A 104,179-nucleotide genomic window follows, 5' to 3' on the forward strand; every position below is an offset into this window, starting at 1 on the left:
GCTAAAAATAAAAGTACGATATCAGTTTAAATAAAAAGCGCCTTAGAGTTTTTTTATCTCCAAGGCGCTTTCTTTTTGTTCGCTATTTTAATGATGCTTTCTGTTGTTACTGATAAAAATCTTTTGCTAGAGCGCGAACAAGGGCGTTGGTGCCTTGTGTTACTTCACTAAATTTAGTGCCGTTTGGTTTACGCGTTATCACCACAAATACACCGATGTTGAGCTCAGGAATGGTTGCCATATAAGTATTAAATCCACCACCACCCCCTGTCTTTTGGTAAATAGCAGGAATACCATTTGCTGGTGCCATATAAACCCAGCCTAAACCTACACCATCAGCACGACCTGCAACATCCATACCTTCAATCGAAGAGAGTTGATTACGCGGAAAATAGATCGATTGCTCTTTACTTGCAGTCGCTTTTCTCATGGCATTGTGTGAGGTTAAAAAGCCTTGCATCCAGCGTTGCATATCCGCAGGGGTTGAATAAACGCCACCACTACCAGCGGCTGCTAGTGTGTCTGAACACGGACTTGGACGATAACCAACTAATAAGCGCTGACACTGTGCTGAAGTTGGTGTGAGAGTGGTATCTCTCATACCAGCAGGTTGAGCGACATATTGTTGTAATAACTGAGGATAACTTTTACCTGATGCTTTGATTAACGCGTCAGCAAGAAGGTCATAAGCCAAATTAGAATAAGCTGCCTCATTACCAGCAGGTGACGTTAATGTGGCTTTTTTCAACCAATTCCAGCGATCACTATGAGTAGGCCAGATAAAAACAGGTCGCCCCCATTTTCCACCGGGTTGTTCACGAGGAAAACCACTAGTGTGGCTAGCTAAATGATAAAGGCGGATAGGCGATTGTGAACTAACTAATGGGATATTAACGCCATAATAATTATACTTCTGCAAAGGATCGGTCACTAACAGCTTACCTTCGTCTTGCAGTTTCAGCATAATTTCACTGGTCATTAATTTGGTTATCGAGGCGATACGGATAAGGGAGTTCATTGAAGGCGCATTACGACTTTCAGGTGTTGTGGTACCGAATGCTCGATTCATTGCGTGATCGTTATTGATCATCACTATTACCATGCCTTGTGGATTACTTTTTTGATAAATTTGCGATGCGTATTTATCAAACAGTGCAGTGGCATTTCTGGTATTTGGCGTTAATGTTGTTGGCCACTGTGTAAGCTCTGGTACATTTTTGCTAAATGTAGCAGAAGGGAGTGTTGTTGCTGGTGGTATTGATGATCGCTGGCTACAAGCATTTAGCGTTAGCATGGCAAGAGGGAGCAATAGATACTTCAGAAAATGTTTTTTCATTTTTACGATCAACAAAGTAAGTGAGTAGAAAGAGTATGAGCAACATAAATCCGTTTATGTTCTGGTTTTCGCTGTTTTCGTCGTGCTACTTCTTGTTTTTATTTATTATTTTCAGTACGGCGCCTAATATAATACCAACAAACATCCCCGTTATAATCCAGCCAACAATACCCATAACACCCCCGTCTTATCAGATTTAAACCAAATTTTGATTATATTATCAGAAATAAGAATGTCTATCAGTGCAAGTGTGAGTTAACAAAAATATAAAGGCAAATGTGTCAAATTGTCATAGCTCAAGATCTTTTTAAGGGTTAACGCATCGCAAAAAGAGAATAAATACACTTTTTTGTTTTTGTTATCATCGAAAAAAGAGATTAGTATTACAGTTAAGTTACAATCTCACTCTAATTTCTGCTATTTCCCCTTAAACATTAGCTTTTCTTTATTATTAAGTTAGCATATGTTTATCAAGAAAATGTTAATTAACAGTGTTATTGTCTAATTTAAGGTAAATATTTGGTGTTTAAGTCTTATTGTTATCTTTTTTGGATGTATATTGTGTGGATATATAAAGGTAATATAGGAGTGTGTCATATTTTGTAATAATTTATCCATTGTGAGATTCAGAAATTAAACTTATTATAGATTCATCGAGTCAGGGGCAGTAAAGCGTTTTAAAATAGAGCAAAGATAACACAGCAAATAATAGAGCCTTAATAAAGTAAGTTATAATTAATAATAGAGTCGTTGTCTCACTTTATTATATATTAATTTAGATATTCCTTTGAATGCGCCATAAAGTACCTTTATATTAGAAATTAAGTTCCTATGTTTTAATAAAGTTATGCCTTGTATCAAAAGTAAGTACTTTTGTTTTAGTAAGAAGTACCTTTATATTAGAAAGTAAGTTCCTTTGTTTTAATAGAGTTATGCCTTGTATCAAAAGTAAGTTCCTTTGTTTTAGTAAGAAGTACCTTTATATTAGAAAGTAAGTACCTTTGTTTTAGTAAGAAGTACCTTGAATTAAAAAATAAGTTCCTATGTATTAATAAAATATAACTACCATCTTCCTCACACCAGGGAAGAAAGGGCAGTGACGCTAAAATAATAATTTATAGTCATTAGAATAAAACTAAGCCCTCTATTAGAAGTACTATTGGATCAAAACACTAACCCAAGTTTTGATCCTTTTTTTATTTATCGATATATAAAATATTTTATATCGGTATATTGATTTAAATAAATAAGATGTTATTGATAAATTAATAATGTTTATTTCTATCCTAGATTAAGGATTAAGGATTAAGGATTAAGGATTAAGGATTAAGGATTAAGATGAGCTAACTATTGATAAAAAGAGGAAATAGAAGATTTTATAAACATCAAAAGCAAGAAATGCACTTTTTTTCGCCAATCAGTCTGAAAATCAACAATAATTGTTGCTAGGCTACTTAACGCAAGTATAATGGGCGGGTTTTCCAAGTACACTTCAGTGCCGGAGTGGCGAAATTGGTAGACGCAGTTGATTCAAAATCAACCGCCTTCGGGTGTGCCGGTTCGAGTCCGGCCTTCGGCACCATAAGAACATCAAGAGACGTCAACCGACGTCTTTTTTTGTATCTGAAATCCCAGTTTTACAAGGCTTTTCCCCACTTTTCAGTCTTCCCAAGTATACTAAGGTCAACCCACATCAAGTACCTATTGTTGGTATATGTGTTGGTATCTCTCGATTCGATAATAGTTTGTACCAACAGAAGGAGATAAATCATGGCTCTTACTGATGCTAAAGTCAGGGCTGCCAAGCCTTTGGATAAATCGTATAAATTGACCGATGGTGATGGTATGCACTTGATGGTACATACCAACGGCTCAAAATATTGGCGTTTACAGTATCGCTTTGGCGGTAAGCAAAAAATGTTAGCGCTGGGTGTTTATCCTGATATTTCACTCGCAGAAGCCAGAGAGAAAAGAGATGCCGCCAGAAAGTTAATTGCTAATGGATTTGATCCAAGCGAAAAACGTAAAGAAGTGAAAGAAGAACAGCAAAAGGAATTTAATACCTTTGAGAAGGTAGCTCGTGATTGGCATGCAACCAATAAGAAATGGTCGGAAGGGCATAGCCATAGAGTCCTCAAAAGCCTTGAGGACAATATCTTTACTGCTATTGGTAAACGCAATATTGCCGAACTAAAAACTCGTGATCTACTTGAACCGATTAAAGCCGTAGAGATGTCTGGACGTCTTGAGGTGGCAGCACGTTTACAACAGCGTGTAACAGCCATCATGCGCTATGCAGTACAAAGTGGTTTAATCGACTATAACCCAGCCCAAGATATGGCTGGCGCAGTTGCTACTGGTAAACGAGTCCATAGAGCAGCCTTAGAGCTTAAACGTCTACCTGAGTTCTTACAACGCATCGATGATTATAAGGGAAGGCCTTTAACTAAACTTGCAGTCAAACTCACCTTGTTAGTCTTCATTCGTTCCAGTGAACTACGCTTCGCCCGTTGGGATGAAATTGATTTTGAAAATGCCATGTGGACGATCCCTGCTGAACGCGAAGTGATAGAAGGGGTTAAGCACTCTCATCGCGGATCAAAAATGCGTACTACTCACTTAGTGCCTTTAAGCCGACAAGCGATTGAGATCTTAAAACAGATTTATCAATTCAGCGGTAACCACGAACTAATCTTTATCGGCGATCATAATCCTAGAAAACCCATGAGTGAAAATACAGTAAACAACGCATTACGTGTGATGGGGTATGACACTAAGACAGAAGTGTGTGGGCATGGTTTCAGAACGATGGCATGTAGTTCGTTGATTGAGTCAGGCTTGTGGTCGAAGGATGCAGTAGAAAGGCAAATGAGCCATCAAGAGCGCAATTCAGTGAGGGCGGCTTATATTCATAAAGCTGAACATATTGAGGAAAGGCGGCTGATGGTGCAGTGGTGGGCTGATTATCTGGATGTGAATAGGCAGAAAGAAATTTCGCCGTTTAGTTTTGCGAAATTAAACAATGAGATAGTGTGAGGTATGCAGATACGGTTTTACATGCCTTGCTAAATACTCATCAAAAGCTGGTCAGTAAAGAAAGCATAAATCAGGTTTTTAATTGCTTGAGTATGAGGGAAGGCTAACAGGACATGGTTCCAGCCACGAGATGGGGACTATCTTGTATGAGAAAGGTTTTAACTTAACATGGTTTGAAACCCAGATCGCATATATCGATAAGAACGCAATCCGTGGCACGTACAATCACGCTCAGTATATGGATGGACGCAGAGAAATGATGCAGTGGTATGCGAATTACATGGATGAGCTGGAGGGGAGTTTGGGTAATGTGGTGAGTGTAAATTTTAAGTAATAATTAGCCATCTTTATGTCTATATGTAAGGATGGCTAGCCATATGGATTTATTTTTTTATGAAAATTTGTTATTCATTCTCGATGATATTAAACCCCTAAAAGTAAACGGTGCTTTCTATTGGAGTACCTCACAGAGTCACTAACTCCAACCATTCAAAATACCCAGAGCAGTACAAATTTGGTCATCTTAGCATTATCTTATTGGATATCAATAATGCGACTCACCGATTTCTTTGCCTCAAGTTAATTAGTAGCTATTTAATCAATACATTTACTATACCTGATTGAAATACAAGTGTTATTTACGTAGCGATAGAATTGCTCGTGCAGTTTCACCGCGGTCAACAATGTGCTTTTGGAGGATTGCAGTTTTTACGTCTTCACCACTCTTTTTATCTAGTTTAATCAGAAGCTCAATAGGTAATAGCGAAGTTAAATTTTCAAGTTTATATTCAGACCAATTGATGATTGCAGTTGCCCCTTCAACTCGTTTAATCATTAGGTTTTTAAGTAATTCTAAACGCTCAGGTTTAACGGTTATATAACCAATAGGCAGGGTTAATGCACTATCAGAATTAGGTTGACCGTGGTATTGCACCAAAGCAATCACATCAGGAATTAAGAGTATCTCCAAACGATCAAACTTAGCCTCTGAAGTAAGGCCAATACCGGTAGGAAAACGACCAATGTGTCGCTTACGTTCTTGACGTTTCTCACCTTCATCAGCGCTTGGGTGTAAAAGCGAAATGCGAGCAATTTTATCGTCGGCATAATTGCCAAGGATATCGCTAAGATCGCGATTAAAACGCGAAAGTTGGCTGCCATTAGCTCCCCAAAGTGGTACTTTACTGCTATACCACACGGCCTTTGGAGTTGTTTTACCTATATAATCACGTAATGCATTATGCAACATACTAATGAACAGCTTAGAGTTGTGCGGCAAATAAACAGCCCCTAACATGCCGGTAGTCAATGAAGTACCGTAGCCAGTTTTCCGTTGTTCGCGAGCCTCTATCCAGCCGGAATAGTCGAACTTATAACCATTAGCAAATTGTAACAACACTTTATCATTTGCTAGTTTACAGAAATCTTCACAGTCGATACCAAATTCATCTAGTTTATGTTCTCCCAAAAAATCTGCGATATGAGCCTCCAGCTCGTTTGAAAGCGGCAGCCGGGTGTTACCTAAATATTCATAGGAGCGAGTAAATTTCTGCGGCTCAATGCTACCAGCAGAAGCATCGTAGCTAACCTCTATCTCTATTGGGAGCTGCACCATCTCATGCGAACTACAGCCCATTATCTTATATAATCTAGTCCTTTGACGCTCATACTCGCTGTTGCGGCTGAGCAAAAGATGGTGGCGAAACTGGGAGCTAAAAGCCTCTGTTACCGCAGCAGCATCTCCCCCAATCTGATGCCGAGGCAATAGCTCTGGCAGTCCAGAAGTAAAACGCCGATTCGGTTGCGGTTTACATATCGAAAGAGTTAGTAGGTCGAATGCCACTTCCTCCGTACGTTCTTGATACTTAACTAAACTTGGCTTTCCACCATTACTATCTGCATGCTTACGTAGGAATGAGCTAGCCTCAATATGCCCATCTGGGTTAATGTTGATCAGTCTGTTAGCCAGCAAGCCATCAAGCAATATCTCTCGTTCACGATCGGTTAGACCAAAGTAATTCTGTAACTCGCTGGGATAGAGCTGATCAAAAATCAGCAGCAAGCGACATGCAAACTGTTCAATTCCAGGCATCAGTTTTTCAGTGGTCAAAGCGCAGTTGATCTTGTAACTACGCGCAGGTAGTAAAACGGTAATCAGATTACCCAGACGTGGTTCTGACATTAGTTGTTATCTCCAAGCAGACTTTGACCACACAGGATTTGGTAGCTGGGTTCATCTACGGCAACCTGTTTACTTATAAATTCATGAACGTTTCCAAGTGCTGAATCATTATTGGTCTTTGACCACATACGCCTAGCTCCCAGAATCAATAACCTTTCTTGAGCTCGCGAAATAGCAACGTTTATTCGCGGCGCATCGCGCAGGAAACCTTGTAGTTTGTTGGGATTATCGCGAACCAGACTAAGGATAATTATCTTGTTCTCCTGGCCCTGATATGAATCAACGGTATCGATCTTAATCAAACTACGCAACGATGCTGCCCATTCAGCCCGACTGATAGCATTGTCAATTTCCTCTTTTTGCTGACGATACATTGTGATTATACCAATAGGATATGGCTGCTCTGTGGTAATAGTTTGCTTAAGCTGTGCAATGCAGTCATCGCTCGACAATGACTGCAAAGCCTCTAACAGTAGCCGGACTTCTCGCTGATTATAGTAACGGCCATTACCCTTATGCTCTTCTGCACCTGCTTCATTAGGGCTCGAACTATCGATCCAAGTAACAGTTTTGTTCCAGGGACTTGGTAACTCGGAATACCAATCTGGCGAGACTTTCCTCGATGAATGCAGTTTACCGATATCTTGAGCGTAAAAGCACTCCGATACTAACTCACCAATTGGTTCTACCATTCGATATTGAGTATCGAGTGTTACGCCGTCTGTTGCTTTAAAAGCACGTTCAAAATCAGACTCGTAAAAGATCCCTTTCCCGAGTTCTAACTTCTTAGAGGCTAACTTAAGATGCTGTTGATGATAGAATGGTGGCAATTGTTTATGATCCCCTACCAGTAACACTCGCTTGCCTGATTGCAGCGCTACCATCAATTCAGCAGCTTGTGCTCGGCCAGCCTCATCTACTATTACCCAATCAAAACTGGACTCAGCTAGCTCTAGTCGACGATTCCCAACACCAACAAGAGTTCCGCAAACCAATCGCTTACTTTTGAACATAAATCGATCAAATCCAGCCTCGCCGCCGCGTAATACATCCATCCACTCTTGGCTCATTTCCAATAGCTGCATAAAACGTTCAAGGTTCTCTGGATTGTTATAACTGCATTGTATGGCAATTTGCTCAGCCAACTGTCTTATCAAGGCCTCATCATAGACGAGAGTTTTCAGCAAGCTGTCATCGAATATTGAGTTAATAATTTCTTGTGTTCGCAGTTTAAGCTGATTGCTTTGTTCTAATAATTCAGTCAGTCGCTCTTGATGACTAATACTACTACTCTTTGTCTGTTCTACTTTATCCAGCTCACGGCTATATTGGCCATATGTCACCATCAAGGGATTCAGCGTACGATGTAACTGACATAACTGTTTGACTAATAATGGAGCCATCCCTAGACGCTTTCCTAGGGAGCTAACTCGCAGGTCATATTCACGGTGAAATTTATGCTGAATCTGTCGCTGAAGAGCTTTAGTTGCAACACTTAGCATACCCTCATCAATCATAAGTTCATTACCAATACGTACTGTATCCAGTTCCATTCCTTTTGTATGGCAGAGCTCTCGAGCCTTGATGGCTACATTATCAACAGACGCATGGGATTGGCCGACCAGAAGAATATTATTCACACCGCAATGTTGATACAGATAGTGAATAAATTTTGAAATAAAAGTTGTTTTACCTGTTCCTGGCGGTCCCTGCAGAACTCCAACAGGTCCCAACTCGACCAACTGTTGAAACGCCATGAGCTGCTGTTCATTAAAACGTTGTCCAGGCTGATCATAAAGCTCGCGTAATGTATCTGCGGATGGCCGCGGTTGCATTTGCTGCATGCAGGGTTTCTGGTGGTAATCAAAATACTGTGGCAGATGCTGGATCTCTGCTTTGTTTTCAATTACTCGTTGAAGGGCTCTTTGACGCAACTCTCTTGATGATTTGTCACGGATCGACTCCAATTGTAGCTGGCTGCCGCTACTAATTCGCTTACGAGCAGCATCGAAATCAAAGCGAATAGCCAATAGATTCGGCGTAGTCTCACTTAGCCGCAACTCCCCTAACTGCACTGATTCACGCTTATCTTTAATATAAACAATGATCTTATCATCAAGTTCAAAGCTGAGGTCAGCACCGGATTCCGTAGTATATGGGTAGAGTAAGCAACCACTTGGTGATTCCTGAAAGTCAGTTGAATCGATATTGACTATATCTCGTAGGTCTACTTCTGTGTCAGACAATGCCTGCCACAACTCAACTGGACTTGACTCACTACTATCGAAGTCATCTTCATCCATCTCTTGATTAGGATTAGCTCGCTCAATGATGGCGTCAATTACTGGCTCGAGATTAAACAGTAGTTCAATAAAAGTATTACGCTGATTAAGTGAGCCACGCTGTAATGAAAGTTGAGTATTAATTTTAGCCTGGGAATATTTACCAGCCTTTATACTTTCTTCGATCGATAATCCTTTTTCATACACTATTCTATTAATAGTGCGATTATCAGGATCCAGGTCTACCAATAGCCGCTCACCTAGGCCAGTGATGTAACAACGCAATTCATGCGCAAAGCGTGGGTTAGCTGACCAGTTACATTGAAAATGATAGACCCCATCATTTTGTTCTAGAAGCTTCACTTCTTGCGGCCAATCATCTGCGCCCCAGCAAACAGGAATTACCTTATCTTGTGACTCAGACTCCACAACTTGCTTAATCTCAGCTTGTTCCGGTGCTCGAAGTGACTGCAGTAAAGGATCGAGCGCGATAGGTATACCGTCAACGGTTTGCTTTGCACGTTCTAACTCAGCTTGCACCAGTACTGGCATATCTTCACTAAATAGCTCCTCCACCATACGATATACTGCAAAGCAATCTCGCCCAAAAGCATCAGTACTTTCAGGATTATCTGGCTGGTAGCGATTATCTGCAGTTAATTCATCACTGAATTCAAGCAATCCAATCAGGGTAATTGCTGTCTGCTCCCCGACTTGTACCAGCAGTTTCTCTGGGCAAAGATCTCCATGAGGTAACTGCTTTTCATGAAAAGCATGAATGGTGTTGATCAACGTCTCCGCAATTGTGAAACGTTGGGATTGTTCTAACACGCTCTCAGCAATAAACTGTGACCACGGTAGACCATCCACATACTCGCTCACTACATACAAGCCGCCTTGTCCTAATAGTCCACAGGACTGCACCTTAGGAGTTGGCAGGTTTATATGCGTAAGCTTATCGATTCGCTGCTTAAAAGCGTGGATACGGCGGTTAACACCAGGTTGCTGAGGATTCAAAATCACGCCATCCCACAATTTTATCTGCAGGGCTTTTCCACCTTGTTCACAGTGATAACTGATGCTGCCAGTCGTAGCAATAGCAGCAAGAGCAGGGTAAACCATAGACAACTGTTCAGGAAGCGGAGGAAACTCAATTAACACACCAACGCTGTTCATCCCTTCGCGAAAGAATTTGTTTTGCTTTAACTCTTGATAAATCTGGTTAGCTTCATCAAATTCTTGGCTATGTTCCTTAGTAGCCGCATTAAACTCATTGAGCATTATGTCCGCACGTGGAAAGCGTTTACTTGGCTCAAGGTTAAGAGCTTGTTCAAACCAGCTATTTAAAATACCGCTAAAAGGATCAGTTAATGGAGCTCGCCATTCAGGCATCTGTTCAGGAGTCAGTAATGATTCGCCTGCAAAACAAATACGATAAGCAATTACAGCCAACATGAATACATCTAGGCGATAGGGCTCAACTGCTTCTTCAAAAGCATCTTCGGGCAAAGTATATGGAGCACTTTGCAATGTCGGACGTAATGCCTCCAGGCTATTATGTCCCTCCAGCGAGGCTGCGCCAAAACCAGTAACGACAATGCTCTTTTGATCCCCTGCGTACCATAGATTGTGTGGGTCAATATCACAATGACCGATACCTAGGCTATGTAATTCAGAGAATGGAGCCAATAATGCACGAACGCGATCAATACGATCAGACTTACTCCACCCGTCAGCTTCGCTATCTAGTATCTCATCCAATCGGCTAAAACTACGGCGTAACTCATACAGCTCACGGGCATCATCAGTTATATCCTCCTCGGATAGTTCCCTTACCGCACGCAACATATAATCCTGCATAGTTGCACTGCCATGACGAACTAAGCGACCTACTCGGGTCTCACGCAGAGCTATCTCAGCCCACAATGTTTGCATTGCGTTTGCTACACCCAAGGCATCAAAGTTCCACTGACGTAGCAGACCTCTGTGTTGACTATTGTCTTTGTGGGTAGCCCTGAATTCGTTGTAGACCATGTGAGGGTGACTAAAGAATGGCTTATCGTTCGCAAGATAACCGCTTTCTTTAAGTGGTAAAGGCCTGACTTTTGGGCCTTCAAAGAAGGACTTAATGATCGGTAATGCCTCATCTGAATTTGGCCGAGGCTTTCCCCCCTCAAAAAGATGAGAAAAGTTAGTGTCTTGCACCAGCTTTTCGTAATTTTTGGGGTTGCCTATAGTCAAGAATTCATCACGGGTATGAACATAGCGACTCTCACTTGATGGCAAGTTCTCAGGACCTGCAGTGCCACACAGCACTACATGAGCCTCAACATGCAAAAAGTAACCCAACTTACGAGATAGCTCTTCCTGCAACAAATCTTTTAGTCGCAATGCATGCTCACGCTTGATCTGATAGGGACTTTTGCCTCGTGGCTTACCATTTTGCAGCCACTTCCCCCCTTCGTATGTGATGTTACCATTCCACTCTTTAAGCTCGACTAATAGCAGCCGGTCAGCAGTAATAATTAGCGTATCGATTTCCATCGATCCTTGGCTATCAGTAACAACCAAGCCAGCATAGCCAAACCAACTATCTGGTAACTGCTTAACCATTATATCAACTGTTTTGGTTTCGCTGCGGTGCAGGCCTGCACCACCTACTATCTGATACTTCACGTTTTCTCCTGCACCACTAAATTTTTGTTGGTGGTAGTCAAGTAAAAATGGATGTAGTTATCTCAGACATTGCATAGATTGTGCCTGCCTGATCCTAAAAAATGTAATTATGAAAGAGAACGCCAGAAATTTTATACCGTTCGCAAAGAGAACGTATTCTAAAGATTTTCAAATAGATATAATCATTTTTAACATATAACTGTAACTTCTCATTTTAAACGGGGGGGGGTTAAGTAAAATATGGTTAACAGAGTCCATTTTTATATCAGCTTAACACCATCAAAGCCTAAGTATGATAGTTCATAATTATAATAGTTCATAATTATAATATCATAATCAATTCGTCGCGACTTCCTGTAGTTAACTAATCGGATTATTCGATTAGTTGTTCACTAACAAACAACACATAATCATCCATTATCCTCGTCAACCCCCAGTTTCGCCATTTGCCTGCCAATCAGCCATTCCACCAGCTGTTCTTCAGTTTTCATCTTCAGGGTATTTAGCCAATCATCTAACGGAAAACCTAGCATCAAATCATACCAGCACAGCCACATTAGTTTGGGACGTAACTCAGGGTTATTGAACAGGTTAAACAAACTTATCAGTTTGTTGGCAAACGAACTCTGTCCAAGCCACATACACTCGCTGAGTAAAATGCCCTCTAGCATCGAGTAGTAACGCAGTAGGCGGTTATCGACCTCTAGGCTCACATCCATATCAGATTGTACCGATAATGGTTCAGAGAGCATTTTACCGTGAATTAAGAGGCATAGGTATGCAGGAACGACAGCGGGTGTGCTGTTGGTGTCAGGAAAGCGTATATCTGCCACCATCAATAGGTGACAATGCTTGATTAAGGGATTGCACACTCCCTGAAAAACAGTGAGTTTGGTAAAGCTGTCCAGCCAGCTCTGGTAGTGACGTAGCAATGCCTCATGGTGTGCACGACACTTTTCGTGGATAAATATCCGAAGTGATTTAAATGTTAGTGTTGCTAATGAAGAATAGGGGAGTGATGTGATGGTTATGCTCTGGATTCGGCAATACGTGCTTGTAGCCAATTTTCGACTTCACTTTTTAACCAACGCGAACTACGGCCTAATTTAATTGGTTTTGGAAATTCACCATCTTGAATTAATTTATAAAACCATTTATCGGTTAACCCAGTTAATTTCGTAATAAATTTCATATCAACGAATTGATCATCTAATAAGGGAATAGCTTGTGTGTTCATTATTGAATTCCTGTCTTTTAAATTAAAAGGCAGAAGAGATATCGATAAATGTTTAGGGATATCTTTCTTCCAAAAGATATCCCCCTCATGTTTTTTATTAGCGGCTACATCCAAAAGAACGTTCACCATCTCCATAATGTTTAGAGTGATTTTTTGTTAAATATAAACAACGGATCTTTAATTGTAAGATTTGCCCTTTTATATCAGGTGCATTTTTATCTAACCAATAAGTAGGTTTTGTAGGAAAATGAACTAATTCTTTATAAGTTAGATAATCAACATTAATTGCACTACACCATGCTTGCTGTATTAATTTTCCAAGATTTATATCATCAGCATCATAGTTACCTAACCCTTTATAAATATCTTTATTAACCATGATTAAAATATGGTAATGTTTTTTATTATTTATCTCTCCAAATTCTCTAACCCAGACATAATAAAGTTCACTGAAACAATGTCTTTCCCATGATTTAGATTTACGAATTAAATCTGCTTTCATCTTTGCTTTTAATGATTCAAAGAATCGAGTTATCACTTTGGGATCATTTAAATGGCAAACCGTATAGCTAGGAAATCTTAGGTCAATTCTTATCGCAGAAATTCGATTGTGCGATTGAAGTGACTTAGATATTACTGCACCTATTCTTGAAAAATAATTTTCATTATTTGATTTTATAGACATGAATTATTCCTTGTTGTTTATTTCATATCTAAATCCGTTACTGTAATAAAATGATTTATTTTTATAGAAGGTAATGAAAATACGATTAATGAATGATGGAATGAGTGTTGAATGTATTTTTGAGTGACAAGGTAACATTATCTAGATGCAGTGATAATTATCTGTACTTATATATATTACAACACCAACATGAGATTTGTGATGATAAGGTCTATCAATGCTTGATATCATCTAGGTTCTTCATAAATCTAAAAGCTAGCATTTACTCTGATATAATAATCATGAATAATTGCACTACATCACAGATTTTTATTGGCTTTGCTTTAGCATAATATGCATGTATTTTACTACGTAAAATACTATGTAATTTTTATAGTAAAATGCTACCTAAAAGTGATGATAAAATACTATGCTGAATAAGGATGAATTAAGTGAAAATAAATATACCAGATGATTATTTAAAATATAGATATTTTTATATTTATAATTTTGTAAAGTTAAAGGAGTGCTTTATCTCTGGAGTATTTAATGATAATCATGATTGTTGTGAGGAAATATTATCTTTAACTAGTAATGATGATAGTGTTAAAAAAAATATTCATTATGAGAAGATTAGGCATATAAGAAAAGATATATCTTCATCTTCAATTTCAAAATCATTCTTTCCTTATGGGAATATTTATTTTTTTATAAATTATAAAATTGGAAAAATAAAAAGCAAAAGAACTTTAAATGCGTTGATGAATGTTCTTACTCAACAATATGTTGATTTACTAAAGAATAAAAACATAAGGCCGATCCCTGTAAATAATAAATTATTGATCCCTATAAATATTAATTCTGACAAGGATAATAATGTTTCATTAGTTAGTGTTGTTTTCTTTTTAGATTTTTTATGTGTGATATCGGATAATTCTAATGTGGGTTTGAATGGTGATGATTCATTTTTAAATAATATAATAAACCATATAATAAATTATATGGATGAAAATAAAGATCCCTTTGAAAATTATGATGGTGAGATTTTTGTAAATTGGATTTATGAGAGAATGGAAAGGAACAATCTGCTCTTTGATTATGATGTTAATAGAATGCTCAGTAATGAAAAAGAAAAAATAGTAAAATCCAGTTTTGATTTTTGGGCATTATCTAAGTCGAAAGCTGAGATTAAATTGTATCTTATAGAAATGAAAAAGGCTTGGAGTCAGAAAAAATTTCGTGATGGAGTCAAAGATAAGAAAGTCCTTAATACATATATTTCAAAAAAAGCCAGTGATAAATTAAAGAAAATCTCAAAAGAAGAAAATAAAAACATGAGTGATATTCTTGATTTTTTAATATTAAATTCGGATGAGATTATAAAAAAATATGATTTTGTTAAGTTAAAATCGAAAAAAAATTGAGATATATATCATCATAGTGAACTTGGTTAATTAAGGTTGCTATGATGAAACAATTAGAATCACACTTATCTTTTCTTCCTGAAAAAACAAAGAAAATGTTTTTTTCAGCCTTTAATCATCTTATTTGTTATTCCCCCACCATCGGTATAATGGGTAAAACAGGAACGGGCAAATCAAGTCTGATCAACGCCCTATTTCAATCACCACTCTCATCTGTCAGTGATGTTTCCGGTTGTACACGTCAAGCTCAGCGTTTCAGTATGAGTATGAATGACCATACTCTTACCTTTATAGATTTACCGGGTGTTGGAGAAAGTCTTGAGCGTGATAAAGAGTATCACTCACTCTATCGTAACTTATTACCAGAATTGGATTTAATCATTTGGGTTCTTAAAGCGGATGATAGAGCATGGTCTTCCGATGAGCAGTGTTATCATTTTCTTACTGAGCAATGTGGTTATCATCGAAACCGTTTTCTGTTTGTATTGAACCAAGCCGATAAGATAGAGCCTTGTCGCCAATGGGATGAACAGCGCCACCAGCCATCTGATGAACAAGCAGCCAATTTAGTATTGAAACAACAGGCAGTAATAACCGCCTTTAAGCCCTATCACACGGTGATAGGTGTTTCTGCAATAGAAAATTTTCAACTTACTGAGTTGGCAGAAAAATTAATACAGGCGTTACCGGCGCAAGCCAGTAGCGGGGTTGCTAGGCAATTGAACACAACCTATCGAACTGCCTCTGTAGAGACTTCCGCGCGTGATGGCTTCGGACAGTGTGTCAGCGATATTGTTGATACATTAATCGACATTGTTCCTCTGCCAGCATTGATAAAAAATACACTCAGTACAGTCAAAAACAGTATTGTTTCTGTCGCCAAATCATTATGGAGTTTATTCTTTTAACCTCTTAAATTGGTGCATCATTTATTACATCAAGCGCCAATCCTTAACGTGATTGGCATTTTTTTAATTTCTTTTTACTGGTTACTGGAGATTTAATTTATGTCCGATTCAATCGGATCCGCTATCGCTATAACTTTTGTTCCCGATGAGCAACGTCTTGATTTTTGGGTAACTCATTTTGGAGGGATCAAAGGTTGGGCCACCTTTGAAGTGGTGACTTTCACCACCATGGGACAGTTTTGTGAAGCCTATAACGGTGGATATTGGGAATACTGCACGTTATCTAATGGTGGCGCTTTTATCTACCCGGATGTTGCAAAAGAAGCACTAACGCTGTTCAACATGCATAACGGCAATGAAGCACAAGTTAGCTGTGAAGCAGCGGGTATTGCCGTGTGTTTGATTTTATACAGCATCTGGTCATTTCAAACCAAAAATGAAGTGATGTGCGACCGCTTTTATCAGCTGCGTGACTATGCGCTACAACATTCTGAATCTGCTGCCATTTTCCATTTAATTGATTAATTAATCGGGAGTCTTATCATGAATTTATTAGCTTCTCGTTTTGGCTCTGCCAATAGCATTCGTCGTGACCGTCCACTGACCATTGAAGAATTATTCCGTACTGTACCGAGTGTTTTCTCCGAAGATAAGCATGGGTCACGCAGTGAACGCTATACTTACATTCCCACCATCTCCTTGTTAGACAGCTTGCAAAAAGAAGGCTTCTATCCGTTCTTTGCTTGCCAAACCCGTGTACGTGATATCAGTCGTCGAGATCATACTAAACACATGCTTAGGTTACGGCGACATGACCAAATCATAGGTATTCAAGTACCTGAAATTATTCTGCTTAATAGTCATGATGGTTCAAGTAGCTACCAAATGTTACCCGGGTTATTTAGAGCAGTATGCTCGAATGGGTTAGTGTGCGGTGATGTATTAGGTGAAGTGCGTGTACCCCATAAAGGGGATGTCGTGGGGAAAGTGATTGAAGGGGCGTATGAGGTACTCGATACGTTTGAGCAAGTGGCAGAAAAACGGGAAAGTATGCAGTCATTACAGTTATCACCACCCGTCCAGCAAGCCTTTGCTGAAGCGGCATTGACCTATCGATTTGGTGAGGAGTTCCAGCCTGTTACTCGAGAACAAATTCTACAACCTCGACGATTTGAGGATAAAAAGGAAGACTTATGGACGGTGTATCAACGTTTGCAAGAAAACCTGATTAAAGGGGGATTATCAGGCCGAACTATCAAAGGTAAGCGAGCTCGTACTCGCGCAGTGAACGGTATCGATGGTGATATCAAACTTAACAAAGCATTATGGGTAATGGCGGATACCTTATTTAATCAACTCACACCTCGCCAACCCAATTAATTTTCCCTTCCTGACAGGTTGTGTCCTCGCACTTCATTTTTGCCATTGTATAAATAAACATCATAATTTTATTTATCAATTCATTAGCGTTAACACTTTATCATTAAATACCCAAATGAGATATTTTCTCAACAGACATAACCTGTCAACCCCCTAAGTTAAACTCCCTTATCCCTGTAATTTCCTAACGCCTGTTATTGAGAGCAAGATGTTATGTTTCAGACCAACCGAAAATATGACCGCATGGCGGTACGATTATCTGCCTTGATTGCTCGCTTGATGGCGGGAGAGAGCCTTGTTTTATCCTCACTCACGAAGGAATTCAATGTATCTGAACGTACTTTGCAACGCGATTTTCGTGAACGCCTTGTTTATCTTGGTGTAGAAGGTCAGCGAGGTGTATATCGTCTTCCGCTCAATACACTGAATGCTTATCGTGATAAAGACATTCTGACTTTTGTTAAACAGACAGGAATGACTCGACTCTTTCCGGGATTAGATAGTCGATTGCTGAATCTATTATTATCTGAACGAAAGCAAGCACCTTGTATTATTTGGCATCATGCGCATCGCACTTCAGCTGAACATTCAGATAATTTTTATCAGCTTATTTACGCTATTAGTAGTTATCAGCAAGTGATTGTATTAACCGATAATCATCGATTCAATCCACTCTATCCTTATCAATTTATTTATCGCGAAGGGTTATGGTATCTCGTCGCTGAATATAATAAGCAAGTACAAGTGCTTTTATTAGATGATATTCATCAAGTCCAAAATTTAACAATGACCTTTATTCCAAGAGACGATATTTCTCAACTTTCTCGTCAAAACAGTTTTATTGCCGCATTGCCTCATTTTCAAGTTATTAACCAATTAATAAAACCTTTAACCCCGATTAAGGAGGAAATATAGAGATGGTTATTTACGGTTATTTGTTTATATCTCAAGACTGTCCTTATTGCCATTCATCGCATGACATCATTCCATGGGGAAAAGGGTGGATGTGCCGAGAGTGTGGCTATGAATGGGATCTTGATTAGAAAGCAAAATAGATAACGTTGGATCACATTATTACTTTAATAAACACAAAACAGTTCACTTAATAATGAAATGAATGGAGCATTACATGAAAAAAATGATAGCAACAGCCATATTAGCATCTCTTTATTTTATCACTACCCCGGTACTCTCTGCGAGTAAGCCTCCCGCCAATACCATATGGGAATTTAAAGGCGATAAAGGGAAAACACTTTGGCAAGTATGTGGAGGCGAAAATAGCTCCTGTAAGATCGTGGGTTCTACACAACATTATGTTGCTGTTCTCAATCACCGTTCATCCTCGGGATGTGCCTTTGGTGATTTTTATATTGTGGCAAGAACAGATAGAAAATGGGAACAACGAGATACAGGAACATGCAGTCCGAATGCCTATGTAACAAAAGGGTCGATGAATAACGGACAATACATGACTGTGGATATTGGCGTGGGTAATACAATTGTGAAACGTTTTCCTATTGAATACTGGTCAATGCAAAAAAGATTTTCTGGCTCAAATCGCCCTAAATGGAAGGAAATCGATAGAGGGCAAGGTGGAGTAAAGGTTAATCAATAAATCGGCTATTATAAAGTTCATAGGCTTTATAACAAAATAAGGAATGAAGAGTGAAGAAAATAGCGGGTTGTCTCATCTTGGGATTGTTATCAGTAAGTATGTCTGCGTCAGCAACAGAAAATAGGTATGCCAGTATTACTCACACTCAGGAAAGTTTTGCTACTCAAGGTTATTGTAGTTATGAGTTTTCATTAGATAATGGCGGCAGTCATATGTCACTCGATAATGCTGGATTTGGCTCTTTAGAAATTACTTTGCAGATGAAAGATAAAAAAGGAAGTGTCATCGGCAACGAAGTGCTTGAAGTTGAACCTTTTGGTGATATTGGTGCTAACCGTTCAATTACTGCATCTTTAGCAATACTGTGTGACGATATCGGAGAGTTTAAAGTGATTAAGGTCGTTGAAGATAAAAACGGTCGTAAAGTCCAATTACCACTGAGTATTTTTGAGCCAATGAACCCAGAGCTTGCCAAGATGTCTGTTAGTGAGTCCAAATAACACACTCTGTTTATTATTGTGCTGGTGGTTTGCCAGTACAATAATAACTTTATAAAGTTAATCGTTATATGTGAGGTTAACTTTATTTTTTATAAATTATTAATTTAATACTGAATTAGAAATTATCTTAATTGTATGTTTTATTAAATTATTCGTGTCTGCTTAGTGCCAGAAGCGGACGTTGCTGACATATATCGAAGGTGGGGTGCCCCACCTTCTGTAACCAAATAGTATATTTTAGCTTTTTTAAAATAAATACTAACGCTTACTCTAAATGTTTTACTTTAGTAATTGAGCTAATCGGATGAAAGTCTGGTAAATATGTTTTAATTTGCCCATCAGCGGATAAATAATGATTCGCGGCCTCTTGAAATACATTCCTAGATAGAGGATGTAAAGCGTTAGGGTTATGGTAAACCTCAAGACCTTCACTCCACCGTTCATGGTAGGAAGGAGAACCGACTTCTAGGCTAAATGATTGACCCCTTATTGCATTGACATCATGATTAATTCTAAGTCCCGTCCTAATCATCTCTGAACCTTCAGGTGCAAATTCATTTAGAAGTCCCATACGATTGAACTTTCCAAATGATGCATCATTAGAGAAAATCACCGCGCTAATATTTTTCGCTTCTGGAAGATTAAAAAAACCTGAAGGTATTACTTTTTTCCCCCAAGTATGCTCTTCTATCTTAACAGGAACTATTGTCAAACTCCCATTATCGTCTACTTTGACCTCATGTCTGTATCCATAAAGATAATATGGTAATGACTCCCTAGAATCTTTACCGGAAGCAGGACTGAGACAATCTGTGATAGCAAAAACTAAAGGCTTATCTTTGCAAACTGGCTTTTCCCAATATTTTTTTTTAAGTTTTGAAAAAAGAGCACTTCCATATTTTATAGGATAATAGTTATTCTTTATATCTTCCAAATCTTTTAAGTTGTGATATTGTGGCAATTCTTCAACTTTACCCTCTATTATAGAAGGGTTGATAGTTGTAGCTTCTATGCAAAATTCACCTTGGAAGCTGTCACAAATAAAGTCAGGAATAGCTTCTTTCTGATTGAATGTTATATCATTTTCAGTCAACAGAGCGAATAGATACAGCTCCCATATTCGTTGATTAAAACCTGTTGTCTGAAATTGCTCTACAAAATTACCATCGGCATCTTCATACCAACGCATCATGGGTTCAATAATATTCTTTGCAGAAGCAAATAATGGATTAGATATCAACTCATTGAAAAGAGGGGATAGTTTGTTTTTTGTTTTTATTAGTGGGATAAAAAAATCAACCGGGGCCTTATGAGTATCCCCTTGTAATCTTGCCTTATCAATATTTTCATGTATTTCTAGTATTTTGGTCAACAAGGCGGATTCAGAAAGAGCAAAATTTTCATTCCATTCGGAATTATCAATAAAACGGTATCGTTCAGATTCATCACGAGCCATTAATATCCCAAAAAAATCTTTATCTGTGTAATCTTGTATGATGCATGAAACAATACTTTTGTCTTCAGTTTCATACCAAGCGATCTCCCTGCCAAGGTATTTTACCTGAGGGTTCCTCGCATACGCCGCTAGAGAATCAAATCTGGACTGCTTTATTTTTCTAATATTCATTTTAGATTGATGATTTTTAGGGAAAAAATAATGCTACCATCTATTAAAAAAGATACAAGCGCTGTTTTGCATCATGGATTTTTTTGATAAAAAATGGGAGTGAGATTTATTCTTCTTGGATTACTGCGGCTCATCTAGGCACTTTCGTAGTGCTATCACGAATCATTCGTTAAGAAGATTAGATGTCTCTTTCTTGCTCACAGCGGACCTTAAGCCCACTCCGCTTCGTGCCGAAAGCGGCAGTAGCTAATAGTCGATTGCGTAGAACAACTGAAAGCAAATCAAATAGCCATTATTGACACATGATGTAAATACCCCGCAAGAACGGGGGGTTTGAACGAAACTACAATTTTTTAATCAGATTCTCAATATTGGCTGGTTCAAAGTAATGCGGATTAACTTCACCATTTATGAGGAAACCATCTTTAAGTAGGTCTTCAAGTTCACTCTCTACCTCTTTGTTGAAGATACCTGGATATATTCTCTTGTATGCCTGAAAGGTACCTTTCATCTTCCTGCAAGCATTTTCCGCGATTTCGAATGAGATCTCGTTTCCTGCATTAAAGATCGGTACGAAGATCTCAAGAATATCGTTCTTTAGCTTCTGCTTAAGTTTCTTTTTTTCAACGATATTTGAGTAACAGATGCCTAAAAAGAAGGTGAAGATACCAGGAACCCAATTGTTAACAAAAACTTCAAAAATACCTTTAATAGACAAAGTGTCCACTATCTTACTCCTGAATTAAGATTGAGGTTCATAAAGTACAAACCACGTACAAGTCTGGTATTAAACAGCAGGTCGAATACGCTATTTATTATACAGCGTTCATATGAAAGTGCTTCACCTTTGGTGGCAAATTGCATGCGAATCAGTTTGCCACTTGCCCTAAATAGATAACACTCACTAAACCACTATCCTGATAGGTGCTTACGAACGATTATTCTGTTTAGCCTTCATGAGTAAATCCCGGATTTTCGCAAGGTTTGAATTTTCGGGGGCTGAATCCATGTATGGATCGCGCTCAAACACTAATTGCTCAGACTCAACAAAAGCATGCCACTCTACTGGGTCTAGCTCAAATTCCATGGCCGACATATCACTTTCATCTTCCCCCTCGATCCAGCGGACTAAATAAAACAATTCATCATCAGGAGTCTCATCATCGTCATCAACAATATCAACGTCAGTTACAGTGATGCGAAGGGTGGGATCGATTTTTGAGACATAAATCCCTAACTGCGGCATAGAGGGAATATTGTTCATGAGAATTCCTTTTATTAGTGTTTGCTATTCGAATAAAAATACGCCAAACAGTATGCTTACTGTAAATACGGCAAGAATCGTTATAAGTATCCCGCTTAGACGCCCCATTCTCTTTCAGAGGTAGTATGTTACCTGAAAACGAACTTCCGTTCATCGCTCAAAATGGACTGTTAGCCTATTTTAGAAATTATTCTCTTCGCAAGAAAGATTATGTTAGCTACAGGCTCTTTTTATTTTTCTAGGCTATCTACCAATAAAGATCAGGTTAATCTTTTTTAGTATTAGAGAAGGAGAAAATATATTGATATTACATAGGCACTAATATCTGATAACTTATACAGCTCCACCAGCATCACGATTATTTGTATTAGATAACAATCAGAAAAAGTAAGAATTTCATCTGTTGGTATATGCGTTGGTATAAATAAATTTATACTTTTATATTTTAATTTAGATCATGAGGTTAAGTATTATGTTCGAGTCCGGCCTTCGCACCAAAATCAGACGCTTAAAGCGTCTTTTTTTATATCTAAAATTTATGTTCTGTAAGCTTTTTCTCAAATTTTAACTTTACCTACGTATATTGAACTCAACCGATATTAAGTTAATGGTCTGGGTTGGATACATTTGCAGGTATATGCCGATCCGATAAAGTTTTGTACCCGCAATTCGGCTGCGAGGATAGTTAAAACGCTTACTTGAATTCTTACAACGCATCGATAGCTATACGGGCAGACCATTAACGACCTTAGCTGTCAAACTTACCTTGTTAGTCTTTATTCGTTCCAGTGAACTGCGTTTTGCTCGTTGAGATGAAATCGGTTTTGATAATATCATGTGGACGATCCCTGCTGAACGAGAAGCGATAGAAGGGGGTAAACACTCTCACCGCGGATCAAAAATGCGTACACTTCATTTAGTCCCTTTAAGCAGACAAGCCATTGAAATCTTAAAACAGATATATCAAGTCAGTGGTAATCATTAGCTGATCTTTATCGGCGATCATAATCCAAGAAAACCAATGAGTGAAAATACGGTAAACAACGCTTTACGTGTGATGGGCTATGACACTAAGACGGAAGTGTGTGGGCATGGTTTTAGAACAATGGCATGTAGCTCGTTGATTGAGTCAGGATTATGGTCGAAGGATGCAGTAGAACGGTAGATGAGTCACTAAGAACGCAACTCAGTAAGAGCTGCTTATATTCATAAAACAGAACATATTGAGGAAAGAAGGCTGATGGTGCAATGGTGGGCGGATCACATGGAACGCATCGATATAATGCATTAAGTCATTAGTATTTTGTTTTATTGTGATTCTATTTTTAATTCTTCATTTTATACTCAATGGTGTGCTTATTTAGAACAAGATGCCACCAAAATAGTGATAATAATATTTTTCTAAGTTAAAAGAACATGAATATTAACGTCATTATAATCGCATGTAGGCTGTAATCAGTATGTATCAATAAAATCATCCCCATCATCTATTTATTCATCAACGATGTGACGCTAGATAATGACTTGTTGTAATAATAAATTATTTCCATTTTGATGCGTTATCAGTGCGGGCACCAGGGCTTCACTAGCCAAAGAGAGTGTCACGCTATATCTTGCTAAACCACCTATGCCCAAAAATGTGTTTGAGTCATAAAAATGCTCAGAAATACAACTCATATTTTGTTGAACATAGCGCTGAATACATTCTCCTTTATCACTATCACTCACATTACTGTGCCAGAGAGCGGTTAATTGAGGACCACTTAATTGAAATTCACATTGTGTCTTTAATGCATCAGCAAAAGCGTCTATCTCTGTGGATATCGGGCGTAGGAGTTTTGCTTTAATCGGGGCTTTCAGTTGTTCATAAAACCCTTGGGGTGCAAGCAACAGGCTCGTGGCTTCTTCGCTGACCGTTGGATCTAACTGAAACGCTAATATCGCGTATACTTTAGGTTCAAAAGGATTTTTATACAGCGCTAATAACCATTCACTGAACGACCCGTAGGGCAACATTTCGATAGTTTCCAGAGGTAATGATAAGTGTATAGCTTCTTGTTGAATAAGTGCTTGCCAATCAGTCTCTTGTTCTTCTGCCTGCCAATATAATGTTATTGGCGCAGCGAGACGGTATTGATGATAATACTCTGCAATGGGTGCCAGTAATTTTTGCACCACCATTTCTTGTTTTTCCCATAAAGAACGTGATTTTAATCGTTCGAGTTTGAGGATATTGTCTTTATTGGGTGGCAATGAAGATAAATTCTCATCTTCTTTTATCTCTTCATCAATATGAGTTAATCGAGCGTGCGCTAATAGCCCAAGGTGCTTACCCGCCCAGTGACGCCACTCTTGTCTTGCATCATCAAGCATTTCGGTAAAAAGTTGATGACGATAAGAGGCAAGAGAATAAATAAAGAGTCGGATTAGGCCAATTAATAGCGCGGGACAAAGCGCAAAGACAACGATTAGCATGGTGTTATTTATTGTGGGTGATAGCATTTCATTTATGGATAAATAAAGGCCAAGTGCAAATCCAATCGTTCCCATAATGATCATGATAAATAACCAACGTATAAAACGAGGGGGTTTAGGGGCGGGTGAGTACGCTAAGGAAGGGATTTTCCAACTTATCATGATTGTTCACCTGACGATGATAAGCTGGCAATCAGCGTACAACCACATTCGGTTTGAAAACCATTGAGTGCAACTTGACGCCCTGACATTATCATACGTGTTGAACCGGGCAAAATAGCGTTTATTCCATGTCCTTTCTTTGGGCAATTCACCTTATCGCCGACAAGTGCTATCGGTTTACCGTACATGATGGAACCCGATGCGGTAATCACTTCACCGCCATGCGTTGTCTTGTCACCTAAACGAATAATCGCGCGCATACTCATATCCTTTTATTGACTTATCTGTTGTTTTTTATACTCGAAAGTACCGTCCCATTTGGGCAGTTCAGCTGGGGGAAGAGGGACAATTTTATCAATATCGGGGAATTTGGCTCTAGGGTTGGAACTCAGCTCTTCTTCTATCATTTTATAACGGCGAACTCTTTCAGGATCAACCAACAATCCCATATAATCTAATCTATTATCAGGATCTGAAGTATTAAAATTTCTGGAGAGTTGATAGGCTGATTGGCCGTGCCCATAACGAATGGCTAATTGATAGAATATAAGTGCTTGTGAGTAGTCTTTATCACGAACTTCATAATCCATAGCAAGAGAATAAGCAGCATTTGTATTACCTTGTTCTGCTGCACACTTAAGCATAGTTCGCCCTAAATCTAAACGATATAAAGGTGTTCTTCCATTAAGAAATAACTCACCGATGGCTAATTGACCATCTGCGTTTCCCATCACCGCAGCTTTTAAGAAATACTGTAATGCAGCATCAGGATCTTGTTTAACACCATATCCCCGTTGAAGATAAGTTCCCATAATATAATAACCAAAAGGGATATCCATTTTTATTAATTGCTCTGTTAAATCAATTACTTCTTCGGAACGGGTTTTCCCTGCCAAAGGCTCAACTTGTCCCATTGCAATCATATTTTGTAAATTACCAATGGCTTTATAATGCCCTTTCTCGACAGCTTGGCGGTACAGAAAAGCAATATGATCAAAATCTTTAGGTCCTTTTTTTATTTCTAAACGGCGAGCTTCTTTAAACCAGTCATCTGCTTCGGGCTCGAGCGGAGGAAAATGGTCTTTTTCTTGTACACAGGTAAATTGAAAGTTTTTTAATGTGTCATTCATATTACTTGTTTCCTGTTTTTCACATCCTGTTAGTAAAAATAAAAAAAAGATAATCGAGCACAACGTGCTTTTTCTAAAATAGAATATTAATCTTTGTTGTCCCATTTTTTATTTCCATCAAAAAACTCAATTAAAGATACACTAGGTGTTGTCGGAATATCATTTTGATTTAATTTTTTATTTTTCTGAATAAACTTTTCCCAAATATTATATTCCTCTTGAATATTGTCACACGTTTGTTTTGTATGTATTTTCCATAAATGTTGTCGAATAGGAGGAATAATATTTGTCATATCTGTGTCTTGAATCGCAATATTAAATTCACTATCAAATAACATACTCCGTAAATTAATATTGCTAGAACCTAACGTCATAAAGGTGTCATCAATCATCAATACTTTACTGTGAACATAAACAGGTTTCCAATGAGAGGTGGTCGAATCAGGAGAGACAAGCGTACAAATATGTGATTTTAAACCCGGTATTTCTCCTGCTGTAATCGGTTCATTTTTATTCAATTTATGTTCTTTTCGGTGATAATTAGGTACCATATCTGGGCGCTGAAGAGCTTCTATCATTTTATAAGTTTGATAGCTTCCCGAATGAATTGCTTCATCACTGGAACTGTTTGTGATAACAAAAAGATAAAGTGGATATTTTTCAATATCATAACCTTCTTTGATCCTTTGATTGATAGCCTCTTGTAATAATGAAACAAAAGGTGAATATCGAAAATATTGATTTTCGATATAAATGTAATTTCGTGCTCTGACTAACGCATGGGTATAAAGGCGTAAAACATCGAATTCTTTATATTGGGGTTGAGTGCGGCAAATTTGTGCCATAACCTTTTTTAATGGGATCATATCCTTCACAGGAATAGCATTAATTAATCTATTATTAATTTTATCCATTCGTTGCTGCATGAATGTATGCTCATCTTCTGTCAGCGCGCTACGCTGACTTAATTCAATATCTTTACCGACATTCTTTTCCCATGCTTCTACAAAATTATGATTAATATGCGCTAATACTGCACCACAAACACACGAGGAATTATCTTGCCATCCTGTATTACCATCTCGTCCTAATTCAGCTGAAAATTGAATTTCAGAATGAGAGTCTTGATCCCAATAAGCTGATAATGAGTTATGTCCCATAATAAAACCAACAGCATCATCAGGAATATCATAATCAACTAAAATGACTTTTTGATGATGAGTGGGATATAATGCTAATAATCTTCCTTGTTGGTAACCAATATCACCATATTCTTTAACTATATGGCTTGATTGTCGATCGGTTGCTTCTTCTACATCATTACTCCAGTTAAACTCCCTGTGTTTAACCTGAATATTACCGTTTCCTTTTTTTCCAATTTTGATATTCCAATGCCATTGACAATCATAGTCATAATCCTCGGTGGTTTGATACGGTAATTTATTTCCTGAAGCGTCGTATATTTGTTTTCTATATTCATTATAGTTGCCATAATTTCTTGGCGTTGCTTTCCAACCTGGAAAGTTGGGGTCTTGGCTGTCCCCACCTAATGTATACCATACTAATATACGTACCTTAACACCCCGATTAGCTGCCTCTATAAGTAAATCACCTACTCGTTTCGCTTTTCCTTTACTCCCTCGAGTAAAGTACATAGAGGCTTGAAAGCCCCATGTAATGATATCAATACTTTTTTGTGCTTGTTCAATTGCTTTCGCTATTGTAGCAAAAGTACGTTCACCATTAATTAAAGGGGCAAATCCAGAGGCAACAGGTGCGTATTTACTACTAATAAACCATTGCTGAGTTAATGTTGCATTATTATCTTCACCTAAAATGATATTAATCGTTTGTTCCGTTACATCACTCATTATTTTTTCCCTTTGGGCTATCTTCCGATATACCAATCATTAATAATTGCTTGAAAATATCTTGATGTTTAACTCCAGAATGTTTTTTGCCTTGCATACCAATTTGGGGCTTAAGTGTACGGAATCCTTCGATAGACGCTTCATCCTCTTGCGTTTTTTCAGTATTTGATTTTAATAAGTTGATAGTGAATTTTTCACCATCGACGAGCTCAACACGGTATTGTTCAACAGAAACATCATGCTCAATCTGGATATTGCCGTTTTCATCGGTTAACTCCTTCGCCAATAATGCGCCATTGGCATACAAGGTATATGGCTCAAATGCCCGTGCTTTCATAGGGCTTTGGGGGGAGGCACTTAATTGAAATCGTAACGTTTGTTTCGGTAAGGACTGAGGAAATTGAGGATGTGTGATATCCATAGATACAGGGCCATTAACCACCCAATTAGTGGCTTTTACCGTTTGATTCCCTGGGCTGCCGTACTCAATTTGCCCCCCTTTTAAGCGAATAAACGCCCCGCCACACGTGAGTAATAGCTCGTCTTTGGCTGCCACCACGGTTTTCCCACCCGTACTGGTGACGGTTAAATCTTTCAGTGATGTTAAATGCATTTCATCACTTTGTGCCTGTAGTTCGACCTTTCCTTTTGCCGCAAAGGCTTTAATGCCACTGCTTTGAGCAAATAAACTGATAGCCTTGCCTGCGGCTAAGGTGATTTTTTTGCCTACTGAAATATCGGCTTGTTGTTGTGCCGTAAGCGCAATATTTTCACCACTATTGACGTGAACTGTTTTAGGTGACGTTAATGCCATCCCCGCAGGCGCACTTAATAGCATGGCATTTTGTTGTAATTCACTGATCGATTGTGTTAATAAATGCTGTTGGGCTTTGACATCGGCTAATTCTGCTTTTGCCACCTCGGCGGCTTCACGAAGCGCATCAACTAAATGAAGTGCGTCTTCTAACTGTTGTTTGGCTTCACGGATATCAAGTTGCTTAGAAGCGGCGTGAGTGCGTAAATCAGTACTAATAAACAGCCCTTTACCCGCTCTGATGGCACCCCAACTGTCGGTGCGTAATTCAAAGCCGTCACCGCGTTTTTCACGTCCTTGATTAACCAAATGCCCTAAATTGAGCTGCGTTTTACCACCGTATTCAGTACTGAGTTTGATATGCTCTTCACCCCGTTTATCTTCCATTCGCAGTTTATTATTTGCGGGGGTACGGATCACATTGCGGGTATTATTTTTATCGGTGATGTGGTCAGGGTGGCTAGAGTCATGCAACGTATGAGCAATATAAGGGCGGTCAGGGTCGCCTTCATGAAAGGCAATCGCTACTTCAGTGCCTTGAATTAATGGAAAATGTATGCCGTAGGTATCACCTGCATAAGGTTTTGCCAGTCGTACGGGCATACTTTCATATCCCATGGGTTTTTCATCACGGTCGGCATCAAATTTTATCCAATAAAAGCCCGCATCATTTTGATGTGCGTAAATATCGCACTGGTAATGCGCGCCGTTAACGTTCCCGTGACGATGGGACGTGGCTTTAATGCGGGGCGCCAGCAAAGTGTTTCACTGTAAGGGGTAGCATAAAAACGCACATTTAAGCCATGTTCACGCCCGCCACTAAAACGTAAGCGGGTGATTAAAATGGGTAATTGAAAAACGGCGGGTAATGAGGAAATTAAGCTGTTATCCGTAATGGTGAGCACCTGTAAGGGAGATAAGGAATCCGCATTACTCTCCCCTTTTAACCGTGTTTGACGGGTTAAAAAACGCTCATGATCCAGACACGCCCAAAAGTTGGCGGTTTCCGCTTCGGGGGTCATTTTATCACCGCGAGCCAAATGGCGCGCTTGGTAGTGATACACCTCACCGTAATGAATATCATCTCCTTCACCGCGGGTCATATCGGTAACGGCTGAAATTAAGGTGTCTTGTGCTTGGCGATGGTTATAGTCTTTGGTAAAGACATTTTGTTCGACCACTTGGTGATGTAATGATAATCCCCACACACTCTCTTGATGATTATCATTCATGCCTGATGGGCTATTTAACGGCAGGGTTTTATCAAAGGTATAAGCACTTTGGCGGTCAGCAAAACGGATCACTTCTGTCTGAGCTTCATCTTGCAGATAAAAGGAGTAGAAAATCCCCACTTCACTTAATAAACGCTCAATAAACTGGCGGTCACTTTCGTTGTATTGGTTGGTTTGCGCCCGTTTGGGGTAATCCTGCTTGAGGATAAATTCAAATTCCCAATCTTTAAAGTTGTGCTCGCGTAAGATTTGACTCACCACATCAGGCACAGATTGATTCAGGAAAAACCGATGTGTGCGGATTTGATGGCGCAATAAAGCAAACATCGGTTCAATGACTAATTGATAACGGGCTTCATCAACGGAGCCCGATAGACGGCGAAACTGAGTGACGACACCATGAACTTGTTTAGTGACAGAGGATTGGGTCACTAAATCGGTTAGACTATTGAATGGTGGCGTAAAAGCGAGCGTGGCACTACGGCGTAGAAGTTGTTGCGGTTGTAAGTCTTGAGCATCACAAGTGAAGGTAATTTGGTAATAGTAAGTATCACTGATGGCTTCACGCCCTGTGAAGAGCTCTACATCCAATAGTGCATCACAGCCTTGCACCGTGAGATGGTAACGATTCTGAGATTGTATAAAAACATCCATGCTTATTTCCTTTCAGATGCAGGGTGGCAACCGAAAATAAAGCGGACCATCCAGTTGTTCATAGCATTTATTGCGCATATTTACCTTAAGCTAGCAGGTTGTTTTGTGGGAAGACAAGCTAAATAGTAAATAAATTTAATATATGAGCAGTTAATAAGACTTATCTGTTCGAAGTGATTGGGTGAAGAATCCAATGGGGGACGTTATAGCGTGGTAAAAACTCAGTTACCAAGGGACTGTGAGTCGGGTGAAATGGTAACGCATATGCGTTACCAATACAAAAAAACAGAGGGTTTTAATGTAAATTATTGTTTTTATTGAATTATTATTTAATTGTTTGCTTTTTTAATCATTATCAGGGAAGCAAACTCTACCCACGTATATTGAACTCAACTCAACTCAACTCACATCAATATAAAATACATATTGCACCTTTGATCGTATTGCAGAAAAGCGCGAGCAGTTGCCATTTTTTATTACCATAAAATTAATAAAAACAAATTACTTCAATATCTTACGAATTGAGAAGTCAGTTATATATGCAACTATGGGAATTAAAAATACGCCATGTATTACATAAGATGTCATGAACATATGACCAAGTACCCCAGTGGTTGAACCATTGCTGGAGTACTGACTTGGATTAGCAATATAAATATTAATGTACCAAGCAATTACAGACAGTATGTACGGTAGAACGATGTAAAATAAAAAACGATAACCATTATTTATTTTATTTTTAATGTAAAAAAAGAATAAGGGGGCTATAGATAAAAGGTAAATAGCAAAAATGAGACTCAATAATTTTTGATGTTGAAATATAGGTACCGTATTCATTGCTTGTGGATACAGTCTGAATAAAAACTCATGAACCATTTCAAGGTAATAGAATAAAATACCTAAAGATAATGAAATATAAGATATTTTAGTAGGCACCTGATATCACCCCTCCACGGCTAGGATAGTAAATATCCAACAGTTTTTTTTAGTTCCCAAGGCGAGCGCAGCCAAAAAGGCTCTTTCAATTCACTAAAAATTCCGTATCCAGTATGAAGTTACCCAATAAGGGGGTACATCAATTCTGATTCTATTATTGTTATTAGCTATAAGTTGATTTGAATAATCTGAACTTACGTTACTGTTATCCTGAAGTGTAGGTATCTCAGAGTTTGCTCACTACTATTCTTTATTTGAATACTCAATACTTATAAAGTAATTATCTTTTCTTTTATTGTGAACTCTCAACGCTATCAATATTGATTTTATAGGTAATGTTACCTATTCTCTATTCTGTTTTTATTAACTTAGGTAATATTACCTAAGTTTTAACTCTTTTAGCTAGTGTGTTTAGATATTTTATTTAAATCTATACTTTTTTCATGACGCTATTTTAAGATAAATACTATTTACAGGTAATAATTATTTTCCTTTTTTTGTCTTAAATGTTTCAATTATGTTTTAATTTGTGTATTTATGTTTATTTTACTCCTTAAGTGTGTAAATTTGATATTTATTCTTCATTTTCAATCTGCAAGAATAATCTTAATTTAATAAAGATCGCTCAGATATTACTCTTATTTAGAATGTCTTTATTTTATTTACCATTCATAAGTAGATTATCTTATTTTGGTGCATAGTGTTAAATGTTGTTTTTTTATTCCTTTTTTGAATTTGCTGGATTTTTATGTCACATCAATATTATCAATAATATTATTATCTAATAAATGGTTGTACTTTTACTTAATTGAAAATAAATGTTTCAGGGCATACTATATTTGCAACAAGATTTGGTGGGCGGTTAATAATTATATTTATTTATTATTATTAATTTCATCAAATTTAATTATTTTTTTGCTGAGTTAAGTTTTAATTATTCTATATGTAAATCTTAATTAACTTTTAATTAAGACGGGTTTGATATTTTAAAAAAAATGACGTCACGTCAGATATTAACTTACTTTTGAGGTATTCATAATGACATTTAATAAATTAAGCATCGTTGGCGCTGCTGTTGCTTTATCTTTAGCTTCTTTCGGTTCAATGGCTGAAAATAATGGCGTAATTAACTTCGTAGGTTCAGTTGTTGATTCTCCATGTAACATCGCTGATGAAAGTTTAAACCAAACAGTTAAATTTGGCGAAATTTCACGTGTGTTCTTAGAGCAAGGTAATGAAAGAGAAAAAACTTTCACTATTAAATTAGAACAATGTAACTTCGACAAATTCAAAAAAGATGACCAAGGTGCATGGTTACCTGTTAAGACTATGAAAATCCAGTTTGACGGACGTTCATATGCTGATGCTACTAACACTCTGTTAGCAACTGACAGAACTAAAGCAAACAACGTTGGTATCGCTATCGATACTTACAAATTTGGTGAAGCTGCAGATATTTTATCTAAAATCCGTAACAAACAAGGTACTAACGTACTTGAGTTTACTGCTTTAGCTAAAGCTGTTGACGTATCTAAAGAAGTTAAAGAAGGCGAATTCGCTGCTATCGCTGACTTCCGTATTTCATACGAATAATGCACCAATATATGTATAGGGGATATCCCCTATACATATTTATATAATGGTAATGAGATGATGAATTTTAATAAAAATAAGTATCTGACTATTTTAAATACGATGGGAGTACTATTTTTTGCATCATCGGTCTCTTTTGCTTTTGATGACACGACAAAGCCGAAAGTTCTTAAAGCAAATGCTACATTATCTGGTTCAGTTATCGCATCACCTTGCTCAATAAAAATGGAAGACCGTTATCAATATATCGATTTCTCAGATATTGCACTATCGAAAATTGATAACAAAGTAAAAAGGGAAAATTTAAGGAAAAGCTTTTATATAAGATTATCTGATTGTGTTAGTCAATATAGTGATACGGACAAGAAATCATTAAATATTCAGTTCAATGGATTAGAAGCAAATAATGATTCTATATTTTCAATGTCAGGGAGTTCTCAAGGGCTTGGATTTTATATTTTAGATGAAGAGGGGAACATTATTCCTCCTAATCGCCCTTATTATATTGATCATCTTATATATCAAAGTAAAGATGCAAAAAAAGATCCGGAATTGAAATACCAAGTGGAACTTGCTTTTACCAATCAAATTATTGAAGCAGGTAAATACTCTGCATTTGTTTATTTTTCAATAGATTATAAATAGATAACTATTTTAATTTTCGCTTGGTCACATTATCACGGTGGATGAATATGCTAATTTCTAAAAATATGGCAAAAATAGTCTTATTGCTAACAATGACACCGTGCTTCTATGCCTATTCTGTAGAATTTAATACCGATATTCTTGATGCTTCTGATGCTGCTAATATTGATATTAGCCAATTCAATAGCTCTGGCTATATTATGCCTGGGGATTATCATCTTACTGTTTTTAGTAATGGCGAGCGAATAGGTCCAAGCCAAAAAATCAGTGTATTCCCTGTCGAAAAAACCGCCTCTTCTGAAAATATCTTTAATACCGTTTGTATTCCTAAAAATAATCTAGAACTATTAGGGCTAACAGAAGAAGCTGAAAGTAAAGTCAAAGTTTATCATGAAGATCAGTGCTTAGATTTATCTGCTTTAACTGGAACAAATCTCACGCTAGACCTTCCTTCCCTTGCATTAAAATTAACTGTGCCACAAACATGGCTACAATATTCAGATCCTTCTTGGGTGCCACCTTCTCGTTGGGAAGAGGGGATTGTTGGTGCGTTTATAGACTATACCTTGTCGCTAAGTGGTGCGAAATATAACTCAGGTTCAAAATCTGTTTATGCTTCGATGAATGGTACGAGTGGCTTCAATATGGGGGTATGGCGTTTTCGTAGTGACTATAGCATGAGCTATCAGAAAGAAAACGGCGGCAGTAGTGATAACCAAGAGTCCCATAATTTTGATTTTAACCGCTTTTATGCCTATCGTTCTATAAAAGCACTGGCTGCAACATTAACAATGGGTGAAAACTATTTTTACTCTCAGTTATTTGATGCATGGCAATATACAGGGATCACGCTAGAAAGTGATGATCGTATGCTACCGCCTAAATTAGTGGGTTATGCCCCTGAAATTGTGGGTGTTGCCAAAACGAATGCGACAATTATTGTAAAAAGCCAAGACCGTATCGTATTAGAAACAACCGTACCACCGGGACCGTTTAGAATTCAGACATTGGATAGCTCTATTCAAGGTCAACTGGATGTCACCATTCGTGAAGATAATGGTGAAGAGCGTAAATTTACTATTTCTACTGCAACACTGCCTTATTTAACACGACCAGGACAAGTCCGTTATAAATTAGTGGGTGGTAAAACACGTTATGATGACCATAAATTAACAGGTGATACTGTTATTGGTGGTGAAGTTTCATATGGTGTAAGTAACGCATGGAGTGTGTACGGTGGTAGCCAGTTATCACAAAATTATCAATCCATTGCATTAGGTATTGGTCGTGACCTTTCTATGTTTGGTGCCTTATCTTTTGATATTAACCAATCATTTGCCAAATTATCAGACAGCGATAAACAGGGTCGTTCTTATCGTGTGAACTACTCAAAATCGTTTGATGAAGTAAAAACAAATATTACCTTTGCAGGCTATCGTTTTACAGATGAAGATTACCGTACAATTAGCCAAACAATGGAAGAGAGAAGAACAGGACAAGATGCCTATTCTCCAAAAGAGAGTTATCAAATCTATTTAAATAAATATTTTGATGATTTTTCATTATCACTTAACTATCAACATAATACATTCTGGAATAGCCGTTCTCAGACACAATACGGTGTTTATGCTAATACCCGTTTCTCACTATCTAAAATAAAGATACGTGATATTAACCTGACACTTTCTGCCTTTAGATCGCAACAGGAAGGGGTCAACGATGACACGTTAAGCCTGTATGTATCTGTGCCATTTGACCAAGGTGGAAACCTCACTTTCTCTGAACAATATACTAAAACCGATGAGAAAGGGCGTTATAACCATAATGTTGGGTACAGTGGATATGATGAAGGTTTAAGCTATAGTGTGAATGCGGGCTTAACTCATGGTCAAGCAATTGATAATGAATCTTCATTTAGTGGTTATGTAAGTAAAGACACAAGTCTAGCGAATGCCTCAGCAAGTGCAAGCTATGTGCCAGGTCAATATAAGAGCCTAAGCGGTAGTATTTCTGGTGGTTTAACAGGAACATCTCATGGTCTTGTTCTTCATCAACCAGCTTATGGTGATACACGTTTACTGATTGAAACTCCGGGTATATCAGGTGTGCCTATCGAAGGGGAATCAATGAAAACGAATGCATTTGGTTTGGCTATTATTCCTAGTGTAACCAGTTTCCGTAGTTCATCAGCAGCGATAGATGTCAGTGCATTACCTGAAAACTATGATGCAGTAGATACCATGACCGACATAACCTTAACGCGTGGTGCGATAGGTTATCGTCAGATGAAAGTTATTAAAGGTTATAAATTGTTTGCTACCGTTAAAATGGTCGATGGTAAACATCCTCCATTTGGAGCAAGTATTCGTAATAAAGATAATGTTGAATTAGGCATTGTGGGTGATGAAGGCGTGGCATGGGTAGTTGGTGTCGCGGAAAATGATGAATTGGGTGTGTTCTGGGGAAATGAGAAACGATGCACCATTAGTCTACCTGAAACCATAGATCCAAAAACACAAATGCTATTAATGCCATGTAAGTGATGCTAATAAAGGTTAATCACAAATGAAAAAAGAACTTAAAAATACCGTTATTTCTACTCTTTTCATCTCATTAATGGGAGTCTCTACGGTTGCTCAAAGTGCAGTAACACTAGACAGAACCCGGGTTATTTTCCCGGGTACTGAGAAATCGATTAATATTACTATTCGTAACGATAACCCAACGCTTCCTTATTTAGCTCAAACTTGGATTGATGATGCAAATGAGAAAAAACTAACCACTGGACCATTAATTGCCACGCCACCTATTCAGCGGTTAGATCCTAAATCATCAAGTATTGTTCAAATCAGTACAACACCTTCTGTCGCCTCATTGCCACAAGACAGAGAATCTGTTTTTTACTACAACTTACGTGAAGTACCACCTAAGTCTGAAGAAGCGAACGTACTGCAAATTGCGTTACAAAGCCGTGTAAAACTGTTTTATCGCCCCGCTGGAATTTTACCTCAAGCCGATAGCATGTGGTTTCATAGCGTGACATTAACGCCTTCAGCTAAAGGATATACGGTTAATAATGTGACTCCATTTTATTTAACAGTAATTGGTTTGGCATCAACACAAAAAACCGCTGAAACGGGTGCTTTTGATGTGGTAATGATCCCACCTAAATCAGACCATGAATTTGCTATGGCAAAAACAACCGTTCCTTATATGACCATTATTAATGACTACGGTGGAAAGCCAACACTGAAATTTAAGTGTGATGCAGCTAAATGTACTGTAGAAAAAGAAATGTAACCTAAGGAATAAGAGATGAACTCCCAGAAATTACGTTATTTAAAGAATACATGTTTATCTGTGATAATTTTATTATCTGGGAGTTATGTCTATGCAGCAAATATTTCTGTTGATAAAACAATAAACTCATCACCGAATAAAAACATTCAAGATATTTATGAAAATAGAAGTAGTGGCTATTTATATGTTACAGCGAATATTGTAAGTTCACCTTGCGACTTGATTGATTATCATATTAAGAGTTATCGTCCAACTAATAAATTTCTCTCTTATGATGCTTTTCTTATTACAGCTAATGTATCTCAGTGTGGTGTTGGTAATTTGTTTGAATCATTGACAGTAAAAAACATGTCAACACCCACGCCAGTAAATCTCTCATTTATTGAATATGATCAAGTGCTATCTCGGCATAAATTCTTATTACAAAATGGTAGAAACTCACTGCAATTTGAAGCACGTGAATTAGGTGCTCATAGCTATTTAATGGAGATCTATTATGAATAAGTTGATTTACCTATTATTACCATTATGTAGTCTCTCCAGCTATAGCTATGCCGGTGGTTCATTAGATATCTCTTTTATGGGAAGTTTAGTCTCAACAGGCTGTAAGTTACCTGAAGCGCCTTATAATTTAGAGGTTCAGCTTAATAAAATAAGCAGTAAATATCTTTATGAATATGGTCGTTCTCAAGCCATTGAGTTTTCTATTCCAATAGTTGATTGCTATGTCAGTGATTTAAATAAAATGATTTCAATAAAATTAAATAGCAACGACCTTGTAACCGATAAAGGTATAAGTTATTTAAAAACAGACGGTGGTTCTAATCTTTTACTAGGCTTACTTGATAGCAACGATGCAGTAATAAAATTTAATGAAAAAATTGATATGTCACGCGTTATTGTAAGTGGTAAAGATGAACAAAATTTATTGAATTTTAAGGTTTATGCTCGTCCGCCTATTACGGGTGATTTAAAAGAGGGCGCGTTTTCATCTACCGTTACATTTAACATTGATTACCAATAGGGAGCGATAATGAAAAGAATACTATTTGCGCTAACCCTTGGCTTATTATATGTGCCTATTTCATCGGCTGAAATCCACATTACAGTTAATGCAACATTAATTAATCCAGCATGTACCGTAACAGATGGCAAAGGGGCAAAAGAGTTATTTGTCGATTTTCAAAATGTGGATGTTAATGCTGTAGTAAAAACACCGCCAAAAAATTTTGATGTATTAATTAAAGATTGTAACCTCAATAAAATGATGAATTTATATCTTTCTCCAAAAGATAATGGTTATTTCTCTTATAATGGTATTGATGTATTAGCCACAACAACAGATCAATTGGGAATTGAGTTTTCGGATATTACCAGTGGTAAACGTAAAATTAATGTTCAACGTTATGAACGTATCACACCAATTCTTAGTGGCAGCAATTCAGGGAAGATCTCACTAAGTACTCAATTGGTTGCAAATAAACCGGGTACGCAACTTAAAATGGGACCATTTACTGCTAATGTCTCTTTATTAGTTGATTATAATTAGAGGTTAGTATGAAGAATTGTTTATCATCAATTAATAAATTATATTATGCTGTTTTAGTAGCAGGATTAGTATTATCTAATAATGTGCATTCTGCACCAGCTAAAATGTATACGAGTGCAGCACAAAACCCCCAAGATGGATATATTATTGACTTAAGTCGAAATGCTAAAATATCCACAGTTCCAAGTATAGGTACTGATGGTATTTATTACTATAAAGTAGGTGATACTTACACTATAAGCGATAAAGGATTACGCCCTTCAGGTAGAGTTAATTGTACGGGTAGTTTTTATCAAGAAGATGCCAGTGTAAAAGCAGTAGGTAGAGAAGGATATCATCGTATTTTTACTTATATTCCTAGAGCACCTAGAAATGCCACTATCAATGGATTACCTCTTTATCAATTAAGCTTCAATACTTTTGTTACTATTTATTCAAATAAAGGAATGGTTGATAATTGGATCAATTATAAAGCAAGTATATGTAGTTCTGGAAGTGGAACTGCGACTATGAAAAGCTTTGTTTATCAATTTCCATTTGAAATAAGTATTTATGTTAAGAAACGAAATTTGGATGGAATAACTGTTATTCCATCATCTGACTTTGCTGGATATTCTCGAGCATATAGTACATTTCCCGTAGCTCAAACGATGGCTAAATTGCCACCTTTTTTACCCGTCACAAATGTTACTGCACCAATGCGTTTAATTGGTGCGACTATTGTCTCTCCTGCTGAATGCCGAACTGATGTGGGTGGTAGTTTAATTATTAATCACGGTGTATTAAATGCAGAAAAATATGAAAGCCGTGTAGTGAGATCGATTAATTTCTCTTGTGACCATGTGATCCCAACGCCCGTTGAATTTGAATTGCATTATACTAAAGATAACGATCCACAGCAGCGATTACCATTAAAAGTGGATGGCACAAATAGAACCATTTACAGTAAAATTCAAATGATAGATGCTGAATCTGGCAATAAAGGACAACGCTTTATTTCAAGAGTAGGGCAATATAAACAAATTCAAATTGAAAGTATCTTAAAAGGTGAGAATGCCAATGGCGGTAATTACAGTGGTACCGCAGTATTAATTGCAGCTTATCCTTAATACTTTTTATTGATTTAAATAATACGATTAAAAAATGCTATTAAATTTTCTTTAATAGCGTTTTTTTTAATGAAAGATAACGGCTTATTGAATGACTGGTTTAACGGCTAACGGTAATGACTCGCTATTTTTATTAATTAAATTCCAACACAAAGTTTGCCGAGGCATTAACTTTTCCCGGTTTGACTTCATTACCATAACGGAAATATTCTGCTTTTAACGGCACACTTGTTGAGCCACTGGTTAAATCTGCGAGCTTAACAAATTGATTATTAACTAAACGTGTATCATTGCTTAATGGCGATGAGACAACAAAGCCAATTCCTTCTGCATTATCACGACCACCTTCATTATCAGCCTTAATAACCGATTCTTGACCTTCATAACTTGCGGTATTACTTGCCATCAGTTTTATTTTGGCAGAAACGTTACCTGTGCAATTAATTCTTAGATTATCTTCAGCATAAGCTTGTTCTGTAGGAAAACCAATCTTAGGAAATGCAGAGGTTGATATTCTAGGTAGGTTCATAACAAGGTTCGTATTTTCAGCACTGCATGAGGTTGGTGCACTAATAATTTTAACTGAAAGCCGATAACTAAAGCCCACCGCAGTTGTACCACCACCAGAACTAAAGCGGTTAATTAATACTGAACCAATATATTGGGTAGTAAATTGTTGTGACTTAGGATTATCTTTAGTTGAATAGACAATAACCGTTGCATCTCTAGAATAGAGCTTATCATCATTAACAGGGATCTCTTGTCCTGGCTGACTTCTAAACGAGTGCTGGGTTTTATTATCAATGAGCACATAAGCGTAATCGTCTAAACCAACGATAGGACCATTACGGACAACATAATAAGCGGGTCTGCCATCGATATCCATGTAATAGGTCGGGACAACACCACTACCTTCACTATAGGTAGCATAGGCATAAACTTCAGCGCCATCAGGACAATCTGCAACAGAGACATCAGAGCCATCTCGAACAAAGGTAAAACGGCCTATTTCTTGGTTCTTTTTAATTGAACCGCTTAATTCAACCGTACCTGCTCTTGCATCCATGGTGCCATGTTTAATACCACCGTTATTAACGCAATTTGGTGCAGCATAACTATAAAAAGAGGTTGAGGATAAACCAAGTATAAAAGTAAGAAATAATAAATTATTGGTTTTCTTTTTGCTGTTAGTCATTTTATTTCCTTATTTACACTCGGCGGTTAAAATATATAACCCATTGTTTGGCGACTGATTATTAGCATTGTAGTTGGCATGGCAGCGATATGTTTTACCTTCAGATTTCCACGAAACTTGAATATTACCTTGTGGTTTATCTGCAACAAAATAGAGCTGATTAAAGTTGGCAACCAGTTGTTTTTCAGTTTGCCCTATATCTGCTTGAGCACCCATTGGAATAACACTGTTATCGGGTGTTTCTAATGTGAGTAAGAATTTAAACCCTTTTTTGGCATCAAAATCAGCAAGGATTAATGCCCCTTTAGTTGGAATAACATTGCTAATAATGTTATTCGAAATTTCAGTATCAGCGGGGATAGATTTAGTATCAATGCTAATACTGTTTTTCTGATAAGGAGACATGCCTGAAATAACCGCTAAACCACTACCATCTGTTTTCACTGACTGACCATTAATAACTTCAATACCCGCAGTATCTTTTGTCAAAATTAAGGCATTAGTCTGTTGTAACGATGGAGTCAGTACTGCGCCATATTGTGTTGCTACTAAAGCACCACTAATACCGTAGTTAAGATTTTGTCTATCTTTTGAGTATGAATAACCTGCATTGACAATAGCACCAGAGGTCTTATAAGAACCATTCAATCCACCGCTATAGTTAACACCTTTGTTGCCATAACCTTGATAAACATCCCAGCTCGCTTGATTTTTCTCGCCGTAAGTTCCACTTAAACGTGCGGTATGTAAGGTTTGGTCGTGATTATTGGTTGAAACGGCATAGTTCGCCCACACATAGTTTTCATTCCATGTTAATGGAATACTAATGTTCATACTTAAGTCATAAGTATTTTTATCGTTATTATCGGATCGATTACTATCGTAATAAGTATAATAAATACTGTAGTTGATTTTGTTTATTGAGCTATTAAAGCCAACGTTATAAGAGCTAATATTTTTACCATCAGCGTACTTATAAATAATGGAATTTAAATTTATCGATGAGTTATTTGAGAATAAAGGCTGACTAATGGACATGGTATATTCATTTTTTAGTCCCTCATTTGCCTGATATTCTTTATCTTTGTACTCCATTGCATCATTGAAGTTAAGAAAATTAGCATCAAAATGGCGATATCCCACCACAGAAACATTGGTATTGGTTAGCTCAATATTTTTTGAATAATTAACTCTAAAGGCGTTACCGTTTAAAGATTCATCATGATTAACGGTTGATTTTGCATAGAGCCAATCTGCGGTAACAGCACCATAACTACCGAAGTTAATCCCACTTCCTAAGCCAAAAGATTGGTATTTTTCAGCAACCAATAAACCACTATAGAGTGTGACATAATCGGTTAAACCGTAATAAGCTTCAGCTTGGGTTAAATAGGTGCCATCGCCACTGTTATGGCTATCGTATTTTCCTGTTGAAAAGCTATATTTCATTTCACCTTTTCGTTCTAGGCTGGCAATAGAAGAAAAAGGCACAATGAAATTCTTTTCTGAGCCATCAGATTCTTTGACATTAACATATAAATTTCCCCCACTGCTCATTGGGGAGTAATCAATAATATTAAAAGGTCCTGCTGGTACACTCTTTTTATAGATAATTTGCCCGTTTTGCGTGATGGTGATGATAGATTCTGAATTGGCAATACCAACCACACTCGGGGCATAGGTTCTATTTTGATAAGGCGTCATTAGGCGATCTGTCATTAGCTTTAGTCCGCGGTATTTAACAGAGTCAAATAATTGGGATGAGCTATAAAGATCACCTAACTGTAATTCACTTCTTAAGGCATAAATATCTCTAGAAAGAACATTACTTAATGTATTCCATTTATTTTCACCATTTTCATTTCTAGACCATGTGGAATAATTATAAAAACGCCATGCATCAAAGTTAATTTGGCTTTGAATGTTGCCATAATAGCTATCATTAGTTTCGCCATCGCTGCGACGATTAAAAGATGAAAATGAGTAGTTAACTAAAGCAGCAGGAATACCAGAATCCCAGCTATTGACTTCGGTGAGTTGGATCCGGCTTTCATTAATATATTTTTGCGGTAGTGTCAGTACATATTGGCTTCTATTTAAATCAAGGAGACCAACAGCGTGTTCAATAAGATTAATATTAACAAATTTTTCGTCTTTATTAATTAATTCACTAGGAATATCAACACCGGCTTGATACCATTCATCGGCTGTTAATAAAGGTACTAGCGCTTTTTTATTTTCGGCATCATCCATTAATGCGAATTCGATTTCACGATTAACAATACGGTTATTATTAATAAAGAAATCAACATGATAGTAGCCAGGTGCGATAGAGGATTCTCTAAATACACTGAGATCTTCATTGGTAACCTGCTGAGAATTACCTTCAATATTCAATAGATTAGGTGGATAATAGTCATCTGCTGAAGTATTGAAGGAGGCAAATAAACCTCCCGCTATCAATAAATAGAGTGAAGATTTATTAAAATAATTATCCTTTCCATTTTCCATTTTCATATTAAAATAAATCTCTTATTTATAATTTAAAATCTACTGGAACGCCTTTGCCAAAATCATCAATATAAAGTAATTGGATATTGCTTTGATTATTTGGTGTTTTATTTGTTTTTATAATGGTTTCAGATTTTGGTGGTAAATAACCGGGGTTATTTTCAATTTCACTATTGTTAATAAATAGTTTTCCAATGTTAACAAAGAAAGGCGAGTTATTAGTAACAACCAAATTGCCATTTTTTACTGACCATTTAAGTGCTTTTACTTCTTCTTCAATATTAATATTACTGAGTGATTGTGGACGATAAATTAATTTTATTTTATTAGTCATAGAATAACGTAAAACATTCTCTAAATTCTCATTGCTTGGGGCAACAAATTTTACGTTAATCCAGTACATCGATTCGGTATCATTAGGTAATGTAATATTCTTAGTAACTTGTAGTGTATTTTTCTGCTGTGCAACGAGTTTTAGTAAAGGCGGTGTGATAACAAAATGTTGTGTGACCTTGCCGTTAAGATCTTCAATCCAAGATTGTAATAAATAATTGGTGTCTTTATCGGTATTAAATGCAACAAAGCCTTCGTTATTACTCTGTTCATTATAAATAACACGTGTTGTTTCTAAGCCAAAACCAGCAAAGCTTGATGTTACTGTGCTAAGTATAAGTCCTAATCCTAAAAATACGCTTTTAAAAGACATAACGATGACAACCTTTAGGTAAAAGCGCAGGCTAAAGCCTTAACCTGCGCTTGCTTGTTATTGATAATTAATTATTATTGATAAGTAATTGTATAATTTAGTGTTGCATCTGCTTGACCCGCAATAACCGTATTTGCTGTACTAATATATTTAGCAACAAACTCAGCACTCCAAGAGCTATCAGCACCTTCTACATCGATAGTCTCCGTTTTACTTCCGTTAATGACTAATGGTGTAGATTTATCTTTAACGTTATAAATACGGATACCTACATTTTTAGCTGTATTTGAGCTGCTTGGATTATCTAACGCTAAGGTTTGGTCAGAGCTATCATCTGCTTTACCATTTAATTGAAGTGTTACTTTCCCTACTGGTGGGCAATTTTCTAAAGTAATCTCAATTTTACCATTACCATTTTCGCCACCTACTTCAGAATCTTTTTCTGTAAATGCGCTAGTAGGGTAACGACCCATTAATACGTTCGCATTAGGTGAATTACTATCGTTAATATCGATACTACAAGAAGAGGAATAGATTAATCCTTTAAAGGATAAAGTACCTGATTGTGTTTCAGCGGCTAATACACCAATACTTGCCGTCATAGCTGAAACAAATAAAGTGATTGGAAGAAGTTTTTTTGTTGAAATAGTCATTTTATGACCTCTATAGATTTATATAAATAGTAGTTGCTTTCTCAATGAAAACAGATTAAATGCTATTTAATTTAGAGATTAACTTACTATTACCAATTATAAATCTAGTAAAAGCAGCTGAATATACAAGTGCTTTAAACAGATAAATTAAATAACAAGATATAATCTTTTATAAAATAGCTTGTTAGCATTTATTATTAAATAAACCTCATATTTAGATGAAATTATTATCTGATAATTAATGCTGAATTCTTTATGGCATTCAATAGGGCTTTTGTGTGAAAAGGAGTTTAGGGGTTTTATTGAACGATGTCTTAGAGACAATGTTACAAAGTTTTCTTATGAAAAAGCCAAAAATCATTAATATTATAATGAATTAAATATATATTAATTAATAATATCAGTATGTTATATTAAGTTGTAATAAAGATACCATTACAAAATAGTTTAACTTTACTTTATGGATAATATATTTAGTTACAAATACGAAGTAATTTACAATATCAAAATGACAAAAACTGAAATAAATCCGAACTTAAGTTAAATTATCATACATTAATAAGTAAATATTGTATTTAATGGATAGTCAAAAAAAGATTACTTTATTGGTTTTAATATAAAATAGTTATTTAAAGAAGCGATTAAATAGAATTATTATGCTTTTTTCATTCGTCTATATAGTGTTGCAATGCTTACTCCTAATATTTCAGCTGCTTTTCTTTTTCCATCAAGAGTATGCCCCGTTTTATCTAATATCTGCATAATTATTTGGTACTCTGAACGATGACTTCTAATTTTCAGATTGTTTTTTTCTTTATTTAATTGAGATAAATTATTGTTATTATTTTTATTCTCTTTAATTGGTTCCATTAATTGCTCATTTTCCTCATCTCCAGTTGCTGTTTTTTCTAATAGGTAATGGGGAAGATGGCTTAGGTTTAAATCGGAAGTTTCACCCTGCATAACATACATATATTCAATTACATTACGTAGTTCTCTGATGTTGCCGGGCCAATCATAAGAATATAAGTAATTAATAATGGCATTTGGGATCCGATTTACGTGCCTTTTATAGCTTATTGCTAGGTCATCAGCAAAATATTGACTGAGTTCTGCAATATCTTCACGATGCTCTCGTAATGCAGGAACATGTATAGGAACGACATTAAGGCGATAAAAGAGATCTTCACGAAATTGACCTTTATCCACCATTTCACGTAAATCTTTATTGGTTGCCGAAATAATACGTACATCAATGTTGATAATATTGTTAGAGCCAACGCGGGTAATGCTTTTTTCTTGTAATACACGCAGTAATTTGGCTTGTAAATGTAATGGCATATCACCAATTTCATCTAAAAATAGGCTACCCCCATGTGCTAATTCAAACTTACCAATTCTTCCTTTTGGATCTGCACCACTAAAAGCGCCTCTTACATAGCCAAATAATTCACTTTCTAATAATTGCTCAGGTATTGCCGCGCAGTTAATAGTAATAAAAGGCTGTTTAGAACGATGGCTTTGCTGGTGAATAGTATAAGCTACCACCTCTTTACCAGAACCGCTTTCCCCTGTTATTAATACACTGGCGTGACTGACTGCCACTTTGCTTAACATGCTTTTTAATTGCAGCATATTTTGTGAGTTACCAATTAAAGGGGAGTGGGGATTTTCATCGACAGAAAAAGTATTTACTTGAGTCATATAATCGCGAGCATCATGGAAAATAACCATGGTGAGCATATCGTTATCAACAGAAGAGAAACTTATTTTTTTGCAAAGTACATGATAACGTTGTTTATTAAGTATTAACCACGCTTCTTCATCCCCGTAAAGAATATCCCCCGTCATCTCGATATCAAGGGGTAAGCCAATTAACTCACAATCGAAAAAACGTAAGGCGGAAAGATTGGCATGCCAAATCTTTCCTTTGCTATCTATTGCAATAACACCTCTGTCCATAACATCTATTAGGTTTCTAAAGGTACCAAAACGTTCTTGCTCTCTTAATCTTTCAAGGCATTCAAAGATACGACTTGAAATCATTTGTGAAAATTGTTCAATAAAAGAGATAAAGGCTTGTTTTTGCTGCATTAAAAACATTTTCTGTTCTCTGTTTGAACAGATGATACCGATAACGCCAATCACTTGATTATTCAGAAAAATAGGTGCATTAAGGTCGAGTTCTTCAGTGCAGGTTAAGCGATTTTGGCAAAGTTGGCAGAGGCTATTTTCTTTAGGGTCTTCAATCAGAATAGTTTTTTGTACTTGTAATACATGGCGATAGATATGGCCGTTATTTGAGACATCTTGATTAAGCATATGACGATAACGTCCTGTGCCAGCAATCCGCATAAGGTTGTTGTCAATTATCTCAACATCAGTACCTGTAATACCTGCTATTGCGTCAGTATATTTACTGATTTCATCTTGTAATGTACTGAGTAGCGATCGCATTAGTTTCTCACCTTAAAATTATCAAAAATGATAATAAATTATCACCGTTAAATTAAAATAATTATTTTATTGTTATTTATTAGTGAGTTATTTATTTATCGCATAAAGCTCACACTAGTTATCATTATTGATAATTTATCATTTAAATAAAACCGCACAGATCACAGCTTTCTCTTTTCAAAAAATAAGTCCTCTTTCTTTTTATTTAATAATTCAATTTAAAATCAATGAGATAAATTTATTTTTCACTCAATTTTATCTCATTGGCATGCTTATTGCCCTATAGAACATAACCCTTGTTTTCTGATTAATAGCGATATCTGGTTATCGCTGATTTTTAAAGCGTGATTAAGAGGTAATTCCATGCAGGAGCAATTGCAGTATCTGATTAACCAAAGTTCGTTTACGCGAAAACCTACCGCGGCACTCACCCCTTTTTGTTATGAGGAGTTAGTAAAAGCGTTGGATTTTCATAGAACTATTCCTGGATACGCACCTACACCGTTATTTCATTTACCCCAATTAGCGAAAACATTGGGCGTTGGCGAGTTATATCTCAAAGATGAGTCTTTCCGTTTTGGTTTAAAAGCATTTAAGGCTTTGGGCGGTGCTTATGCGATGGCGCGTCATATTGCGGATTTCCTCGAAATGGACATCAGTGAATTACCTTATGAGGTAATGATCAGTGATCAGATCAGGAAAAAGTTAAATGGCGTTACTTTTGCCACAACCACTGACGGGAATCATGGACGTGGCGTTGCTTGGATGGCAAGACAGTTAAAGCAAAAAGCGGTTGTTTATATGCCAAAAGGTTCTTCACAAGAGCGTCTTGATGCCATCTTACGCGAAGGTGCAGTGGCTGAGATTGTGGATATGAACTACGACGATGCGGTGAGAATGACCGCTGAAATGGCAGAGAAATATGGCTGGATAGTGGTTCAAGATACCGCATGGGAAGGCTATGAAGAGATCCCTCTTTGGATAATGCAAGGTTACGGCACTTTAATGCTGGAATCACTCGCACAATTACATGAAGTACCACCAACACACGTGTTTGTTCAGGCGGGCGTAGGTTCTTTTGCGGGTATGGTGCAAGGCATGGTCACCGCAGCTTATGGTGATAACGCACCGAAAGTTATTGTTGCTGAGGCGCGTATTGCAGACTGTTTATATCAATCAGCGGTATCAGGAAAAGCAGATGCAATACCTGTTGGCGGCGATTTACAAACCGTTATGGCAGGGCTTGCTTGTGGTGAAGCTAACAGTATTGGTTGGAATTTATTACGTGACTATTCAGCGGCATTTTTCTCTTGCCCTGATGCAGTTGCGACTAGGGGAATGCGGATTTTGGGTAATCCATTACCCGGAGATCCGCACATCATTTCTGGTGAATCTGGCGCGGTAACAACAGGGTTGCTCTCAATTTTGATGCAATCGCCTGTTTATCAAGACGCAAAAGAAACACTGGGATTAGATGAAAATGCACGAGTGCTTGTAATAAGCACTGAAGGTGACACCGATCCAGAACGTTATCGCGATATCGTTTGGGATGGCGAGTTACCTAGCTTCAAACAATTTTAAAAAACAAATAAGTCATTTGGAGTGAAAGTATGTTATCAGCAAACCGATTCGATGAAGTAATTAACAATTGCCAATTATTAATCCAACAAAAAAGCTATTCAGGTGAAGAAGGTAATGTTGTCAACGTCATAGAAAAAATGATGAAAAGCTATGATTTTGACGATATCCATATTGATAAATACGGCAATATTATTGGCGGGATCATAGGAAAACAGCCAGGGAAAACCCTTATTTTTGACGGGCATATTGATACTGTTCCTGTGAGTGAGCGCGATTGGAAAGAAAAACCGTATGGCGCAGAAATTAAAGACGGCAAAATTTATGGTCGTGGTACCAGTGATATGAAAGGTGCTGTTGCGGCAATGATTTCTGCTATTGGTTTTTATGGTCAAGATAATCAGCGTAATTTTGCTGGTCGTATTTATGTTTCTTGTATTGTGCATGAAGAGTGTTTTGAAGGTGTTGCGGCAAGATTAGTGACTGAGCGCTATAAACCTGACTATGTGGTTATTGGCGAAGCCTCTGAACTGAACTTAAAAATAGGGCAACGTGGACGCGCTGAAATTGTTGTCGAAACCTTTGGTAAACCTGCGCACTCTGCTAATCCAGATGCGGGGATCAACTCCGTCTATAAAATGGCAAAACTGATCGAGAAGATCAGAACCTTAACGCCATCGGTTCATCCAGTATTAGGCAAGGGGATCCTTGAATTAACCGATATTAAATCCTCGCCTTATCCTGGTGCTTCTGTTGTGCCTGAATATTGTCGTGCCACTTATGATCGCCGCTTATTAGTGGGTGAAACAAAAGAAGGCGTGCTGGCTCCACTGCAAAAAGCAATAGATGAATTAGCGGCAGTTGATGCTGATTTTAAAGCCAAAGTCTCTTACGCCTATGGTACTGAGAAATGCTATACCGGTGCCACTATTGAAGGCGAACGATTCTTCCCGGGGTGGGTATTAGAAGAGAGTGACTCTTATGTACAAGATGTACTAAAAGGGCTACGAGATTCAGGCTTTGAACCTAGCGTTACACAATACTCTTTCTGCACTAACGGCAGCCATTATGCGGGTGAAGCTGGCATTAAAACCATTGGCTTTGGTCCATCTCGCGAGAACTTGGCACATACCATTGATGAATATATTGAGATTGAGCAACTGACTGGTGCTGCTAAGGGTTATTACAGCATTATGAGTAGCCTTTATCACAATTAATCCTATTAGCAGCGTCTCTGGCTTTGTCAGCAGAGACGCTGTGGAGATAACGCAATGAAAACAATATTTAAAAATGCCACTGTAATTGATGGAACAGGGGCAAGTGCATTTCAGGCTGACGTTGTGGTTAATGAAGGGAAAATAACAAAAATCGGTCAGGTTGATACCCATATTAATGATCAAATTATCGATGCTACAGGACAAATAGTTTGCCCCGGTTTTATTGATACGCATACGCACTCAGATTTATCCGCGCTGTTAAATCCTGCATTATCAGCAAAAATTCGCCAAGGTATTACCACTGAATTATTAGGGCAAGATGGCGTCGCTTTAGCACCATTACCAGAACAGTATATTTCTGCATGGCGTAAAAATATTGCGGGTTTAGATGGTGATTCAGACAGTATTGATTGGCATTTCAAAAATACCGAAGGTTATTTAGGTATGTTGGAAGCCAGAGGATCTGCAACGAATCTCGCTTATCTTGTTCCTCATGGCAATATTCGCATGGAAGCGATGGGCTTAGAAGGTAATCCATCCACGCGTGAAGATGTCGCCAAAATGTGTGAGATCTTAGAACGTGAATTAAAAGCGGGTGCTTTTGGCTTATCCACAGGGCTAATTTATATGCCTTGCGCCTTTGGTGATACCGCAGAAATGATTGAGTTATGCAAAGTTACGGCAAAACATAACGGTATATTTGTGGTGCACCAACGTAGTGAAGCTGACGATATTATTCAATCTACTCAAGAACTTATTGATATTGCGAAAGCCTCTGGTGTTTGGTTGCATATTTCCCATATGAAAGTGTGTGGTAAGAAGAACTGGGGATTAATTGACGAAATGCTAGGCATGTTAGAGCAAGCTCAAAAAGAGGGTGTTCGTATCTCTTTTGACCAATATCCTTATGTTGCAGGTAGCACCATGTTAGGGGTTATTTTACCACCGTGGGTACATGCCGGAGGCACTGAGAAACTATTAGAGCGCCTTGCTTCTCCAGAACTGCGTAAAAAAATGATTGAGGATATCGAAAAAGGGATTGCTGGTTGGGATAACTTTATTGATTTTGCAGGGCTAGAAAATATTTATGTGACTAGCTCTAAAACAGAGAAAAACCAAGATGCCGTAGGTTTGAGCTTAGTTGAGTTAGGAAAACTCAGAGGTAAGGATCCTTATAACGCGACTTTCGACCTGTTATATGAAGAAGAAAATGCGGTAGGAATGGTGGATTTTTACGGTACTGAAGAGCACGTGATTAAATTCTTATGTCGCCCAGAACAGAATGTCTGTACTGATGGTTTAATGGGCGCGGGTAAGCCACATCCTCGGGTATTTGGTGCGTTTCCTCGAGTTTTAGGTAAGTACGTTAGAGAAGAAAAATGCCTAACGTGGGAACAAGCAATCCGCAAAATGACAGGAAAACCGGCAGAAGTACTTCGATTAACCGACAGAGGTTTAATTAAAGAAGGTTATGCCGCGGATATCGTGATGTTCAATCCTGAAACCATTATTGATAAAGGTACGTTTGTTGAGCCAAACCAATATCCAGAAGGCATTAATTTGGTGATGGTTAATGGTCGTATCGCATTGATTAATGGTGTGGAAAGTTACGCCTGTCGCGGTGAAGTATTAAGAGCATAACAACACAATAACGCTCTCAATATTTAAATCTTATCTCTGTTATCGCGGCTGTTTTTCAGCCGTGATGGTTTCCCCTTACCTGAGGAACAGGAAAATGAGTTCAAATATTATTCCAGACCTTCATCAGAAAAAAACATGGAAAGCTCGTTATACCGTTTTATCCTTGATTTGGTTAGCATGGTTACTTTCATTCTTAGATAGAATGGTAATGAGTGTTTCATTACCTTTTATTGGGCGAGATTTGAACCTTGATACCACGCAACAAGGCTTAATTATCAGTGCGTTTTTTGTCGGTTATGCGGCATTCCAAATACCCGGTGGTTTTTTAGCTGACCGCTTTGGTGCGCGCAAAATTATGGCTATCGGGATTGCATGGTGGTCGGTATTTACTAGCTTAACGGGGATGGTTTTTACGCTACCCTTACTTTTAGCCGTTCGGTTCTTATTTGGTATTGGTGAAGGTTGTTTTCCATCAGCATCTTGGAAAATGATCTCAACCTATTTCCCTTCTAAAGAGCGTGGTCGTGCTACTGCAATTCAATCTACTGTAAATACATTAGGACCTGCTTTAGCGGTGATCGTCGCTGCCAGTATTATCGGTGCGTTTGGCTGGCATATGGTGTTTATTATTTTAGGTATACCGGGGCTGGCTATTGCAGCAGGGATCTACTTCTTTACCCGTGATAATCCTAAAGATCATCCTAGTATTACTCAGCAAGATCTCGATGAATTAGCTGCGGATGGTACATTAACGGATAAACCCGTTGAAGCTGTGCCTTTTAAAGATGTTTTAAAAATGCCCGTGTTATGGCAAATGGCGGCAATTTGGTTTTTATTTGATATTACCTTTTGGGGCTTCTCTACTTGGTTACCAAGTTATTTAATTACCGTTCGTGAATTCTCATTAGCAAAAACGGGGGTAATGGCAGCAATTCCATTCTTATTTGGTGCTGGTGGTACTCTATTAGGCGGTTATGTTTCTGATAAATGTAAATCTCAACGTAAATGGTTATATATGGTCACTGCGGTAATTGCAGCGGGTTTCTTATATATGACTTATACCGTTGAAAGTGCCGATATGGCAGTTGTTTATCAGTGTGTTTCAGCTCTGTTTATGTTCTTTGCGATGGCTATGTTCTGGGGAATTTTAATGGATACCATTCCTAATAAAATCATGGGACGTGCTTCAGGTATCGTAAACTTCGGTGGTCAAATGGCTGGTGTGGTTTCTGCACCCGTAATGGGCTTTTTAATTAAAGCGAGCGGTGGTAGCTATGACAGTGCATTTATCTTTATGATAATTGCCTTGGTTGCATCTGCGGTTGTTACCTTTACGGTTAAAATGAGAAACCCAGCAGTACAAGCTTAATTAATAAACGTTAATAATATTTATATTAAATAATAGCAATATTGTTAGGGAAAACTGTCTCTAATAATAGAAAACCGAAAATTAACCATAAGATTTTTTTAATTAAATAGTTATTGTCTATTATTAAGATATCAATTTAACTATCTTATTACTCGTGCTATTTTTTCAAAATAGAAAAGAGTCTTAAATTAAGAAAATTAAATTAAAAATTATTTATATAAAATTAGCTAACAATAAAAGCCACAACATTAATGCAATGCCGTGGCTTTATTACTTTTTTAAAAGACTACATTAAAAGACTACATTAAAACGACTACATTAAGATTACCGCTTTAATCGTGTTTATTTTGAAACTAAAACAAAATCATTCCCCGAAAAACAGAGCGCTGCATTACCACGAATGACCCGATGGTGTGCAATATGTCGCTGGCTATTTAACGAAGCTTGTTGTTTCATCATATAAGTCTCTAAATGCCATGCAATAAGTTGTTTAGCCAGCTTTTTATTGGCATGCTGGCTGCGTTCTGATTGCACTTTTACACTAATACCTGTGGCAATATGTGTGGCTCTGACCGCAGATTCTGTTTTATTTACATGCTGACCACCGGGACCATTAGAACGCATGGTCTCAAATACAATTTCGTTGTCATTAATTTCATCGGGTTGTTCAAAACAAGCAATCCCAATAAACCAATTCTTACGTTTATGTTTTGGTCTTAAGGTACTAGCACATTGCCATTGCACTGAACCTGTCCATTGTTGAGCAATCGCTTGTGCATCTTCGCCTTCAATAGAGACTAATGCTGATTTTAAGCCATAACGTGAAGGCTCTTTCTCAAGTAGTGCTATTTTTGCTTGCCGCTTTTCGGTCGATTTTAAAAAGTAGTGCAGCGCTTTTTCAACGGCTAAACAGCACTCTTCAGGTCCTTGAGCAGAGGAAAATTGTAATAACATGTTATGCCATCTCCCCACTGGTTTTGTAGGTTATCAGTGGTTTTAAACGTGCAATAACGTCGATTAATCCCATGCTCACCATGCTTTCTACTACGGTTTCAATCGATTTATAAGATTGAGGAGCTTCTTCATAAATCAACTGTTTATTCGCACAAATAACACGGCTTCCTAATGATGTGCGAGAAAGCTGCAATGGTGTAAAGCGATGAGATAAACGTCCTTTGCATTCAGTGCGCATCCATTTTCTACCGGCTCCATGAGGTAACGAATTTAAGCTTAAATCTGAAGCAATAGGTTTCACAATATAGCTATAGTCACCACGAGAACCCGGGATCACAACAAGGTCATGATGCGCAGGTGTTGCCCCTTTACGATGTAGCCAACCTTGTTGACCATGTAATTCACAAGGCTCAACGAGATTATGGTTAACATCCGCAATGATATGACCTTGAGTGCGAATTTGTTGCATCATTCTTTCACCAATTAGCTGGCGATTAAACTCGGCATAACGGAGTGCATCGTTATGGGCAAGCAGATAATCACTCGCCATTTCAGTACCTTCTTCTAAACCTTTATGACCAAATTGTTCAGTGTGGGCGCGTAAAATAGATTGTCCTAATCCACGAGAACCACTATGCACTAATAACAATAACTGTTTTTTATTAATGCCACTTTCAGCGAATAGGGTTTCATTCACGACTTGGTCAATTTGTTGAAACTCGGCAAAATGATTACCACCGCCAATAGATCCTAAAGAGCCAGCAAAAGGGTGATTCTGTATCGCTTCTGGCAGATTTTCTTCTAGCCATTCAGAAGAGGCGATATCACTCATTTCACTTAATTGCTTTTCGAGTTTATCTAAATTGAGTTTATTGTTTTTAAATTCGGTCTGAAATAATGTCATACCACAGCCGATATCATTACCGACTAAAGCAGGGTAAAAACGATTAACAGAGAAAAATGCGGCGCCAATAGGATAACCACGACCAGGATGTAAATCTGGCATGCCAGCAACATAAGCCATATCAGGGAGTTGCGCAGTAATTTCTAATTGTTGGATTGCTTTGCTTTCAATCCAAGTATCATCCGACGCGATATAACAAACGCGGTCAGATAAATAATGAACACACTTGTCCATATACCAATCCATATAATGTAAAGGATAAAAAAATAAATTGATTGGCGGACAGCAAAAAGAAGGAAAAAAGGATTACTTCTGAGATTGTCCGCAAAGAGTATTCATATTAGTTGTTGCCATGGGATACCTCCTTGCAGTTAAGTTAAATGGGTGTTTAATAATAAATCGCGTGCATAGTAACCACTTTTTTTTGCTTTGGCAATGGGCAAGTGGCTAAGTTTATTTTTAATTTTAACAGAAGACAAAACCAAGAAACGTTATTTTATTTAAGTGTTACTTTTATCAAATCGCTATTTTAGTTAATGATAAAAGTTAAAACTTAAATTAATAAATTACTTTTACAGAGCTTTTTCGGCAATAAGCTTCATAGTCATCTGTTAATTTTCTATCAGTGATCACAACATCAAATAGCGCTAAATCGCCCATATTTCCTGTCGCGGTTTCATCAAAACAGTGATATTTGGTGAGTAGAATTTTGCGAATAGATTTATCCATCGCTTTTTTCTTCATATAAAGATCGTCGATGTTATAACAGGTGACGCCGAAATCGAGATGAACACCTTCTGCGGAAATAAAGGCTTTTTTAGGATTAATGCTATCAAGGTAAGAAGGTTGGGTTGGGTTGTAAAAAGAGTCACTTTTAGGGCGATATTCTCCGCCACACAGCAATGCAGTGGCGTTTTTTTTCTGACTTAATGCAAGAAATACCCGATGTGAATAACAAATTCCCGTAAAGTGAAGATTATCTGGAATAAGCTCAATCAGAGCTGGAATTGATTGACCGTTATCGAAAAATAGGACATCACCCTCTGAGACCATGCCAGCGGCAAGGTTCGGAATGTGTAGCTCTTGGGTTTGGTCGGGAGTGATAATATCTGATGATGTTGCCATTAACCCTGCATGAGGTTGTGCCAAAGCAACGATATAACCACCGAGAAGTGACATAGGAAATGGGTTTTCTGAATCAGAACTCAAATCACGGCGGATAGTCATTTCTGAAACTTCAAGGATCCTTGCGGCGTCTTTAAGATGTATGCGACCTGAGCGTTTAATGCATTCACTGAGGCGGCGCAAACGTTCGTGCTGTTTGGTCTCTATCACCGAAGGATCCTTGTGTTAATTAATCGCGTACACCGAGAAAATGTACGCTAACTATATTAGTAGTTCGATTCTGGCGCATCTGAATCTGTCGCGATAGCAACACTGGCGCTAGCACCAATACGTGTTGCACCTGCTTCGATCATTTTCAGAGCAGTTTGACGATCACGAACACCACCTGATGCTTTTACGCCAACGTCGTCGCCAACAGTTGCACGCATTAACGCAACATGATGTTCTGTTGCACCCATTGTACTGTATCCTGTTGATGTTTTCACAAAATCAACGTGGATCTCACGACACATTTCACACACTAAACGTACTTCGTCGTCAGTTAATAAGCAAGCTTCTAAGATAACTTTCAATGTGGTGTTACCACAAGCCGCTTTAACGGCTTCAATATCTTGTTTTACGAAATCTAAACGACCGCTTTTTAACATACCGATGTTGATAACCATATCAACTTCTTGTGCGCCTTGACGAATTGCTTCAGCGGCTTCAAATGCTTTTGTTGCTGTTAAGCCAGCACCAAATGGGAAATCGATAACACAACATACTTTAACATCACTTCCTTTAAGGCAAGTTCTTGCTAAAGGGATATAAGAAGTGTTAATACAAACAGAGAAGAAACCGTGTTCTACCGCTTCAGCACACAATGTCTTGATTTGTGTTTCAGTTGTATCTGCAGCAAGAAGGGTATGATCGATATAATTAGCTAATGGACGCATAGTATATTCCTTAATAGAAAGATTGTTATTTATCACTCATGTGATTTTGGCAACATATTAGTGCTGTTCTAACGGGATAACAATCACAAATGATATTTAAATAACATGATATTGTTATACACCTATCAAAATGTAACTATTTTCACATTATAAATTTCACATAAGAGTAAGAGGCGCTATGGATATCGCAGTGATTGGTTCAAATATGGTGGATTTGATCACCTATATAGACCGTATGCCAAAAGAGGGAGAAACCCTTGAGGCGCCGGCATTTAAAATTGGTTGTGGTGGTAAGGGTGCAAACCAAGCGGTTGCTGCTGCAAAGTTGAATTCAAAAGTAATGATGTTAACAAAAGTAGGGGATGATATTTTTGCCGACAACACCATTATGAATTTAGAGTCTTATGGTATTAACACCCGTTATGTAGAAAAAGTACCAGGTACAACAAGTGGTGTTGCACCTATTTTTGTGACTTCCCAATCATCAAATAGCATTCTGATTGTCAAAGGCGCAAACCAGCATTTATCACCAGAGGATATTGATAGAGCGGCTGAAAGTCTGAAAAAGTGCAAAATTATTGTACTGCAATTAGAAATTCCCGTTGAAACGGTCTATCACGCAATAGAGTTCGGTAATAAACACGGTATCCCTGTGTTATTTAACCCTGCTCCTGCATCAAAAACCTTAGATTTAACTATTGCAGCACAGTGTGATTTTTTTGTTCCTAATGAGACAGAACTCGAAATTTTAACTGGAATGCCAATTACCACCATGGATGAAATTCGAGAAGCTGCTAGCTTTTTGCTGAGAAAAGGCTTTAAAAATATCATTGTCACCTTAGGTGAAAAAGGTGCGTTGTGGATGAATGGGGAAATGGAGAAATATATTCCTGCAATAGATGTTGATGCAATAGATACCAGCGGTGCTGGAGATGCCTTTATTGGCTGTTTCTCTCACTATTATGTACATACTGGCAATATCGAAGAGGCACTCAATAAAGCGGTGATGTTCTCTGGGTTAAGTGTCGCTGGTAAAGGTACTCAATCGTCATATCCAAGTATTGAAGAGTTTGGACAATTTTTAGCGCAAGCAAAGCAATAAACTCATCAACCATCTCTTTTGCACTCTCCTGATTGTTTAGCAGTATGATCAGGAGAGCTGATTTATTATCAAGTAGTTATATAACCCGCTTAAGAGCGATAAATTAATAACTAAAAGATATCGCCTAATTTAATGTGATCCATTTCACAAGATAATAACAAACAGAATTGAAATAAAATTTCATAAGATGTATTTTTGATTGAAATTTTGTTTCATTAAGGCTGTTACGATGAAAGATGATGCATTGAGCCAATGTCTTATAAATGAGAGTAATCAAGAAACCGCTCAGTTTTCTGAGTTAACACCATTAGAGCGAGTTACATTGATAAACAGTGCTGATATGACAGTGGCACAAGCCGTTCAAAAGGTATTGCCTACTATTGCTAAAACAGTAGAAGCAATTACTGAGCGACTAAAATCAGGTGGGCGTATATTTTATGTAGGCGCTGGCACGAGTGGCAGATTAGCTGTTTTAGATAGCGCAGAGTGTCCGCCTACTTTTGGTGTATCGCCCTCATTAGTGCAAGCCATTATTGCGGGTGGGCATGATGCGATGCTAAAAGCCGTTGAAAATATTGAAGATAGCCAAGGTGCAGCAATTGAAGAGCTTGAGCGTCGTGAGGTTAATGCAAAAGATGTTGTGATTGGCATAGCCGCAAGTGGTCGAACGCCTTTTACCGTTGCAGCATTGCAATATGGTAAAAAAATCAAAGCATTAACGGTATCTATCACTACGCGCGGCAAAAGTATTATGAGTGATATTGCCGATTTCTCCATTGCTCCTGATGTTGGTCCTGAAGTTTTAACGGGATCAACCAGAATGAAAAGTGGTACTGCGCAGAAGATGATTTTAGGTATGTTAAGTACCAGTGTGATGACTCAGCTTGGAAAAGTGCATAAAAACTTGATGGTTGATGTGATTGCCAGTAATGAAAAGCTACAACGACGTGCTGAAGGCATTGTTAGTGACGTTTGTGGCACTTCAACAGAAAAAGCAGCAGAGCTTTTAAATATGGTTGCTTACCATCCACGAAAAGCCATTTTGATGTATGAGTTGCACCTTAGCGTGGATAAAGTAGAACAGATAACACAGCAATATCCCTACCATTCATTACAACAACAGCTAGCCCTGTTTAATTAATAACAATATGAGTTAATACTCTTAAACTCTAGCAGGCACACTTATGGCTAATAAAATAGAACATCTCGACACGTTAGCATTAGAAATAGAAAAACAAGCGGGTGGGTTTCAAAATATCGCAACCTTAACCCACTGCATGACTCGTATTCGTTTAATTTTAAAAGATGGAGCACAGTTTAATGCTGATGCTTTAAAACAAGTTGAAGGCGTAAAGGGTGTTGTTTTTAATGGCGAACAACATCAGGTTATTGTTGGAATGGGAACCGCGGCAAAAGTCTATTCTATTATGAATAAACGGATGCAAAAAAATTCAGAAAATGACAATCAACAGCCTGCGTCAACACCAGTGAAAAAAGGTTTTTCAATTCGTCGCACACTAAATACATTAGCCGCCATTTTTGTACCGACAATTCCAGCATTAATTGGCTGTGGTTTGATTATGGGACTAATTAATATTATTCGATTAGTCGCACCGGGATTAGTCGAGCAATTTCCTGAGCTATTTAAATTATTTAAGCTGATTGGTAGCACCGTATTTGCTTATCTTTCTATTATGATTGGTATTAATACGGCAAAAGAGTTAGGTGCATCAACGTCTATTGGTGCGGTTATGGCTGGATTATTGGCGATGCCGGGACTTGCTGATATCACTTTATTGGGTGAAAAATTACAGCCTAATAGTGGCGGAATTTTTGCAGTATTAATGGTCGTGGTGTTCTCTTCAAAATTAGAATTATGGTTTCGTAGCATCGTTAAAGAGAGCCTAGATCTTATCTTAACGCCATTTGTCACTATTTTAGTCTCTTCACTGGTGGCGATAATGATTTTCCAACCTATTGGTCATTATCTTAATCAGTTATTAGCACAAGGTGTATCGCTGTCATTATTAAACCAAGGTGGTGGCGCTGTTGTGACGGGTGCGGCTTTAGGTGGAAGCTTCTTATTTTTACTATTAACGGGTCTACATCAAGGTTTAATCCCTATTCATACTGAGATTTTAAATACCTTCGGGTTAAACTATTTGTTCCCTATTTTAGCCATGGGCGGTATGGGGCAAGTCGGCTCTTGTTTTTGGGTCTATTTACGCACTAAAAATCAGCGCTTAAAGAAAACCTTAATGGGGGCATTACCTGTGGGAATTTTTGGTGTCGGTGAACCTTTATTATTTGGTGTGTCGTTACCATTAGGAAAACCTTTTATTGCAGGTTGTATTGGTGGTGCAGCGGGTGGCGCATTAATGGCTTATTTCCAAGTGGGGATTATTATTCCATTTGGTACCGCTGGGCTATCGTTAATTCCGTTAGTTGGTGATGGTCAGATTACTAAATTCTTAATTGCTGTATTAGGGGCATGGGTTGTTGGTTTTATTGCCAGTATCATCATTGGATTTACCGACCCCGAAAAATAAGCAAAAAATAGATAATGAAAAGGATAACAGCATGTCTTTTGTGACAAAAAAGCTCGAAAATTTACGTATGCAAGGCAAAGGAACTGAACAGCGTATAGCGCGTTACTTGCTGGAGAATAGCGAAAATATTGCCAGTATGAACGCTGCCGAGCTTGCGCTTAAAGCGGGTGTCAGTAGTGCATCTGTTATCCGATTTTCTCGTCAAATGGGATATAGCGGTTATCCTGAATTTAAAGTTGATTATCTTTCAGAAGAAAAGCAACAAAAAAGCAGTGGTGATGTGCTTTATGGCAACTTAGCCAAAACAGATACGACAGAGCAGATTATTACCAAAACAGGACATCTTTTTACTACAGCAATTCAAGACTCATTAGCGTTATTAGATGCCAAGGTTATTGATACGCTGGCTCAAAATATGGTGTCAGCAAAGCGTATTGTTTTATTTGGTATTGGTGCATCTGCCGTGGTTGCGAGTGATATTTTTCATAAATTAATTAGAGTCAATAAAAACGCCTTATTTAGCCCTGATTTACATGCGCAATTAGCTTACTCGGCGAATTTAACTTCAGAGGATTTAGCGATAGCGGTGACCGCTAGAGGAAATACAGTTGATATTAACCGCATGCTGAAATCAGCAAAACATGATCACTGCTTAACCGTTGCATTAACTCGTTTTGGTCAGGACGAAGCAACGCGGTTGGCTGATTATACTTTGCCTTATTTCTATGATGAGCAGCATTCTCAACTGGGCGTTATTACTCCCCAAGTTTTACAGATGGTGGCATTTGATGTGCTGTTTTTTAAATATATGACATTGGTCAATGAGCAGGCAGAAAAGGCATTATTAAAAGGACGACAAGCAGTTATGCAGGGGAATCAGTAAATGTTATTAGTCACCATATTAGCGGTTGGTGCAGCAATTGGTTTAATTATTAGCACAACAGGTGTTGGTGGTGGTGTTATTGTTTTACCTGTTTTAACGTACTTTTTTGGTATGGATGCATTAATGGCAGTCGCTACAGCTAATTTGCTCTCTATGCTAATGAAAGTGACCTCGTCATATATGCATTTTCGTTTAGGCAATATCCCGTTTAAACGGGCGATGATTGTATTAGGAATAATGCTACCAAGTACTTTTTTGGCAAGTGTATTGGTTAGTTATTTAGGATCACTACGTGAGTATCAGCAGCAAGTTGAATGGGGAATTAATGCGCTGGTGGTTGCAGCGATAGTTTTTTCTCTATTTTTATTTATACAGCGTATGTTTTTTTCATTGTCTAAAACTGTCGACGATAGTGCAGAATTGGCGCCACTCAATATTCGTGCTCTGTTATTACCCGCGGTTGCTGCGGGTGTGGTATTAGGAGCAACAGGCGTCGGGGGCGGTGTTGTTGTGCTGCCTTTGCTGTTGCGCTATGCCAATCTTTCTATTAAACAAGCCATTGGTACATCTATTTTTACTACCACGCTGTTATCAGGATCATCCGCTTTAGCGTATATGCAAGATGGTCATACTGACGTTCATCTTGCACTTATGCTATTTTTAGGCTCTTTAATCTCAATTCCGTTATCAAAGTGGTTGCTTATCCGAATGCCAGATCGCGTATTTCAATACGCCACACTTTTTTTAATTATGTGTAGTGCAGTCATGATGTTGGCGAGATTATTTTAATATTTAAATGTATCTACAATGTTAATAAGAATTAAATTCAGCAATGAGTTATAAAATTATATCTTATAAAATTTATGACTATTTTTTATATTTATTAATTAATTGAGCTGGATTAATAAGGTAATTATTATAATCATATTTTTAAATTTTTTAAGTGTTAACAGTATGTATTGATTGTCATTAAATTTAACTAAAACTAGTTTTAGTCATAAATAGATAATTGAGATGATAGTCACAATAATATTACTTTCTATATGTTTCACTTAAACCCTCGTTTTAATACCTATATAGGAGGGTGCTAGTATTATGGAAAATAATAATAGAAAAACGCCTCATATTAGACGTATTACCCATATCATGATGTATAAGCAACGGCAGTGCTTTCACTTCTCTGTATTTAACGGATAATTTTTCTCGTTAACAGTACAAAAATCATTCCCTAACCATATTGTTTTTCAATATTCTTGGGCGGATTTCTATTTTTAATAATAACGTATTTTCACTCTATTATTCTCAAAATAATTAGGAGATAGGATTATTATGTCTATTAATATTAAAGGCAGAAGTTTTTTAAAATTACTCGATTTTTCTTCTTATGAAATTCAATATTTATTGAAACTCTCTAAACATTTTAAATCATTAAAAATGGCGGGTATTCCTCATCGCTCACTTGAAGGTAAAAATATCGTTCTATTATTTGAAAAAACCTCAACACGGACTCGCTGTGCTTTTGAGGTTGCGGGTTATGATTTAGGTATGGGCGTGACTTATCTTGATCCAGGTTCATCTCAAATGGGTAAAAAAGAGTCTATCGAAGATACTGCGCGTGTTTTAGGGCGTTTTTATGATGGTATCGAATATCGTGGTTTTGATCAGTCATTAGTAGAAGAGTTGGCGGCAAAATCAGGTGTACCAGTATGGAATGGATTAACAGATAAATTCCACCCTACACAAATGTTAGCGGATATGCTGACTGTTGAAGAAAATTTTGGTCACTTAAAAGGGTTGAAACTGACATTCTTTGGTGATGCTCGTAACAATGTCGCGAACTCCTTAATGGTGGTCTGTGCCAAATTAGGGTTGCATTTTACCGCTTGTGGTCCTGCATCGTTAATGCCAGAAGAGGGATTGGTGAAAGTTTGTCGTGAAATTGCAGCTGAAAATGAGGGATCAATAACACTGACTGATGATGTTGAAAAAGGTGCCAAAGACGCGGATGTTTTATATACCGATATTTGGGTATCAATGGGGGAACCCGATAGCGTTTGGAGTGAAAGAATACGTCTATTAAAAGACTATCAAGTTAATGAATCAATGATGAAAATAGCAAACCCTCATGCAATTTTCTTACACTGTTTACCTTCATTCCATGATCGTTTAACGCTCATTGGTGAAGATATCTATCAAAAATTTGGTCTGTCTGAAATGGAAGTTGCCGATGGTGTTTTTGAATCTCGCCAATCAAAAGTGTTTGATCAAGCTGAAAACCGTATGCACACCATTAAAGCCGTTATGTTTGCCACACTAAACTAAAGCAAGGAGTCTAATATGCCTAAAAAGGTATTGATTGCTTTAGGTGGAAATGCACTAGGAAATACACCACTAGAGCAAAAACAGATAGTGAGAAAAACCGCAAAACCGATAGTAGATTTAGTGGAAAAGGGTTATCAAGTCATTATTGGTCATGGTAATGGTCCCCAAGTGGGGATGATCAATCTGGCAATGGATTATGCATCACAACAGAATATTGGCACTCCTTATATGCCATTTGCTGAATGTGGTGCGATGAGCCAAGGTTATATTGGTTATCATCTGCAACAAGCGATTAATGATGAGTTGTGTGCACGAAATCTACATAATGGTTGTGCCACGATTGTTACGCAAGTTGTGGTAGATAAACACGATCCTGCTTTTTTATCGCCAACAAAACCAATAGGTGCTTTTTATACTAAAGCGCAAGCAGAGGCTATTCAAAAAGAGCATGGTTTCCATTTTATGGAAGATGCCGGTCGAGGATATCGTCGTGTTATTCCTTCACCAAAACCATTAGAAATTGTTGAATCTTTAGTTATTAAGCAACTTGTAGAAAATAATGTGGTGGTTATTACTGTTGGTGGTGGTGGTATTCCTGTTATTCGTAAAAATGGTAGTTTAGCAGGTATTGATGCTGTTATTGATAAAGATAACTCAAGTTCTAAATTAGCTGTCGAATTAAAAGCAGAAACGTTATTAATATTAACCGCAGTAGATAAGGTTGCGATTCATTTTAATACACCTCAGCAAAAGAATTTAGATAAATTAACACTTTCTCAAGCACAAGAATATATAGATAAGGGTGAGTTTGCTAAAGGAAGTATGTTACCAAAAGTGGAGGCTTGTCTTAATTTTATTAAAGCAAGTGGTGCTTCATCTCAAGCCATTATTACTTCATTAGATAATGCATTATCTGCTTTAGAGGGGAAAACAGGCACTACAATTACCTTAAATTAATCTCAAATACGCTTTAATCAAAAATTAATTCTAATAATTAACTCTGTTGGATAGATATTATTTCTACTGGCAGAGTTACCTTCTTATTGAAGTCGAGGACGCTATGAAACTTAAAAAGTTTGCGTTTCCGACCGCTTTTACTATTTTATTTGCAATTACAGTAATTGTGGTTGGCTTAACATGGATTATTCCAGCCGGAGAATATGAACGACTAAGTTATAACTCCGTAGATTCATCATTAATGGTAGCAAAAATAGATGGTTCTAGTGAGGTATTACCTGCAACTCAATCAACATTGGATAATTTAAATGTTTCTATAGAAATAGATAAATTCACTGATGGAACAATAAAAAAGCCTATTGCTATTCCTGGTACTTATGAACGAGTTGCACAGCAACCCAAAGGTATTATGGATATTACCGAAAGTATGGTGAAAGGGACAATAGAAGGGGCGGATGTTATTGTTTTTATTTTAGTACTCGGTGGACTTATTGGTGTTGTTAATCAAACTGGCGCATTTAATGCGGGACTGTCGGCTCTGGCTAATAGAACTAAAGGGAAAGAGTTTTTGGTGGTTTTTGGTGTCACCATTATTTTATCTATTGGTGGTACAAGTTGTGGGATTGAAGAAGAGGCGGTTGCTTTTTATCCTATATTAGTACCGATATTCTTAATTCTAGGTTATGACGCGATTGTTTGTGTTGGGGCTATTTTCTTAGCTTCTTCAATGGGTGCCGGATTCTCAACGGTAAATCCTTTTTCTGTGGTTATTGCCTCGAATGCATCAGGAATTAATTTTATTGAAGGGATTGGCTTTCGTACTATAGGTCTTATTATCGGTACAATTGGTGTTATTGTTTATTTATATTGGTATTGCAAAAGAATTAAAAAAGATCCCTCTTTTTCTTATAACTATGAAAATGCCGAAAGTTTTAAACAGCGCTTTTTAAGCCATTATGATCCTAATGAGGTACTTGATTTTTCTTGGCGTCGAAAAATTATCTTGTGCCTATTTGTTGCCGCATTCCCAATAATGGTTTGGGGTGTTATGCATATGGGATGGTGGTTTCCACAAATGGCAGCACTTTTCTTGGCAATTGCTATCGTCATTATTTTTATTTCAGGCTTAAAAGAAAAAACGGCTATTGATGGATTTATTCATGGCGCTTCAGAATTAGTGGGTGTTTCGCTGATTATAGGTTTAGCTCGTGGTGTTAACCTTGTAATGGAACAAGGAAAAATAGCCGATACTATTTTGGAATTTATGTCTCATATGGTTGCAGGAATGCCACCAAGTTTATTCTTAATCGCCCAACTGTTGGTATTTATCTGTTTAGGATTTATTGTGCCATCGTCTTCTGGATTAGCCGTATTAGCAATGCCAATTATGGCACCATTAGCGGATGCGGTGGGGGTTCCTCGTTATATGGTGGTATCTGCGTATAACTGGGGGCAATATATTATGTTATTTTTAGCCCCAACAGGATTGGTATTAGCGACACTGCAAATGTTAGATATCTCTTATAATAAATGGCTCAAATTTATTATACCGATGGTGATATTTATGTTTGTACTGTCGGCGACATTATTACTGGTTCAAGTGGCACTGTTATAATTTGTGATTGATGTGTTTATTTAAGCGAGAATATTTTTTGTTATTCTGTATATATCAATTAATCTGGTTTTTTATTCTGTTTTAAGCGGCGTTTTTTGCATCAAGCATAAGTGATCAAGATCTCGTTTTTAATGGCGATAAAAAATAAACCGTAAAAAAAGGTTGTTAATTTGTATAAGTTATGTTTTTTTAAATACAGACAACAAATAAACACATCACTAAATTAATTGATAGGTAACCCATGATCATCACTACTCTACTACAAGGTCTACGACTAACAGCGCACATCGCTGCTGTGGTTGTCGTGCGTGTGGTGGTGGTCGTCGGCAAAGCGCCGTAACGGGTCCGAATCAACACAGTTTCGCAACCCCGCCGGCGCACAAACCGGGCGGGGTTTTTTATTCTAACCTGCCCATAGAGTCCGGCCTAAAATGAAGGACAGAGAAAAATGGGTGCATCACAAGAAAATGCCGCAGGAAGAACCTTTACTGGCGCGCAATTAATCGTTTATTTACTGGAACGGCAAGGCATTACAACGGTTGCAGGGATCCCCGGCGGTGCCGCTTTACCTTTGTATGATGCATTGAGCCAAAGCAAATCTATTCGCCATATTCTTACTCGTCATGAACAAGGTGCTGGTTTTATTGCTCAAGGTATTGCAAGAACCAATGGTAAGCCCGCGGTGTGTATTGCTTCTAGCGGTCCTGGTGCAACTAACTTAGTCACGGCTATTGCCGATGCTAAGCTTGATTCAATTCCTCTCGTTTGTATAACAGGGCAGGTTTCTTCTGCAATGATTGGTACTGATGCCTTTCAGGAAGTTGATACTTATGGCATGTCCATTCCTATTACTAAACATAACTATTTAGTGCGTGATATCGCTGAGTTGCCAGAAATTATTTGTGATGCGTTTCGTTTAGCAATGTCAGGCAGACCCGGTCCTGTATGGGTTGACGTACCTAAAGATATTCAACAAGCCACAATCAGTTTTGATAGTTTGCCACCTATTCCTCAACAGGATCCTGTACCTGCGTTTAACACAGATTTGGTTATTCAAGCCGCTCAAATGATCAACCAAGCTAAAAATCCTGTGTTATACCTTGGTGGTGGCATTATTAGTGCACAAGCGTGTAAAGAAGCAATTGAGCTTGCAGAGAAAAATAACCTTCCTACGACCATGACCTTAATGGGATTGGGATTAATGCCGCCTTCTCATCCACTCTATTTAGGTATGTTGGGAATGCACGCTGCGCGTAGCACAAACTTTGTGTTAGAAGAGTCTGATTTATTGATTGTTTTAGGGGCTCGCTTTGATGATCGGGCAATTGGTAAGGCTGAGAAGTTTTGCTCTAATGCCAAAATTATTCATGTAGATATTGATAGAGCTGAAATTAGCAAAATCAAAAAACCCGATATTGCTATCCACGCTGATGCTAAATCAGTTTTATCTCTGCTGTTACCACTTATCAATAACAACAAACGTAGCGAATGGGTAGAGCGTGTAAATACATTGAAACAAGAGTATCCACTGGAGATGAAAAACTCAGAAAACATTCTCAGTGGTTACGGCATTGTTTTAGCTGCGGCTAAGTGTGTTGATGATGAAGCGATTATTACCACTGATGTTGGTCAACACCAAATGTGGGTTGCGCAAGCGTATCCGTTAAATCGACCTCGACAATGGTTAACATCAGGGGGATTAGGTACCATGGGATTTGGTCTGCCAGCGGCAATTGGTGCTGCATTAGCAGAGCCTAATAAGAAGATCCTCTGCTTTTCTGGTGATGGCAGTATTATGATGAATATCCAAGAGCTGGCAACGGCAGCTGAACACCAATTGGATATTAAGATTATCTTGATAAATAATCAGGCATTAGGTTTGGTTCATCAGCAGCAAACACTCTTTTTTGATGAGCGTATTTATGCAGCTGCTTATCCTTATCAAACCGATTTTATTCGTATTGCTCAAGGATTTGGATTGGATACTTGTGATTTAAACCAAGAGGCAGATCCACAAGCGGCACTGCAAGCTGCGATAGATAAACCGGGTCCTTGTTTAATTCATGTAATGATTGATATTCACCAAAAAGTATTTCCAATGGTTCCGCCTGGTGCGGCAAATACCGATATGATAGGAGCTTAATTTATGTCACAACAATCACAACCTATCGCGTTAGAGTTAATTGTTCGCAACCATCCTGGTGTGATGACTCATATCTGTGGATTATTTGCCCGTCGTGCATTTAACGTTGATGGCATTCTCTGTTTGCCAATGAAAAATAGCGATAAAAGCCGTATTTGGCTATTAGTACAAAAAGATGACCGTTTAATGCAGATGGTAAGCCAAGTTGAAAAACTAGAAGATGTTAAAGAAGTGCGATTTAGCGATGATTTGCGTGTATTTGAGCAGATGGAAAGCTATTTAAATTAAGCTTAAATTTACTGAAGACGCTAGGTTCTATTTCTTAAATTACATAGAAATAGAACCTTATTTTTTATCATCGAGTTTAAGGACGATGATGATAGTGCTGTTGATTTGGGCTAGACATAATCACGGAGGCTCGCATATGTCCTTCAACACAGATATAAGAGTGCGGTGCATTACCATGAAATGCGTAAAAATCGCCAGTCTCTAATAATACTGTTTCATCATTGGCAAAACGCATCATTAATTTTCCGGAATAGACCATAATATGCTCTTGAGTACCATCGGCATGAGCAGGGCTATTAATAATTGCGCCATGTTTCATTTCAATATGCCAAATTTCGGTAATATTACCGATACCAATACGGAATTTAAATTCCTGAGCATAATCACCAACAATGGGTTTATGTCGTTCTAAGCGAGGATACTCTTCTCGTGTAAAACTAAACAGATCACCTAAAGGAAAGCCAAGCGCTATCGCAATAGCTTCTAGTGTGTCTATTCTAGGATTAGAATCGCCAGATTCTAATTTTGACAATGCCGCCTTGGATATTCCCGATTTTCTTGATAACTCATTAAGTGACAAATTTCGGGATTGTCTTAACTGTTTGACTTTATTACCAAGGTATTCATTGGTTTTCTTTGGGGGTTGTGGGTTCATTGCCAATTCAAAATTTCATCAGTTTAAAAGTGTTATTCGCATTAGATAATAACACTAATTAGCCACATTCGGGAAAATGAGACTCTGTTTCTACTGTATTTTGTGAATAGTCTTATGCCATCTGTTCGATTTTAAGTTACTCAGCTAATATCTAGCGATAAATGATAATTATTCAAGGTTAACGATGATTGAATTACTCTCTTGGACAGACATCGCGGTGTGTCTTTTTACTCTATTTTTTGCTTACATCATTTTTGGCATGGCAGGCTTTGGTTCAGCATTAATTGCAGGACCTGTGTTAGCACTCTATTTACCATTATCAATGATAGTGCCTTTACTGGCATTAATTGACTTAACCGCGGCTATTATTAATGTGTTAAGAGATGGCAAACAAGCGGACTTTAAAGAGATCCGTTATCTTATTCCCTTAATTATTATCGGTAGCTTAGTTGGGGCAACGATCCTATTAACAACACGCCCAGATTTACTTTCGCTTTTATTAGGTCTATTTGCAGCGTGTTATGCGTTGTACGCTTTATGTTGGAAAAAGAAAGAGAGTCATTTTTCTCAGCGCTTAGTTTATCCTTTTGGATTAATTGGTGGCGTATTTAGTGCGCTTTTTGGTAGTGGCGGATTTTTATATGCCATCTATTTATCAGGTCGAATTGAAGATAAAAATACATTCCGCATTACTCAAACAACGTTAATAGGCTTTAGTACGCTAACGCGAGTGGTTATTTTCCTTTTTGCTGGTATCTATTGGCAATTAGAAATAGTTAAATTGGCGCTTATTTTTTTACCTGCAATGATAGCGGGTGTTTGGTTAGGTCGGCATTTCACTTTGCGTATGTCTAAAGCGCGATTTATGAGTGTGATTTACGCTATTGTTTTAGTGTCTGGTTCGGTATTGATTTATCGTTACTTCGCTTAAGATTAAAGCGAGTTATTTTGTAAACGAGAATATTGTGAAAGTGAGCGATCTTATCTCTATGAGTTAAGATCTTTCGCTAATTTCTTGCCACTTTTAAGCATGTTTATCTATTTCTAATCCCCTATAATACGACAATATTTTATTTAACCGACTTTCCTTTTATAAAGAGGTTTCTACCGTCAGTAGAAACAAAATAATATGTCCCATCCAAATTATCGCCAATCTGAAATCTTTGCGATAACAACTATTACGGTAAGCATTGGCGTTATCGGTATTGTTATCGGATTAACTATTCCTATGGTGGCATTACGCCTTAATTTAGCCGGGATTAGTGAATCCATTATTGGACTTATTTCGGCAGCTCCCGCTATTGGGATGTTGATTATTTCACCTTTTGCTCGGCGCATTGTGCAATGGTTTGGTAAACGTTTTGCAATGTTATTGGCGACAATTATATCTGCTATCAGTTTATTGCCTTTAATGAGTACATTGCCACTTGAATGGCTATTTCCTTTGCGACTTATTACGGGTGTTGCTAGCGGAGTGATGATCTGTTTGGGTGAAACGTGGATTAACGAGCTTTCACCTGATAACAAAAGAGGGCGTATTTTAGCGGTATATACAACTGTGTTTACCATTAGCCAACTATTAGGCCCTTCTATTATTGCGCTTTATGGTGTAGCAGATAAAACGCCAATCTTAATTAGTGTCTTTATTCATATTATCTCTATTGTTCTATTTTTAATGATGGATCAGAAAAAAGGCGACAAATTACCGACCAATACAGAAGAGCCTAACTTTTCTATTTTCCGCTTTGTCAAAGTAGCGCCGGCTATTTGTGGTGGTATTTTATTTTTCGCTTTTTTTGATGGCACTGTGTTATCGATGTTTCCTATTTATGGTTTAAGTCTTGGACATACCGAAGCAATCGCCGCCATGATGATTAGTGCAATTCTTGCTGGCGATGCCATTATGCAAATGCCATTCGGTTGGCTTGCTGACCATATGAATAGGACTCGGTTATATCGTATTTGTGGCGTTATCACACTGCTCTCTAGTTTGTTGCTGCCTATTACAATGTCTCATCCTATTTTAATCTGGCCACTTCTATTAGTGCTTGGTGCGACTGCTGGGGCGATTTATACCATTGCGTTAGTGCAAATTGGACAATATTTTTCTGGTAACGATTTAATGGTAGCAAATGCTTCTGCCGCAATGCTATGGGGGATTGGTAATCTTTCAGGGCCGTTATTAGCAGGTGCGATGTCTGAAATATCATCATCATCTTTGCCTTTTTTACTTGTGGTGATGACAGGATTATTTTTAATTTCTACCTTAGAACGTTTTAATGTAAATGTTGATGCTTTAAACAAGAGCACTTCATCATGAAATACGCTATTTAATCGATCGATTTTTAATCGCTAGTAGTCTTATTTTTTCACTTACTTAAAGCAAGCAGCAACATACTGGTTTTAAGTAGGTGATATACAACTCAATCTTATCTTTTCTCTCTTGGCTAAATTGTTTCTCTCTATTTTTTCTCTTTCTGAAAATTTATTTTCTATCCATTTGTTTTTTATGAAATGAATATGATTATCGTTTATAGCTACGTTATTTAACTTAGTTTATTAGGAATAATCTAGAAATATTAATATTGAATAGGAAATTGTTTGCTAAAAACAGTCAGACTCAACTAACGTTATAGTAGAACATGAGCGTTTTTTAAGCAGAGGAACAATGAATACTGAAGTAACTAATCGCCAAGCTAGGGAAATGTAGACAAAGTCGTAAAAAAATAACAGTAGATTAATTGGTTAATTAAATTTAACTATTAAGTAATGATATATTAAAAAAGTAATCAATAATGAAAAGTGAAATTTAGAGGGGCGTAGGTAACTACACTCCTCTTTTGTTTTTTATCTGTGTTGAACTGCCTTTTTATGACATTTTTATTAAAAAAGCATTTTTTTGCTTGATTGTTACCCTAAATTCACCAGATAATCGTTTGCGTCAAATTCTATCACTTTATCCACGCTGAAAAACAAACGTTTGCGCCCAAATCTCCTCTACTGATTTTTACTCATTAAGAGGATATTGTTATTTATACGTAATCGTTTTCGTCTTGATGGGTAGTGAACCGTATTTATGCCAGAGGAATGTAATGTCCGCTAATCAATCAGCAGCAACAGGTAAACTAGATAACTATTTTAAACTTACCGCAAGAGGAACCACGGTTCGTAAAGAGATGATCGCAGGTTTAACGACATTTCTTGCCATGGTGTACTCCGTTATTGTCGTTCCTAGTATGTTAGGACAAGCCGGTTTTCCACATACCGCAGTGTTTATTGCAACCTGTTTGGTTGCAGGTTTGGGTTCGCTGTTAATGGGTCTATGGGCTAATTTACCAATGGCAATAGGCTGTGCGATTTCGTTAACAGCATTCACTGCTTTTAGCCTTGTATTAGGACAAAATATTTCGGTGCCGGTTGCTTTGGGTGCTGTATTTTTAATGGGGTGCTTGTTTACATTATTTTCTTTAACTGGCATTCGAACTTGGATATTAAAAAATATTCCAACAGGTATCGCACATGGTGCAGGTATTGGTATCGGATTATTTTTACTTTTAATTGCTGCCAACAGTGTTGGATTGGTAATCAAAAACCCATTTGAAGGGCTGCCTGTTGCGATGGGCGAATTTACTTCATTTTCCGTTTTAATGTCTGTTGGTGGGCTCGCGGCTATTTTTGGTCTAGAAAAGCGCAAAGTTCCTGGTGGCGTATTATTGGTGATTATCGCTATTTCTATTATTGGGCTTATTTTTGATCCTAATGTGAAGTATCAAGGCGTGTTTAAAATGCCTCAATTAGGTGAAGATGGACTCTCTTTACTATTTGCTATGGATATTAAAGGTGCTTTACAGCCATTGGTATTACCCAGTGTTTTAGCATTAGTGATGACGGCAATTTTTGATGCAACAGGAACAATTCGTGCTGTTGCTGGTCAAGCAAACTTACTTGATAAACGCGGACAAATTATTAATGGTGGCAAAGCACTTACCTCAGACTCGGTGAGTAGTATTTTTGCGGGTGTGATTGGTGCTGCACCTGCTGCGGTTTATGTTGAATCCGCAGCAGGAACTGCCGCTGGTGGTAAAACAGGATTAACGGCAACCGTTGTGGGAATTCTATTTTTACTGATCCTCTTTTTATCACCGCTCTCTTATTTAGTACCCGCTTATGCAACAGCACCTGCTTTAATGTATGTGGGATTATTAATGTTAGGAAACGTCACTAAACTCGATTTTGGTGATTTTGTTGATGCAATGTCAGGTATGGTTTGTGCCGTATTTATTGTACTTACTTGCAATATTGTAACGGGCATTATGTTAGGTTTTGGTTGTTTAGTTATTGGCAGAGTATTTGCTGGCGAATGGCGTAAACTTAATATTGGTACGGTATTAATTACTATTGCATTAGTGGCATTTTATGCGGGTCACTGGGCAATTTAATTTAAATAATCAGGTTTAATAACAAAAGGCGGAATATATCTTTATTCCGCCTTTTTGCTATTTATTTATCTACTTTTATTCGCTATTGTCAAAATTCAGGCTGGTTATTAATTTTTTGGTAGAATATATGCAAGAAATAAAAATACGACATAGCGAACCCGAAGATGCTGGTGCAATACAGCAATTATATTTGCACCCAGATCTGTATATATGTACTTGTCAGTTTCCTTATCCTTCAGTCACAATGTGGAAAAAAAGACTTCTTGAGTTTGCAGAAAAGGGCATTCCTAACTTTGTTGCGACTATTGATGAACAAGTCGCTGGTCATTTAGCTTTGATCCTTGATTCACATCCTCGACGTCGACATATCGTCAGCTTTGGTATTGGTGTGGGTGCCGAATATTCAGGAAAAGGTGTTGGGAAATTATTAATTAACACAGCTATTGATTACGCTTTTAATTGGTTAGCGGCGACTCGATTAGAGTTAGAAGTTTATTCAGATAATGAAAGAGGGCTGAATCTCTATAAAAAATTTGGCTTTGAGGTTGAAGGTACTCGCCGAAATGCTGCATTTAGAGATGGCAAATATTGTGATGTTGTGATGATGGCACGTTTAAAACAGATTGAAGCATAAGTTAATACTCCATTTTTATAACTATTTTTCATAAATATCATTTTTCATCATCGTTTTTTTCTAACTACTGTATATTTTACGTTTTTATACTCTCTATTACATTGATAGAACAAAAAATAGGAATAAAAACGTACTCTTTCTTTTTCATATGCCGTTAATAAAAGTGTGTTTATCTCTTAAAAGATGAGTTCGTTCTATCAAAGTACGATTAATCTTAATTTTAAATGATTACTCATGGGTTAAAGGAGAATCAGTTTAAAATAAGAAAAGGTAAAGAATAGGCATAGTGCTTAGAGTTTTCAGCACGAGTGTTCTTTATCATCTAGACAATCTAGCAGGGGTTCTTTTCATCTAGTGTGAAGATAGCAGTTTTCAGGGTAAAAATGGGCATGTAAGGGTAACATGGAAATTTTCTTTACTATTTTAATTTTAATACTGGTGGTTTCAGTTTCGGGTGTAATTACAAAAGTTATTCCTTTACGTATTCCGTTACCATTAATACAGATTGTTATCGGGGCTTTATTGGCATGGCCTCAGTTTGGTTTACATGTCACATTTGATCCTGAATTATTTCTCGTTCTATTAATTCCACCACTATTATTTGTTGATGGTTGGAAAACTCCAACGCGTGAATTTATCCAAAATGGGCGAGAGATTTTTATTCTGGTGCTTGTGCTTGTTATGGTTACCGTTGTGGGAATTGGTTATCTTATTTACTGGATGATGCCAAGTATTCCACTTATTTCTGCTTTCGCCCTTGCTGCGGTTCTTTCGCCAACCGATGCGGTGGCACTTTCTTCTATTGTGGGGAAAGGACGAATACCTAAACGTATAATGGGTATTTTGGAAGGTGAAGCGTTAATGAATGACGCTTCTGGTCTGGTTGCTTTAAAATTTGCCGTTGCAGTCGCAATGGGCACCATGGTGTTTACTGTTGGTGGTGCAACCCTTGAATTCTTTAAAGTTGCTGGTGGGGGATTACTCGCTGGTATCGGTGTTACCCTTATTTATAGTAAATCATTAAGATTAATGAGTCGTTGGAGTGGGGATGATCCTGCTACGCAAATTGTCTTTATGTTATTACTGCCTTTTGCTTCTTACTTAATTGCTGAGCATATTGGTTTTTCAGGTATTCTTGCCGCAGTTGCCGCAGGTATGACTATCAGTAAATCAGGTGTTATTCGTAATGCCCCCCTTGCGATGCGTTTACGTGCTGATAGCGTTTGGTCAATGTTAGAATTTGTGTTCAATGGCCTTGTGTTTATTATGCTGGGGCTACAGCTTCCAGTCATTTGGACAAGTTCTGTTATTCAGGCTGATTTAGATCCAGAAGTTGAAGTCTGGATGCTGTTTGCTGCGGTATTTGTGATCTATTTTGCACTGCTGATTTTGCGTTTTACTTGGTTATGGCTGATGAAGAAAATAAGCCGTATCTTTATGAAAAAGCATCCTCTAGATTTTTCTAATTATACAACGCGAGAATTGTGGTTATCTTCTTTTGCAGGGGTTCGTGGTGCGATCACATTAGCGGGTGCGCTCTCTATTCCACTGTTTTTAACCGATGGCAGTACCTTCCCTGGGCGTTATCAAATTATCTTTATCGCAGCAGGGGTTATTTTGCTCTCTATTTTGGTGGGTATTATCTCGTTACCGTTTTTACTCAAAGGAATACAAGCGACAGATAAAGAAGCGGATAAAAACGAAGTGCGTTATGCCCGAAAAGTGATGGCAGAAGTAGCAATTGTTAGCCTTAATAAAATGGAAGAACGTTTAGCCGCCAGCACAGAAGAGCAGTTAGATGCTGAAGAAATTAATGAAGTTGCATCACGAGTGACAGGATATTTAAGACGACGAACCGCGACTCAAGATGAGATGGTTCATAATATGTTAGAGGAAGATCTCGAAAGACGTTTTCGCCTAACTGCATTACGAGCTGAACGTGGTGAGCTTTATCATTTACGTGCAACGAGAAAAATCAGTAATGAAACCCTTCAATTATTGCTTCATGAGCTGGATTTAATGGAAGCATTGTTAGTAGAGAAAGATAATTAATTATGTGGCTGCTTGTTATTACAACACTCTTATGGGCAGCTTCTTTCAGCCTGATCGGTGAATATCTTGCTGGTCAGGTTGATAGTTGGCTTTCCGTTCTTATTCGCGTCTCTTTAGCTGCTTTAGTCTTTTTGCCGTTTTTACGTTGGAAAGGCATTAAACCTAAAGTCATTCTGCTCTATATGAGCGTGGGAGCCTGTCAGTTAGGCATTATGTATTTATTTGTTTTCCATGCTTATAACTACTTAACTGTTGCCGAATTCTTACTTTTCACTGTATTAACTCCGCTTTATGTCACACTAATCTACGACTTATTAGAGCGTCAACGATTACGTTGGGGTTATGTATTTAGCTCACTTCTTGCTGTATTAGGTGCCGCAATTATTCGTTATGACCATTTGAGTGATGATTTTTGGTATGGATTGTTATTAGTCCAGCTTGCTAATATTTTCTTTGCTATCGGACAAGTGGGTTATAAACGACTAATGGAGATACATCCTCTTCCACAGCATCATGCATTTTCATGGTTTTATCTGGGTGCCGTTGCAGTTTCACTGATTGGTGCATTGTGTTTTGCTGATTGGCAGAAGATGCCAACAACATCACTACAGTGGGGCGTTTTACTCTGGTTGGGAATAGGTGCTTCTGGAATAGGCTATTTCATGTGGAACTATGGTGCTACACAAGTGGATGCTGGAACCCTTGCTATTATGAATAACATGATGGTCCCAGCAGGATTATTAGTGAATTTCTCTATTTGGCAGCAGCATCCAAATTGGCCTAGTTTTATCATAGGCGCGAGCTTGATAGTGGCATCTCTTTGGATACACCGGCGTTGGATCCACCGACCTGTTTCACAAAAGGAAGGCTGTTAATCGCATGCTGACACGCTGAGCGTATAAATTCACGAATTGCCGGTTGATGCTGCTCTCCTGCTCGGTTTGCTGCATATAATCGGCTCCATAATCCTTCGCCTAATGTTTTTGTTACCACTAATCCTTGTTTCTCAAAATTCTCTACCGCCCAATGTGGCAGTGCCGCAATTCCCATTCCAGCTGCAACCATTTGTATTAACAATAATGTGTTATCAACATGCTTAAAATGTGGGGTAATGCCTGCGGGTTGCAAAAAGTGACGCCATACATCAAAGCGCTCTCTTTGTACCGGATAAATAAACAGCGTTTCAGCAATCAAGTCTTGTGGCTGAATATGCAAGCGATTTGCTAAAGGATGCTCAGGCGAGAGAATAAGTTTTACTTCGTAGTCAAACAGCGGGGTATAGTTTAAACGCGTATTGTCTAAAATATCTGATGTCAGTACCACATCTAACTCTTGTTGTAATAGTGCAGGTTGAGGGTCAAATGTCACACCTGAATGAAAATCAACATTCACTTCTGGCCATGTTTGGCGATATTGCTGTAATGCGGGTGTTAACCATTGAATACAGCTATGGCACTCAATAGCAATATTAAGATTATCACTACCCGGTTCATTACACTCTTCGATAGCTCTGCGCACAATAGGAAGTACTTCTTGCGCTAAACGTAATAACACTTCTCCTTGTGATGTAAAGCGTAGTGGTTGGCTTTTACGCACGAAAATACGATAACCAAGACGATGTTCTAATTCACTAAATTGATGTGAAAGAGCGGATTGGGTTTGATGCAATTGATTGGCTGCATTAGCAAGGGATCCTGTTTGCTCAAGAGCCAATATCGTTTTTAAATGTTTTATTTCTATCATGAGAAACCTTCAGGTTGTTGATGAAAAATTTGCGCTTGTGATTTATACACTACCTGTAGATTATAGAAGTGTAAACATCTAGACGGCTAAAAATAGGATTTTAATTATGACAATTCGCAATCACACACTTGGATTTCCTCGTATCGGCTTAGACAGAGAGCTAAAAAAGGCGCAAGAAAATTATTGGGCAGGTAAAATTTCTCAAGAAGAATTAATAGAGGTTGGCAAAACATTACGTGCTCGCCATTGGCAACAACAAGCAGAAGCGGGTGTTGAATTATTACCTGTGGGTGATTTTGCGTGGTATGACCAAGTATTAGGTACCAGTCTACTATTAGGTAACGTGCCTCCTCGCCATCGTAATCAAGAAGAAAACTTGAGTCTTGATACGTTATTTAGAGTCGCTCGTGGTAGAGCGCCTTCTGGTGAACCTGCTGCGGCATCTGAAATGACGAAATGGTTTAATACTAACTATCACTACATTGTTCCTGAATTCCAGCAAGGGCAATCTTTTACGTTCGCATGGAAAGCGCTATTAGATGAAGTCGATGAAGCACTAGCTTTAGGTCACAAAGTAAAACCTGTTCTACTCGGTCCTGTCACTTATTTGTGGTTAGGCAAAGTTAAAGGTCCTGAGTTCGATAGACTTTCGTTGCTTGCTGATATTTTACCGGTTTATCAGCAAGTACTTGCTGCATTAAAAGAGAAAGGTATTGAGTGGGTACAAATTGATGAACCTGCATTAGTACTTGATTTACCAACAGAGTGGCAAAATGCATATCAAACAGCGTATCAAGCCTTATCAGGACAAGTAAAACTGTTACTGACAACCTATTTCGATGGTATTACTCATCACCTTGATATCATTAAAACATTACCTGTTGACGGGCTTCATGTTGATATTTCAGCGGGTCAAGATGATATTCAACATTTACACCAAACATTGCCTGAAAACTGGGTGCTATCATTAGGTGTGATTAATGGTAGAAACGTATGGAAAGCTGATTTAGCACAGCGTTATCAGCAAGTGATTAGTTTAAAAGGCAAACGCCCATTGTGGATTGGTACATCGTGCTCATTACTGCATAGCCCCATTGATTTAAATGCTGAAACTAAGTTGGATGATGAAGTTAAAAGTTGGTTTTCTTTTGCGATTCAAAAATGTGAAGAGCTTGCTTTACTTACCAAAGCATTAAATGCCCCTGCGGGAGAATATGATAAACAACTAGAACAATATAGTGCGCCTATTCGTCAACGCAAACATTCAGCGCGTGTAAATAATGCGCAAGTTGCAGCACGTTTAAATGCCATTAATGCACAAGATAGTGAAAGAACGTCACCTTATACCGAGCGTGCTAAAGTGCAACGTGCTCGCTTTAATCTGCCATTATGGCCAACAACAACAATCGGTTCATTTCCACAGACAACGGAAATTCGTACTGTCCGTTTAGACTTTAAAAAAGGGCGTATTGATACTGCGGATTATCGCACAAATATCAGCGAACATATTAAGCAAGCTATTGCAGAGCAAGAAAGTCTAGGTCTTGATGTGTTAGTACATGGTGAAGCTGAACGTAATGACATGGTGGAATATTTTGGTGAGCACTTTGATGGATATGTATTTACTCAAAATGGTTGGGTACAAAGTTACGGTTCACGTTGTGTAAAACCCCCGGTTATTATTGGTGATATTAGCCGCCCTGAAGCCATTACGGTTGATTGGGCTACTTATGCTCAAACCTTAACGCAAAAACCAGTAAAAGGGATGCTTACAGGTCCTGTGACTATCTTATGTTGGTCATTCCCTCGTGAAGATGTGAGCCGTGAAACTATCGCAAAACAGATAGCGCTTGCATTACGTGATGAGGTCGATGATTTACAAAAAGCAGGTATTGGCATTATTCAAATCGATGAACCTGCTTTACGTGAAGGATTACCATTGCGTCGTGAAGAGTGGCAAACTTATCTTGATTGGGCTGTTGATGCCTTTAAATTAAGTGCCGCTATTGCTGATGATGAAACCCAAATTCATACCCATATGTGTTATTGCGAGTTCAACGACATTATGGATTCTATCGCTGCATTGGATGCGGATGTTATTACCATTGAAACATCGCGTTCAGATATGGAATTACTTGAAGCCTTTGAGCATTTTGATTATCCAAATGAAATAGGACCAGGTGTTTATGATATTCATTCGCCAAATGTGCCTAATGTAGAGTGGATTATTGCTTTATTAAGAAAAGCGCAATCAAGAATTCCAGCAGAACGTTTGTGGGTAAATCCAGATTGTGGATTAAAAACGCGAGGTTGGTCTGAAACACGTGCGGCATTAGCTAACATGGTGGAAGCGGCTAAATATTTACGTCAAAACGTGTAGTAGGTATTAATTGTTTTATTTAAATGAGCTCACTTTGTCGGATAATCTTGACTATCTAAAAAGTGGGCTTTTTTATTAATCTATATCTAGAAATAATATATTTAGAGAGCGTATAAAAAGTAAAAATAGAGATGAAATCTTATTATTGATATTCTAAACAGTTGTTATACTGCGAAGACTATTTGATTTTATGGATATTATTATTGTGCAAAATAGCATTAAACTTTCGGATAAAATATTAGACGCTTTCCCAACCAGACCCTTAAAATTAGTCCCTCTAAGAGGGGATAGTGGGCTATTTCGCACCTTATTCTTAGTCATCACCATGTTTGCACTAACAGCATTTAGTGCTTATCAAATTCCTAATATTCTTTATGATTATAAAATCAGTGAAAATGCAGTTCCTATAGATGCTAGTATCAAAGGTTCTTGTCGTTCTCAACTTCTAATTATCACTAACTGTAGTGTTGATTTGCGTTATAAAGGTAATGAAGTTTCTCGTAATTTTACCTTTTTAGACTTTGGTTCAAAGGATGTACTTGTTGAACCTGTTGCTGATGCAAACGATATAAGTAAAATGACAGTAGATGTTGCGATAGATAATATGTGGCTGCGCTTTATTAGTACGATTGTTTTTATTGGCTTATTTGGCTTTAGTGTTATCTTTTTTATTTATCGTCAAATATTGACGAGTAAAGTCAAGGCAGCATTATTATCAGTTGGCACTAAACCTTTAAAATTAACTGCTATTCCTGCCAAAATGGTTATTAGTAATAAGCAATTTATTGCAACTTATAAAATTAATTTAGCAGGAAAAGAGATCGCTATTGCTTATTCTGGTAATAAAAAAACACCCCCAATAGTTATTGAGGTGAATGGCAATACTTATGTACTTGCTGTTTACGATCCGCAACAAAATATTCCTTATGCATTGGATGTGCCTTTAGCGAGAATTCAAGCAACTGAAGAAGAGAAACAGCGTTTTCATGAGGCATTAATAGCAGAAGGATTGCTGTAGTTCTATTATGGTTTATGGTGCGTTTTCTCATTACTTTTCGTTAGCAGTGAGAAAACGCCAGCAATAGTACTAACAAGTTAATTGAATAGCGTATTATCAGCCGCCAAAAATTTTAGCTTTCAGTATATCCATTCCAGCACTAACTAAATCTAAATTTTCAGGAATAACGCCATTAGGTGTGACTTTATCAATTAATTTAGGTAAATATTGTGCTGCCATTTCAGACGCTTCACCCGCACTCATATTAATCTTTGTTGCTAGATCATTGATTACAGGTGATGAGAAAATTTGCACAATCTGTTCTGCATTAATCGGTAAATTTGCACTTGTTCCTATCCATGATTGAATCAGCTCACTTAAACCAGCAGAATTAAATTGCTTAACTAAACCTTCAATTCCTCCTTGAGATTCAACCCAGTCTAGTACTGTTTTGTATTGATTGATTTTTTCACCGCCAAGTAGGCTTGCGATTTGGTTAAATAAGCTCATGGTTACTCCGGTGACAAAATGATTATTGCCACAAAATTAAATATTAATTTTAAAGGGGGGTAGTGTACGCGAAGTTATTATATTCATCTATACTCGTCATACTTCAAGTTGCAGCGTTGTTGACTTCGTTTATTCGCACTAGTCACCTACTTTAGTATGCTCCTAGCTTTTTTTAAGGAATAGATTCACTTGTCGCCTAGCTGCACCTTGAATTATTTAGGGTATATGTTTGCATCTGTTCAAGTTGCAGCGTTGTGACTGCGTTTATTCGCACTAGTCACCTACTTTAGTATGCTCCTAGCCTTTTTTAAGGAATAGATTCACTTGTCGCCTAGCTGCACCTTGAATTATTTAGCGTATATGTTTGCATCTGTTCAAGTTGCATCGTTGTTGACTTCGTTTATTCGCACTAGTCACATACTATTGTATGCTCCTAGCGACTCATTCGTTTGTCGCCTAGCTGCACATTGAATTATTTAGCGTATATATACTCAATAGGATCTTTATTGCATCTATACTAATAATTAGGATGTAGGCATTAGTGTTGCGAATGATTGACGCAGGTGAGTATTCATAAGGCATTTATTGAAAATGTATTTTGAACGTCAGATTTTGTGATGCTAATCACGTTTTTATGAAATTGTTACTTTGTTTGGTTCGCTGTAAGTGACGCTAGTCACTAAAAAAGGTCTGGGGATCCGATAAAGTAAGTCTTAATTTAATGAACATTGGTTTTGTCCCATTGAGGAGTCCGATATGTCTGATGTATTTCACTTAGGTTTAACTAAAAATGACCTACAGGGTGCAACTTTAGCAATAGTTCCGGGTGATCCGAAACGTGTTGAAAAAATCGCAAAATTAATGGATAACCCTGTTCATCTGGCCTCTTTACGTGAATACACGTCATGGCGTGGCGAAATTGATGGTAAAGCAGTTATTGTTTGCTCTACTGGTATCGGTGGTCCATCAACCTCTATCGCAGTTGAAGAACTTGCTCAGTTAGGTATTCGCACCTTCCTACGTATAGGTACAACTGGTGCTATTCAAGAACACATCAATGTTGGTGATATCTTAGTAACAACAGCTGCAGTTCGTTTAGATGGCGCTAGCTTGCATTTTGCCCCATTAGAATACCCAGCAGTTTCTGACTTTGAGTGTATGAATGCACTTTATAAAGCGGCGACAGATAATGGTTCTACAGTACATGTAGGTGTAACTGCATCTTCAGACACTTTCTACCCAGGACAAGAGCGTTATGACACTTACACTGGTCGTGTAACTCGTCGCTTTCAAGGTTCTATGAAAGAGTGGCAAGAAATGGGCGTAATGAACTACGAAATGGAATCTGCAACATTGCTGACAATGTGTGCAAGCCAAGGTTTACGCGCAGGTATGGTTGCTGGTGTTATCGTCAATCGTACTCAACAAGAAATTCCAGATGCTGAATTACTGAAGAAAACAGAAAATAATGCACTCGGTATCGTGATTGAAGCGGCTCGCATTTTAATGAAATAAGTTTGTTAACTTGAATGTTAAAAGCCCTTAATTGAAGTGACCCCAATGATTGAATAGCCAATTATTGGGGTTTTTTTATGTCCAATACAATCATCCCTTAATGCTAATCCATCTTTTGATCTTATCGGCTTGCTTGGATAATCCATCAAAAATGGCATTACTTATGTGCTCAGGGAAATCTGCTGGTAGCTGAGTTAATACAGTAGTGCTATTTTCTCTTGAGCTCCAGCAAGGGAGATCCGAAAGTCCACATCTTCTTTGATTCCAAGGGGAACGGGTTGGTAACCGTCTAGCAGTTCTTCAATTTGTTTTTTATCCAGAGGTTCGGCATGTATTTCCATCACTTACCACTCCTTGCTCCAAGTCTTACCTTCATTTAGTGTTGAACCACGTTTCACTACATGGAGTTCCAGATCCAAAGAAGCGAGTATTTTGAATAACGTTTCGAGCTTCGTTGATTCAGGCTTGTTCTCAAAATCAGAGACTGTTGTCTGTTTGATACCAACTTGTTCTGCAGTTTGTGCCTGAGTCAGTTTGCTTTGCTTACGTTGATCTCGCATGGCGGCGGACAACATAGCGGGTGTGGTTATCTTCATTTAGCCCCCAATAATAGTCATCTCCACTCTCCCCTACAGGGGATAAAATCAATTTAACCCCTATAGGGGATAAAGCTAATTTAACCTCTACAGAGGATAAAATCAATTTAACCGCTACAGGGGATAAAATGAGATTTTAAATACAAATAAGTTCCAAAATAATAAAATATTAGAGATTTTTTATGCATTAATTCATTAAGTTAATATGAAATGACAATAGAACCTCATTTCTGTTAAGGTCGTTAGAGTCTGAACAATACAAAAAATGAAAAGAGGCGTTATGACTGATATTTTGCAGATACATCCTTCGGTATTGCCTTTAAAAGGTGGTATTAATTTTCGTGATTTAGGCGGAAAAAAACTTAACAATGGTGGTGTGATTAAATCGGGTATGCTATTTCGTTCGGGATCACTCGATAGATTAACAGATAGTGATCAATCACTTCTTATTGATAGAAATTTATTTCAAATAATTGATTACCGCGATAATAGCGAAATTGTTGATAAACCCGATAGAGTTTGGAATGGTGCGCAATATTATCATGCACCTGCGAATCCATTATCAAAAGAGGTCTCCGCAGACCTAGAGAAATTAACACCTGAATTACTTGAACAGTTTGATGCTAAAGATTTTATGTTTAAGTTATATGATTTGTTGCCAATTAATAACCCAGCATATAAACAATTAGCAACGCTATTACAGCAACCAGAAAAAGGTGGTGTGGTGCAACATTGCGCTGTTGGTAAAGACAGAACTGGAGTCGGTTCCGCGTTAGTGTTGTTTGCCTTAGGTGCATCACCGGAAGTTGTAATGGAAGATTATTTGTTAACGAATGAAACACTGGCTCCTTATCGTGACTATTTATTAAAAGAGCATGCAAAGACGTTAAGTGAGAATATTGTTGATAAATTTGCTTATGTGTATTCAGTGCAAGAAGCCTTTTTACACACTGCACTAGAGAGCATTAATCGCCATTATGGCAATATTGATACTTGGCTAGAAAAAGATATTGGCTTGGATGCTAATAGTAGAGATAAACTACAAAATTATTTTCTAGAGTAATAAAGTGATTTATATTCAGTTAATCGCCCTTTTTTATTTTAATTAGCTTAACTGAATTAAGGTCTCTATTTTGACTGTACAAGACATTATTCACACCATTACTTTCTTTGTAAAAGAACACGAAATTTGGGCTATCCCTATCGTGTTCTTTCTTGCATTTGGCGAATCACTGGCATTTATTTCACTGTTATTACCTGCGACTGTTATTTTATTGGGGCTTGGTGCTCTAATTGGCGAGAGTGGATTATTTTTTTGGCCTATATGGTTAGCCGCAGCTTTAGGGGCTTTTTTCGGTGATTGGCTCTCTTATTGGATTGGCTTCCATTATAAAGATGGCGTAAGAAATATGTGGCCTATTTCGCGTTCTCCTCAAGTATTAGTTAGAGGGCATCATTTTTTTAATCGCTGGGGGGTATGGGGGGTTTTTATTGGTCGATTCTTTGGACCTTTTCGCGCCGTCGTGCCCCTAGTTGCGGGTATTTGTGCAATGCCACAGCGTTACTTTCAGGTCGCTAATTTAGTTTCAGCGATGATATGGGCGTTTGGTATTTTGGCACCCGGTGCGTTTGGTTTGCAATGGCTTGCTAAATGGGTGGGATAACTGCGTACTTTATCGCAAATCAACGTATGATATGAATTGTTGCTAGACAATGTTATCTATGCGCTTTAACGTAGCCCGCTGGAAAGTAAAAAGGTCACTTTAGTGGATATTCAGTTGTTATATGGGATCATTGGTTTATTAGGCGGTGTACTCACTGGAGGGATCCTTGTTTGGTGGCTTATCCAACAGCGCTTATCAGACAAAGAAACCATGCTACGTGATAACTATACACAGCTTGCAATTGCACAAGAAAAAAGTGCGATTATTCCATCATTACAACAGCATATAGAGCAACTAGAGCAAGAGTTACGTGCACAGCGTGAAATTATTACCTCTCAAGAAGCAGAACTTCGAGAGGTAACAACACGTTGGGAAGAGAGCCGATTATCTGCTGAAGAGAAACAGCGTTTACTGTTAAACAGTGAACAACGTCTGGCAACGCAGTTTGAAAATTTAGCTAATCGCATTTTTGAACAAAGTGGGCGCAAAGCAGAAGAGCTTAATAGACAAGGTTTAACCCATCTACTTTCTCCTTTTCGTGAGCAATTAGAGAACTTTCGCCGACAAGTTCAAGATGGCTTTGGGCAAGAGGCACGAGAGCGACACACCTTAGTTCATGAAATTCGCCAACTTCAACAATTGAATGTGAAAATGGCGCAAGAAGCAGTAAACCTGACTAATGCTTTAAAAGGTGACAATAAGATACAAGGAAACTGGGGTGAAACCGTTCTTGCTCGGATATTAGAATCCTCCGGATTACGTGAAGGGCATGAATTTGAAACACAAGTCAGTATTCGCCATGAAAACGGTGGACGCTATCAACCTGATGTGATTGTTCATTTGCCTCATGGTAGAGATGTTATTATTGACGCTAAAATGTCGCTGGTGGCTTATGAAAAGTACTTTAATAGTCATGATGATAATGAACGCAAACAAGCACTTCATGCTCATGTAAACTCAATTAGAACGCATATTCGGGGATTGAGCACCAAAGATTATCATAAGCTTCCAGGCGTAACCTCGTTAGATTATGTTTTAATGTTTATACCAATAGAACCTGCTTACCTTGTTGCTATTGGTCATGCACCTGATCTGTTAGAAGAAGCATTAAAAAATAATATAATGTTAGTTGGACCATCTACTTTACTTGTTGCTTTGCGTACAATAGCTGCATTATGGCGTTATGAATATCAAAGCCAAAATGCACAAGAAATTGCTGACAGAGCGGCTAAAATGTATGACAAATTAAGACTTTTCGTTGATGATATGCAAGGGCTAGGAAATAGCATTCAAAAAGCGCAGTCTGGCTATCTATTAGCGATGAAAAAACTCTCAGAAGGTCGTGGAAACCTTATTAGTCAAGCAGAAAGCTTTAAATCCTTAGGGGTTGAAATAAAAAAAACGATTGATGATGATCTCGTTGAAAAGTCAACTTCTGATTGATTTTTATAAATAAATAGACATGAAGTTTCCAGATAAAGACCAGTACTGATTTACTGAATTTTGATTAATTAGCGGGCAAATACTATGACTCAACAAACAAAGGAAACAACAGATTTTGGTTTCCAAACCGTTGACAAAGATGATAAACAAACAATGGTTGCACGTGTTTTTCACTCTGTCGCTTCTAAATATGATTTAATGAACGACCTTATGTCTTTTGGTGTTCACCGCATCTGGAAACGCTATACCATTGAAGCTAGTGGTGTTAGACGTAATCAGCGTGTTCTTGATCTTGCTGGCGGTACTGGGGATTTAACAGCTAAATTCTCTCGTCTAGTGGGTGAGAATGGTGAAGTTGTTCTTGCCGATATTAATGACTCTATGCTGAAAATGGGACGCGAAAAACTGCGTGACCACGGCATTGTTGGTAATGTTAATTACGTGCAAGCAAATGCCGAAGAACTCCCTTTCCCAGATAACCATTTTGATTGTATTACAATCTCTTTTGGTTTACGTAACGTAACAGATAAAAACAAAGCACTACGCTCAATGTTCCGTGTGTTAAAACCGGGTGGACGTTTATTGGTTCTTGAATTCTCTAAACCTGTTTTGGAACCTTTAAGCAAAATTTATGATGCTTACTCTTTCTATATCCTACCAAGAATTGGTCAAGTTATTGTTAATGATGCAGAAAGCTATCGTTATTTAACGGAGTCTATTCGTATGCATCCAGACCAAGAAACCTTAAAAGGCATGATGGAAGAAGCTGGGTTTGATCAAGTCACCTATACCAATATGACTGGGGGTGTAGTTGCCTTACACAAAGGATTTAAATTCTGATATGGAAAAAGCCTCTTTTTCTCATGACATCGCATCACAAGTGCTCTATCCGCTGCTAACAGCATCAATGGAAACTGCACTTAACCATGTTTTGTATCAGGAAAATGTGCTTAAACCTGCCCGCAATCGTCTTGCGGGCAAGGTATTAGCGCTTTCTATTGATGAGTTTCCTCATTCCATTTACTTAATCTTTAGCGAGCAGCAAATTGATGTATTAAGTCAATGGGATGATAAAACCGATTGTACGATTAAAACTAAATTATTGACGTTGATGAAACTGACCGATCGTCAGAAGATGTCTGCATTAATTAATCGTGGTGACATTGTTATTGACGGTGATATGCAGGTGGTTCAACACTGGTCTGCATTACTGGATATGGCTGAGTGGGATCCTGCACAATATTTAGCGCCTTATATTGGCGATCTTGCTGCACAAGGGCTTTCTGTTGTTGCTGGGAAAAGTGTCCAGGTGCTTACAACGCTGTTTAGTCGGCAAAAAGATTATTTACGAGATACCCTAATTGAAGAGTGGAAAACAGCACCTTCAACATTAGAGACAGTTCATTTTTATGATGAAATAGAACAACTCGAACAACAAACTGCCGAGTTTGAAAAACGGTTAAGCACATTGGAGAAAAAATAATGCTCCTTAGCGAGTTAAAGCGCCTCTATCATATTATTCAGGTATTTTTATCTTATGGGCTTGATGAGCTTATTCCTAAACATCGAATTACATTACCTATAAGAATAGGGCGTAGAGCACTATTTTGGATAAAAAATCAGCACACAGATAAACCTTTAGGTGAACGCTTACGACTTGCATTGCAAACATTAGGACCCGTTTGGATAAAATTAGGTCAGATGTTATCAACTCGACGTGATCTTTTTCCGCCTCAAATTGCAGATCAACTCGCATTATTACAAGATAAAGTCGCTCCTTTTGATGGCAAGAAAGCACGCCAATACATAGAGGCATCATTTGGCTGCCCTATTGATCAGTGGTTTGATGATTTTGATGAAACACCATTGGCATCAGCATCTATTGCACAAGTTCATACAGCAAAATTAAAAGAAAATGGCAAAGAGGTCGTTTTAAAAGTTATTCGTCCTGATATTCAGCCAATCATTAAAGCGGATATTCGCTTAATGTATCGACTAGCGAATTTACTGCCATTTTTACCTGATGGTCGTCGGTTAAGACCCAAAGAAGTTATCCGTGAATATGAAAAAACATTGTTGGATGAGTTAAATTTATTACGTGAAGCGGCTAATGCAATTCAATTACGTCGTAATTTTGAAAATAGCTCAATGCTCTATATTCCAGAAGTTTATTCAGATTATTGCCATGAAAATGTGATGGTCATGGAGCGTATTTATGGTATTCCTGTTTCTGATATAAATGCACTAAATGCACAAAACACCAATATGAAACTATTGGCGGAGCGTGGTGTTAAAGTCTTTTTCACTCAAGTGTTTAGAGACAGCTTTTTCCACGCAGACATGCATCCTGGTAATGTTTTTATTAGTTATGAGCATCCTGAAAACCCATATTACATTGGAATTGATTGCGGTATTGTCGGCTCGCTAAATAAAGAGGATAAACGTTACCTTGCGGAAAACTTTTTAGCCTTTTTTAATCGCGATTATCGTAAGGTTGCAGAGTTACATGTTGATTCTGGCTGGGTTCCTGCGGATACCAATGTCGAAGATTTCGAGTTTGCTATTCGTACCGTATGTGAGCCAATTTTTGAAAAGCCACTTTCAGAAATCTCTTTTGGTCATGTGCTACTTAATCTTTTCAATACTGCACGTCGCTTTAATATGGAAGTACAGCCACAATTGGTGCTGTTACAAAAAACGTTACTCTATGTTGAAGGACTTGGTCGTCAGCTTTATCCTCAGCTTGACCTGTGGAAAACGGCAAAACCATTTTTAGAAGATTGGTTACACAGCCAAATTGGTTTAACGGCATTAGTGAATGGCATAAAAAGTAAGGCACCTTACTGGATTGAAAAAATGCCAGAGATACCAGAATTAGTTTATGATAGTCTGAAACAACATAAAAATATGAAGTTAACGCTGGATAAATTGACGGAACAAATAGGTTCGCAAAGAGTCAAACATAGACAGTCGTTATTTTTATTGGGTATAGGTACGACACTGTTTTTATGCGGTAGCCTGTTTTTTGTATCTGGTTTTAAAACATTATTTAGTGTTTTTATCAGTTTAGGTCTTCTTGCATGGATTTGGGGTTGGTTCAAATCTGGTAATGCACAATAAAAACACATCAAAGTTTGTCTTTGAGCAAGTTAAAAGATGAATTCGAGATTCCCGAAAATTGGATTCGTTGTATATAATGAGCACTGTTATTAAGTATAACCCCGAAAATAGTTGAGGAACATAAAATGGGCGGTATTAGCATTTGGCAATTACTCATCATCGCTGTCATCGTTGTTTTATTATTTGGTACAAATAAACTGCGTACATTAGGCTCAGATTTAGGTGCCTCTGTAAAAGGTTTCAAAAAAGCCATTGGTGACGAAAATAGTAACGATAAAGAAGCCAACAGCGCTGAAAAAACAAATAACGATGCAGATTTTGAAACAAAAAATTTAGCTGAGAAGACTTCAACAGAACAGAAGTCTACAACTGAGAGCAAAAATAAAGAGCAGGTGTAAACCGTGTTTGACATTGGTTTTAGTCAGCTGCTATTGGTCATGGTGATCGGTCTTGTTTTTCTGGGGCCGGAACGTTTGCCCGTAGCAGTAAAAACAATTGCTGGCTGGGTGAGGGCGCTACGCTCTTTGGCTGCGAATGTGCAAAATGAGTTAACTCAAGAATTAAAACTTCAAGAGCTTCAAGAGAGCCTGAAGAAAGTTGAAGAGAAAGCGAATTTGCAAAGTTTATCGCCAGAGCTTAAAGCGTCTATGGATGAGTTAAAAGAGGCTGCACAGTCTTTAAAACAAACTTATCAAGCACCGACAACGCCAGACTCTACAAAAGAGCAGTCTGTAAAAACCGACTCTGCGGGATCCTCACCTTCTGATTTAGCCGCTCTTGCTGAGTCTGATGACGTTAACGATGATGCTAACAGCAATAAGTCTGTAGCTGAAAAAGTTATTAAACCAGAGGTTCCTGTTCCTGTTTCAGTTACACCAGTAACAACAGTAACAACAGAGAAAAAAACAACTGATCAGGCAAATGGTGAGCATTAAAAGATGGCAGTAAATGACACTCAACCCCTGATCAGCCACCTGATAGAACTGCGTAAGCGTTTAATGTATAGCTTAGTGTCTGTTCTGGTGGTCTTTTTAGGGCTGGTTTATTTTTCTAACGATATCTATCAATTAGTCTCAGCGCCATTACTGGATAAGCTGCCAAAAGGGTCGAATATGAGTGCGACGGATGTCGCATCAACGTTTTTGACCCCGATTAAATTGACAATAATGGTATCAATTTTTGCTTCTGTACCTGTGATCCTTTATCAGGTATGGGCGTTTATCGCACCAGCATTGTATAAACACGAACGCCGTCTAATGCTACCGTTGCTTGTTTCAAGTACGTTACTGTTTTATATCGGTATGGCGTTTGCTTATTTTGTTGTGTTCCCTCTCGCATTTGGTTTCTTTGTTACGACTACCCCTGAAGGGGTGAACTTTATTCCTGATATCAGTAAATATTTAAGCTTCGTGATGACGCTTTTTATGGCTTTTGGTGCTGCATTTGAAGTACCTATTGCGATTATTTTACTGTGCTGGAGTGGTGTAACAACGCCAGAAGCTTTAAAGAAAAAACGCCCTTATATTTTAGTCGGTGCTTTTGTTGTTGGGATGCTATTGACACCACCTGATGTCTTTTCTCAAATATTACTTGCAGTACCTATGTACCTACTGTTTGAAGTCGGTGTCATGGTATCTCGTTTTTATGTAGGAAATGGCAGAAGAAAGACACCAGAAGAAGAAGCCGAAGAAGCTGAAGAAGCGGACGCGGTAGAAACCGAAGAGCAAAAATAATTTCAGAATTAACCTTCTCTGAAAACTATATAGTATTAACCCAGCTTTTGCTGGGTTAACTTTTTATAGGGCTACTGCTTTTTAAATTCTTTATTATCCAATGATTTTTTAACTTCGCTATTTAATATATTTAAAAGCAAAATTGAACGCGCTTCACCATCAGGCTCTTGATATATCGCTTTTATTCCTTGAAAAATACCCTCTGTAATTAAAACGCTATCACCACTGTGCGGTACATTTTGTTCACTATAAATAATGGGTGAAAGCTGAGGTATTTGTAATGTATCGATAACATCTTGCGGTACAGTAACGGGATATTGTCCAAAGCGAACAAAAGAGTTAACACCTCGTGTCGAATTAATGGTTGTTGTATGAATGATTTCGGGATCAAATTGGATAAACAGATAATTAGGAAATAGGGGTTCTGTTACGGTTGTGCGTTTGCTTCTAACCAACTTTTCTATTGAAACCATAGGCGTAAAACATTCCACTTGCTGGCGTTCTAAGTGTTCGATAGCACGAGGGATTTGTCCTCGTTTACAATATAGTAAATGCCAATTTTTCATAATAGAGACAATAGGTTAGTTAATTTGAATATTGCGATGATAACAAATATATGATTAAGGGGACAGAGTATTACTATCAGCATGAAGGAAAAAGAAAACAACGATGTTTTATTCTGAAAAAAAAGAATAAAAGCTGTGTGCATACGCAATAAATGTCGCTGTTTTTATTAGTTTTAATAGGATCTCAGATAGAGGTAACAAGTTGACAAAAAAGTGATGGTAAAATGAAGAAAAAACTTCCAAGATAATTATCTTAGATTCTAATTCATAATTATAAAGAGGTTCTGAAATGGAAGTTTTTTTATTAAGTAACGGAAAAATCGCCGGGAATCCACAATGGTTAAGTTATGCTAAAGAACCTATCGATAGCATGATTAAAAAACGCGGTATTCGTTCAGCAGTGCTAATTGCTTATGCTGTTATCCGCTCTGATCACGACCAACGTGCTCGTGATTTATCAGAAGTTTTAGGCATTGAAGTTACTTGTATTGAGCATTTTGATTCAGAAGTCGAAGCCATTAATAATGCTGAATGTATTTTAGTGAGCGGTGGTAATACTTGGTTATTAAATCAAATGCTGCATGAGAAAGGATTGGTTGTTCCTATTCAACGTGCGGTGCGTGAACGTAGTATTCCTTATATTGGTTGGAGTGCGGGTTGTAACGTAGCCACACCAACAATTCGTACTACAAACGATATGCCAGTTCGTTCTTCTGTCATTATGCCTTCACTTGGTCTATTCCCTGTTCAAATTAATCCTCACTATATCGATGCTTCTATTAGCGGACATATGGGGGAAACTCGTGATGAGCGTATTGCAGAATTCTGTGCAATCAATCCAGAAGAAATTGTTGTCGCTATTCGTGAAGGTAGCTATTTATATATCCAAGGCGAAGAGCTGAGTTATTTTAGTGCCAAAAATGAAGGGTTTAAAATCTTCCAACATGGAAAAACTTTCCCTGAACAGTTTGATACCAAAATGCTTTCAGAGTGGGTTCCATTCCGTTGTCTATAAATTTAATGAACAATTTCAAATAAAAAGCATTGCTTTTTAGTGAGTTATGCGTTTAGCTTATAGTGTCTTAAAGAGGGCTTAGCCCTCTTTTCTTTCACTCACTGGCTCGTAAAATTATGATGAAATACCGCGATTTAAGAGATTTTCTTTCATTACTAGAAGAAAAAGGTGAATTAAAACGTATCACCTTTGAAATAGATCCCTACCTTGAAATGACCGAAATAGCGGACAGAACTTTACGTGCCGGAGGACCTGCACTGTTGTTTGAAAATCCGAAAGGTTTTGATATGCCAGTGCTTTGTAACTTATTTGGTACACCAGAACGTGTGGCAATGGGAATGGGGCAAGAAGATGTAAAAGCACTGCATGAAGTCGGTAAATTGCTCGCTTTTCTTAAAGAACCTGATCCACCAAAAGGTTTTCGTGACCTATTTGATAAGTTACCTAAGTTTAAACAAGTATTAAATATGCCAACAAAACGCCTGAGTAAAGCACCTTGTCAGGAGGTTGTTTTAACGGGTGATGATGTTGATTTAACGACCATTCCGGTTATGCACTGTTGGCCTGAAGATGCCGCGCCTCTTATTACTTGGGGATTAACAGTCACCAGGGGTCCACTTAAAGAGCGTCAAAATCTGGGTATTTATCGTCAACAAGTGTTAGGCAAAAATAAAGTCATTATGCGTTGGCTTTCGCATCGTGGTGGTGCTTTAGACTTTCAAGAATGGTGTCAAAAACACCCCGGTGAACGCTTCCCTGTTGCAGTTGCACTAGGCGCTGATCCTGCCACTATTTTAGGTGCAGTAACACCAGTACCAGATACATTATCTGAATATGCATTTGCTGGTTTATTACGAGGTAATAAAACCGAAGTCGTTAAATGTATTTCTAATGATCTTGAAGTGCCAGCAAGTGCTGAAATTATTCTTGAAGGTTATATTGAGCCTGGTGAACTTGCGCCTGAAGGACCTTATGGTGACCACACTGGTTATTACAATGAAGTTGACTCTTTCCCTGTGTTTACTATTACACATTTAACTCGTCGTAAAGATGCAATTTATCACTCTACTTATACCGGTCGCCCGCCTGATGAGCCTGCTGTTTTAGGTGTCGCATTAAATGAAGTTTTAGTCCCTATACTGCAAAAACAGTTCCCTGAGATTGTTGATTTTTATCTTCCTCCTGAAGGTTGTTCTTATCGTTTAGCGGTTGTGACAATGAAAAAACAGTACGCAGGTCATGCTAAACGCGTAATGATGGGGGTTTGGTCCTATTTACGACAATTTATGTATACTAAATTTGTGATTGTCTGCGATGATGATGTTAACGCGAGAGATTGGAAAGACGTCATTTGGGCAATTACAACACGAATGGATCCTGCAAGAGATACCATTATGATGGAGAATACTCCCATCGATTATCTTGATTTTGCTTCACCTGTTTCGGGTTTAGGCTCAAAAATGGGGCTTGATGCCACTAATAAATGGCCAGGTGAAACAGATCGAGAGTGGGGCAGACCTATCGTAATGACAGAAGAAATAAAACAGCGGGTAGATACTATTTGGGAACAGCTCGACATTCTTAAATAATAACAGAGGAACGACATGGCAATCTTGAACTGTAAAGTCTCACTTGTTGAGCCAATGACAGATACGGTTTATCGAGTAAGATTATTACCTGATGGCGCATTTGATTTTCAGGCTGGACAATATCTTTTAGCGGTAATGGATGAGCGTGATAAGCGTCCATTTTCTATTGCTTCTATCCCTGAGAATAAAGACTTTATTGAGCTTCATATTGGTGCATCTGAGCTTAATCTCTATGCAATGGCTGTATTAGATCTTATTTTAGAAACACAACAAATTAAGATTGATATGCCCCATGGGCAAGCATGGTTTAGAAAAGAGAGCCAACGTCCTTTATTATTAATTGCTGGCGGTACAGGTTTTTCTTATACCCACTCTATTTTACTGGCGGCTTTAACTGAGGCTCCACAGCGTTCAGTAACGATTTATTGGGGAGGCAGAGAGAGCCTTCATCTTTATGATCTGAATGAATTGCAGAAGTTATCAGAAAAATATCCGTCATTATCTGTTATCCCTGTTGTTGAACAGCCTGATGATGCTTGGCGGGGGCGAAAAGGTACAGTATTGAGCGCAGTGAGTGAGGATTTTGGCGATTTGTCAGAATATGACATCTACATTGCAGGACGTTTTGAAATGGCAAAAATTGCAAGAGATCGTTTTTGTAATGAGCGAAATGCTGATGAAACTCGTCTATTTAGTGATGCCTTTGAATTTATCTGATCAATAAGATTTCAGTTATTTCTCCTCAAATATTGCATACTTTACTCAAAGCATAAAAAAACCCGCCCCTGACGGCGGGAAAATGGTTGGTTTAACCATGCAATCGAAAAGAATGAGGATAAAAAGAGTGAACTATTAAACCCGTTCAATAATTGTTGCAATCCCTTGCCCTAATCCAATACACATGGTCGCTAGACCAAATTGAGCATCTTTGCGTTCCATAATATTTAGCAAAGAGGTTGTTATTCTTGAACCTGAACAACCTAGTGGGTGCCCTAATGCTATTGCACCACCATTTAAATTAATCTTATCTTCAATACTATCGAGTAAGTTCATCTTTTTCATGCAAGCCAAAGATTGTGCAGCAAAGGCTTCGTTTAACTCAAAAATATCAATATCACTTAGTGTTAATCCTGCTTTTTTCAATGCAATTTCAGTTGCAGGAACAGGACCATAGCCCATAATTGCCGGATCGCAGCCTGTAACAGACATCGAGCGGATCACTGCTCTCGGCGTTAAATTATGTTCTTTGGCATAACGTTCACTGGTGATAAACATTGCGGAAGCTCCATCAGAAACTGCTGATGAGTTACCTGCAGTAACTGATCCTGATACGGGATCAAATACCGCTCTAAGTTGTGCAAGTTCATCAATACTTGGGTTATAGCGGATCACTTCATCATTTTTTACGCTAATAAAATTGCCAGTGCTATCATGACCATTAATCGCAATAATTTCGTTATCAAAATAACCTTGTTGTGTCGCTAATGCTGCTAAATGATGTGAGCGATAAGCAAATTGATCTTGCTCTGCTCTCGTTATTTGAAATGATTTAGCAAGCATCTCTGCTGTTAATCCCATTGAGAATGATGCTTTAGCAACAGAGAGATTTAGCTCAGGATTGAAATCCGCGTTATAGGTCATTGGCACATGACCCATATGTTCAACACCACCAATTAATGCAACTTGGCTATCACCTAACATAATTTGGCGAGCGCCATCATGCAGTGCTTGCATTGATGAACCACATAAGCGATTCACAGTAACAGCAGGAACTTTGTGAGGTAACTCAGCGAGTAATGCAGCATTACGTGCAATATTAAAACCTTGCTCTAATGTTTGTTGTACGCATCCCCAAATCACATCACCAATATCATTTGGATCAATATTAGGATTTCGTTTTAGTAATGCTTGCATCAATTGAGCAGAGAGATTTTCAGCTCTAACATGGCGAAACACACCGCCTTTTGAGCGTCCCATTGGGGTACGAACACCATCAATAATGACAACCTTTTCCATTTCATCTCTCCTTAAGCGAGTTCTCTGATGTTAACATCAACTTTTTTTGGCTTTGGATAATAGGTTTCGTTACGCAATGCTTTTTGTTTTAAGCTATCAGGAACTTGATAAAGTGCTCCTAATGATGCGTACTGTTCAGCATTTTTAACAAATTGAGCTAAGCCGATGGTATCGATATAACGGAAAACACCACCACGGAAAGGAGGGAAGCCTAAACCATAAACAAGAGCAATATCGGCTTCGGCTGGTGTTGCAATAATACCTTCATCTAAACAGCGAATAACTTCATTAATCATTGGGATCATCATGCGTGAAATGATGGCTTCTTGACTAAACTCTTGAGTTTTACCTACATTCTGTTGAATTAAACTCTGAACTTGGCTATCGACTAATTTCTGTTTTTTACCTCGTTTATCAACAGAGTAATTATAGAAACCATGATTGTTTTTCTGTCCATAACGTTGCTGTTCATATAAAAGAGCAATAGTATCGCGTTCTATTGTGCCCATTCTTTCAGGGAAACCTTGAGCCATTACAGCCTGAGCATGATTTGCAGTATCAATACCTACCACATCAAGTAAATAAGCAGGTCCCATTGGCCAGCCAAATATTTTTTCCATCACTTTATCGACAGCGATAAAGTCAGCACCATCTCTTAGTAATAAAGAAAATCCAGCAAAATAAGGGAAGAGTACTCGGTTAACAAAAAAACCAGGACAGTCATTAACGATAATGGGTGTTTTGCCCATTTTGCTCGCATAACTAACAATGCGATTAATTGTTTCGTCACTGGTTTTTTCGCCTTTAATAATTTCGACAAGAGGCATGCGAGGAACCGGGTTAAAAAAGTGCATACCGCAGAAATTTTCAGGACGTTTGAGTGATTTTGCAAGCAGCGAGATTGGGATCGTTGATGTATTTGACGCTAAGATAGCGGTTTCAGCGAGTAACGCTTCTGTTTCAGCAAGAACCGCTGATTTTATTTTTGGATTTTCGACAACAGCTTCGACAACCACATCAGCATCGGAAACTGAAGCATAATTTAGTGTTGGCTGAATGGAGGCTAATGTTTTTGCCATCTCAACGGCACTCATTCTGCCTTTTTCTTGGCGTTTCTGTAATAAGCTCAGGGCTTCATTCATGCCGAGCTCAAGGGATTTCTGGTTGATATCTTTCATTACAACAGGAATGCCTTTTAACGCTGACTGATAAGAAATTCCCCCACCCATAATGCCAGCACCAAGAACAGCCGCTTGTTTAGGTAACTCAGCATGGCGCTTTTTAGTGATGCTTTTTACGTATTGATCATTGAGGAATATACCCACTAATGCTTTAGCTACATCAGTACGTGTCAGTTTTACAAAATTTTCAGTTTCGAGAGCAAGGGCTTCTTCGCGATGAAAGAAAGCCGCTTTTTCAATAGTATTGACCGCTGTAATTGGGGCGGGATAGTGAGGACCTGCTACTTTCATTACCATGCCTTTAGCTACACCAAAAGACATTTTATGTTCAAGGGGCGTTAATCTCAGAGGATCTTTTTTGGGCTGTCGTGCTTTTTGCCAATTTATATTGCCAGCAATTGCTTGCTCTATTAGCGCGATGGCGCTCTCTGTTAGATTTTCTACAGGAACAATGGCTTGAATAAGCCCATTTTTTAAGGCAGTTGCAGCATCGATATCTTTACCCGCAGTAATTATCTCTAATGCATTATCAACACCGATAAGGCGAGGAAGACGGACTGAACCACCAAAACCGGGCATGATACCTAATTTAGTTTCGGGTAAGCCAATACGTAAATCAGGTGATGCGATACGAAAATCCGTTGCCAGTACACACTCACAACCGCCACCAAGTGCATAGCCATTGATTGCCGAGACGGTTGGTACAGGTAGATCTTCTAGCCGATTAAAAATTTGATTTGCAAATTGTAACCATTGGGTTAACTCTTCAACTGGTGCATCAAAGAGTGACAAAAACTCTGTTATATCGGCACCAACAATAAACGCAGGTTTGTCTGAGCGTAAGATAACTCCTTTTAGGTCAGGGGTTTTCTCTAACAGCGTTAAAGCTTCGCTTAACATCGCAACAGTTTTTGTATCTAATTTATTAATTGAACCATTGGCGCTGAAAACGAGTTCAACAATACCTTGCTTCACCCAATTGGCATGAATATTTTCGCTTTGATAGAGCATTTTTATTCTCCCTAAAAGTATAAACTGGTATGACCAGATGTTTAAAGTGTGAATACAATGTTAACTAAATGCAAATGCAAGATTAAAAAAATGCAAACAAGATCACAGTGAAAATATTTAACTAATTGAATTTAATATGATTGCTCTAATAGCAAAAAACAAGCATGCTAAAATAGTGATAATCTGTTTTTGTCGTGGTGTTAGCCAGCGAAAGAGCTGGCGTGTTAAGCTGACTTATTAACAATAAATAAGATAAGGTGATTAATAATGGAAAAATTGCTCTCTCTCTATCAAGAACATATCAAAACCCTACAAAACCGTACTCGTGATGCTTTATCCAGACACCACCTTGATACCTTATTAATTCATTCTGGTGAGCCAATTGGTGTTTTTCTAGATGACTGTAATTATCCGTTTAAAGTTAATGCTCATTTTAAAGCGTGGGTACCTGTAACTGATGTCCCTCATTGTTGGTTATTAGTTGACGGAATGAATAAACCAAAACTTTGGTTTTATTCTCCAGTAGATTATTGGCATAGTGTTGAAGCCCTTCCTAGTAGTTACTGGACTCATGAAATTGAATTGATTCATTTAAAAAATGTTGATGATATTCAAAAAGAGTTAGCACCTTATATTAATCAAAATACGGCTTATATTGGACCTAATACACAACGTGCGAAATCGTTAGATATTAGCAGTGATAACACTAATAATCAGTCACTTATAAATTATTTCCACTATTATCGTGCCTATAAAACAAATTATGAATTAGCCTGTATGCGTGAAGCGCAGAAAATGGCAGTTAATGGACATATTGCCGCTCGTGAGGCATTTCAAGCGGGTTTGAGTGAATTTGATATTAATATGGCGTATTTAATGGCAACAGGTCATCGCGATACAGATGTACCTTATGGAAATATTGTTGCTTTAAATGAGCATGCGGCTGTTTTGCACTATACAAAACTTGATCATGAGTCGCCTGATGAGTATCGCAGCTTCTTGATTGATGCTGGTGCAGAGTATAATGGTTATGCTGCTGATATTACACGTACTTATTCAGCCAAAGAAAATCATGAATTTACCGCTTTAGTAAAAGATATGAATGAGGCACAACAAGCGCTTATTGGCACCATAAAAGCGGGTGTTCGTTATACCGAATACCACCTTCAAATGCATCAGCGTATTGCTGGATTATTACATAAATATGGCATTGTAAAAGGTGTAAGCGAAGAAGAGATGGTAAGCGCTGGCTTAACAACACCATTTTTACCTCATGGTTTAGGTCATGCATTAGGCTTGCAAGTTCATGATGCTGCAGGATTTATGCAAGATGATAAAGGTACACACCTTAGTGCACCTGCAATGTATCCATTCTTACGTTGTACTCGAGTTGTAGAGCCTGGCATGGTATTAACTATTGAACCAGGATTCTATTTTATTGATTCATTACTTGAGCCTTGGCGTGAAGGCAAATATAGCGCGAACTTTAATTGGAAACTGATCGAGCACTTTAAACCATTTGGTGGTATCCGCATTGAAGACAATATTATTATCCATGATAATAAAATAGAAAATATGACGAGAGATTTACACTTAGCCTGATGAAAGCCTATTTGATCCCAGCTGAAACGGTTGAATTCAGTGAAGAAATAAAGAAAAGCCGTTTCATTACCTTTATTGCTCACACTGATGGTATTGATGAGGCAAAAGCGTACATTCAATCTATTAAATTGCAATTTCCTGATGCTCGGCACCATTGCTGGGCATTTGTTGCAGGAAGACCTGATGATTCTCAGCAATTAGGTTTTTCTGATGATGGAGAACCAACAGGAACGGCGGGAAAACCTATTCTAGCACCACTTTTAGGCAGTGGAATGGGCGAAGTGACTGCTGTTGTTGTGCGGTATTTCGGTGGGATCAAATTAGGTACTGGTGGGTTAGTACGTGCTTATGGTAGTGGTGTTCAGCAAGCATTAAAGCTTTTGCAAACTAAAATAAAAGTGCCGCAATCACTCTTTATTGTAGAGTGTGAATATTCACTGGTCTCATTGCTTGAGCAAGTCGTAGAGCAGTATCAAGGACAAGTTTTATCAAGCGAATATACCGATAAAGTGACATTTACACTCTCACTTCCAGCAACAAGTTGTGATGAAGTAGAAGTAAAACTGCGTGATATAAGTCGCGGTAATATGCAATTAAAACCATTAGACAAAAATGAATAATCTTTGTTATCAAGGAAATCGCTAAATGCATTTTCGTTCAATAACTCGTATTGTCGGACTTCTTGTTATCTTATTTTCTGTCACGATGATAATTCCTGGTATCGTCGCGCTGATTTATCGAGATGGTGCAGGGCGTGCATTTAGCCAAACATTTATTGTGGCATTGATTATTGGATTGATGCTATGGATCCCCAATCGCAATAAAAAAAGTGAGTTAAAGCCAAAAGAAGGTTTTCTCATTGTTGTTCTGTTTTGGACAGTGCTAGGTAGTGTTGGGGCATTGCCGTTTATCTTCTCGGAACAGCCGCATTTATCTATTACAGATGCTTTTTTTGAATCTTTTTCAGGATTGACAACCACAGGAGCCACGACACTTGTTGGTCTCGATTCTCTACCTAAAGCGATTCTATTTTATCGGCAAATGCTGCAATGGCTTGGTGGTATGGGGATCATTGTATTAGCTGTTGCCATACTTCCATTGCTAGGTGTTGGGGGAATGCAGCTATATCGAGCTGAAATGCCAGGTCCTCTAAAAGATAACAAGATGCGACCTCGAATTGCTGAAACGGCTAAAGCACTCTGGCTTATCTATGTTCTACTCACTATTGTTTGTGCTTTAGCATTATGGATAGCGGGAATGGATGTGTTTGATGCCATATCTCATAGCTTTTCAACAATTGCGATTGGTGGCTTTTCCACTCACGATGCCAGTATTGGCTATTTTAATAGCCCAACAATTAATGTGATTATCGGTGTCTTTCTATTAATTTCAGGCTGTAATTTTGGTCTGCACTTCGCTGTATTAACGGGACGAAGCCTTAATATTTATTGGCGTGATCCTGAGTTTCGTATGTTTATCTCAATTCAAATTGGATTGGTCATTATTTGTAGCGCAATACTTTGGCTTTATTCTGTTTACGATTCAGGGTGGATAACAATAAATCAGGCATTTTTCCAAGTTGTTTCTATGGCAACAACAGCGGGATTCGCAACGGATAGTTTTGCTCAATGGCCGGCATTTTTACCTCTTCTATTATTGTGTTCAGCTTTTATTGGTGGATGTGCAGGATCAACGGGGGGGGGACTAAAAGTTATTCGTATTTTGCTTTTATTCTTACAAGGTAATAGGGAATTAAAACGCCTTGTTCACCCAAATGCGGTTTACACCATCAAACTTGGACACCGAGCACTTCCTGAAAGGATCATCGAAGCAGTGTGGGGATTTTTCTCTGCTTATGCTTTAGTTTTTATTATTAGCTTAATGTTGCTGATAGCAACAGGGGTTGATGAATTTTCTGCATTTTCGGCTATTGCGACGACATTAAATAATTTAGGGCCAGGTTTAGGTATTGTTGCGGATAACTTTACAACAATGAATCCTGCCGCTAAATGGATACTTGTTGTAACCATGTTATTTGGTCGATTAGAAGTTTTCACATTATTGGTTTTATTTACCCCAACATTTTGGCGTGATTAACCAAGTACAAGGAGTGATGTATGAGCGCGCTATTGCTTTATTGTAGTACTGATGGTCAAACAAAAAAAATAATGACTCAAATTGCGAATGAATTAAGACAACATGGCTATGAATGTGATGTGAGAGATTTAACTGCTGTTCAGCAGAACTTAAATCTTTCTGCTTATAATAAGGTGTTAGTGGGGGCATCGATTCGTTATGGCTACTTTAATAAAGCACTAGATAAGTTTATAACCCGACATCTTTCTCAACTCAACAATATGCCTTCAGCATTCTTTGGCGTTAATCTCACTGCACGAAAAGAAGAAAAGAGCACGCCAGAGACAAATTCTTATATGCGTAAGTTTTTAGATAAGACGCCGTGGAAGCCAACATTAACAGGTGTATTTGCGGGAGCGCTTCTTTATCCTCATTATAAATGGATTGATAGAGTGATGATCCAACTTATTATGAGAATGACAAAAGGGGAAACCGATTCAACAAAAGAAATTGAATACACTGATTGGCGTAAAGTTAGTGAGTTTGCGACTAATTTTGCCCAAATAGGGTGATTTTTAGGCTTTCTTGTACTGTTTCTATGCGCATTGTTGGAGTTTTAGCCGAACAGTAATTTATTTTTAAAAAACACTTGCGCTAATCCGAGATCTCCCTATAATGCGCATCCACTGACCCACGATGAGCTGACAACAGCCTCGAAGGAAAGTGAAGAGAAAAAGAAAAAAGTTTGAAAAAACTCTTGACTCTTCAGAGGAATAACGTAATATACGCCTCCTCGCAACAACGCAGAAGACCGGAAACGGCAGCAATTGTTGCACTGCTCTTTAACAAATTATCAGACAATCTGTGTGGGCACTCGCAGAGACGATATCTTCTAAAATAGTTTAGATGTATATAAGTCTTAAAGAGTGTTTACCAA

89 protein-coding genes, 1 tRNA gene and 4 pseudogenes (1 of these 94 cut by a window edge) are annotated in these 104,179 nt (G+C 37.9%); 61 read left to right on the forward strand and 33 right to left on the reverse strand.

The genetic code is table 11. The features are described from left to right. A protein-coding gene (lptG, locus tag ABN099_RS11795) for an LPS export ABC transporter permease LptG (protein ID WP_349463978.1) crosses the window boundary here: on the forward strand, positions 1-5 show its 3' portion. The gene continues 1,075 nt to the left of window position 1, outside the view; 5 of the gene's 1,080 nt are visible here — the last part of the coding sequence; its start codon lies beyond the left edge, outside the window; the stop codon is at positions 3-5. Between the two features lie 101 nt (positions 6-106). Here the strand turns inward: lptG and ampH are convergent, their stop codons facing one another. Continuing rightward, positions 107-1,336 carry a D-alanyl-D-alanine-carboxypeptidase/endopeptidase AmpH gene (ampH, locus tag ABN099_RS11800; protein ID WP_349463979.1) on the reverse strand — a complete coding sequence of 410 codons (1,230 nt, stop codon included), beginning with the start codon at positions 1,334-1,336 and terminating at the stop codon, positions 107-109. Positions 1,337-2,833: 1,497 nt separating this feature from the next. On the opposite strand from ampH, the gene ABN099_RS11805 reads away from it, so the two are divergent. From ABN099_RS11805 to ABN099_RS11815, 3 genes and pseudogenes are all read left to right on the forward strand, one after another. Next, positions 2,834-2,918: transfer RNA gene (locus tag ABN099_RS11805), tRNA-Leu, on the forward strand. Positions 2,919-3,106: 188 nt separating this feature from the next. Then, positions 3,107-4,372, forward strand: coding sequence for a tyrosine-type recombinase/integrase (locus tag ABN099_RS11810; protein WP_349463980.1), 1,266 nt, complete (start codon positions 3,107-3,109; stop codon positions 4,370-4,372). Positions 4,373-4,425: 53 nt separating this feature from the next. Beyond that, a pseudogene (locus ABN099_RS11815) lies at positions 4,426-4,706 on the forward strand (integrase); the annotation flags it as partial. Between the two features lie 300 nt (positions 4,707-5,006). Here the strand turns inward: ABN099_RS11815 and ABN099_RS11820 are convergent. The 5 genes from ABN099_RS11820 to ABN099_RS11840 all read right to left on the reverse strand — a co-directional run bounded on the left by ABN099_RS11820 (position 5,007) and on the right by ABN099_RS11840 (position 13,434). Beyond that, positions 5,007-6,554: a hypothetical protein gene (locus tag ABN099_RS11820; protein WP_349463981.1), complete on the reverse strand. Its 1,548-nt coding sequence runs from the start codon at positions 6,552-6,554 to the stop codon at positions 5,007-5,009. Next, the gene (locus ABN099_RS11825; protein WP_349463982.1) at positions 6,554-11,512 is read right to left on the reverse strand and encodes an AAA domain-containing protein; all 4,959 of its coding nucleotides are present in this window, start codon (positions 11,510-11,512) and stop codon (positions 6,554-6,556) included. The genes ABN099_RS11820 and ABN099_RS11825 overlap by 1 nt, the downstream gene beginning before the upstream one ends. A 410-nt stretch (positions 11,513-11,922) precedes the next feature. Next, complete coding sequence (locus tag ABN099_RS11830; RefSeq protein ID WP_349463983.1) at positions 11,923-12,444, reverse strand: hypothetical protein; 522 nt, start codon at positions 12,442-12,444, stop codon at positions 11,923-11,925. A gap of 95 nt (positions 12,445-12,539) precedes the next feature. Then, entirely contained in the window at positions 12,540-12,749 is a 210-nt protein-coding gene (locus ABN099_RS11835) for a helix-turn-helix transcriptional regulator (RefSeq protein WP_349463985.1), read from the reverse strand. Positions 12,750-12,846: 97 nt separating this feature from the next. Beyond that, complete coding sequence (locus ABN099_RS11840) at positions 12,847-13,434, reverse strand: inovirus Gp2 family protein (protein ID WP_349463987.1); 588 nt, start codon at positions 13,432-13,434, stop codon at positions 12,847-12,849. A gap of 431 nt (positions 13,435-13,865) precedes the next feature. Between ABN099_RS11840 and ABN099_RS11845 the strand changes: the two genes are divergently transcribed. The 8 genes from ABN099_RS11845 (at position 13,866) to ABN099_RS11880 (ending at position 19,240) form a co-directional block, all read left to right on the forward strand. Further along, positions 13,866-14,837, forward strand: coding sequence for a hypothetical protein (locus ABN099_RS11845; protein WP_349463990.1), 972 nt, complete (start codon positions 13,866-13,868; stop codon positions 14,835-14,837). 44 nt (positions 14,838-14,881) lie between these two features. Then, the gene (locus ABN099_RS11850) at positions 14,882-15,745 is read left to right on the forward strand and encodes a GTPase family protein (RefSeq protein ID WP_349464087.1); all 864 of its coding nucleotides are present in this window, start codon (positions 14,882-14,884) and stop codon (positions 15,743-15,745) included. 99 nt (positions 15,746-15,844) lie between these two features. Then, positions 15,845-16,270, forward strand: a complete 426-nt coding sequence (locus ABN099_RS11855; RefSeq protein WP_349463991.1) for an antirestriction protein — start codon at positions 15,845-15,847, stop codon at positions 16,268-16,270. An 18-nt stretch (positions 16,271-16,288) separates the two neighbouring features. After that, complete coding sequence (locus ABN099_RS11860; RefSeq protein ID WP_349463993.1) at positions 16,289-17,125, forward strand: DUF932 domain-containing protein; 837 nt, start codon at positions 16,289-16,291, stop codon at positions 17,123-17,125. A gap of 213 nt (positions 17,126-17,338) precedes the next feature. Beyond that, positions 17,339-18,040 carry a transcriptional regulator gene (locus ABN099_RS11865; RefSeq protein ID WP_287218523.1) on the forward strand — a complete coding sequence of 234 codons (702 nt, stop codon included), beginning with the start codon at positions 17,339-17,341 and terminating at the stop codon, positions 18,038-18,040. 2 nt (positions 18,041-18,042) lie between these two features. After that, on the forward strand, positions 18,043-18,168 hold the full coding sequence (locus ABN099_RS11870) for a transposase (protein WP_219986650.1): 126 nt from the start codon (positions 18,043-18,045) through the stop codon (positions 18,166-18,168). A gap of 86 nt (positions 18,169-18,254) precedes the next feature. Beyond that, the gene (locus ABN099_RS11875) at positions 18,255-18,740 is read left to right on the forward strand and encodes a hypothetical protein (protein ID WP_349463994.1); all 486 of its coding nucleotides are present in this window, start codon (positions 18,255-18,257) and stop codon (positions 18,738-18,740) included. A 50-nt stretch (positions 18,741-18,790) separates the two neighbouring features. Further along, positions 18,791-19,240, forward strand: coding sequence for an IrmA family protein (locus tag ABN099_RS11880; RefSeq protein ID WP_349463995.1), 450 nt, complete (start codon positions 18,791-18,793; stop codon positions 19,238-19,240). Positions 19,241-19,505: 265 nt separating this feature from the next. Here the strand turns inward: ABN099_RS11880 and ABN099_RS11885 are convergent, their stop codons facing one another. The 4 genes and pseudogenes from ABN099_RS11885 to ABN099_RS11900 all read right to left on the reverse strand — a co-directional run bounded on the left by ABN099_RS11885 (position 19,506) and on the right by ABN099_RS11900 (position 22,131). Then, positions 19,506-20,867 carry a hypothetical protein gene (locus ABN099_RS11885; protein ID WP_285219011.1) on the reverse strand — a complete coding sequence of 454 codons (1,362 nt, stop codon included), beginning with the start codon at positions 20,865-20,867 and terminating at the stop codon, positions 19,506-19,508. A 343-nt stretch (positions 20,868-21,210) separates the two neighbouring features. Beyond that, positions 21,211-21,594, reverse strand: a complete 384-nt coding sequence (locus ABN099_RS11890; RefSeq protein WP_060555090.1) for a hypothetical protein — start codon at positions 21,592-21,594, stop codon at positions 21,211-21,213. 80 nt (positions 21,595-21,674) lie between these two features. Next, positions 21,675-21,779, reverse strand: a pseudogene (locus ABN099_RS11895) (site-specific integrase); the annotation flags it as partial. Positions 21,780-21,795: 16 nt separating this feature from the next. Continuing rightward, the gene (locus tag ABN099_RS11900) at positions 21,796-22,131 is read right to left on the reverse strand and encodes a hypothetical protein (RefSeq protein WP_349463997.1); all 336 of its coding nucleotides are present in this window, start codon (positions 22,129-22,131) and stop codon (positions 21,796-21,798) included. A gap of 685 nt (positions 22,132-22,816) precedes the next feature. Between ABN099_RS11900 and ABN099_RS11905 the strand changes: the two are divergent. Next, positions 22,817-23,422, forward strand: a pseudogene (locus ABN099_RS11905) (tyrosine-type recombinase/integrase); the annotation flags it as partial. 221 nt (positions 23,423-23,643) lie between these two features. Here the strand turns inward: ABN099_RS11905 and ABN099_RS11910 are convergent. The 5 genes and pseudogenes from ABN099_RS11910 to ABN099_RS11930 form a co-directional block, all read right to left on the reverse strand. Further along, complete coding sequence (locus ABN099_RS11910; protein WP_349463998.1) at positions 23,644-24,768, reverse strand: hypothetical protein; 1,125 nt, start codon at positions 24,766-24,768, stop codon at positions 23,644-23,646. After that, positions 24,765-25,028, reverse strand: a complete 264-nt coding sequence (locus tag ABN099_RS11915) for a PAAR domain-containing protein (protein ID WP_349463999.1) — start codon at positions 25,026-25,028, stop codon at positions 24,765-24,767. The genes ABN099_RS11910 and ABN099_RS11915 overlap by 4 nt, the downstream gene beginning before the upstream one ends. A 12-nt stretch (positions 25,029-25,040) precedes the next feature. Next, entirely contained in the window at positions 25,041-25,898 is an 858-nt protein-coding gene (locus ABN099_RS11920; RefSeq protein WP_349464000.1) for an SEL1-like repeat protein, read from the reverse strand. A gap of 86 nt (positions 25,899-25,984) precedes the next feature. Then, positions 25,985-27,769 carry a phospholipase D-like domain-containing protein gene (locus tag ABN099_RS11925; RefSeq protein ID WP_349464002.1) on the reverse strand — a complete coding sequence of 595 codons (1,785 nt, stop codon included), beginning with the start codon at positions 27,767-27,769 and terminating at the stop codon, positions 25,985-25,987. Continuing rightward, a pseudogene (locus tag ABN099_RS11930) lies at positions 27,762-30,469 on the reverse strand (type VI secretion system Vgr family protein). The gene ABN099_RS11925 and the pseudogene ABN099_RS11930 overlap by 8 nt, the downstream one beginning before the upstream one ends. A 1,974-nt stretch (positions 30,470-32,443) precedes the next feature. On the opposite strand from ABN099_RS11930, the gene ABN099_RS11935 reads away from it, so the two are divergent. From ABN099_RS11935 to ABN099_RS11970, 8 genes are read left to right on the forward strand one after another with little or no spacing between them, the layout of a single operon-like run. Continuing rightward, positions 32,444-32,998 carry a fimbrial protein gene (locus tag ABN099_RS11935; protein ID WP_349464003.1) on the forward strand — a complete coding sequence of 185 codons (555 nt, stop codon included), beginning with the start codon at positions 32,444-32,446 and terminating at the stop codon, positions 32,996-32,998. Between the two features lie 57 nt (positions 32,999-33,055). Further along, the gene (locus ABN099_RS11940) at positions 33,056-33,643 is read left to right on the forward strand and encodes a fimbrial protein (RefSeq protein WP_349464004.1); all 588 of its coding nucleotides are present in this window, start codon (positions 33,056-33,058) and stop codon (positions 33,641-33,643) included. Between the two features lie 41 nt (positions 33,644-33,684). Then, on the forward strand, positions 33,685-36,186 hold the full coding sequence (locus ABN099_RS11945) for a fimbria/pilus outer membrane usher protein (protein ID WP_432807508.1): 2,502 nt from the start codon (positions 33,685-33,687) through the stop codon (positions 36,184-36,186). A gap of 22 nt (positions 36,187-36,208) precedes the next feature. After that, on the forward strand, positions 36,209-36,943 hold the full coding sequence (locus tag ABN099_RS11950; protein ID WP_349464006.1) for a fimbrial biogenesis chaperone: 735 nt from the start codon (positions 36,209-36,211) through the stop codon (positions 36,941-36,943). Between the two features lie 15 nt (positions 36,944-36,958). Further along, positions 36,959-37,447, forward strand: a complete 489-nt coding sequence (locus tag ABN099_RS11955; protein WP_349464007.1) for a hypothetical protein — start codon at positions 36,959-36,961, stop codon at positions 37,445-37,447. Then, the gene (locus ABN099_RS11960) at positions 37,440-37,967 is read left to right on the forward strand and encodes a fimbrial protein (RefSeq protein WP_349464008.1); all 528 of its coding nucleotides are present in this window, start codon (positions 37,440-37,442) and stop codon (positions 37,965-37,967) included. Before ABN099_RS11955 ends, ABN099_RS11960 begins: the two co-directional genes overlap by 8 nt. A 9-nt stretch (positions 37,968-37,976) precedes the next feature. Continuing rightward, positions 37,977-38,492 carry a fimbrial protein gene (locus ABN099_RS11965; RefSeq protein WP_349464009.1) on the forward strand — a complete coding sequence of 172 codons (516 nt, stop codon included), beginning with the start codon at positions 37,977-37,979 and terminating at the stop codon, positions 38,490-38,492. 8 nt (positions 38,493-38,500) lie between these two features. Continuing rightward, a complete protein-coding gene (locus tag ABN099_RS11970) occupies positions 38,501-39,601 on the forward strand; it encodes a hypothetical protein (RefSeq protein ID WP_349464010.1) in 1,101 nt (366 codons plus the stop codon). A gap of 133 nt (positions 39,602-39,734) precedes the next feature. Here the strand turns inward: ABN099_RS11970 and ABN099_RS11975 are convergent, their stop codons facing one another. The 5 genes from ABN099_RS11975 to ABN099_RS11995 form a co-directional block, all read right to left on the reverse strand. Further along, entirely contained in the window at positions 39,735-40,796 is a 1,062-nt protein-coding gene (locus ABN099_RS11975) for a fimbrial protein (RefSeq protein WP_349464012.1), read from the reverse strand. A gap of 9 nt (positions 40,797-40,805) precedes the next feature. Continuing rightward, on the reverse strand, positions 40,806-43,313 hold the full coding sequence (locus ABN099_RS11980; protein ID WP_349464014.1) for a fimbria/pilus outer membrane usher protein: 2,508 nt from the start codon (positions 43,311-43,313) through the stop codon (positions 40,806-40,808). 19 nt (positions 43,314-43,332) lie between these two features. Further along, on the reverse strand, positions 43,333-44,013 hold the full coding sequence (locus ABN099_RS11985; protein ID WP_349464015.1) for a fimbrial biogenesis chaperone: 681 nt from the start codon (positions 44,011-44,013) through the stop codon (positions 43,333-43,335). A gap of 74 nt (positions 44,014-44,087) precedes the next feature. After that, positions 44,088-44,666, reverse strand: coding sequence for a fimbrial protein (locus ABN099_RS11990; protein WP_349464016.1), 579 nt, complete (start codon positions 44,664-44,666; stop codon positions 44,088-44,090). 654 nt (positions 44,667-45,320) lie between these two features. Continuing rightward, the gene (locus ABN099_RS11995) at positions 45,321-47,123 is read right to left on the reverse strand and encodes a sigma-54 interaction domain-containing protein (RefSeq protein WP_349464017.1); all 1,803 of its coding nucleotides are present in this window, start codon (positions 47,121-47,123) and stop codon (positions 45,321-45,323) included. Between the two features lie 363 nt (positions 47,124-47,486). On the opposite strand from ABN099_RS11995, the gene dpaL reads away from it, so the two are divergent. The 4 genes from dpaL (at position 47,487) to ABN099_RS12015 (ending at position 52,928) form a co-directional block, all read left to right on the forward strand. Next, positions 47,487-48,704 carry a diaminopropionate ammonia-lyase gene (dpaL, locus tag ABN099_RS12000; RefSeq protein WP_349464018.1) on the forward strand — a complete coding sequence of 406 codons (1,218 nt, stop codon included), beginning with the start codon at positions 47,487-47,489 and terminating at the stop codon, positions 48,702-48,704. 29 nt (positions 48,705-48,733) lie between these two features. Continuing rightward, positions 48,734-49,918: a YgeY family selenium metabolism-linked hydrolase gene (locus ABN099_RS12005; RefSeq protein ID WP_349464019.1), complete on the forward strand. Its 1,185-nt coding sequence runs from the start codon at positions 48,734-48,736 to the stop codon at positions 49,916-49,918. Positions 49,919-49,972: 54 nt separating this feature from the next. Further along, positions 49,973-51,559 (forward strand): N-acyl-D-amino-acid deacylase family protein, encoded by a 1,587-nt coding sequence (locus ABN099_RS12010; protein ID WP_349464021.1) that lies wholly within the window; start codon positions 49,973-49,975, stop codon positions 51,557-51,559. A 94-nt stretch (positions 51,560-51,653) separates the two neighbouring features. After that, positions 51,654-52,928 carry an MFS transporter gene (locus tag ABN099_RS12015; protein WP_349464023.1) on the forward strand — a complete coding sequence of 425 codons (1,275 nt, stop codon included), beginning with the start codon at positions 51,654-51,656 and terminating at the stop codon, positions 52,926-52,928. 342 nt (positions 52,929-53,270) lie between these two features. Here ABN099_RS12015 and prfH read toward each other — a convergent pair whose 3' ends face one another. From prfH to deoC, 4 genes are all read right to left on the reverse strand, one after another. Beyond that, positions 53,271-53,882, reverse strand: coding sequence for a peptide chain release factor H (gene prfH / locus ABN099_RS12020; protein ID WP_349464024.1), 612 nt, complete (start codon positions 53,880-53,882; stop codon positions 53,271-53,273). Between the two features lies 1 nt (position 53,883). After that, positions 53,884-55,032 (reverse strand): RNA ligase RtcB family protein, encoded by a 1,149-nt coding sequence (locus ABN099_RS12025; RefSeq protein WP_349464025.1) that lies wholly within the window; start codon positions 55,030-55,032, stop codon positions 53,884-53,886. Positions 55,033-55,344: 312 nt separating this feature from the next. Next, a complete protein-coding gene (locus tag ABN099_RS12030; protein WP_349464026.1) occupies positions 55,345-56,121 on the reverse strand; it encodes a DeoR family transcriptional regulator in 777 nt (258 codons plus the stop codon). Positions 56,122-56,177: 56 nt separating this feature from the next. Next, complete coding sequence (gene deoC / locus ABN099_RS12035; protein WP_349464027.1) at positions 56,178-56,846, reverse strand: deoxyribose-phosphate aldolase; 669 nt, start codon at positions 56,844-56,846, stop codon at positions 56,178-56,180. A 178-nt stretch (positions 56,847-57,024) separates the two neighbouring features. Between deoC and rbsK the strand changes: the two genes are divergently transcribed. From rbsK to ABN099_RS12080, 9 genes are all read left to right on the forward strand, one after another. Beyond that, on the forward strand, positions 57,025-57,948 hold the full coding sequence (rbsK, locus tag ABN099_RS12040; protein WP_349464028.1) for a ribokinase: 924 nt from the start codon (positions 57,025-57,027) through the stop codon (positions 57,946-57,948). A gap of 229 nt (positions 57,949-58,177) precedes the next feature. Next, positions 58,178-59,089 (forward strand): N-acetylmuramic acid 6-phosphate etherase, encoded by a 912-nt coding sequence (gene murQ / locus ABN099_RS12045; RefSeq protein ID WP_349464029.1) that lies wholly within the window; start codon positions 58,178-58,180, stop codon positions 59,087-59,089. A 43-nt stretch (positions 59,090-59,132) separates the two neighbouring features. Then, entirely contained in the window at positions 59,133-60,497 is a 1,365-nt protein-coding gene (locus tag ABN099_RS12050; protein WP_349464030.1) for a PTS transporter subunit EIIC, read from the forward strand. A gap of 31 nt (positions 60,498-60,528) precedes the next feature. Then, a complete protein-coding gene (locus ABN099_RS12055; RefSeq protein ID WP_349464032.1) occupies positions 60,529-61,380 on the forward strand; it encodes a MurR/RpiR family transcriptional regulator in 852 nt (283 codons plus the stop codon). Next, the gene (locus ABN099_RS12060; RefSeq protein ID WP_349464033.1) at positions 61,381-62,169 is read left to right on the forward strand and encodes a sulfite exporter TauE/SafE family protein; all 789 of its coding nucleotides are present in this window, start codon (positions 61,381-61,383) and stop codon (positions 62,167-62,169) included. A gap of 306 nt (positions 62,170-62,475) precedes the next feature. Then, positions 62,476-62,577, forward strand: a complete 102-nt coding sequence (gene speFL, locus ABN099_RS12065; protein WP_106426928.1) for a leader peptide SpeFL — start codon at positions 62,476-62,478, stop codon at positions 62,575-62,577. A 132-nt stretch (positions 62,578-62,709) separates the two neighbouring features. Then, positions 62,710-63,702 carry an ornithine carbamoyltransferase gene (gene argF, locus ABN099_RS12070; RefSeq protein ID WP_349464034.1) on the forward strand — a complete coding sequence of 331 codons (993 nt, stop codon included), beginning with the start codon at positions 62,710-62,712 and terminating at the stop codon, positions 63,700-63,702. Positions 63,703-63,717: 15 nt separating this feature from the next. After that, entirely contained in the window at positions 63,718-64,659 is a 942-nt protein-coding gene (gene arcC / locus ABN099_RS12075; RefSeq protein ID WP_349464035.1) for a carbamate kinase, read from the forward strand. A gap of 103 nt (positions 64,660-64,762) precedes the next feature. Further along, positions 64,763-66,274 carry a YfcC family protein gene (locus tag ABN099_RS12080; RefSeq protein ID WP_349464036.1) on the forward strand — a complete coding sequence of 504 codons (1,512 nt, stop codon included), beginning with the start codon at positions 64,763-64,765 and terminating at the stop codon, positions 66,272-66,274. A gap of 189 nt (positions 66,275-66,463) precedes the next feature. Here the strand turns inward: ABN099_RS12080 and ABN099_RS19080 are convergent, their stop codons facing one another. Then, on the reverse strand, positions 66,464-66,631 hold the full coding sequence (locus tag ABN099_RS19080) for a hypothetical protein (protein ID WP_432807509.1): 168 nt from the start codon (positions 66,629-66,631) through the stop codon (positions 66,464-66,466). Positions 66,632-66,722: 91 nt separating this feature from the next. Here ABN099_RS19080 and ilvB point away from each other — a divergent pair, with 91 nt between their 5' ends. Further along, complete coding sequence (ilvB, locus tag ABN099_RS12090) at positions 66,723-68,417, forward strand: acetolactate synthase large subunit (RefSeq protein WP_349464037.1); 1,695 nt, start codon at positions 66,723-66,725, stop codon at positions 68,415-68,417. Between the two features lie 3 nt (positions 68,418-68,420). Next, the gene (gene ilvN / locus ABN099_RS12095) at positions 68,421-68,705 is read left to right on the forward strand and encodes an acetolactate synthase small subunit (RefSeq protein WP_069368073.1); all 285 of its coding nucleotides are present in this window, start codon (positions 68,421-68,423) and stop codon (positions 68,703-68,705) included. A gap of 76 nt (positions 68,706-68,781) precedes the next feature. Here ilvN and ABN099_RS12100 read toward each other — a convergent pair whose 3' ends face one another. Continuing rightward, positions 68,782-69,360 (reverse strand): helix-turn-helix domain-containing protein, encoded by a 579-nt coding sequence (locus ABN099_RS12100; protein ID WP_349464038.1) that lies wholly within the window; start codon positions 69,358-69,360, stop codon positions 68,782-68,784. 184 nt (positions 69,361-69,544) lie between these two features. Here ABN099_RS12100 and ABN099_RS12105 point away from each other — a divergent pair, with 184 nt between their 5' ends. The 6 genes from ABN099_RS12105 (at position 69,545) to ABN099_RS12130 (ending at position 77,360) form a co-directional block, all read left to right on the forward strand. Then, entirely contained in the window at positions 69,545-70,291 is a 747-nt protein-coding gene (locus ABN099_RS12105; protein ID WP_349464039.1) for a sulfite exporter TauE/SafE family protein, read from the forward strand. A gap of 198 nt (positions 70,292-70,489) precedes the next feature. Further along, positions 70,490-71,680, forward strand: a complete 1,191-nt coding sequence (locus ABN099_RS12110) for an MFS transporter (RefSeq protein WP_349464040.1) — start codon at positions 70,490-70,492, stop codon at positions 71,678-71,680. A 772-nt stretch (positions 71,681-72,452) separates the two neighbouring features. After that, positions 72,453-73,799 (forward strand): NCS2 family permease, encoded by a 1,347-nt coding sequence (locus tag ABN099_RS12115; RefSeq protein ID WP_349464042.1) that lies wholly within the window; start codon positions 72,453-72,455, stop codon positions 73,797-73,799. A gap of 127 nt (positions 73,800-73,926) precedes the next feature. After that, positions 73,927-74,433 (forward strand): GNAT family N-acetyltransferase, encoded by a 507-nt coding sequence (locus ABN099_RS12120; protein ID WP_349464043.1) that lies wholly within the window; start codon positions 73,927-73,929, stop codon positions 74,431-74,433. A 402-nt stretch (positions 74,434-74,835) separates the two neighbouring features. Next, positions 74,836-76,485, forward strand: coding sequence for a Na+/H+ antiporter (locus ABN099_RS12125; RefSeq protein ID WP_349464044.1), 1,650 nt, complete (start codon positions 74,836-74,838; stop codon positions 76,483-76,485). A 2-nt stretch (positions 76,486-76,487) separates the two neighbouring features. Further along, positions 76,488-77,360 carry a carboxylate/amino acid/amine transporter gene (locus tag ABN099_RS12130; RefSeq protein WP_349464045.1) on the forward strand — a complete coding sequence of 291 codons (873 nt, stop codon included), beginning with the start codon at positions 76,488-76,490 and terminating at the stop codon, positions 77,358-77,360. On the opposite strand, the gene metR is transcribed toward ABN099_RS12130, so the two are convergent. Then, a complete protein-coding gene (metR, locus tag ABN099_RS12135; RefSeq protein WP_349464046.1) occupies positions 77,275-78,228 on the reverse strand; it encodes an HTH-type transcriptional regulator MetR in 954 nt (317 codons plus the stop codon). The two genes, ABN099_RS12130 and metR, sit on opposite strands and share 86 nt — an antisense overlap. A 106-nt stretch (positions 78,229-78,334) precedes the next feature. Here metR and metE point away from each other — a divergent pair, with 106 nt between their 5' ends. Next, positions 78,335-80,608: a 5-methyltetrahydropteroyltriglutamate--homocysteine S-methyltransferase gene (gene metE, locus ABN099_RS12140; RefSeq protein WP_349464047.1), complete on the forward strand. Its 2,274-nt coding sequence runs from the start codon at positions 78,335-78,337 to the stop codon at positions 80,606-80,608. A gap of 190 nt (positions 80,609-80,798) precedes the next feature. Then, positions 80,799-81,626, forward strand: coding sequence for a hypothetical protein (locus ABN099_RS12145; RefSeq protein ID WP_349464049.1), 828 nt, complete (start codon positions 80,799-80,801; stop codon positions 81,624-81,626). A 96-nt stretch (positions 81,627-81,722) separates the two neighbouring features. On the opposite strand, the gene ABN099_RS12150 is transcribed toward ABN099_RS12145, so the two are convergent. Next, positions 81,723-82,115: a YidB family protein gene (locus ABN099_RS12150; RefSeq protein ID WP_349464050.1), complete on the reverse strand. Its 393-nt coding sequence runs from the start codon at positions 82,113-82,115 to the stop codon at positions 81,723-81,725. 756 nt (positions 82,116-82,871) lie between these two features. Here ABN099_RS12150 and udp point away from each other — a divergent pair. Beyond that, on the forward strand, positions 82,872-83,630 hold the full coding sequence (udp, locus tag ABN099_RS12155; RefSeq protein WP_349464052.1) for a uridine phosphorylase: 759 nt from the start codon (positions 82,872-82,874) through the stop codon (positions 83,628-83,630). Positions 83,631-83,824: 194 nt separating this feature from the next. Here udp and ABN099_RS12160 read toward each other — a convergent pair whose 3' ends face one another. Continuing rightward, positions 83,825-83,974: a hypothetical protein gene (locus ABN099_RS12160; RefSeq protein ID WP_349464053.1), complete on the reverse strand. Its 150-nt coding sequence runs from the start codon at positions 83,972-83,974 to the stop codon at positions 83,825-83,827. Next, on the reverse strand, positions 83,975-84,226 hold the full coding sequence (locus tag ABN099_RS12165; protein ID WP_349464054.1) for a helix-turn-helix domain-containing protein: 252 nt from the start codon (positions 84,224-84,226) through the stop codon (positions 83,975-83,977). Between the two features lie 280 nt (positions 84,227-84,506). Here ABN099_RS12165 and ABN099_RS12170 point away from each other — a divergent pair, with 280 nt between their 5' ends. The 9 genes from ABN099_RS12170 to tatC all read left to right on the forward strand — a co-directional run bounded on the left by ABN099_RS12170 (position 84,507) and on the right by tatC (position 92,186). Further along, positions 84,507-85,289, forward strand: a complete 783-nt coding sequence (locus ABN099_RS12170) for a tyrosine-protein phosphatase (protein ID WP_349464055.1) — start codon at positions 84,507-84,509, stop codon at positions 85,287-85,289. A 70-nt stretch (positions 85,290-85,359) separates the two neighbouring features. Next, a complete protein-coding gene (locus ABN099_RS12175) occupies positions 85,360-85,890 on the forward strand; it encodes a DedA family protein (protein ID WP_349464056.1) in 531 nt (176 codons plus the stop codon). A gap of 102 nt (positions 85,891-85,992) precedes the next feature. Then, positions 85,993-87,333 (forward strand): DNA recombination protein RmuC, encoded by a 1,341-nt coding sequence (gene rmuC / locus ABN099_RS12180; RefSeq protein ID WP_349464057.1) that lies wholly within the window; start codon positions 85,993-85,995, stop codon positions 87,331-87,333. An 84-nt stretch (positions 87,334-87,417) separates the two neighbouring features. After that, the gene (gene ubiE / locus ABN099_RS12185) at positions 87,418-88,173 is read left to right on the forward strand and encodes a bifunctional demethylmenaquinone methyltransferase/2-methoxy-6-polyprenyl-1,4-benzoquinol methylase UbiE (protein ID WP_349464059.1); all 756 of its coding nucleotides are present in this window, start codon (positions 87,418-87,420) and stop codon (positions 88,171-88,173) included. Position 88,174: 1 nt separating this feature from the next. Further along, positions 88,175-88,816, forward strand: a complete 642-nt coding sequence (locus tag ABN099_RS12190; protein ID WP_349464088.1) for a ubiquinone biosynthesis accessory factor UbiJ — start codon at positions 88,175-88,177, stop codon at positions 88,814-88,816. Continuing rightward, positions 88,816-90,453, forward strand: coding sequence for a ubiquinone biosynthesis regulatory protein kinase UbiB (gene ubiB / locus ABN099_RS12195; RefSeq protein WP_349464060.1), 1,638 nt, complete (start codon positions 88,816-88,818; stop codon positions 90,451-90,453). Before ABN099_RS12190 ends, ubiB begins: the two co-directional genes overlap by 1 nt. A gap of 125 nt (positions 90,454-90,578) precedes the next feature. Then, positions 90,579-90,851 (forward strand): Sec-independent protein translocase subunit TatA, encoded by a 273-nt coding sequence (gene tatA, locus ABN099_RS12200; protein ID WP_064718736.1) that lies wholly within the window; start codon positions 90,579-90,581, stop codon positions 90,849-90,851. Between the two features lie 3 nt (positions 90,852-90,854). Further along, positions 90,855-91,388 (forward strand): Sec-independent protein translocase protein TatB, encoded by a 534-nt coding sequence (gene tatB, locus ABN099_RS12205; protein ID WP_349464061.1) that lies wholly within the window; start codon positions 90,855-90,857, stop codon positions 91,386-91,388. 3 nt (positions 91,389-91,391) lie between these two features. After that, positions 91,392-92,186 (forward strand): Sec-independent protein translocase subunit TatC, encoded by a 795-nt coding sequence (gene tatC / locus ABN099_RS12210; RefSeq protein WP_349464062.1) that lies wholly within the window; start codon positions 91,392-91,394, stop codon positions 92,184-92,186. 71 nt (positions 92,187-92,257) lie between these two features. Here tatC and rfaH read toward each other — a convergent pair whose 3' ends face one another. Further along, on the reverse strand, positions 92,258-92,752 hold the full coding sequence (gene rfaH / locus ABN099_RS12215; RefSeq protein WP_349464063.1) for a transcription/translation regulatory transformer protein RfaH: 495 nt from the start codon (positions 92,750-92,752) through the stop codon (positions 92,258-92,260). A 289-nt stretch (positions 92,753-93,041) separates the two neighbouring features. Between rfaH and pepE the strand changes: the two genes are divergently transcribed. The 3 genes from pepE to fre all read left to right on the forward strand — a co-directional run bounded on the left by pepE (position 93,042) and on the right by fre (position 96,073). Then, positions 93,042-93,767: a dipeptidase PepE gene (gene pepE, locus ABN099_RS12220; protein WP_349464064.1), complete on the forward strand. Its 726-nt coding sequence runs from the start codon at positions 93,042-93,044 to the stop codon at positions 93,765-93,767. Between the two features lie 119 nt (positions 93,768-93,886). Continuing rightward, positions 93,887-95,356 (forward strand): 4-hydroxy-3-polyprenylbenzoate decarboxylase, encoded by a 1,470-nt coding sequence (gene ubiD / locus ABN099_RS12225; RefSeq protein WP_349464090.1) that lies wholly within the window; start codon positions 93,887-93,889, stop codon positions 95,354-95,356. Between the two features lie 15 nt (positions 95,357-95,371). After that, entirely contained in the window at positions 95,372-96,073 is a 702-nt protein-coding gene (gene fre, locus ABN099_RS12230; protein WP_349464065.1) for an NAD(P)H-flavin reductase, read from the forward strand. A gap of 135 nt (positions 96,074-96,208) precedes the next feature. On the opposite strand, the gene fadA is transcribed toward fre, so the two are convergent. Together fadA and fadB are read right to left on the reverse strand one after the other, a co-directional pair. Beyond that, positions 96,209-97,372, reverse strand: coding sequence for an acetyl-CoA C-acyltransferase FadA (gene fadA / locus ABN099_RS12235; protein WP_349464066.1), 1,164 nt, complete (start codon positions 97,370-97,372; stop codon positions 96,209-96,211). An 11-nt stretch (positions 97,373-97,383) separates the two neighbouring features. After that, positions 97,384-99,564, reverse strand: coding sequence for a fatty acid oxidation complex subunit alpha FadB (gene fadB / locus ABN099_RS12240; RefSeq protein WP_349464067.1), 2,181 nt, complete (start codon positions 99,562-99,564; stop codon positions 97,384-97,386). Positions 99,565-99,831: 267 nt separating this feature from the next. On the opposite strand from fadB, the gene pepQ reads away from it, so the two are divergent. The 4 genes from pepQ to hemG are packed head-to-tail and all read left to right on the forward strand — an operon-like array spanning position 99,832 to position 103,814. Continuing rightward, positions 99,832-101,166, forward strand: coding sequence for a Xaa-Pro dipeptidase (pepQ, locus tag ABN099_RS12245; RefSeq protein ID WP_349464068.1), 1,335 nt, complete (start codon positions 99,832-99,834; stop codon positions 101,164-101,166). Next, positions 101,166-101,786: an IMPACT family protein gene (locus tag ABN099_RS12250; protein WP_349464069.1), complete on the forward strand. Its 621-nt coding sequence runs from the start codon at positions 101,166-101,168 to the stop codon at positions 101,784-101,786. The genes pepQ and ABN099_RS12250 overlap by 1 nt, the downstream gene beginning before the upstream one ends. 25 nt (positions 101,787-101,811) lie before the next feature. After that, positions 101,812-103,263 carry a Trk system potassium transporter TrkH gene (gene trkH / locus ABN099_RS12255; RefSeq protein WP_349464071.1) on the forward strand — a complete coding sequence of 484 codons (1,452 nt, stop codon included), beginning with the start codon at positions 101,812-101,814 and terminating at the stop codon, positions 103,261-103,263. A gap of 20 nt (positions 103,264-103,283) precedes the next feature. Then, positions 103,284-103,814, forward strand: a complete 531-nt coding sequence (gene hemG / locus ABN099_RS12260) for a menaquinone-dependent protoporphyrinogen IX dehydrogenase (RefSeq protein ID WP_349464072.1) — start codon at positions 103,284-103,286, stop codon at positions 103,812-103,814. Positions 103,815-104,179 lie beyond the last annotated feature (365 nt).

Source organism: Proteus hauseri (assembly GCF_040139125.1).
Lineage (GTDB): Bacteria > Pseudomonadota > Gammaproteobacteria > Enterobacterales > Enterobacteriaceae > Proteus > Proteus hauseri_B.

Coding starts and splice junctions, on each gene's coding strand:
- ampH (WP_349463979.1), bottom strand. CDS start 1,336: ATGAAAAAACATTTTCTGAAGTATCTATTGCTCCCTCTTGCCATGCTA.
- ABN099_RS11810 (WP_349463980.1), top strand. CDS start 3,107: ATGGCTCTTACTGATGCTAAAGTCAGGGCTGCCAAGCCTTTGGATAAA.
- ABN099_RS11820 (WP_349463981.1), bottom strand. CDS start 6,554: ATGTCAGAACCACGTCTGGGTAATCTGATTACCGTTTTACTACCTGCG.
- ABN099_RS11835 (WP_349463985.1), bottom strand. CDS start 12,749: ATGAACACACAAGCTATTCCCTTATTAGATGATCAATTCGTTGATATG.
- ABN099_RS11840 (WP_349463987.1), bottom strand. CDS start 13,434: ATGTCTATAAAATCAAATAATGAAAATTATTTTTCAAGAATAGGTGCA.
- ABN099_RS11850 (WP_349464087.1), top strand. CDS start 14,882: ATGAAACAATTAGAATCACACTTATCTTTTCTTCCTGAAAAAACAAAG.
- ABN099_RS11855 (WP_349463991.1), top strand. CDS start 15,845: ATGTCCGATTCAATCGGATCCGCTATCGCTATAACTTTTGTTCCCGAT.
- ABN099_RS11860 (WP_349463993.1), top strand. CDS start 16,289: ATGAATTTATTAGCTTCTCGTTTTGGCTCTGCCAATAGCATTCGTCGT.
- ABN099_RS11865 (WP_287218523.1), top strand. CDS start 17,339: ATGTTTCAGACCAACCGAAAATATGACCGCATGGCGGTACGATTATCT.
- ABN099_RS11870 (WP_219986650.1), top strand. CDS start 18,043: ATGGTTATTTACGGTTATTTGTTTATATCTCAAGACTGTCCTTATTGC.
- ABN099_RS11875 (WP_349463994.1), top strand. CDS start 18,255: ATGAAAAAAATGATAGCAACAGCCATATTAGCATCTCTTTATTTTATC.
- ABN099_RS11885 (WP_285219011.1), bottom strand. CDS start 20,867: ATGAATATTAGAAAAATAAAGCAGTCCAGATTTGATTCTCTAGCGGCG.
- ABN099_RS11900 (WP_349463997.1), bottom strand. CDS start 22,131: ATGAACAATATTCCCTCTATGCCGCAGTTAGGGATTTATGTCTCAAAA.
- ABN099_RS11910 (WP_349463998.1), bottom strand. CDS start 24,768: ATGATAAGTTGGAAAATCCCTTCCTTAGCGTACTCACCCGCCCCTAAA.
- ABN099_RS11915 (WP_349463999.1), bottom strand. CDS start 25,028: ATGCGCGCGATTATTCGTTTAGGTGACAAGACAACGCATGGCGGTGAA.
- ABN099_RS11920 (WP_349464000.1), bottom strand. CDS start 25,898: ATGAATGACACATTAAAAAACTTTCAATTTACCTGTGTACAAGAAAAA.
- ABN099_RS11925 (WP_349464002.1), bottom strand. CDS start 27,769: ATGAGTGATGTAACGGAACAAACGATTAATATCATTTTAGGTGAAGAT.
- ABN099_RS11935 (WP_349464003.1), top strand. CDS start 32,444: ATGACATTTAATAAATTAAGCATCGTTGGCGCTGCTGTTGCTTTATCT.
- ABN099_RS11940 (WP_349464004.1), top strand. CDS start 33,056: ATGATGAATTTTAATAAAAATAAGTATCTGACTATTTTAAATACGATG.
- ABN099_RS11945 (WP_432807508.1), top strand. CDS start 33,685: ATGAATATGCTAATTTCTAAAAATATGGCAAAAATAGTCTTATTGCTA.
- ABN099_RS11950 (WP_349464006.1), top strand. CDS start 36,209: ATGAAAAAAGAACTTAAAAATACCGTTATTTCTACTCTTTTCATCTCA.
- ABN099_RS11955 (WP_349464007.1), top strand. CDS start 36,959: ATGAACTCCCAGAAATTACGTTATTTAAAGAATACATGTTTATCTGTG.
- ABN099_RS11960 (WP_349464008.1), top strand. CDS start 37,440: ATGAATAAGTTGATTTACCTATTATTACCATTATGTAGTCTCTCCAGC.
- ABN099_RS11965 (WP_349464009.1), top strand. CDS start 37,977: ATGAAAAGAATACTATTTGCGCTAACCCTTGGCTTATTATATGTGCCT.
- ABN099_RS11970 (WP_349464010.1), top strand. CDS start 38,501: ATGAAGAATTGTTTATCATCAATTAATAAATTATATTATGCTGTTTTA.
- ABN099_RS11975 (WP_349464012.1), bottom strand. CDS start 40,796: ATGACTAACAGCAAAAAGAAAACCAATAATTTATTATTTCTTACTTTT.
- ABN099_RS11980 (WP_349464014.1), bottom strand. CDS start 43,313: ATGAAAATGGAAAATGGAAAGGATAATTATTTTAATAAATCTTCACTC.
- ABN099_RS11985 (WP_349464015.1), bottom strand. CDS start 44,013: ATGTCTTTTAAAAGCGTATTTTTAGGATTAGGACTTATACTTAGCACA.
- ABN099_RS11990 (WP_349464016.1), bottom strand. CDS start 44,666: ATGACTATTTCAACAAAAAAACTTCTTCCAATCACTTTATTTGTTTCA.
- ABN099_RS11995 (WP_349464017.1), bottom strand. CDS start 47,123: ATGCGATCGCTACTCAGTACATTACAAGATGAAATCAGTAAATATACT.
- dpaL (WP_349464018.1), top strand. CDS start 47,487: ATGCAGGAGCAATTGCAGTATCTGATTAACCAAAGTTCGTTTACGCGA.
- ABN099_RS12005 (WP_349464019.1), top strand. CDS start 48,734: ATGTTATCAGCAAACCGATTCGATGAAGTAATTAACAATTGCCAATTA.
- ABN099_RS12010 (WP_349464021.1), top strand. CDS start 49,973: ATGAAAACAATATTTAAAAATGCCACTGTAATTGATGGAACAGGGGCA.
- ABN099_RS12015 (WP_349464023.1), top strand. CDS start 51,654: ATGAGTTCAAATATTATTCCAGACCTTCATCAGAAAAAAACATGGAAA.
- prfH (WP_349464024.1), bottom strand. CDS start 53,882: ATGTTATTACAATTTTCCTCTGCTCAAGGACCTGAAGAGTGCTGTTTA.
- ABN099_RS12025 (WP_349464025.1), bottom strand. CDS start 55,032: ATGGATTGGTATATGGACAAGTGTGTTCATTATTTATCTGACCGCGTT.
- deoC (WP_349464027.1), bottom strand. CDS start 56,846: ATGCGTCCATTAGCTAATTATATCGATCATACCCTTCTTGCTGCAGAT.
- rbsK (WP_349464028.1), top strand. CDS start 57,025: ATGGATATCGCAGTGATTGGTTCAAATATGGTGGATTTGATCACCTAT.
- murQ (WP_349464029.1), top strand. CDS start 58,178: ATGAAAGATGATGCATTGAGCCAATGTCTTATAAATGAGAGTAATCAA.
- ABN099_RS12050 (WP_349464030.1), top strand. CDS start 59,133: ATGGCTAATAAAATAGAACATCTCGACACGTTAGCATTAGAAATAGAA.
- ABN099_RS12055 (WP_349464032.1), top strand. CDS start 60,529: ATGTCTTTTGTGACAAAAAAGCTCGAAAATTTACGTATGCAAGGCAAA.
- ABN099_RS12060 (WP_349464033.1), top strand. CDS start 61,381: ATGTTATTAGTCACCATATTAGCGGTTGGTGCAGCAATTGGTTTAATT.
- speFL (WP_106426928.1), top strand. CDS start 62,476: ATGGAAAATAATAATAGAAAAACGCCTCATATTAGACGTATTACCCAT.
- argF (WP_349464034.1), top strand. CDS start 62,710: ATGTCTATTAATATTAAAGGCAGAAGTTTTTTAAAATTACTCGATTTT.
- arcC (WP_349464035.1), top strand. CDS start 63,718: ATGCCTAAAAAGGTATTGATTGCTTTAGGTGGAAATGCACTAGGAAAT.
- ABN099_RS12080 (WP_349464036.1), top strand. CDS start 64,763: ATGAAACTTAAAAAGTTTGCGTTTCCGACCGCTTTTACTATTTTATTT.
- ilvB (WP_349464037.1), top strand. CDS start 66,723: ATGGGTGCATCACAAGAAAATGCCGCAGGAAGAACCTTTACTGGCGCG.
- ilvN (WP_069368073.1), top strand. CDS start 68,421: ATGTCACAACAATCACAACCTATCGCGTTAGAGTTAATTGTTCGCAAC.
- ABN099_RS12100 (WP_349464038.1), bottom strand. CDS start 69,360: ATGAACCCACAACCCCCAAAGAAAACCAATGAATACCTTGGTAATAAA.
- ABN099_RS12105 (WP_349464039.1), top strand. CDS start 69,545: ATGATTGAATTACTCTCTTGGACAGACATCGCGGTGTGTCTTTTTACT.
- ABN099_RS12110 (WP_349464040.1), top strand. CDS start 70,490: ATGTCCCATCCAAATTATCGCCAATCTGAAATCTTTGCGATAACAACT.
- ABN099_RS12115 (WP_349464042.1), top strand. CDS start 72,453: ATGTCCGCTAATCAATCAGCAGCAACAGGTAAACTAGATAACTATTTT.
- ABN099_RS12120 (WP_349464043.1), top strand. CDS start 73,927: ATGCAAGAAATAAAAATACGACATAGCGAACCCGAAGATGCTGGTGCA.
- ABN099_RS12125 (WP_349464044.1), top strand. CDS start 74,836: ATGGAAATTTTCTTTACTATTTTAATTTTAATACTGGTGGTTTCAGTT.
- ABN099_RS12130 (WP_349464045.1), top strand. CDS start 76,488: ATGTGGCTGCTTGTTATTACAACACTCTTATGGGCAGCTTCTTTCAGC.
- metR (WP_349464046.1), bottom strand. CDS start 78,228: ATGATAGAAATAAAACATTTAAAAACGATATTGGCTCTTGAGCAAACA.
- metE (WP_349464047.1), top strand. CDS start 78,335: ATGACAATTCGCAATCACACACTTGGATTTCCTCGTATCGGCTTAGAC.
- ABN099_RS12145 (WP_349464049.1), top strand. CDS start 80,799: ATGGATATTATTATTGTGCAAAATAGCATTAAACTTTCGGATAAAATA.
- ABN099_RS12150 (WP_349464050.1), bottom strand. CDS start 82,115: ATGAGCTTATTTAACCAAATCGCAAGCCTACTTGGCGGTGAAAAAATC.
- udp (WP_349464052.1), top strand. CDS start 82,872: ATGTCTGATGTATTTCACTTAGGTTTAACTAAAAATGACCTACAGGGT.
- ABN099_RS12165 (WP_349464054.1), bottom strand. CDS start 84,226: ATGAAGATAACCACACCCGCTATGTTGTCCGCCGCCATGCGAGATCAA.
- ABN099_RS12170 (WP_349464055.1), top strand. CDS start 84,507: ATGACTGATATTTTGCAGATACATCCTTCGGTATTGCCTTTAAAAGGT.
- ubiE (WP_349464059.1), top strand. CDS start 87,418: ATGACTCAACAAACAAAGGAAACAACAGATTTTGGTTTCCAAACCGTT.
- ABN099_RS12190 (WP_349464088.1), top strand. CDS start 88,175: ATGGAAAAAGCCTCTTTTTCTCATGACATCGCATCACAAGTGCTCTAT.
- ubiB (WP_349464060.1), top strand. CDS start 88,816: ATGCTCCTTAGCGAGTTAAAGCGCCTCTATCATATTATTCAGGTATTT.
- tatA (WP_064718736.1), top strand. CDS start 90,579: ATGGGCGGTATTAGCATTTGGCAATTACTCATCATCGCTGTCATCGTT.
- tatC (WP_349464062.1), top strand. CDS start 91,392: ATGGCAGTAAATGACACTCAACCCCTGATCAGCCACCTGATAGAACTG.
- rfaH (WP_349464063.1), bottom strand. CDS start 92,752: ATGAAAAATTGGCATTTACTATATTGTAAACGAGGACAAATCCCTCGT.
- pepE (WP_349464064.1), top strand. CDS start 93,042: ATGGAAGTTTTTTTATTAAGTAACGGAAAAATCGCCGGGAATCCACAA.
- ubiD (WP_349464090.1), top strand. CDS start 93,887: ATGAAATACCGCGATTTAAGAGATTTTCTTTCATTACTAGAAGAAAAA.
- fre (WP_349464065.1), top strand. CDS start 95,372: ATGGCAATCTTGAACTGTAAAGTCTCACTTGTTGAGCCAATGACAGAT.
- fadA (WP_349464066.1), bottom strand. CDS start 97,372: ATGGAAAAGGTTGTCATTATTGATGGTGTTCGTACCCCAATGGGACGC.
- fadB (WP_349464067.1), bottom strand. CDS start 99,564: ATGCTCTATCAAAGCGAAAATATTCATGCCAATTGGGTGAAGCAAGGT.
- pepQ (WP_349464068.1), top strand. CDS start 99,832: ATGGAAAAATTGCTCTCTCTCTATCAAGAACATATCAAAACCCTACAA.
- ABN099_RS12250 (WP_349464069.1), top strand. CDS start 101,166: ATGAAAGCCTATTTGATCCCAGCTGAAACGGTTGAATTCAGTGAAGAA.
- trkH (WP_349464071.1), top strand. CDS start 101,812: ATGCATTTTCGTTCAATAACTCGTATTGTCGGACTTCTTGTTATCTTA.
- hemG (WP_349464072.1), top strand. CDS start 103,284: ATGAGCGCGCTATTGCTTTATTGTAGTACTGATGGTCAAACAAAAAAA.